This is a genomic window from Hydrogenophaga sp. (assembly GCF_030656115.1).
Classification (GTDB): domain Bacteria; phylum Pseudomonadota; class Gammaproteobacteria; order Burkholderiales; family Burkholderiaceae_C; genus Hydrogenophaga.
Genome location: NZ_JAUSOO010000123.1, coordinates 1 through 93,391, shown reverse-complemented (window position 1 = coordinate 93,391; position 93,391 = coordinate 1). Strand labels below are relative to the sequence as shown.

General features: G+C 65.3%; 77 protein-coding genes. 37 read left to right on the top strand and 40 right to left on the bottom strand.

All coding sequences use genetic code 11. The annotated features are described in order from the left end of the window. The 4 genes from Q7J58_RS15705 to Q7J58_RS15690 all read left to right on the top strand — a co-directional run. Window positions 1-143, top strand: a 143-nt coding sequence (locus Q7J58_RS15705) for a TAXI family TRAP transporter solute-binding subunit (RefSeq protein WP_304821985.1), incomplete at its 5' end; no start/stop codon positions are given. Window positions 144-240: 97 nt separating this feature from the next. Beyond that, complete coding sequence (locus Q7J58_RS15700) at window positions 241-2,292, top strand: TRAP transporter permease (RefSeq protein ID WP_304830068.1); 2,052 nt, start codon at window positions 241-243, stop codon at window positions 2,290-2,292. A gap of 9 nt (window positions 2,293-2,301) precedes the next feature. Then, complete coding sequence (locus Q7J58_RS15695; RefSeq protein WP_304830065.1) at window positions 2,302-2,706, top strand: DUF1850 domain-containing protein; 405 nt, start codon at window positions 2,302-2,304, stop codon at window positions 2,704-2,706. 36 nt (window positions 2,707-2,742) lie between these two features. Continuing rightward, window positions 2,743-3,660 carry an AEC family transporter gene (locus Q7J58_RS15690; RefSeq protein ID WP_304830062.1) on the top strand — a complete coding sequence of 306 codons (918 nt, stop codon included), beginning with the start codon at window positions 2,743-2,745 and terminating at the stop codon, window positions 3,658-3,660. A 35-nt stretch (window positions 3,661-3,695) separates the two neighbouring features. On the opposite strand, the gene Q7J58_RS15685 is transcribed toward Q7J58_RS15690, so the two are convergent. From Q7J58_RS15685 to Q7J58_RS15665, 5 genes are all read right to left on the bottom strand, one after another. Continuing rightward, window positions 3,696-4,103: a type II toxin-antitoxin system VapC family toxin gene (locus Q7J58_RS15685; RefSeq protein ID WP_304830060.1), complete on the bottom strand. Its 408-nt coding sequence runs from the start codon at window positions 4,101-4,103 to the stop codon at window positions 3,696-3,698. A gap of 9 nt (window positions 4,104-4,112) precedes the next feature. After that, window positions 4,113-4,343 carry a CopG family transcriptional regulator gene (locus tag Q7J58_RS15680; protein ID WP_304830057.1) on the bottom strand — a complete coding sequence of 77 codons (231 nt, stop codon included), beginning with the start codon at window positions 4,341-4,343 and terminating at the stop codon, window positions 4,113-4,115. A gap of 181 nt (window positions 4,344-4,524) precedes the next feature. Next, entirely contained in the window at window positions 4,525-5,205 is a 681-nt protein-coding gene (locus tag Q7J58_RS15675; RefSeq protein WP_304830054.1) for a hypothetical protein, read from the bottom strand. Then, entirely contained in the window at window positions 5,202-6,239 is a 1,038-nt protein-coding gene (locus tag Q7J58_RS15670; protein ID WP_304830050.1) for a mammalian cell entry protein, read from the bottom strand. Before Q7J58_RS15670 ends, Q7J58_RS15675 begins: the two co-directional genes overlap by 4 nt. Before the next feature lie 4 nt (window positions 6,240-6,243). Then, window positions 6,244-7,050, bottom strand: a complete 807-nt coding sequence (locus tag Q7J58_RS15665) for an ABC transporter permease (RefSeq protein WP_304830047.1) — start codon at window positions 7,048-7,050, stop codon at window positions 6,244-6,246. 167 nt (window positions 7,051-7,217) lie between these two features. Between Q7J58_RS15665 and Q7J58_RS15660 the strand changes: the two genes are divergently transcribed. The 3 genes from Q7J58_RS15660 (at window position 7,218) to Q7J58_RS15650 (ending at window position 9,388) form a co-directional block, all read left to right on the top strand. Then, window positions 7,218-8,783 carry an acyl-CoA synthetase gene (locus tag Q7J58_RS15660; RefSeq protein ID WP_304830044.1) on the top strand — a complete coding sequence of 522 codons (1,566 nt, stop codon included), beginning with the start codon at window positions 7,218-7,220 and terminating at the stop codon, window positions 8,781-8,783. 70 nt (window positions 8,784-8,853) lie between these two features. Continuing rightward, window positions 8,854-9,108 carry a type II toxin-antitoxin system prevent-host-death family antitoxin gene (locus tag Q7J58_RS15655; protein ID WP_304830041.1) on the top strand — a complete coding sequence of 85 codons (255 nt, stop codon included), beginning with the start codon at window positions 8,854-8,856 and terminating at the stop codon, window positions 9,106-9,108. 13 nt (window positions 9,109-9,121) lie between these two features. Continuing rightward, window positions 9,122-9,388, top strand: coding sequence for a Txe/YoeB family addiction module toxin (locus tag Q7J58_RS15650; RefSeq protein WP_304830039.1), 267 nt, complete (start codon window positions 9,122-9,124; stop codon window positions 9,386-9,388). 117 nt (window positions 9,389-9,505) lie between these two features. On the opposite strand, the gene queG is transcribed toward Q7J58_RS15650, so the two are convergent. After that, on the bottom strand, window positions 9,506-10,603 hold the full coding sequence (gene queG, locus Q7J58_RS15645; protein ID WP_304830036.1) for a tRNA epoxyqueuosine(34) reductase QueG: 1,098 nt from the start codon (window positions 10,601-10,603) through the stop codon (window positions 9,506-9,508). Window positions 10,604-10,612: 9 nt separating this feature from the next. Here queG and tsaE point away from each other — a divergent pair, with 9 nt between their 5' ends. Together tsaE and Q7J58_RS15635 are read left to right on the top strand one after the other, a co-directional pair. Then, window positions 10,613-11,170, top strand: coding sequence for a tRNA (adenosine(37)-N6)-threonylcarbamoyltransferase complex ATPase subunit type 1 TsaE (gene tsaE, locus Q7J58_RS15640; RefSeq protein WP_304830082.1), 558 nt, complete (start codon window positions 10,613-10,615; stop codon window positions 11,168-11,170). Further along, window positions 11,167-12,657 carry an N-acetylmuramoyl-L-alanine amidase gene (locus Q7J58_RS15635; RefSeq protein ID WP_304830034.1) on the top strand — a complete coding sequence of 497 codons (1,491 nt, stop codon included), beginning with the start codon at window positions 11,167-11,169 and terminating at the stop codon, window positions 12,655-12,657. The genes tsaE and Q7J58_RS15635 overlap by 4 nt, the downstream gene beginning before the upstream one ends. Window positions 12,658-12,707: 50 nt before the next feature. On the opposite strand, the gene Q7J58_RS15630 is transcribed toward Q7J58_RS15635, so the two are convergent. From Q7J58_RS15630 to Q7J58_RS15620, 3 genes are all read right to left on the bottom strand, one after another. Next, complete coding sequence (locus Q7J58_RS15630; protein ID WP_304830080.1) at window positions 12,708-13,193, bottom strand: aromatic-ring-hydroxylating dioxygenase subunit beta; 486 nt, start codon at window positions 13,191-13,193, stop codon at window positions 12,708-12,710. 17 nt (window positions 13,194-13,210) lie between these two features. Further along, window positions 13,211-14,554 carry an aromatic ring-hydroxylating dioxygenase subunit alpha gene (locus Q7J58_RS15625; RefSeq protein WP_304830031.1) on the bottom strand — a complete coding sequence of 448 codons (1,344 nt, stop codon included), beginning with the start codon at window positions 14,552-14,554 and terminating at the stop codon, window positions 13,211-13,213. A gap of 110 nt (window positions 14,555-14,664) precedes the next feature. Next, on the bottom strand, window positions 14,665-15,321 hold the full coding sequence (locus Q7J58_RS15620) for a DedA family protein (protein WP_304830030.1): 657 nt from the start codon (window positions 15,319-15,321) through the stop codon (window positions 14,665-14,667). Between the two features lie 79 nt (window positions 15,322-15,400). On the opposite strand from Q7J58_RS15620, the gene mutL reads away from it, so the two are divergent. Then, entirely contained in the window at window positions 15,401-17,428 is a 2,028-nt protein-coding gene (gene mutL / locus Q7J58_RS15615) for a DNA mismatch repair endonuclease MutL (RefSeq protein ID WP_304830027.1), read from the top strand. Between the two features lie 141 nt (window positions 17,429-17,569). Continuing rightward, window positions 17,570-18,913 (top strand): NADP-specific glutamate dehydrogenase, encoded by a 1,344-nt coding sequence (gdhA, locus tag Q7J58_RS15610; RefSeq protein WP_304830024.1) that lies wholly within the window; start codon window positions 17,570-17,572, stop codon window positions 18,911-18,913. A gap of 48 nt (window positions 18,914-18,961) precedes the next feature. Here the strand turns inward: gdhA and Q7J58_RS15605 are convergent, their stop codons facing one another. After that, window positions 18,962-20,917, bottom strand: a complete 1,956-nt coding sequence (locus tag Q7J58_RS15605) for a diguanylate cyclase (RefSeq protein WP_304830022.1) — start codon at window positions 20,915-20,917, stop codon at window positions 18,962-18,964. Window positions 20,918-21,102: 185 nt separating this feature from the next. Next, the gene (locus Q7J58_RS15600; RefSeq protein WP_304830019.1) at window positions 21,103-21,507 is read right to left on the bottom strand and encodes an HIT family protein; all 405 of its coding nucleotides are present in this window, start codon (window positions 21,505-21,507) and stop codon (window positions 21,103-21,105) included. Between the two features lie 76 nt (window positions 21,508-21,583). Between Q7J58_RS15600 and Q7J58_RS15595 the strand changes: the two genes are divergently transcribed. Further along, a complete protein-coding gene (locus tag Q7J58_RS15595) occupies window positions 21,584-22,435 on the top strand; it encodes an alpha/beta fold hydrolase (RefSeq protein WP_304830016.1) in 852 nt (283 codons plus the stop codon). Between the two features lie 1,288 nt (window positions 22,436-23,723). Here Q7J58_RS15595 and Q7J58_RS15590 read toward each other — a convergent pair. The 5 genes from Q7J58_RS15590 to Q7J58_RS15570 all read right to left on the bottom strand — a co-directional run bounded on the left by Q7J58_RS15590 (window position 23,724) and on the right by Q7J58_RS15570 (window position 29,734). Further along, on the bottom strand, window positions 23,724-24,449 hold the full coding sequence (locus Q7J58_RS15590) for an FCD domain-containing protein (protein ID WP_304830013.1): 726 nt from the start codon (window positions 24,447-24,449) through the stop codon (window positions 23,724-23,726). 69 nt (window positions 24,450-24,518) lie between these two features. Beyond that, window positions 24,519-25,502, bottom strand: coding sequence for a Bug family tripartite tricarboxylate transporter substrate binding protein (locus tag Q7J58_RS15585; RefSeq protein ID WP_304830010.1), 984 nt, complete (start codon window positions 25,500-25,502; stop codon window positions 24,519-24,521). A 37-nt stretch (window positions 25,503-25,539) separates the two neighbouring features. Further along, window positions 25,540-27,297, bottom strand: coding sequence for a long-chain-fatty-acid--CoA ligase (locus tag Q7J58_RS15580; protein WP_304830007.1), 1,758 nt, complete (start codon window positions 27,295-27,297; stop codon window positions 25,540-25,542). 19 nt (window positions 27,298-27,316) lie between these two features. Further along, entirely contained in the window at window positions 27,317-28,582 is a 1,266-nt protein-coding gene (locus tag Q7J58_RS15575) for an acyl-CoA dehydrogenase family protein (protein ID WP_304830005.1), read from the bottom strand. A 57-nt stretch (window positions 28,583-28,639) separates the two neighbouring features. After that, entirely contained in the window at window positions 28,640-29,734 is a 1,095-nt protein-coding gene (locus Q7J58_RS15570) for a phosphotransferase family protein (protein WP_304830002.1), read from the bottom strand. 86 nt (window positions 29,735-29,820) lie between these two features. Between Q7J58_RS15570 and Q7J58_RS15565 the strand changes: the two genes are divergently transcribed. From Q7J58_RS15565 to Q7J58_RS15485, 17 genes are all read left to right on the top strand, one after another. After that, window positions 29,821-31,059 (top strand): 3-hydroxyacyl-CoA dehydrogenase, encoded by a 1,239-nt coding sequence (locus Q7J58_RS15565; RefSeq protein WP_304829999.1) that lies wholly within the window; start codon window positions 29,821-29,823, stop codon window positions 31,057-31,059. A 49-nt stretch (window positions 31,060-31,108) separates the two neighbouring features. Further along, window positions 31,109-32,410, top strand: coding sequence for a multidrug effflux MFS transporter (locus Q7J58_RS15560; protein ID WP_304829996.1), 1,302 nt, complete (start codon window positions 31,109-31,111; stop codon window positions 32,408-32,410). Continuing rightward, a complete protein-coding gene (miaA, locus tag Q7J58_RS15555; protein WP_304829994.1) occupies window positions 32,407-33,381 on the top strand; it encodes a tRNA (adenosine(37)-N6)-dimethylallyltransferase MiaA in 975 nt (324 codons plus the stop codon). The genes Q7J58_RS15560 and miaA overlap by 4 nt, the downstream gene beginning before the upstream one ends. Further along, window positions 33,378-34,022, top strand: coding sequence for an ABC transporter ATP-binding protein (locus Q7J58_RS15550; protein WP_304829991.1), 645 nt, complete (start codon window positions 33,378-33,380; stop codon window positions 34,020-34,022). Before miaA ends, Q7J58_RS15550 begins: the two co-directional genes overlap by 4 nt. Before the next feature lie 405 nt (window positions 34,023-34,427). Next, window positions 34,428-35,345: a carbohydrate porin gene (locus Q7J58_RS15545; protein ID WP_304829988.1), complete on the top strand. Its 918-nt coding sequence runs from the start codon at window positions 34,428-34,430 to the stop codon at window positions 35,343-35,345. A gap of 162 nt (window positions 35,346-35,507) precedes the next feature. Then, window positions 35,508-36,575 (top strand): substrate-binding domain-containing protein, encoded by a 1,068-nt coding sequence (locus Q7J58_RS15540; RefSeq protein WP_304829985.1) that lies wholly within the window; start codon window positions 35,508-35,510, stop codon window positions 36,573-36,575. Window positions 36,576-36,784: 209 nt separating this feature from the next. Then, the gene (locus tag Q7J58_RS15535) at window positions 36,785-38,062 is read left to right on the top strand and encodes an ABC transporter substrate-binding protein (protein WP_336623502.1); all 1,278 of its coding nucleotides are present in this window, start codon (window positions 36,785-36,787) and stop codon (window positions 38,060-38,062) included. A gap of 83 nt (window positions 38,063-38,145) precedes the next feature. Next, the gene (locus Q7J58_RS15530; RefSeq protein ID WP_304829982.1) at window positions 38,146-39,054 is read left to right on the top strand and encodes a sugar ABC transporter permease; all 909 of its coding nucleotides are present in this window, start codon (window positions 38,146-38,148) and stop codon (window positions 39,052-39,054) included. Beyond that, a complete protein-coding gene (locus tag Q7J58_RS15525; protein WP_304829979.1) occupies window positions 39,054-39,890 on the top strand; it encodes a carbohydrate ABC transporter permease in 837 nt (278 codons plus the stop codon). Before Q7J58_RS15530 ends, Q7J58_RS15525 begins: the two co-directional genes overlap by 1 nt. 83 nt (window positions 39,891-39,973) lie before the next feature. Next, the gene (locus Q7J58_RS15520; protein ID WP_304829976.1) at window positions 39,974-41,629 is read left to right on the top strand and encodes an alpha-glucosidase; all 1,656 of its coding nucleotides are present in this window, start codon (window positions 39,974-39,976) and stop codon (window positions 41,627-41,629) included. A gap of 27 nt (window positions 41,630-41,656) precedes the next feature. Further along, the gene (gene ugpC / locus Q7J58_RS15515; protein WP_304829973.1) at window positions 41,657-42,796 is read left to right on the top strand and encodes a sn-glycerol-3-phosphate ABC transporter ATP-binding protein UgpC; all 1,140 of its coding nucleotides are present in this window, start codon (window positions 41,657-41,659) and stop codon (window positions 42,794-42,796) included. Between the two features lie 61 nt (window positions 42,797-42,857). Then, entirely contained in the window at window positions 42,858-45,074 is a 2,217-nt protein-coding gene (gene glgB / locus Q7J58_RS15510; RefSeq protein ID WP_304829970.1) for a 1,4-alpha-glucan branching protein GlgB, read from the top strand. Next, window positions 45,071-47,107 (top strand): glycogen debranching protein GlgX, encoded by a 2,037-nt coding sequence (gene glgX, locus Q7J58_RS15505; protein WP_304829967.1) that lies wholly within the window; start codon window positions 45,071-45,073, stop codon window positions 47,105-47,107. Before glgB ends, glgX begins: the two co-directional genes overlap by 4 nt. Before the next feature lie 10 nt (window positions 47,108-47,117). Then, on the top strand, window positions 47,118-48,761 hold the full coding sequence (locus tag Q7J58_RS15500) for an alpha-D-glucose phosphate-specific phosphoglucomutase (protein ID WP_304829965.1): 1,644 nt from the start codon (window positions 47,118-47,120) through the stop codon (window positions 48,759-48,761). A 96-nt stretch (window positions 48,762-48,857) separates the two neighbouring features. Continuing rightward, complete coding sequence (glgC, locus tag Q7J58_RS15495; protein ID WP_304830074.1) at window positions 48,858-50,111, top strand: glucose-1-phosphate adenylyltransferase; 1,254 nt, start codon at window positions 48,858-48,860, stop codon at window positions 50,109-50,111. Window positions 50,112-50,152: 41 nt separating this feature from the next. Further along, window positions 50,153-51,607, top strand: a complete 1,455-nt coding sequence (glgA, locus tag Q7J58_RS15490; RefSeq protein ID WP_304829962.1) for a glycogen synthase GlgA — start codon at window positions 50,153-50,155, stop codon at window positions 51,605-51,607. Window positions 51,608-51,630: 23 nt separating this feature from the next. Beyond that, entirely contained in the window at window positions 51,631-54,114 is a 2,484-nt protein-coding gene (locus tag Q7J58_RS15485) for a glycogen/starch/alpha-glucan phosphorylase (RefSeq protein ID WP_304829960.1), read from the top strand. A gap of 105 nt (window positions 54,115-54,219) precedes the next feature. Here Q7J58_RS15485 and Q7J58_RS15480 read toward each other — a convergent pair whose 3' ends face one another. The 10 genes from Q7J58_RS15480 to Q7J58_RS15435 all read right to left on the bottom strand — a co-directional run bounded on the left by Q7J58_RS15480 (window position 54,220) and on the right by Q7J58_RS15435 (window position 68,931). Continuing rightward, the gene (locus Q7J58_RS15480; protein WP_304829957.1) at window positions 54,220-55,779 is read right to left on the bottom strand and encodes a hypothetical protein; all 1,560 of its coding nucleotides are present in this window, start codon (window positions 55,777-55,779) and stop codon (window positions 54,220-54,222) included. Then, window positions 55,763-57,157, bottom strand: coding sequence for an ATP-binding protein (locus Q7J58_RS15475; RefSeq protein WP_304829954.1), 1,395 nt, complete (start codon window positions 57,155-57,157; stop codon window positions 55,763-55,765). Before Q7J58_RS15475 ends, Q7J58_RS15480 begins: the two co-directional genes overlap by 17 nt. A 96-nt stretch (window positions 57,158-57,253) precedes the next feature. After that, complete coding sequence (locus Q7J58_RS15470; protein ID WP_304829951.1) at window positions 57,254-58,066, bottom strand: hypothetical protein; 813 nt, start codon at window positions 58,064-58,066, stop codon at window positions 57,254-57,256. Beyond that, on the bottom strand, window positions 58,063-62,127 hold the full coding sequence (locus Q7J58_RS15465) for an MBG domain-containing protein (protein WP_304829948.1): 4,065 nt from the start codon (window positions 62,125-62,127) through the stop codon (window positions 58,063-58,065). Before Q7J58_RS15465 ends, Q7J58_RS15470 begins: the two co-directional genes overlap by 4 nt. An 84-nt stretch (window positions 62,128-62,211) precedes the next feature. Further along, window positions 62,212-63,969: a ShlB/FhaC/HecB family hemolysin secretion/activation protein gene (locus Q7J58_RS15460; protein ID WP_304829945.1), complete on the bottom strand. Its 1,758-nt coding sequence runs from the start codon at window positions 63,967-63,969 to the stop codon at window positions 62,212-62,214. Window positions 63,970-64,119: 150 nt separating this feature from the next. After that, entirely contained in the window at window positions 64,120-65,364 is a 1,245-nt protein-coding gene (locus Q7J58_RS15455) for an ROK family transcriptional regulator (RefSeq protein ID WP_304829942.1), read from the bottom strand. 125 nt (window positions 65,365-65,489) lie between these two features. After that, on the bottom strand, window positions 65,490-65,942 hold the full coding sequence (locus tag Q7J58_RS15450) for an RbsD/FucU domain-containing protein (RefSeq protein WP_304829939.1): 453 nt from the start codon (window positions 65,940-65,942) through the stop codon (window positions 65,490-65,492). Continuing rightward, on the bottom strand, window positions 65,935-66,732 hold the full coding sequence (locus Q7J58_RS15445; protein ID WP_304829936.1) for an ATP-binding cassette domain-containing protein: 798 nt from the start codon (window positions 66,730-66,732) through the stop codon (window positions 65,935-65,937). The genes Q7J58_RS15450 and Q7J58_RS15445 overlap by 8 nt, the downstream gene beginning before the upstream one ends. Then, on the bottom strand, window positions 66,732-67,691 hold the full coding sequence (locus tag Q7J58_RS15440) for an ABC transporter permease (RefSeq protein ID WP_304829933.1): 960 nt from the start codon (window positions 67,689-67,691) through the stop codon (window positions 66,732-66,734). Before Q7J58_RS15440 ends, Q7J58_RS15445 begins: the two co-directional genes overlap by 1 nt. A gap of 292 nt (window positions 67,692-67,983) precedes the next feature. After that, entirely contained in the window at window positions 67,984-68,931 is a 948-nt protein-coding gene (locus tag Q7J58_RS15435; RefSeq protein WP_304830071.1) for a sugar ABC transporter substrate-binding protein, read from the bottom strand. A gap of 201 nt (window positions 68,932-69,132) precedes the next feature. On the opposite strand from Q7J58_RS15435, the gene Q7J58_RS15430 reads away from it, so the two are divergent. The 7 genes from Q7J58_RS15430 (at window position 69,133) to Q7J58_RS15400 (ending at window position 77,548) form a co-directional block, all read left to right on the top strand. Then, window positions 69,133-70,146, top strand: a complete 1,014-nt coding sequence (locus tag Q7J58_RS15430) for a PfkB family carbohydrate kinase (protein WP_304829931.1) — start codon at window positions 69,133-69,135, stop codon at window positions 70,144-70,146. A gap of 113 nt (window positions 70,147-70,259) precedes the next feature. After that, window positions 70,260-71,735 (top strand): glucose-6-phosphate dehydrogenase, encoded by a 1,476-nt coding sequence (gene zwf, locus Q7J58_RS15425; protein WP_304829928.1) that lies wholly within the window; start codon window positions 70,260-70,262, stop codon window positions 71,733-71,735. Window positions 71,736-72,022: 287 nt separating this feature from the next. Then, on the top strand, window positions 72,023-72,721 hold the full coding sequence (pgl, locus tag Q7J58_RS15420) for a 6-phosphogluconolactonase (protein ID WP_304829925.1): 699 nt from the start codon (window positions 72,023-72,025) through the stop codon (window positions 72,719-72,721). A gap of 22 nt (window positions 72,722-72,743) precedes the next feature. Further along, complete coding sequence (gene edd / locus Q7J58_RS15415) at window positions 72,744-74,579, top strand: phosphogluconate dehydratase (protein ID WP_304829922.1); 1,836 nt, start codon at window positions 72,744-72,746, stop codon at window positions 74,577-74,579. Between the two features lie 230 nt (window positions 74,580-74,809). Beyond that, a complete protein-coding gene (gene eda / locus Q7J58_RS15410; RefSeq protein WP_304829919.1) occupies window positions 74,810-75,445 on the top strand; it encodes a bifunctional 4-hydroxy-2-oxoglutarate aldolase/2-dehydro-3-deoxy-phosphogluconate aldolase in 636 nt (211 codons plus the stop codon). Between the two features lie 145 nt (window positions 75,446-75,590). Continuing rightward, the gene (gene pgi / locus Q7J58_RS15405; RefSeq protein WP_304829916.1) at window positions 75,591-77,174 is read left to right on the top strand and encodes a glucose-6-phosphate isomerase; all 1,584 of its coding nucleotides are present in this window, start codon (window positions 75,591-75,593) and stop codon (window positions 77,172-77,174) included. Window positions 77,175-77,179: 5 nt separating this feature from the next. Next, window positions 77,180-77,548 (top strand): methylglyoxal synthase, encoded by a 369-nt coding sequence (locus Q7J58_RS15400; RefSeq protein ID WP_304829913.1) that lies wholly within the window; start codon window positions 77,180-77,182, stop codon window positions 77,546-77,548. Between the two features lie 336 nt (window positions 77,549-77,884). On the opposite strand, the gene dnaB is transcribed toward Q7J58_RS15400, so the two are convergent. The 9 genes from dnaB to Q7J58_RS15355 form a co-directional block, all read right to left on the bottom strand. Continuing rightward, complete coding sequence (gene dnaB / locus Q7J58_RS15395; RefSeq protein ID WP_304829910.1) at window positions 77,885-79,312, bottom strand: replicative DNA helicase; 1,428 nt, start codon at window positions 79,310-79,312, stop codon at window positions 77,885-77,887. A gap of 261 nt (window positions 79,313-79,573) precedes the next feature. After that, window positions 79,574-80,026, bottom strand: a complete 453-nt coding sequence (rplI, locus tag Q7J58_RS15390; protein WP_304829907.1) for a 50S ribosomal protein L9 — start codon at window positions 80,024-80,026, stop codon at window positions 79,574-79,576. A 13-nt stretch (window positions 80,027-80,039) separates the two neighbouring features. Next, window positions 80,040-80,321, bottom strand: coding sequence for a 30S ribosomal protein S18 (gene rpsR, locus Q7J58_RS15385; RefSeq protein WP_068166407.1), 282 nt, complete (start codon window positions 80,319-80,321; stop codon window positions 80,040-80,042). Window positions 80,322-80,332: 11 nt separating this feature from the next. Further along, complete coding sequence (priB, locus tag Q7J58_RS15380) at window positions 80,333-80,620, bottom strand: primosomal replication protein N (protein ID WP_304829900.1); 288 nt, start codon at window positions 80,618-80,620, stop codon at window positions 80,333-80,335. 25 nt (window positions 80,621-80,645) lie between these two features. Further along, a complete protein-coding gene (gene rpsF, locus Q7J58_RS15375) occupies window positions 80,646-81,020 on the bottom strand; it encodes a 30S ribosomal protein S6 (RefSeq protein WP_304829898.1) in 375 nt (124 codons plus the stop codon). 214 nt (window positions 81,021-81,234) lie between these two features. Beyond that, window positions 81,235-83,352 carry a sodium:solute symporter family protein gene (locus tag Q7J58_RS15370; RefSeq protein WP_304829896.1) on the bottom strand — a complete coding sequence of 706 codons (2,118 nt, stop codon included), beginning with the start codon at window positions 83,350-83,352 and terminating at the stop codon, window positions 81,235-81,237. A 4-nt stretch (window positions 83,353-83,356) separates the two neighbouring features. Continuing rightward, window positions 83,357-83,617, bottom strand: a complete 261-nt coding sequence (locus Q7J58_RS15365; protein WP_304829893.1) for a DUF4212 domain-containing protein — start codon at window positions 83,615-83,617, stop codon at window positions 83,357-83,359. Between the two features lie 91 nt (window positions 83,618-83,708). Beyond that, entirely contained in the window at window positions 83,709-84,293 is a 585-nt protein-coding gene (locus Q7J58_RS15360) for a tetratricopeptide repeat protein (RefSeq protein ID WP_304829890.1), read from the bottom strand. After that, the gene (locus Q7J58_RS15355) at window positions 84,290-84,586 is read right to left on the bottom strand and encodes a hypothetical protein (protein ID WP_304829888.1); all 297 of its coding nucleotides are present in this window, start codon (window positions 84,584-84,586) and stop codon (window positions 84,290-84,292) included. The genes Q7J58_RS15360 and Q7J58_RS15355 overlap by 4 nt, the downstream gene beginning before the upstream one ends. A gap of 169 nt (window positions 84,587-84,755) precedes the next feature. On the opposite strand from Q7J58_RS15355, the gene Q7J58_RS15350 reads away from it, so the two are divergent. Further along, window positions 84,756-86,612, top strand: coding sequence for a putative nucleotidyltransferase substrate binding domain-containing protein (locus Q7J58_RS15350; protein ID WP_304829886.1), 1,857 nt, complete (start codon window positions 84,756-84,758; stop codon window positions 86,610-86,612). Between the two features lie 45 nt (window positions 86,613-86,657). On the opposite strand, the gene Q7J58_RS15345 is transcribed toward Q7J58_RS15350, so the two are convergent. From Q7J58_RS15345 to Q7J58_RS15325, 5 genes are all read right to left on the bottom strand, one after another. Further along, entirely contained in the window at window positions 86,658-88,859 is a 2,202-nt protein-coding gene (locus tag Q7J58_RS15345; RefSeq protein ID WP_304829885.1) for an exonuclease domain-containing protein, read from the bottom strand. Then, window positions 88,856-89,230 carry a response regulator gene (locus Q7J58_RS15340; protein WP_304829882.1) on the bottom strand — a complete coding sequence of 125 codons (375 nt, stop codon included), beginning with the start codon at window positions 89,228-89,230 and terminating at the stop codon, window positions 88,856-88,858. The genes Q7J58_RS15345 and Q7J58_RS15340 overlap by 4 nt, the downstream gene beginning before the upstream one ends. A 47-nt stretch (window positions 89,231-89,277) precedes the next feature. After that, complete coding sequence (locus tag Q7J58_RS15335) at window positions 89,278-92,043, bottom strand: sensor histidine kinase (protein ID WP_304829879.1); 2,766 nt, start codon at window positions 92,041-92,043, stop codon at window positions 89,278-89,280. A gap of 19 nt (window positions 92,044-92,062) precedes the next feature. Then, a complete protein-coding gene (locus Q7J58_RS15330; RefSeq protein ID WP_304829876.1) occupies window positions 92,063-92,293 on the bottom strand; it encodes a hypothetical protein in 231 nt (76 codons plus the stop codon). 152 nt (window positions 92,294-92,445) lie between these two features. After that, on the bottom strand, window positions 92,446-93,391 hold a 946-nt coding region (locus tag Q7J58_RS15325), incomplete at its 5' end, for a putative PEP-binding protein (protein WP_304829873.1).

The following is a 93,391-nucleotide window of genomic DNA, read 5'->3' as shown; positions in this document are numbered from 1 at the left end:
CCATGTACGACAACATCGACACGCTGTACGCCGCGCACAACGCGGCCAAGAGCATCAAGCGCGAGAACGCCATCAAGGGCATGCCGGTGCCGCTGCACCCCGGTGCCGAGCGCTACTACAAAGAAGTGGGCCTGATCAAGTAAACCGCCTCTGAGAGGCGGCGCTCCAGAGGCGCCGCCTTTTGTTATGCGTTAAGCCCTTTCACCGGGGCCATGCCCCTTCTGTAGACACAGGCACCTCATGAACGACCACTCCAGCCCCCAACCCAACGACACCACCGGCGGCCACGGCAGCAGCCTCACCGGCGCCATTTTCTGGGTCGCCATTGCGTTTTCCGCCTACCAGCTCTGGATGGCCTCGTTTCACCCGCTCTCCAGCCAGGTGATCCGCGCCATCCACGTTGGTTTTGTGCTGCTGATGATTTTTGCGCTGTTCCCGCCCATGGGCGGACGCTCGGGCCTGTGGCGGGCGCTGGGCTGGTTGCTGGGGCTGGCGGGTTTTGCCACCGGCTTGTACCAGTGGTTTTTTGAGGCCGATCTGACCCAGCGCGCCGGCGACCTGACGCAGGCCGACTGGGTGGTGGGCGTGCTGCTGATCGTCCTGGTGTTTGAAGCCGCCCGCCGCGTGATGGGTTGGGGCCTGCCCCTGGTGTGTCTGACGTTCCTGCTCTACGCCCTGTTTGGCCAGCACCTGCCGGGCGCGCTGGCCCACCGCGGCTACGGCATGGACCAGGTGGTGAGCACGCTGGGCTTCGGCACCGAAGGCCTGTACGGCACGCCCACCTATGTGTCGTCCACCTACATTTTTCTGTTCATTCTGTTTGGCGCGTTTCTGGAGCAGGCCGGCATGATCCGCCTGTTCAACGACTTCGCCATGGGCACGGTGGGCCACACGCGCGGCGGCCCGGCCAAGGTGTCGGTCATCTCGTCGGGCCTCATGGGCACCATCAACGGCTCGGGCGTGGCCAACGTGGTCACCACCGGGCAGTTCACCATTCCGCTCATGAAGCGTTTTGGCTACAGCCCGGCGTTTGCCGGCGGGGTGGAAGCCACATCCAGCATGGGCGGGCAGATCATGCCGCCGGTGATGGGGGCCGTGGCCTTCATCATGGCCGAGACCATCAATGTGCCCTACATACAGATCGTCAAGGCCGCGCTGATTCCAGCCATTTTGTATTTCGTCACCGCGTTCTGGATGGTGCACCTGGAAGCCGGGCGCAAGGGCCTCATGGGCCTGCCCAAAGAGGAATGCCCCAACCCCTGGACGGCGGTGCGCGAGCGCTGGTACCTGCTGCTGCCGCTGGTCGGCCTGGTGGCGCTGCTGTTCTCGGGTTACACACCGCTGTTTTCCGGCACCGTGGGCCTGGGGCTCACGGTCATCCTGATCTTTGGTGCGGCGGTCATCAGCGGGGTCAAGGCCATGGCGCTGCGCGGCCTGGCCTGGGTGCTGCTGGGCTTTGCCTGCGCCGGTTTCTTCCAGTTTGGCGTGGGCACCTTCTTTGTGGTGAGCGCGCTGCTGATCGCCCTGACCTTCATTTTGCGCACCGGGGGCGATGCGCGCGCCCTGGCCGTGAAAGCGCTGGTGGACGGCGCGCGCCACGCGCTGCCGGTGGCCATTGCCTGCGCGCTGGTGGGCGTGATCATTGGCGTGATCAACCTCACCGGCGTGGCCGCCGAACTGGGCGGGCACATCATTGCCATTGGTCGCGAGAGCCTGTTCCTGGCGCTGGTGCTGACCATGCTGACCTGCCTGATTCTGGGCATGGGCATTCCCACCATTCCCAACTACATCATCACCAGCTCGCTGGCCGCGCCGGTGCTGCTGGAGCTGGGCGTGCCGCTGATCGTGTCGCACATGTTCGTGTTCTATTTCGGCATCATGGCCGACCTGACACCACCGGTGGCGCTGGCCTGCTTTGCGGCGGCCCCCATCGCGCGCGAGAGCGGGCTGAAGATCAGCATGCAGGCCATCCGCGTGGCCATTGCCGGCTTCATCGTGCCCTTCATGGCGGTGTACAGCCCGGCGCTCATGCTGCAAAGCGGTGACTGGACCGACACCGCCTGGATCGTTTTCAAGGCGCTGGTGGCCATTGCCATGTGGGGCGCGGCCGCCATCGGCTTCCTGTTCGGCCGACTCAACCCGGTGGAACGTGTGGTGGCCTTCGCCTCGGCCAGTTTCCTGGTGGTGGCGCTGCCGCTCACCGACGAAATCGGCCTGGGTGCGGTGGCGGTGTTCCTCGCCTGGCATTTCTGGCGCACGCGCAAGCAGCGCGCCCTGGCGGCGGCACGCTGAAGCTCGGCGGTGGGCCTGATCGGTATCTGTCTGGCGCTGGCGGCGTCAAGCACCGCGCCGGTGTTTGTGCCCGCCGAGCGCTTCACGCTGGCCTGGACGCACTCGATTGAAAAAGTGCGCTGGGAAGAAGACTACGCCGTCACGCCATCGCCGCCCACGCTGCACGCGCTGGCCGCCCGGGTGCGCGGCTCGGCCGCCGGCATGGAACCACCCGACGACGCGCGCCTGGTCAACGGCTGGTACACCTACACACCGCACATGCGCCACCCACCCGAACTGCGCCTGACCCGCTCGGAATTCACAGCCGACTACGAGCTCTGTCTGCACGGCCGGTGCCAGCCGCTGTCGGCCTGGTTGCCGTCCGATGGCGGTGTCACGCGGCTGACCGCTTGCGACGTCCCGGGCGCTCGCTGAGCCGCGCCGGGCGCCACCCCTTGCTATGCTCCCCGCGTGAACTTCGCCCAACTCCTCTTCCCCGACTTTTCGCTCATCCTCATTGGCTACCTGTTGTGCCGCTTCACCGCGCTCAACCGCGGCGTGTGGTCGCAGGTGGAAAGTCTGGTGTATTACTTCCTGTTCCCGGTGCTGCTGTTTCACTCCATCGTGAAAAGCCCGCTGGACCTGTCCGCCGCCTCCAGCCTCATGGGGGCGGGCCTGTCGCTGGGCTTGGCGGCCATTGCGCTGAGCTATTCCCTGCCCCACTGGCCGTGGCTGGGCAAGAAGCTGGACGTGCGGCTGCACGCGGCCAGCGCCCAGATCGGGTTTCGCTTCAACTCGTTCATTGCGCTGGCGCTGGCCGACAAAGTGGCCGGACCGCAGGGGCTGCTGATGATTGCGGTGCTCATTGGCGTGTGTGTGCCGCTGTTCAACGTGGGCGCGGTGTGGCCCATGGCGCGGCACGCGGGCAAGGGCTTTGTGCGAGAACTGGTGCGCAACCCGCTGATCATTGGCACGGCTTCAGGGCTGGTGGCCAACCTGCTCGGTTTTTCTTTGCCGGTGTGGCTGGAGCCCACGGTGAACCGCATCGGCCAGGCCTCGCTGGCGCTGGGCCTCATGGCCGCCGGTGCCGGCATGCAGCTGGGCACGCTGGCCGCAGCCAAAACCCTGGGGGTGATGGTGCTGGCGGTGAAGCATCTGGCCATGCCGCTCATGGCCTTTGGCCTGGCACTGCTGTTCCGGCTGGACGCCACCCAAACCACGGTGCTGCTCATGTTTTCCGCCGTGCCCACCGCGTCCAGCTGCTATGTGCTCGCCGCGCGCATGGGCTACAACGGCCCGTATGTGGCGGGCCTGGTCACGCTGTCCACCCTGCTGGGCATGGCCAGTTTGCCGTTTGCGCTGGGGGTGCTGGGGCCGTTGAGGGGTTGAGGGTTGAAACTTGCGGTCAAGCGAGATGGCGCTGCTCATTCACGCTCATGCCAGTTCAGCCACTGCAAACCCGGCACGCGGGAAAACTCGCGCACATTGCGCGTCACCAGCGTCGCCTGATGGCGCAAGGCGGTGGCTGCAATCAGCGTATCGTGCGGCCCGATGGGGGTACCAGCCGCCTCCAATGCCGCACGGATGCGGGCTGCATGGGTGGCGCACTCGCTGTCAAAAGGCAGCATTTGCATCGGTTGTAGCAATTGCCCCAGTGCCGCCAGGCGTGGTGTGGCGGCTTCCTGCGGCAGGCGCATGAGCCCATAGCGCAGTTCGTATTCAACGATGGCAGGCACACCGAGCTCGATGGGGCGCAGCGCTTGCAAGCGGGGTACCACCAGTGGGTCTCCGCGAAAGTAATAGCTGATGGTGTTGCTATCGAGTATCAGCATACCCAGCCCTCAAAAACCGACACGCGGCGTGTCGGCGGGCTGTGGTTGGGCAACGTCTTCGCGCAACGGAAAGTCGGTAAAACGTCCGGCCAGCGCCAGACAGTCCTGTGGCCATTCGTGCGCGGCGTATTTGCGAATGATGTCGGCCACCCAACGGCTTTTGGACAGCCCATGCGCCTTGGCGGCCTGTTCGACCAGTGCCTGCGTGGCATCGTCCAGATAGAGCGTGATTTGTGACATGGCGGGCTCCTTGGGTTGAACCGAGGTGGTTCAGGCAAGTATATTCACACATATACTTTTTTGTACGCCTACCATCGCTCAGAGACGCTTGAACCCGGTGTTGGCATCCGATGGGATGCCCAAACGGCCCGGTCGTTTGCGCTGGGGGCTGAGCGTGGCACCCGACGGGTACCCTGTCGGCTCACGGGTGGGCAGGTGCCACCAGATCCATGCGCCGCTGAATCCGCGCCGCCTCATCCACCGCCCCGCCCGCCTGCGCCCGTGCCTGCTGAACTTTCAGCCAAGCCAGCAGCGGGCGGCGCCAGCCCTGGGCTGACGCGGTGTCGGCGGCCAGCGCGGCCACCGCCGGGCTGGCCAGGCCGCGCTGCAGCAGAACGCCCGCAGCCACCAGGCGCGACAGCGGGTCTTGAATGCGGGCCAGCGCGGCTTCAATCGCGGCCTGCGACTGAGCCTGTGGCTGTGCTTCTGCCAGGGCCAGCGGGCGCTGGGCTTCGGGCAGCAACGCCACATCAGCCGCCAGCGCCTGCCCGGCCAGGTAGCGGGCGTAGGCCTGTTCGGCGGGGGCGGCGTCTTGCGCCAGGGCCTGAAAACCAGCGCAGGGTTCAAACACCAGCGCGGCCACGCGCGTGGCGCAGCGCAGCAGTTCCACCCGAGCCACCCGCTCGGGCTGGCCGGTGCGCGCCACTTCGCTGCGCGCGCGGGCAAATTCCACCGCTTCGATGCGGCTGTGGCCGCTGAGCCAGGCGTCTGTGGCGCGCTCCAAACTGCTTTTGGCGTTCATCTGCCAGTCGGGCGGGGGTGGGGTGTTGCTGCAAGCGGCCAAACCCAGCGCCAGGCACAGAGTCAAAAAACGGGTGTTCATGGCAGTCGGATCTCGGTTTCACGGGCAAACGGCCACTTGCGGTTGACTTCGTTCACCAGGCTGTCCACCTTGCGCAGGCTGGCTTCCACCTCGGCGCGCAGTGCGCTCAGGTCCACCGTGGCTTCGCGGGTGTTGCTGGCAATGGCCTGGGCTTCGATCAGCACCGCGTCCACCCGTTGCAGGCTGCCACGGGCTTCGCCCAGCAGGCCGTTGAGCTGCTGCACCGTGGCGCGTGCGTCGCTCACCAGGCCACCCTGGCCTGGCGCGGCGCCTTGGCCAAACACCTGGCGGTCGGCGTTTTTGACCAACCCGTCCAGCCGCAGCACCAGCGCATCGGCACGGGCCAGCAGGGCGTTGCTGCGGGTCAGCGCTTCGCCGATTTTTTTCGAGTCGGCCTCGTTGCCCAGCAGCACACCCAGGGCGCCTTGGGGTCCGTTGAGCTTGTCGGTCACGCGCTGCACGTTGCTGAGGCTCTGGGCCAGGGCCGCGTCGGACTTGGTGAGCGCATTCAGGTTGTCCAGCAAGTCCCGGATGGACGCGGTGAGCTTGGGTATTTCAGCCGCCGCGTCGCCGCGCAGCACGGTGCGCTCGGCGCCGTCTTCCAGCGGCGGGTCTTCCAGCACGCCGCTGTAGGCGCGTATGCGGGTGCTGCCCACCAGGCTGCGTTCCATGGTGAAGATGCTGGAGGTGCGCAGCCAGCGCGCGTCTTTGCTGGGCACGTCCACCAGAATGCGGGCGTTGCCGTCGTCGCCCAGCTCCACCCGGGCCACCCGGCCAATGGCAAAGCCGGCGAAGGTCATGTCCATGCCCACCACCACGCCTTCGATGTCGTCCGACACCAGCACCAAGCGCTGCGTGCGTTCAAAGGCACCGCGCGCATACAGCACATACAGCGCCGAGCCCACCACCAGCACCAGCATGAGCAAGAGCAGCAACGCCGCCTTGACCTCCAGGTTTTTCACCGGCGGTGGCTGGTCTGGCTGAAGCAGTGGCTGCGCTTCGGGCTCGGGCAGGGGCGGAGGTGTAGCGTTCATGGCGTCAGTAATAGTTGCCGACCAGCGACAGCACTTCGATCAGCAGCACCACCGAGAACAGGCGGGCAAACTCGGAAATGTCGCTGCGGCGGCTGTAACGGCCGTCCCGGTCGCGCTGGGCGCTGGCAGCCAGCGGCACCACCGCCACGGCAAGGCTGAAAAACAGGGTCTTGAGGCTGAAGATGAGCGTGACCGCCGGTGTGAACACACTGCCCACGCTGCGCGTGTACGACGGAAAGCCCCAGGGCGAAAAACCATACACCGTGAGATAAGTCAGCACCAGCGCCACCACGCAGCTCACCGCCGCCAGCAACAACACCGAAAACACCGTGGCCAGCGCGCGCGGCAGCAGCTCGGTGCGCAGCAGGGTCTGGTCGTTGGTTTCAAAGCCGTTGCGCTGCTGCTCGGCCAGCAATTTGCGTATGCGCTGCGCGCCCGGCATGGCGTAGCGCACCGCCACAAACATGGCGGCATACAGCGGAATCAGCTCCAGCACCAGGGTGCGCACCAGCACCTCCAGCGCGTATTGCGACAGGCCGTAGCTGTAGGCGGTGGCCACCACAATGCGGATCAGCACCACGCTGATGAGCGCCGAGAGCACCAAAAACCAGGTCAGCAGCGGCGCGGTGGCCAGGTACAGACTGCGCAGCACCACCGCACGCTGCGCGCCGCGCTGGTAGCTGGACGGCAACAAGGCCAACACCACCATTTGCGCGCCCAGCAGCAACACCTGCCACCAGCTGGTCCAGGTGGCGCGCACGCGCTGGCCCCAGCGGCTGAGCGTTCTTTGCGTGGTTGAGACGGGGTCCATGGCGGGATGATAGTCCCCGAAATCGGTGCGGTGTTGTGGCGGATCCATACGCCCGCGCACCCCACCCTCGCAGCGCACAGGTGACAGCGGGCTGGTGAAAACGAGCATGGCGGCTGGGGGCAATTGGTTTTCAATCAGGGATGAACCACCCCCACAGGACATTTCACATGCCAAACAGCCTTCACCCCGTGGTGCGCCGCCAGACCATTGCCGACGCCCTGCACCGCACCGCCGTTCGCTTGCCCGCCAAAACCGCCATCGTCTGCGGCTCCACCGCCTGGAGCTATGCCGAGTTCGACGCCCTGGTCTCCCGCCTGGCGGCGGGTCTGCACCACATGGGCGTGGGCCAGGGCGACAAGGTGGCCGTGCTGGCGCGCAACTCCCACGGCTTCGCCGCGCTGCGCTTTGCGCTGGCACGGCGGGGCGCGGTGATGGGGCCCATCAACTTCATGCTCAAGGCCGACGAGGTGGCTTACATCCTGCGCCACGCGGGCGCCCAAACGCTGGCCACCGACAGCGGCCTGGCCACATTGGCGCGCGAGGCGGCAGCGCTGGACACGCAGGTGCAGCAGTTCATCTGGCTGCCCAGCGAAGACCCGAGCGAGCCGGTGCCCGGCATGCGCCCCTTTGACGCGCTGGCCGCCTGCACGCAGCCCCTGCCCGACGTGACCTTGGGCAGTTTCGACCTGGCGCAAATTGTGTACACCAGCGGCACCGAGTCCACCCCCAAAGGCGCCATGCTCACGCACGACGCGGTGCTGTGGCAGTACGTCAGCTGCGTGATCAACGCACAAATTGCCGAGACCGACCGCAGCCTGCACGCCCTGCCGCTGTACCACTGCGCCCAGCTCGACGTGTTCTTTGGCCCGGCCATTTACATCGGTAGCAGCAACGTGATCACCAGCAAACCGGTGCCCGACAACCTGCTGGCGCTGATTGAGCAACACCAGATCACCAGCTTCTTCGCGCCGCCCACGGTGTGGATCGCCTTGCTGCGCTCGCCGCTGTTCGACGCCACCCAACTGGGCAGCCTGGCCAAGGGTTACTACGGCGCATCCATCATGCCGGTCGAGGTATTGAAGGAATTGGCTGCGCGCTTGCCGAACGTGCGACTGTGGAACCTGTACGGCCAGACCGAAATTGCCCCGCTGGCCACCCTGCTCGGCCCCGACGACCAGTTGCGCAAACCCGGCTCGTGCGGCAAGGCGGTGCTGAACGTGGAAACCCGGGTGGTCAACGATGCCATGCAGGACGTGGCCGTGGGCGAGGTCGGCGAAATCGTGCACCGCTCGCCGCACCTGATGCTGGGCTACTTCAACGACCCCGAACGCACCGCCGCCAGTTTTGAAGGCGACTGGTTCCACAGCGGCGACCTGGCCGTGATCGACGACGAAGGCTTCATCACCGTGGTGGACCGCAAAAAAGACATGATCAAAACCGGCGGCGAAAACGTGGCCAGCCGCGAGGTGGAAGAAATGATTTACCGCCTGGGCGCCGTGAGCGAGGTGGCGGTGATTGGCCTGCCCGACCCGAAGTGGGTGGAGGCCGTGACGGCGGTGATTGTGGTGAAAGCCGGGCACGCGCTGAGTGAAGCCGAGGTACTGGCGCACTGCAACCAACACATGGCGCACTTCAAATGCCCGAAACGCGTGGTGTTTGCCGAGACACTGCCCAAGAACCCAAGCGGCAAGCTGCTGAAGCGGGAGCTGCGGCTCAGCCATGCGATGAAATGAGCGTCACGCCGCTCAACCCAGAACCGCCTACAATTGCACAACTATTTGTACAAGTAAGATGGGCTTCATCATGAAAATCGTGACCTATTCCGAAGCACGCAGCGCCCTGAAAACGGTGCTGGACCGTGTGCATGAAGACGCTGATGTGACCGTGATCAGCCGCCGCGATGGGGCCGATGCGGTGGTGATGTCGCTGGACCATTACCAGAGCATCATGGAAACCATGCACCTGCTCGCCACCCCGGCCAATGCCGCGCACTTGGCCAAATCCATCGCGCAGCACAAGGCGGGCCAAGCCACCCGGCGCGAGCTGGCCAAAGACTGAGCCGTCCGCCACCATGGCGCGCTCCATTCGCTTCACCCCAGCAGCCTGGGACGATTACACCCACTGGCAAGGCCAGGACAAAAAGACGCTCAGGCGCATCGACACCTTGATTGAAGCGGCTGCGCGCGACCCGTTTGTCGGCATCGGCAAGCCCGAACCTTTGCTGGGCAACCTGAGCGGGTACTGGTCCAGGCGGATTGATGAAACGCACCGGCTGGTGTATGCGGCAGACGACGCGGACCTGGACGTGATTGCCTGCCGGGGTCATTACGACGATTGAGTTCTGCACGGTCTGTGTGTACCGGCCAACGGTGCCAGCCGATCGCTCAAAAAAGCGATCAGCTTGATTTAAATCCATCGATCCAGCTGCTTGAGTTCCTATCGAACCGCACAGGTGTCATGCGTCAACCCGGTTCGCAGCGGCCTGCGCCAGCGCCCACACCACATGCTCGCGCACCGTGGCGTCGGGGTGTTGCAGGTGCGTGGCCAGTGCAGACCGCACCGCCGGGTCGTCCGCCAACCGCAGCGCATTGCCCATGGCCACTGCCAGGTTGCGCAACCACCGAGCATGCCCAATGCGGCGTATGGCACTGCCTTCGGTGCGGCGCAAAAACTCGGTTTCACTCCAGGCCAACAGTTCGATGAGCGTGGCGCCCGCCAGCCCCTCGCGCGGGTCGAAGTCGGGCAGGCTGGAGCGCTGCGCGAACTTGTTCCAGGGACACACCAGCTGGCAGTCGTCGCAGCCGTAGATGCGGTTGCCGATCAGCGGGCGCAGGTCTTCGGGGATGGGGCCCGCGTGTTCGATGGTGAGGTAGCTGATGCAGCGGCGGGCGTCCAGCCGCTGCGGGCCGAGAATGGCCTGCGTGGGGCAGGCGGTGATGCAGGCGGTGCAGGCGCCGCAGTGGTCGGTGACCGGCTCGGTGGGCGGCAACGCCATGTCCAGGTAAATCTCGCCCAGAAAAAACATCGAGCCGCCTTCGCGGTTGAGCACCAGCGTGTGTTTGCCGCGCCAGCCCTGGCCGCTGCGTTGCGCGAGTTCGGCCTCCAGCACCGGGGCCGAGTCGGTGAACACGCGGTGGCCCAACGGGCCCACTTCTGCCGCGATGCGCTCGGCCAGTTTTTGCAGGCGGCCGCGCAGCACCTTGTGGTAGTCGCGACCCCGGGCGTAGAGGGACACCACCGCTTCGCTTGGCTGCTTCAAACGCGCCAATTCGGTGGCGGGCCAGCCTTCGGGTGTACCCTGCGGCAGGTAGTCCATGCGCGCGGTGAGCACGCTCACGGTGCCGGGCACCAGTTCGGCCGGGCGGGCGCGTTTCATGCCGTGGCTGGCCATGTAGCCCATATCGCCATGAAAACCGGCGTCCAGCCAGGCTTTCAGGCCGGGTTCGGCGGCTGAAAGGTTCACACCGGCCACGCCAATTTGGGAAAATGCGAGTTCCCGGCCCCAGGCCTGTATCTGTGAGACGAGTTGAGCAGCATCAAAACCGGACTTCATGTTCCGCCCATTGTAGAAACGCCCGCCACCCCTGAAGCTGGCGGTGTCTGGCACGGGCGCTGGGCCAGCGAGGCCGACACCGAGGCCTTTGCCCGCCAACTGGCGGCCTGCCCGGCCCTGGCACACGCCACGCTGGCGCTGCACGGCGATCTGGGCGCGGGCAAGACCACCTTGGTGCGCCACCTGCTGCGGGCGCTGGGCGTGCGCGGGCGCATCAAGAGCCCCACCTACGCGGTGGTGGAGCCGCACAGCGCCACCGACTGCCCACTGATGGCGCCGGGCGAGCCGCTGCCGATCTGGCACTTCGACTTTTACCGGTTCAACGACCCCAGAGAGTGGGAAGATGCGGGTTTTCGCGAACTTTTCGCCACACCGGGTCTCAAGCTGGTGGAATGGCCCGAACGCGCTGGCGACTTTTTGCCGGTGATCGACCTCGACATTCACATCCAACCCGGCGACATGACCCATACCACACCCTCCGATGCCGAACCCGACGAAGCCCGCCAAGTGCGGACGAGCGCACGCACGGCCACCGGCCGCCGGTTGATGAGTCACATGACCCCATGACACACGCCCCGAAACTCGACCGCCGCGCCCTGCTGCACGCCGGAACCCTCGTGCTGCTGCTGGGCACGCAACAGATTGCGCGTGGCGCCAGCGTGGTGGCGGTGCGGCTGTGGCCCGCGCAGGACTACACCCGCGTCACCATCGAGTCCGACGGTGCGTTGAAAGTGCGCCAGACCATCACGTCAGACCCCACCCTGCTGACGGTGGACCTGGAGGGCATTGACCTGGTGGCCGGCCTGCGCGAACTGGTGGGGCGTCTGAAACCCGACGACCCCAACCTGGCGGGCATTCGGGTGGCGCCCAGCACAAGCAATACCGTGCGGCTGGTGCTGGAACTGAAACACCCCATTCGCCCGCAGGTGTTCAACCTGGACCCGGTGGCGGCTTACCGGCACCGGCTGGTGCTGGATCTGCACCCCGTGCATGCGCCCGACCCACTGGCACAGTTGATCAGCCAGCGCGTCAAAGAACTGGACGAAGCCAGCGCGCGCGCCGCGCGCCTGCTGGGTCTGGAAACGGATGCCATGGGCAGCACCCCGCCACCACCCCAGCCCGCTCTGGCACCCATCACCACGGTCGACCCGCTGGGTGCCCTGATCGCCCAGCGCGAGCGCCCGGGTGCAGGCACCGACCGCACGCCCACCGTGATCGCCGCCACACCCCCCACCCGGGCTGGCACCGAGCGCACCGGTGCAGGCGCTGCGGTGAGCGCCCCAGCCAGCAGCAAACAAAGCCAACCCGCGCTGCACGCCGGGCGCATCACCGAGCGCCTGATCGTCGTGGCGCTGGACCCCGGCCACGGCGGCGAAGACCCGGGTGCCATCGGACCCGGTGGCACCTATGAAAAAGACGTGGTGCTGCAAATTGCCTTGCGCCTGCGCGATCGCATCAACGCGACCCGGGTGAACGGCAACCCCATGCGCGCCTTTCTCACGCGCGACGCCGACTATTTTGTGCCCCTGCATGTGCGGGTGCAAAAGGCGCAGCGGGTGCAGGCCGACCTGTTCATCAGCCTGCACGCCGACGCTTTCTACACCCCAAGGCCGCAAGGCGCCAGCGTGTACGCGCTGAGCCACCGGGGTGCCAGCAGCGTCGCCGCACGCTGGATGGCCGACAAGGAAAACGCGGCCGATCTGGTGGGCGGGCTCAACGTGAAAGCCCAAGACGCCACGCTGAAGCGCGCCCTGCTCGACATGAGCACCACGGCACAAATCAACGACAGCCTGAAGCTGGGCAACGCCATGCTGGGCGAGGTGGGCCGGGTGGGCAAACTCCACAAGCCTCGGGTGGAACAGGCCGGGTTTGCGGTGTTGAAAGCGCCCGACATTCCGAGCGTGCTGGTGGAAACTGCGTTCATCAGCAACCCGGAAGAAGAGTTGCGGCTGAAAAGCGTGGCCTACCAGACCGAGCTGGCCGATGCGCTGGTGAAAGGCATCGTGCGTTACTTTTCGCAAAACCCGCCGCTGGCGCGCACCCGGCAGGTGTAACCGGGTCGGGTACGGCGGCCAGGCCTGCCGAGCAAACCCCGCCAGCCGATTCAGATCGGGTAAATCAGCGAGTTCAACACCATTTCGCTGTCGTACACACAGCGGCGTTCCTGCAACTTCAGGCCGGCTTCGGTGTGCACAAAGGCGTCGATGTAGCGGCCCACGTTGTAGACCTCGCTCACGCTGCCCGGCTTGGTGCGGAACACCGCGTAGTTCGCCTCGGCGCGGATCGGATCGTCGGCCGTGCCGGCCCCCGGCGCGGTGACGCGGGCCGGGCTCACCACATGGCGCGTGTAGTACGGGCCGTGGTAGATGGTGTGGCTGGTGCCGTAGATGCGGTCGCGCAGCATGCCCTGGCTTTCCAGGGCCAGCAGTGCCAGCGGCAGGCCGCGGTCAAAGTTTTCGCGCGCTTGTACCCAGTACCGGGCGTCTTCGGTGAAACACCCGGGCCAGTCGTCGAAGCGGCGGCTGTCGAGGGCGGCGGCGTAGTCGGCGTTGAAGCGGTCGATGGCGTGGTGCAGCAGCAGGCGCTGCAGGTCGTGCGTCGGTGCGTTCACAGGTCCATCGCTTTCTTCCAGTAGGCGTACATGCCGCGGATCAGGGTTTCGGTCACCATGTGTTCGGTGGGCGGCTCGCCAATGCCGCTGCCGGTGCCGCCCAGCTCCACCAGGGTTTTGCCGTCGTCGCCCCCCTGTTTGAAGCCGTCCTGGCTGAACTCGATCACCTCGCCGTCGTCGGCGCTCACGAAGCCGGCGGGGCCGAACAGGTTGGCCTGGCGCAGGCGGCGCTGGGTCATCTCGGGCGTGTCGTCGGTGAAGCCGATGTGGGTCCACACAAAGTCGAACTCACCGGCACCGCGCGGCACGATGTGGCGCGTGCTCAGCGAGTTCACCTGCTGTTGCACGATCACGCTGGGGAACAGCGTGATCATGGTCACCGTGGGCGTGATGGTCTGGCCCGGGTTCTGCGGGTCGTCCACGGTCCACCAGGGTTCGGGAACCACGTCGAGCAGACGGGCGTCGTGCAGCGTCATGTTGGCCTTGAAGCTGGTCACGCCTTCGGTCACGGCACTCTGGCCGCCATCGTTGCGGCGCGACATCATCACCGCGTGGCGGCCCTGCGCGTCCATCACCATGCGGCTCTTCTGGTCGGCGCGCCACAGGCCGAAGGTGACAAACCAGGTGTGCAGCAAGCCCGGGTGGTACGGGTCTTTGATGTTTTCCATCATCAGCTTCCAGTTGCCCGGGATGCGCTGGCGGTTGTAGCCCAGCAGCTGCAGCTGGCGGCCCTTGAAAATGCGGTCCAGCCAGGGCATCACGGCCGGGCCCAGGTAGTCTTCCAGCGGCTCGGTGTCGGCACCGAAGGTGGCGAACACCAGGCCGTGCAGCACGGCCACGCGCAGTTTGGTCAGGCCGTTTTGCTGAACGTCAAAGCCGGGGGGCATGCCGCCGTGCGTGCACTCGCCGTCCGGCCCCTGGGCCTTCACGCCGTCCTTGAACGGCAGGCCAGCGAGGTCGCCGTTGAGCTTGTAGGTCCACTGGTGGTAGGGGCAGACGAAGCTGCGCGCGTTGCCCACCTGCCCGTCCATGGGCGGCTGGCAGAAGCGCACGCCCCGGTGGGCGCAGCGGTTTTCCACCACGCGGATGCCGGGGTCGGTGGCGCGGTCCTTCGGCGCTACGCGGTCGCGCACCATGATCACCTGACGCTCGCCCACCCAGCTGAGCTTGTAGTCGCCGGTGTTGGGAATTTCCACCGCCAGGCCCACGTAGCACCAGTGCGGGCCGTAAAACAGGCGTTCCAGCTCGCGCTGGTACAGGGCGGGGTCGGTGTAGGCCCAGAAGGGCACGCGGCTGGTGCCGGCGTCGCTCCAGCGGGCGGTTTGATTCGGTGTGTTCATGTCTCCTCACGCTTGGGTGGTGAAGAGAAAATGATACGCCCACTTATCAATTATCAATACACCCCACCCTGACACGAAGCGGCCCCGCACAGCCCCTGTGCAGATCGGGTTCAGGCTGCGGCGTCGCGGGCGGCGTTGCGGCTGGCGCGCCAGGCACCAAAGATCGCGATCAGGCCCGGCACGATGATCAGCGCCCAGATGATCTTGCTCAGGTTGGCCTGCACCCAGGGCAGGTTGCCAAACCAGTACCCGGCGGCGGTCAAGCCGATCACCCAGATGATGGCGCCCACCACGTTGTAGGCGGTGAACTTGCTGCGCGTCATTTCGGCCACACCCGCCACAAAGGGGGCAAAGGTGCGAATGAACGGCATGAAGCGCGCAATGATGATGGTGATGCCGCCGTAACGCTCGTAAAACGCGTGCGCCTGGTTGAACGCGTTTTTGTTGAAAAAGCGCGAGTTTTCCCACTGGAACACCTTGGGGCCGAAGTAGCGGCCAATCGTGTAGTTGGTCTGGTCGCCCAGAATGGCCGCCGCCAGCATCAGACCGGCCGCCAGCGGGTAGTCAATCAGCCCGGCACCGCACAGCGCGCCCACAATGAACAGCAGCGAATCGCCCGGCAAAAAGGGCATGACCACCAGGCCGGTCTCCACAAAGATGATGAGAAACAGCAGCGCATAGACCCAGGCGCCGTACGTCTGCACAAAGGCCATCAGGTGCTGGTCCACGTGCAGGATGAAGTCGATGAAAAAGGCAATGAGTTCCATGGGTAGGGATTATGGCGACGCTGAATGACCATTCGGCGCACAAGCCCGGCCGCTGCATGCGCGACCCTACAATTTAGCGGTGAACGCACCCACCCAGCCCCCCGCCCGCCGCCCGATTCGGGAACTGCCCGACGAACTCATCAGCCAGATTGCCGCCGGCGAGGTGGTGGAACGCCCCGCCTCGGTGGTGCGCGAACTGCTGGACAACGCGCTGGACGCCGGTGCCAGCCAGATCACGGTGCGGCTGCAGGCCGGTGGTGTGCGGCTGATCAGCGTCGAAGACAACGGCTGCGGCATCTTGCGCAGCGAACTGCCCACCGCGCTCAAGCGCCACGCCACCAGCAAAATTGCCAGCCTGGCCGACCTGGAGTCGGTGGGCACCATGGGCTTTCGGGGCGAGGCGCTGGCCGCCATTTGCTCCATTGCCGAGGTCTCGGTCTTGACCCGGGTGGACAGCCTGGAAGAACCGCACGGCTGGCTGCTGGACGGGCGCAGCGGCGAGCTGCAACCCACGGCGCGCGCCACCGGCACCACGGTGGAGGTGCGCGAGCTGTTTTTTGCCACGCCCGCCCGGCGCAAGTTTCTGAAAACCGATGCCACCGAGCTGGCCCATTGCGTGGACGCCGTGCGCCGCCACGCACTGGCCCACCCGGAGGTGGGCTTTGCCATCTGGCACGACGGCAAACTGGTGGCGCAGTGGCGCGCCGTGCCCGGCCAACCCATGGACACCCTGCGCCAGCGCCTGGCCGATGTGTTGGGTGAAGATTTTGTGGAACAGGCTGTGCCGGTGAATTGGCCGCTGGATATGCCTGCTGAATCCGACGGGGGCGAAGAGGCCGACACCCCCCAGCGCCTGCGCGTGTGGGGTTTTGCCGGCGTGCCCGACGCGGCCCGCTCGCGCAGCGACTGGCAGTTTGCCTATGTGAACGGCCGCTACGTGCGCGACAAGGTGATCACCCACGCCGCGCGCAGCGCTTATGAGGACGTGCTGCACGGCCAGCGCCAGCCGGTGTATGCGCTGTTTGTGTCGCTCGACCCGACCCGGGTGGACGTGAACGTGCACCCGACCAAGATCGAGGTGCGCTTTCGGGACAGCCGCGAGGTGCACCAGGGCGTGCGCCGCGCGGTGGAGTCGGCCCTGGCCGCGCCACGTTCGGCGGCGGGTGCGGTGGCGCAGGCCGTGCTGGTGCCGGGCGATGCGGCCCCTGACCAGACAACACCCCGCACCGAAGCGCCCACCTGGACAGCACCCCACCGCCTGCCCTCGACCCTGGGCAGTGCTCAAAACAGCTTGCCCCTGCAGCGCTACACACCGCCCGACGTCATCGGCCAGCGCGTCAGCGATCTGGGCGCCTTGTGGGGCCACGGTGCAGGCAAGGCTTTGCCGGGCTCAGCCCCCACGCAGGCGGGGCCAACGCCTGCCGGTGGCACCGGCACCAACGCACACCCCGGGCAAGCCGAGCCCTTCGACAAGCTGCGCACAGGCCCAGGCGAAGCCGCCGCGCCCGCATGGTCAGCGGGCGAATGGCCGCTGGGCCGCGCCATTGCGCAGCTGCAGGGCGTGTACATCCTGGCCGAAAACACGCAAGGCCTGGTGGTGGTGGACATGCACGCCGCGCACGAACGCATCGTCTACGAGCGCCTGAAGCAGCAGCTGGACGAAGAGCAACTGGCCAGCCAGCCGCTGCTGATACCCGCCACGTTTGCCGCCACGCCACAAGAAGTGGCCACCGCCGAAGACAGCGCCGTGGTGCTGGCCATGCTGGGGCTGGAGGTGGTGCCGTTTTCACCCAAAACACTGGCGGTGCGCGCCGTGCCCACCACGCTGGCGCAAGGCGACCCGGTGGAGCTGGCGCGCAGCGTGCTGGCCGAACTGGCCCAGCACGAAGCCAGCACCGTGGTGCAGCGCGCCCGCAACGAGCTGCTGGCCACCATGGCCTGCCACGGCGCGGTGCGCGCCAACCGTCGCCTCACGCTGGACGAAATGAACGCCCTGCTGCGCCAGATGGAAACCACCGAGCGCTCAGACCAATGCAACCACGGCCGCCCCACCTGGCGCCAGGTGGGCATGAAAGAGCTGGACGCGCTGTTCTTGCGCGGCCGCTGAAGACGCACCAAGTGCAAGCACAACCAAGAATCCCGTTAAAAATCTGCACCATAAGCGCAACAAATGCACCATTAAAAAGCGTTTTACGTTGCAAAATGCCAGTTTTGCATAATGTCATGCACTTATTTGGAGCATGACACTATGAAGTACGCATCGGTTCACGATTTCCTCGCCCACGTTGAGCAGCGCAATCCGGGCCAACCTGAGTTTTTGCAAGCCGTCACGGACGTGATGGAGAGCCTGTGGCCCTTCATTGCAGCCCACCCCAAATACGCCGAACAAGGCCTGCTGGACCGCCTGGTCGAGCCCGAGCGCGTCATCATGTTCCGCATCTCCTGGGTGAACGACCACGGCGACGTGCAGGTGAACCGCGGCTACCGCATCCAGCACAGCATGGCCATTGGCCCCTACAAGGGCGGCCTGCGCTTTCATCCCTCGGTCAACCTGTCGGTGCTCAAGTTTCTGGCGTTTGAACAGACCTTCAAGAACGCGCTGACCACCCTGCCCATGGGCGGCGGCAAGGGCGGCTCGGACTTCGACCCCAAGGGCAAGAGCCCGGCCGAAGTGATGCGCTTTTGCCAGGCGTTTGTGAGCGAACTGTTCCGCCACGTGGGCGCCGACACCGACGTGCCCGCGGGCGACATTGGCGTGGGTGGGCGCGAAGTGGGCTACATGGCCGGCATGTACAAGAAGCTGAGCAACCGCGCCGACTGCGTGTTCACCGGCAAGGGCATGAGCTTTGGCGGCTCGTTGATCCGCCCCGAAGCCACCGGCTATGGCACGGTGTACTTCGCCCAAGAAATGCTCAAAACCCGGGGCCGCTCGTTGGACGGCCTGCGCGTGAGCGTGTCCGGCTCGGGCAACGTCGCACAGTACGCGGTGGAAAAAGCCATGGCGCTGGGTGCCAAGGTGATCACCGTGTCCGACTCCAGCGGCACCACCGTGGACGAAGACGGTTTCACCCCCGACAAGCTCGCGATTCTGATGGACGTGAAAAACCACCTGTATGGCCGCGTGAGCGATTACGCCGCGCGCACCGGTGTGAAGTTTGAGGCCGGCGTGACGCCGTGGCATGTGCCCGTGGACGTGGCCCTGCCCTGCGCCACCCAGAACGAACTGAACGCGGCCGACGCCACGTTGCTGATCCAAAACGGCGTCATCTGCGTGGCCGAAGGTGCCAACATGCCGTCCACCAACGAGGCGGCCAAGGCGTTTGAAGCCGCTGGCGTGCTGTACGCACCGGGCAAGGCCAGCAACGCCGGCGGTGTGGCCACTTCGGGCCTGGAGATGAGCCAGAACGCGCTGCGCCTGTCATGGCCGCGCGAAGAAGTGGACACCCGCTTGCTGCAAATCATGCAAGGCATTCACGCCGCTTGCCTGAAGCACGGCACCCGCCCCGACGGCACGGTGAGCTACATCGACGGCGCCAACATCGCCGGCTTCGTGAAGGTGGCCGACGCCATGCTGGCGCAGGGCGTCATTTAAGCGCCCCGGCGTCCCCGGGTGGGACGTGGCGCGCCAGGTGGGTCCCGATCAACCCGCGCGCACGGTGTTTCGGCCCGCTGCCTTGGCCTCGTACAAGGCGATATCAACCCGCTTGAACAGGCTTTCGATGGGTTCGTTGGGCTGGAGTTCGGCCGCGCCCAGGCTGATGGTCACGCCACCCACGCCTGCGAATGGCCGATCTGCCACCAACGCACGCAGTTTTTCCGCCAGGCGCACGGCTTCGTGGGCGCCACAGCCTGGCGACAGCAACACGAATTCTTCGCCCCCCCAGCGGGCCAGCACATCGGTAGCGCGCACGGCTGGTTGGAGCCGCCGGGACAATTCGATCAGCACCTGGTCACCGATCGGGTGGCCGTGGCGGTCGTTGATCGACTTGAAATGGTCAATGTCCAACAACAACAGCGACAAAGAATGGCCGTAGCGGGTCGCCTGCAGTTTCAAGGTGTTGGCCATCTCCAAAAAATGCCGCCGGTTCCAGATGCCCGTCAGCGCGTCGGTGGTGGCGATCTTCGCCAATTCGGTGTTGGCGTGCTGCAAAGCGGCATTGGCTTGTTCGGCAGCTTCCTTGGCCTGCTCCAGCTCCAGCACCAGGCGCTTGTGCTCTGAAATGTCCCGGGTGACGCCCAGAATTTCAACCAGCTGACCTTGGCTCAGGATGGGATGCGCCATCACCTCGGTCCAGATGGTTGAACCATCTTTGCACAGGTATTCGAGTTCACCCCGAAAGCTTTGCGGTGCACGCCCTGCGGCCAGATCGGCGATCAGGCGGGTGAAGTACCCCAGCGAGACGGCCTGCGAGCTTGGCGGGTGGATCTCTTCGATGGTTTGCTGCATGGCCTCCTCAGCGGTGAACCCTCTGACCTGTTCAATGGACGGACTGATGTAGGTGATGCGGCCATCCGGGGCCATGGTCCAGATCACATCTCGGGCGTTGTCGGCCAGCATGCGGTGCCGCGCCTCACTCACCCGCAGCGCTTCTTCGGCCTGCTTGCGCTCGGTAATGTCTTCCCGCACCGCCAGGTAGTGGATCTCCATGCCATCGCTGTTTTTGATGGCAGAAATGACCATGGATTCCTGGTGGAGCGTCCCGTCTTTTTTCCGGTTGACGAGTTCGCCGCGCCACTCGTTCCCGGCGGCCAGGCTGCGCCACAAATCCTGGTACACCTGCTCGGGCATCTGGCCGCTCTGGAGAAAGCGGGGATTTTTCCCCACCACCTCCTCCAGCGTGTAACCGGTCACGGCCGTGAAACGCGGATTGACGTACTCGATGTTTCCATCGAGATCGGTGATGAGGATGGAAGCCGGACTTTGATCGACCGCGCGCGTGAGCTTGTTCAGTTCAATTTCGGTCTGCTTGCGTTTTTCAATCTCGCCGTTGGCTTGTGCCAGCGCCCTCTCGGTCAGCCGGTTGCCGTGGTAAACCAAGCTGGCGGTCAGCATGAACAACCCGGTGTAGTTGACCCACTGGGTCACACCGACGCTGGTATCGGGGATCGGCAGCAGGCCGGCGTTCTCCGCCAGAATGAGCCCCCCTATCGACACCGAACTGGCTGCTGTGGCAATGAAAATGCCGGACCGGTGAAAAAACATGCCGGTGAGGATGACCCAGGACACATACAAAGCGGTGATGGGCGCACGGATGGTGCCCAAGCTGAGGTTGACCGCCGTGATGACAAGAAAGAGCAGGACGGTCAACACGATGGAGACCCGGTGCACCGCGCCCTTGCGCACCATCCACCACCCCACCGTCAGCAGCCCCAGCCACCCGATCCCGATGACTTTGGGCGTTGTGGGTGTGTTGTTGCCGATGAACGAGCCCACCAGCAGCAACACGGTCAACAGCATGCTGCTGGGAATCACCAGGTTGAGCAGGTCGGCGGTGCGTGTGTTTTCTTGTTCGCCCGGCAACCCCGGCGGCACCACGGGCCGCGACATGGCACCTGGGGTCTCGGTGGCGCCGTTGCGCTGGGACGATGTCGGCATGTCCTGTCTCCGGTGGCTGTCGCGTTGTTGTTCGCGTATTGTGATGGACGCGCAGGGCTTTCAGCCCCTCGGCATGGGGGGCCGCATGCGCCAGAAACGCGCCGCGGTCGTGCTCGCCCGCCCACCACCGGTGCCCCGTGCGCTGGAGGGCACCCGGTGGGGCCTTCGACCCGGCCCGCGCATCATCAAAGCGGGATGCGCGCCGCCAGCGCCTGCAGCTCCGCCAGCGGCGGATCTTTGCGGGGCCATTCCAGACCCACGCCGTCGTTGGCGTGCCGGGGCAACACGTGCACATGCACATGCGGCACGGTTTGCCAGCCGTCGGGCTTGTTGGTTTGCAGCAGCGTGATGCCGGTGGGCTCAAACGCCGCCTGCACCGCTTTGGCCACCCGGGTGGCGATGGCAAACAGGTGCCCGGCCTCGGCCTCGCTCAGCTCCATCACCGTTTCAACCTGGCGTTTGGTGGCCACCAGCACGTGGCCGGGGTTCACCTGCCCGGCGTCCATGAAGGCGATCACCTGATCGTCCTCAAACACGATGGCAGCGGGGATTTCGCGGCGGACGATGCGGGTAAAGACGGTATCGGTCATGCTGGAAAGCCTTATAGAAAGCCAAAAGGCCATTCTGCCTTGAACTTTCCCCCGCCAGAGCGCCTCCACCGCCCCCATGAACCGCCTGTTCCTTGCCCTCATCGCCACCCTCGGTTTGCTCGCGGGTTGCGCCTCGCTGGACGAACGCCAACGCGAATGGATCTTCCAGCCGTCCGACCGCAGCTGGTCGCGCGGGGCCGAAGCCGCCGAGGGCATGGCCGATGTGTGGATCGACTTCCAGTCCCGCGAAACCGGCCAGCCGGTGCGGCTGCACGGCCTGTGGGTGCCGCACGAAAGCTTCGATGCCCGCACCGATGCGCCGGTGCTGCTGTATTTGCACGGCGCCCGCTGGAACGTGACCGGCTCGGCCTTTCGCATGCGGCGCATGCAAGCGCTGGGTTTTTCGGTGCTGGGCGTGGACTACCGGGGCTTTGGCCAAAGCACCAACGAACTGCCGTCAGAAACCCTGGCCGCCGAAGACGCCCGCGCCGCCTGGGACTGGCTGGGCCAGCAATACCCAAGCCGCCCGCGCTACATCTTCGGCCACTCGCTGGGCGGTGCCATCGCCATCGAACTCGCCGCGCAGGTGCCCGACGAAACCGGCACGCTGGTCGAAGGCACGTTCAGTTCCATCCCGGACGTGGTGAGCACCTTCAAATGGGGCTGGCTGCCCGTGTCGCCGCTGATCACCCAGCGCTTTGAAGCGGTGAAGCGGGTGCCCCACATCGGCTCGCCGCTGCTGGTGGTGCACGGCAGCCAAGACCGCCTGATCAGCCCCGAACTGGGCCGCAAACTGTTTGATGCCGCCACCGAACCCAAAGCGTTTGTGCTGGTGGAAGGCGGTTCGCACCACAACACCCACTCGGTCGGCCAAGCGCAGTACCGGGAGGCGCTGGCCGGGTTGTTTGGCTTGCCCGTGGTGCGGTAGCGGGTTTGGCTGGTGATGCAGAAAAGGCTTGGCACAGTACAACGGGGTCAGGTCTTGTATTTCAAGAAATTACCGCTTGGCGCCTGCGTCTTGCAATACGAGACTTGACCCCCTCAGGGCGCGCAAGGGGCGCTTTTATGAACACCTCAAACCCCTGGTTCAACTGCTCAACAAACAGTTGCGCCAGGTGGGTGTGTGGGCGCTTGGCTGGGCTGCCCGATTGCACCGCTCACGCGCTGGGAAAAATGTGGCGGTGGCCGCGCAACAGACCGGAACTGTGGCCCGAAAAAGGCCTTTGCAGGTACCCAGTCAAGCCATAATGACTTCCCATGGCGGGGGGGTGAAATCATCAATCCCCTATTCCGTTGATTCCCACACCACCGTCTCTGCTGCGGTTTGGCTCAACATGGTTCATCTACCGCGAATGACGTCACCGCCGCTGGCTGGCTTGGCTGGTGCGGTAGTTAAACGCTAAGTGTTCGGCATTACAAGTAACCTTTGGAGAAGTTTGATGGCGAGACCAGAAATTCCAGCCATGAGAACGTGGCCGCGCAATCTCAGCACTGCGCAAGGCGGTGGTCTTTCGACAGCACAGTACGGTGGAATGTCAACGTCACAATACGGCGGAGCCTCTACTTCGCAATACGGCGGCTTATCTACTTCCCAGTACGGAGGAATGTCCACTTCACAGTATGGTGGCCTATCCACTTCTCAGTACGGTGGGCTGTCAACGTCCCAATATGGCGGTCTATCAACGACGCAGTATGGCGGGCTTTCCACGGCGCAATACGGTGGCTTGTCTACATCTGCGGGAGGCGGAATGTCTACTTCGTCGGTTGAGGTCTACACCAGCAACATTCCGCCGTGGCCATACTTCCTTCGTGAGTTAGAAGCTCGGGGCTATCAGGCGCAGGCCAATCTCATCCGGCAGCACCTCCCCGCATTTCTGTGGCCCGAAAACTTCTTTTAGTCTCCGGCGCGCAGTGATGCCGAATCGGGTAGGCAACGGCTTCTAACCGTCGCCCCCCACACCACCCGCCGTGCGGGTCCGCAGTGGGCGGAACAACCAAGTTGGCACGCTCGACGAAGCTTTCCCCTTCTTTTCCGTGCAACCCTGTGCCTTGCACCACAGGTCTTTGACACTGAGCAAACCTTGCTCCCGCAACCACGCGTTGGAAATGGCCTGGTTGATCACCGGGGTTCTGGACATCTGCCAATGCATGTCAGGCCACAGCGACCAAGGGTGGCGCTGGCGGCGCTGTTTGGCTTGCGCTGAGGGCTCAGCTTCTCAGACACCCAATGGAATCGGGGCATCCAGGTCCAGCCCGGCGTACTCGCAGCCGCGCCGGTAGTCCACCAGGTGCTTGCGCGTCCACTGCACGGCGGCCTCGGCGTCGTGGCGTTGCAGCGCATCGAGCACGTGGCGGTGCGCCTCCAGCAAGCGTTCACCGGACTGCGGCAACGCCGGCGCAATGGCCGCGTAGCCCGCCCGCATGAGCTGGCTCACCGGCGCCCGCGCCAACTGCAGCGCCTGGTTGTGTGTGGCCTCGGCCACCAGGGCCTGAAATTCGATGGTGCTGGTCACGGCCGTTTGGCCCGCGGCCACGGTGGCGGCGGTGCGCTCCAGGTTGCGGGCCACGGCCGCCAGTTCGTCGGGCGTGATGCGTTCGGCCGCCAGTTGCGCGCACAGCGGTTCGAGCGAAGACGCCACCTCCCACACGTCGCGAAAGGTCACCTGGTGCATGCGCAGCGCACGCTCGGCGGCGTTGGCCAGGTCGCTGTGGCGCGGAATGCTGACCACCAGCTTTTTGCCCTCCCGGCGCAGCAGGCCGTCCTGTTCCAGCTGGCGCAGGCCTTCCCGGATGGTGGAACGGTGCACGCCGTAGCTGGCGGCCAGCTCCCCTTCGGTGGGAATCGCATCGCCCTGCAGCACCTCACCGCGCACGATGCGCTGGCGCAGATCGTCGGAGACGACGCGGTAGGCGGGTTGGAGCTGGAGTTTTTCGATGTCCATCGGGCAAAGCTGCGGGAGAGCGAAGGGACTGGCAGTGTATGCCAGCCCCTGCCCTGTCGATCACCCCCCTCAGTCGGCTGTGAAACCCGATGCCTTGATCACCGGCTCCCAGCGCTTGGCCGACTGGGCACCGCGCGCGGCCAACTCTTCGGGTGACCGGCCCACCGGGTGAAAGCCCATGGTCTGCAGGCGCGCCTTCACATCGGGCATGGCCAACACCTTGGCCAGCGCTTTGTTCCAGGTCAGCACCACGTTGGCGGGTGTGCCCGCCGGGGCGTACAGCGCGTTAAAACCCATGCCGGTGATGCTGGGGTAGCCCTGTTCGGCGAAGGTGGGCACGTCGGGCAACTGGGGGTCGCGCTGCTCGGACGACACCGCCAGCACCTTGAGCTTGCCGGACTTGTGCGACTCGACCAGGCTGGAGAGCACATCGATGCTGGAGCTGATGTGCCCGCCCATGAGCGCGGAGGCCATGGGCGCGCTGCCCTGAAACGGTACGTCGAGCATTTTCACGCCGATGGCGTCGCCCAGCACCATGCCGAAGAAGTGGTGAGGGGCGCCACGGGCGGGGATGCCGTAGTTGGCTTGCGCGGGGTTCTTTTTGGCCCAGGTCACAAATTCGGCCAGGTTGTCCACCCTGGGTTCGGCACCACTGGCCATGGCAAAGGCAAATTCACTGACCGTTCCCACGGGCACCAGGTCTTTGATGGGGTCGTAGTTCAGTTTCTTGAAGGTGAAGGGATACAGGGAACGCAGCGCGTCTGGCCCGAGCATCACCACACTGCCGTCGTTCGGAGCCGCTTTGAGCGTTTCCACCGCAATGCGGCCACCGGCGCCGGATTTGTTCTCCACCAGCACCGGGCGGTTGAACTCGGTCTTGAGCTTCTCGGCCAGCACGCGGGCAATGGTGTCGAACGAGCCGCCTGCGGGGAAGCCGACCAGGATCTTCGCTGGCGCGTCCTGCGCCAGCGCTGCACTGGGCAGCCCCACGGCCACGAGGCTGGCCAGCAGGGCCTGGGTGATGCGGCGTCGCTGAATGGGATGGGTCTTCATGCTTGTCTCCTTCTGTTGAACTACGGGGGGTGAAAAATCAGGTGCTCGGGGTGGTGGCCGCCGGCCCGGGGTCTGGGGTGCTGCGCCGATCTTCTTCGGCCTGCAACACGCGCCACAACACCTTGCCCGAGGCGCTGCGCGGCAGGGTCTGCACCAGTTCCACGCTGCGCGGCACCTTGTAGACCGCCATGTGGCGGCGGGCCCAGGCCATCACGTCTTCGGGCTGCAGGGTGTGGCCGTGTTCGGCGCGGGGCACGATCACCGCCTTGACGCTTTCGCCCCGGTAGGGGTCGCGCACCGCAATCACGCAAGCCTCCTGCACCGCCGGGTGCTGGTGCAGATGCGCTTCCACCTCGGCCGGCCAGACCTTGAAACCGCTGGCGTTGATCATGCGTTTGAGCCGGTCGGCCATGAAGAAGTAGCCGTCGGCATCGACCCGCCCGAGGTCACCGGTGCGGAACCAGCGCTGGCCATCGATCTCGACAAAGGCCTGCTGCGTCGCGGCGTCCTGCCGCCAGTAACCCTGAAACACCTGCGGCCCGCTGACGAGAATTTCGCCGACCTCGCCGGTGGGCAGCGTCTGCAGCGTGTCGGGGTGCACCACCCGCGCCTGCGTACCGATGTAGGGAATGCCCAGACAGTGGCTGCGCGCGGCGTGGCGCGGGTTGCAGTGCGTGGGCGCGGCGGTTTCGGTGAGGCCGTAACCCTCCACATAGGTCAGCCCCAGGCGCTGCTGCAGCTGGGTGGCCACCGCTTCGGGCATGGCCGCACCACCGCCACCGATGTAGCGCAGGCTGCTCAAGTCGATCTGGTCGATGCCGGGCAGCGCCAGCAGGTCGATCACCATGGTCGGAATATTGGACCAGTGCGTCACGCGCTGGGTTTCGATGGCGCGCGCGGCTTGCCGCCGGTCCCAGCGCGGCAGCAGCACCAGGCGGCAGCCGTGGTGCACCGCAGCGAGCAGGCCCATGACCAGACCGGTGATGTGGAACATGGGCGTGACCACCAGCACCACGTCGCCCGCGCGCATGTCCAGCCAGGGGCCGGCCGCCACCACGTTGTGCATCAGCGTGGCGTGGGTGTGCATGCAGCCCTTGGCCGCGCCGGTGGTGCCGCTGGTGTAAGGCAGCAGCGCCAGATCGGTGGGCCGCACGGTCACCGGGCGGGGCTCGGCGGAGCGCGCCAGCAGCGCGCGCCAGGCGTGCAGCGCCACGGTGGTGGTGCGCAGGGCGGGTGGGGGCGCCAGCAGCCAGCCGGTCCACGCCTCGGGCCAGTGCTCGCGGCCCGCCCCTGCGGGCGGCAGCAGATCGGCCCAGTCCACCACCACCAGGTGGTGCAGCACGGGCTGGGCGGCCTGCCGGTCGGCGGCGCTCAGCAACTCGGGCGCGATGTCGGCCGTGGCCATGGCCACCGCTGCGCCGGGGTCGGCGATGGCGTGCCCCAGCTCGTCGGCTTTGTTCATGGGATTGACTGGCACCACCACCGCACCGGCGCGCAGCACCGCGTGAAAACCGATCACATAGGCCGGGCTGTTCTGCATGAACAGCAGCACGCGGTCGCCGGGTTGGACCCCCAGGTTCTGCAGCGCGGCGGCCAGGCGCAACGCGCCGGTGTGCAGCTCGCGCCAGCTGAAGGGGCGGCCCAGGAACTCGAGCGCCTGGGCCTCGGGCTCGGTGTGGGCGCGGCGCTCGAAGGCGGCCCAGAGCGGCTCCTGGGGCAGGCTCAGTTGCGCCGGCACGCCTGGCGGCCAGTGGGCGGCGTGCGGGCCATCGGGCCAGGTGGCGGGGGTGTTCATGGCATCCATGCAGCGCCCCTCAGCAACCGCGCGTCACCGGCACGGCCACCGGCTTGTGGCGCAGGCCCAGGCGGGTGAGTTCCAGCTTGGCCAGCGCCTGGCGGTGCACCTCGTCCGGCCCATCGGCCAGGCGCAGGGTGCGCTGGTCGGCGTAGGCGAAGGCGAGCACGAAGTCGTCGCTCACGCCCGCGCCACCGTGCGCCTGGATCGCCATGTCGATGACCTCACAGGCCATGCTGGGCGCCACCACCTTGATCATCGCGATCTCGGCCTGAGCGGCCTTGTTGCCCACGGTGTCCATCATCCAGGCCGCCTTCAGGGTCAGCAGGCGCGCCTGTTCGATCTTGCAGCGCGCATTCGCAATGCGCTCGTGCCACACGCTCTGCTCGCTCAGCGGCTGGCCAAACGCGGTGCGGCTGGCCAGGCGGTGGCACATGAGTTCCAGCGCGCGTTCGGCCGCGCCAATGGAGCGCATGCAGTGGTGGATGCGCCCGGGGCCGAGGCGTCCCTGCGCAATCTCGAACCCCCGGCCTGCGCCCAGCAGGATGTGGTCCACCGGCACGCGCACGTTTTCCAGCAACACCTCCATGTGGCCGTGCGGCGCGTGGTCGTAGCCGAACACCGGCACGGCGCGCAACACGGTCACACCGGGTGTGTCGGCGGGCACCACCACCATGCTTTGCTGCGCATGGCGCGGCGCCTCGGGGTCGGTCTTGCCCATGACGATGAAGACCTTGCAGTGCCGGCTGCCGGCGCCGGTGGACCACCACTTGCGGCCGTTGATCACCAGGTGGTCGCCGTCGCGCCGAATGTCGCACTGCACGTTGGTCGCATCCGACGAGGCCACCGCCGGTTCGGTCATGAGAAAGGCGGAGCGGATCTCGCCACGCAGCAGCGGCTCCAGCCAGCGGTCTTTCAAGGCTTCGCTGGCGTAGCGCTCCAGCGTTTCCATGTTGCCGGTGTCGGGCGCGCTGCAGTTGAACACCTCGCTGGCCCAGTGCACCCGGCCCATCACTTCGCACAGCGGCGCGTAGTCGAAGTTGGACAAGCCCTCGGGTGCGCGCTCGGAATGCGGCAGGAACAGGTTCCACAGCCCCGCCTCGCGCGCCAGCCCCTTGAGCCGCGCCACCGTGGGGCAGGTGCTCCAGCCGTCGGCCGAGTCCCAGCGCTGCGCGGCGGCCTCGGCCGCCACCCGGGCTTCGTTGGGGTAGATGTGGGTGTCCATAAAAGACACCAGGCGTTCGCGCACCGCGCGCGTCTTGTCCGATTCGATGAAGAAAGGCATGGAAGTGACTCCTGTGAAGTAAAGCAAGGTTCCTGGGGCTTGTTGCAGCTCAGCCTCTCAGGCCTTGTGCGTGAGCACCTGCCCCTGGGCCATGGCCCAACCCAGTTCGGCCACCGGCACCGCCATGCGGGCGATCTCCAGCGCGTCGGGGTTGGCCGCCGTGCCCTCGCGCACCCTGGCGGCAATGCCCAACAAAATGGCGCCCAGGCGGAACAGGTTGCAGGCGAGGTAAAACGGCCAGTCGGCCAGCACGGCGTCCACCGAGCGGCCCGTCTGGGCGCAATAGCTTTCAATGTGTTCGCGCTCGCTCGGAATGCCCAGCGCGGCCCGGTCCTGATCGCCAAAACCGCGCAACACGCCGCACGGCAGGTGCCAGGCCAGGCAGTGGTAAGCCAGGTCGCTCAAAGGGTGGCCCAGCGTGGCCAGCTCCCAGTCCAGCACCGCGACCACGCTCGCGCGCTCGGGGTGGAACATCAGGTTTTCCAGCCGGAAGTCGCCGTGCGTCAGGCAGGTGTTGCCCTCGCCGTCCGCGCCGCTGGGAATGTGCCCGGGCAGCCACTGGGCGAGGCGCTCCATGGCGGCCACGGGCTCGACCACGCTGGCGCGGTATTGCTGGCCCCAGCGGTGAATGAGCCGGCCAAAGAAACCGCTGTGGCGGCCAAAGTCTTGCAGCCCAGCGCCGCGCCAGTCCACACGGTGCAGCACAGCGAGCACGCGCAGGGCTTCCTGGTGGTAGGCGGCGCGCTCGCTCAAGGGCAGGCCAGGCAGGCGCGCGTCGCGCAGGATCCGCCCGTCCACCCAGTCCATCACATAAAAAGCCGCCCCGATCACCGATTCGTCTTCGCACAACACACGGGCTCGCGGCACCGGCACCGGTGAACCCCGCAAGGCTTGCAACACCCGGAATTCGCGTTCGATGGCGTGCGCCGACGGCAGCAGGCCGGCCACCGGGCCGGGCTTGGCGCGCAGCACCCAGGCCCGGTCCCCGCTCGACAGGCGCCAGGTGGGGTTCGACTGGCCGCCGCTGATGCGTTCGGCTTGCAAGCCCGCCAGATCGGCGTCCACGTGCGGCGCCAGGCAACGGGTGAGTGCCCGCAGATCCAGCCCGTGGGCGGCAGCGGGTGCGGTTTCTTTGTGTGTCAGGGTTTTCATAAACAAGGTGTTTGAAATGATTGTCGGACAATCCAATCATCTATCCATCAGGCCAAACCCTTAACCCGTCCCACAGGAGACAAACCATGACCCCCACCGCCACCGGGTACAACACCCCCATCAATGCCGCCCAGCGAGCGCGGGCACAGGCGCACCTGGCACACGCCCGGGACGCCGCGCTGAACGGTGCCGAATGGCCCGCGCCCGACCCTGCCCAGCCACCCGACGCGGTGGTGGCGGTGGTGGGCGCAGGCACCATGGGCAGCGGCATCGCCCAGTGCGCGCTGGCCGCTGGTCTGCGGGTGCACTTGCTGGACACCAGCGAGGCCGCCGCACAGCGCGGCGCCGAACGCATGGCCAACAGCCTGGCCCGCGCCGTGGCCCGCGGCCGGCTCACCCCGCAGGCGCGGGCCGAGCAGCTCGCCCGGCTGCGCACCAGCACAAACGGCGCCGGGCTGGCCGAAGCCGACGTGGTGATCGAAGCCATCGTGGAAGACCCTGCCGCCAAACAGGCCTTGCTCGCCCAGCTGCACGCGGCCTGCCCGCCCCACACCCTGCTGCTGAGCAACACCTCGACGCTGGACATCGACGAACTGGCCCACCGCTGCGGCCGGCCCGACCGCGTGGCGGGCATGCATTTCCTCACCCCGGCGCAGCTGACCCCGCTGGTGGAGGTGGTGCGCGGGCACGCCACCAGCGACACCAGCCTGGCCCGCGCCCGTGCCCTGGCGCTGCGCCTGGGCAAACTGCCGGTGCTGGCGGGCAACGCCTGGGGCTTCATCGGCAACCGCATGTTCGAGGGCTATCTGCGCGAGGTCGATGCCTTGCAGCTGCAAGGGGTGGCCGCGCACCAGATCGACCGCGCTCTGGAAAATTTCGGGTTCGCTCTGGGGCCGTGCCGCACGCTGGACATGGCGGGCACCGACCTGGTCAGCCAGGTGCTGGCGATGCGCGAACGCCGCTTCCAACAACCCCCGGCCTACCGCCGGATCACGCGCCGGCTGGCCGAGCTCGGGCGCTGGGGCCACAAAAGCGGACGCGGCCATTACCTGCACGACAACCGCCAGGTGCGCGTGGACCCCGACCTGGCCCGCCTCTGCGCCGAAGAAGCGGCCCGCCTGGGCATTGCCCCCATCGGCGCGATCGACGACGCAGCCATCGTGCAACGCTGCCTGGAGCCGCTGGTGCAGGAAGGGCACCGCCTGTTGGCCGAAGGCATGGCCTGCCGGGCCAGCGACATCGACCTGGTGTGGGTGCTGGGCTACGGTTTTCCGGCCGATCGCGGAGGGCCCATGGCGCTGTCGGCCGTTGGGGCTGGAGTCTGACCACACCGCCGACATACGCGCACAAATGGCTTCTGCTACCCTCGACCGAATGCCCTCCAAGTCCTCCCCGATGGCCCCTGGCCTGATCGTTCTCACGCTGTCGCTGCTGCTGGGTCTGCAGCCTGTGGCCACCGACCTGTACCTGCCCGCCCTGCCCGCGCTGACCACCGGTTTTGGTGCGCCCATGGCGCAGGCGCAGCTCACACTGACCGCCTTGCTGCTGTCGTTTGGTCTCTCGCAACTGGTGTGGGGGCCGTTGTCGGACCGCTTTGGGCGCCGCCCGATTTTGTTGATCGGCATGGCGGCGTTTGTGGCGGCTTCGGTGGGCAGCACGTTTTCGCCATCGATGGAGCACCTGATTGCCTGGCGCGCCGTGCAAGGCGCGGCCATGGGCGCGGGGGTGATGTGTGCGCGCGCCATCGTGCGCGACCTGTACGCACCCACCGAGGGCGCGCGCATCATGTCCAAAGGGCTTACCGGGCTGGGCGTGATCGCCTGTGCCAGTGCGCCGCTGGGTGGGCTGCTGTCCGACCTGTTTGGCTGGCGCATGGCGCTGCTGGCGCTGGCGGTGTTTGGTGCAATCACGCTGGCGCTGCTGGCATGGCGGTTTGAAGAAACGCTGCAACAGAAAAACCCGCAAGCGCTGCAGCCGCTCACGCTGCTGCGCACCTGGGGTCGGATTGCGCGGCACCCCACGTTCCTCGCGTATGCGCTGCTGGCCACCGCGTCGTACGGCGGGCTGTTCACGTTTCTGGCCACATCGCCGTTCGTGTTCATTCAGGTACTGGGCCTGAGCAAAACCAGCTACGGCCTGGTGATGATGTCGATGTCGCTCAGCTACATCTTGGGCACCTTCGCCTGCCGCCGCCTGCTGCTGCGCTTTGGCGTGCGCCGCACCGTGGCCATTGCGGGCGCGTTCACGCTCACCGGTGGCACCGCCATGGGCGCCATGGCGCTCATGGGCGTACAAAACCTGTGGGCCATCATGGTGCCGTTTTACCTGTTCATGATGGCCCACGGCGTGCACCAACCCTGCGGCCAGAGCGGTGCGATCAGCCCGTTTCCGCAGGCTGCGGGCGCGGCCTCGGCGCTGAGCGGTTTTCTGATGATGGTGGCGGCCTTTTTCATGGGCGGCTGGCTCGGCAAGAGCCTGGCCACCCTGGGCGAGGGCCCGGGCAGCGTGCTGCCGCTCACCAACGGCATTGGGTTCTGGAGCGTGCTGATTGCCGCCACCGCCTGGACGCTGGTGCAGCGCTTTGGTGAGAGCAAGAAACCACCAGAGCCCATGCGCGTTTTTCCCACGGCACCCGACGGTGCGGCGCCGTGCGAAGCCACACCCACCCGACCATGAGCCACCCAAGCACACAGCCCGCCTGCATCGCCCTGGCCGGCCCCACCGCCAGCGGCAAAAGCGCGGCCTCGCTGGCCATGGCGCAGCGCTGGCCGGTGGAAATCATCAGTGTCGATTCCGCGCTGGTGTACCGGGGCATGGACATTGGCACCGCCAAGCCCACGCCCGCCGAGCTGGCGCAGGTGCCGCACCACCTCATCAACATCCGCGACCCGCTGCAGGCCTACAGCGCCGCCGAATTCGTGGCCGACGCGACCCGCCTCATGGGCGAGATCCGGGCGCGCGGGCGCACCCCGCTGCTGGTGGGCGGCACCATGCTGTATTTCAAGGCGCTGATGCACGGCATGGACGACATGCCCCGTGCCGATGCCGCCGTGCGTGAGCGCATCGAGGCCCGCGCCCACGCGCTGGGCTGGCCCGCACTGCACGCCGAACTGGCGCAGGTGGACGCGCCCACCGCCGCCCGGCTCTCGCCCAACGACTCGCAACGCATTCAGCGGGCGCTGGAGGTGTTTGCGGTGTCGGGACAACCCATCTCGGCGTTTCAGACCGGCACCAGCGCCATCCCCAACCCCCTGGCGAGCGGCGCGCTGCTGTCGCTGGAGCCGAACGACCGCGCCTGGCTGCACGCGCGCATTGCACAGCGCTTTGACGCCATGCTGGACGGCGGTTTTCTGGACGAGGTGCGCCGGCTGCGCGCCCGTGGCGACCTGCACCCCGACCTGCCGTCGATGCGCTGCGTGGGCTACCGCCAGGCCTGGGAAACGTTGGCCGCGGCGGGCGACACGCCCAACGCAGCCCAACTGGCCGAACTGCGCGAACGCGGCGTGGCGGCCACCCGCCAACTGGCCAAGCGCCAGATCACCTGGCTGCGCGGCATGCCCGAACGCGTGGTGGTGGCTTGCGACGCGCCCGATGCGCTGGCCCAGGTGCTGCAACGCGCCCAAGACCTGCTGGGGCCACCCGCATGAGCCTGGACATTTGCGACCTGAGCAAACACTACGGCCACACCCCGGTGTTCAGCCACGTCAACCTGCGCGTGGAGCCGGGTGAATTTGTGGCCATTGTGGGCGAATCGGGCGTGGGCAAGTCCAGCCTGCTCAACTGCATGGCCGCGCTGGACGGCTGGAGCAGCGGCACCATCACCCACGACGGCGTGGACCTGGGCACGCTGACCGACACCCAGCGCGCCCACTGGCGGCGCGAAAAGCTGGGCTTTGTGTTCCAGGCCTTCCATGTGCTGCCGCACCTGGACGTGGCGCAAAACGTGGGCCTGCCGTTGCTGCTGCTGAAACGGCCCGACCCGGTCCGCGTGGCAGAAATGCTCGACGCCGTGGGCCTGGGTGCCCTGGGCGAGCGCCTGCCCGCGCAGCTCTCGGGCGGGCAATTGCAGCGCGTGGCCATTGCCCGGGCGCTGGTGCACCGGCCCAGCCTGTTGCTGGCCGACGAGCCCACCGGCAACCTCGACCCCAGCACCGCCGCGCAGGTGATGGACGTGCTGCAGCAACAGGCCGCACACAGCGGCGCCGCGCTGGTGCTGGTCACACACTCCGAAGCCGCCGCCGCGCGGGCCCAGCGCCAGCTGCGGCTCAGCGCCACGGGCTGCCGCTGAACCCGCGCTGACACGCCGCCCACAGCGGCTTCAAAACGGCCGCACGTGCGCCACGCACGCATGGATCGCCAGCCAGCCAACCGGGTCAGACACCACACGCCGTACGGCGCGTTGCAAGGGGCTCCATCGCTCAGAAAAATTGACAAATCAAGTTGATTAATCAATTTGATTGATGAACTTTTATTCCTTTGCAAACGCTTGCACTATAAGGATTTTCCCTAGCTGTTGCATCGGCATTGAAATGGGAGTTACGTACCTAAAACATTCAAATTTTTAAGGGTTTTCACCAAGTGCAAACGTTTGCACCAATGATCGAATAGCGCCACTTTTATGCAACCTATTTTTAATTTTCATGAAATCTAGGTACATCGAAGCGTCCCCCAAACCAATCATCGGAGCTCTCTCATGCAAAACGTTTTCAAACTGGCCGCTGTGGCCGCCCTGTGTGCTTCTGCCGCTGCCGCCCAGGCCCAGATGACCCTGGATGCCAACCTGGAACTCGACACCACCTACACCAACCAGGTGGACGCTCCCGCCACCAACGCCCGCGCCAGCGACCTGTCGCTGGGTGGCCGTGTTGAATTCAACGTGGGCGCCAAGGCCACCAGCGGCGACGCCTTCGTGGCCGCCCGCGCCAGCCTGCTGCTGAAAAAGGACGGCAACACCGGTGTGGACGACATGTGGGTGCAGGCAGGCAACACCACCGCCGACGTGAAGCTGGGCCGCTTTGAAGCCATGGATCTGTTCCCGGTCGGCAAAGACACCGTGCTGGAGTACGCTGGTTACACCCCCTACCAGGCGAATGCCCTGCGCGGCCGCAAAGGCAGCGATGTGTTCCACGGTGCCCTGGGCCTGAACGCCGCCCCAGGCCTGCGCTTGGAACTGGGTCTGGTGTTCAGCAAAGACGCTGGCGAGTCCAAAGGTTTCCGCCCTGGTGTGGTGTACACCAGCGGCCCGCTGACGCTGCGCGCTGGCCTGGAATCGGTCAAGGTGGTGGGCGCTGCAACAGGCTCTGAAAACGGCCTGGGTCTGTCGGCGGGCTACCAGCTCGACAAAGACACCCACATCAACGTCAACTTTGCCAAGAAAGAGGACGACAAGACCTTCGGCGTGAACGCCACCATCGGCGCCGCCGGCATTGGTTTGGTGTCGGGTAAAGGTGCTACCGCAGCCCAGAAAGCCACCACCGTGTACGCCGCCTACACCCTGCCGCTGATGGGCGTCAAAGGCGCCAGCATCACCCCGGCCATCAGCTTCGCCAAGGGTGGCACGGGCTCCAAGGGCCAGACCGCTGCGCGCGTGCGCATCAACTACGCGTTCTGATCGTTTCGATCCTTCGGACACCCCTTCAAACAGGGTGTCCTGGCCGTTTCTTCAAGGTTTTTCATGTTGCCCGGTACCGCAAGGTACCGGGTTTTTTTGTGACCGATCGACCAGCATGGGCGCTGCCCCACCGGGTCTTGGGCGCGGTGGAATAATGGTCCGATGCAGCGCAACAACCCCACCCAAGCCCCAGCCAAACCGCCCCGCGAAGCCGCAGCCGCCCCAGAAGGCCGCCGACGCATGCAGATGACCGACATTGCCCGGCTGGCGGGCGTGTCCACCTCCACCGTTTCGCGCGCGCTCAGCGGCAGCACCCTCATTCCGGAGGCCACCCGCACCCGCATCGTGGAGCTGGCCCGCTCGCTGAACTACCGCGTCAACGTGGGGGCCGCCAACCTGCGCAAGCGCGATGTGCAGACCATCGGTGTGGTGATTCTGGGCGACAGCATGCAGGCCATTTCAGACCCGTTTTTGCTCAGCGTGGTGGGCACCGTGGCCGACGCGCTGGACGAGCGCGGCATGAGCCTGCTGCTCTCGCGCATGAAAGAGGGCGCGCCGCAACAACTGGCCGCCATCGTGGAGAGCGGCCAGGTGGCCGGGCTGGTGGTGATTGGCCAGCTCACCTGGCACGAACGGCTGAACCAGCTGGCCAAGATGGATGTGCCCATGGCGGTGTGGGGCGCGGCGCTGCCCGACGCCATTTACCCCACCGTGGGCAGCGACAACCTGCAGGGCGGCTACCTGGCCACCCGCCACCTGATTCAGCGGGGCTGCCGCCACATTGCTTTTTTTGGCGACGTGAACCACCCCGAGGCCGGGCTTCGTCACCAGGGCTACGTGAAAGCCCTGCAAGAGGCCGGGCTCACGCCCGACCCCCGGCTGCACCAGTCTTTTTTGTTCAGCGACTCGCGCATTCGGGCTGTGATCGACCAGTGGCTGGACCAGCACCTGGAGTTCGACGCCATTTTTGCCAGCAGCGATGTGTGCGCCGTGTCCATCTTGGGCGCCCTGAGCGAGCGCGGCATTGCCGTGCCTTCGCAGGTCAAGCTGGTCGGCTACGACGACATTGCGCTGGCCGAACACATGCACCCCTCGCTGAGCTCGGTGCGCCAGCCCTACGCCCTGGCCGGGCGTGCTTTGGTGGACCTGCTGTTTGAGTCCATCGCCGGCCAACCCCGGCGCAACGTGGTGCTGCCCACCGAGCTGATCGAGCGCGAGAGCAGCCGCTGACAGGCCGCTGTTCGCCTGTTGACCGCTTTCGTCGCCGAAGCAACGGCTACAGACTGTCAGCGGTGGTTTCGTTCGGGTTTCGTTTCCATTGGTAGGTGAAAACCCCATCATGCAATCGTTTGCACCGGTGCTTCAATACCGTCACTGCCGCTACAAGCCGCTGACGCTGGGCAGTCCATGGAACCCACAAACACACCGAAGGCCAACCAATGACACAACACCCCTCCCTGATGGCCAAAGCCGCCGCCCTGGCGCTGACCGCCCCGCTGTGGATCGCCGGCGCCCACGCCGCCACCATCACCATTTCTTGCGGCTCGGTCGGTCAGGACTTCGAGTTCTGCAAACAAACCACGTCCGAGTGGGCCAAGAAAACCGGCCATGAAGTCAAGCTGTTCACCATCCCGAACAGCACCACCGACATCCTGGCGCTGTTTCGCCAGATGTTTGCCGCCAAGTCCACCGACCTGGACGTGATCAACGTGGACGTGGTGTGGCCGGGCGTCATCAAAGACCACCTGCTGGACCTCAAGCCCTACAGCAAAGGCGCTGAAAAAGAGCACTTCCCGGCCATCGTGGCCAACAACACGGTGGGCGGCAAGCTGCTGGCCATGCCGTGGTTCACCGACGCGGGCCTGCTGTTCTACCGCAAAGACCTGGTGGAGAAATACGGCGCCAAAGCACCCACCACCTGGGACGAGCTGGCCACCACCGCCAAGAAAATTCAAGATGGTGAGCGCGCTGCGGGCAACCGCGACTTTCAGGGCTTTGTGTTCCAGGCCAAGGCCTACGAAGGCCTGAGCTGCAACGCGGTGGAATGGGTTCACAGCTTTGGCGGGGGCAACATCGTCAACGACAAGGGCGAGATCACGGTCAACAACCCCAACGCCGTGGCCGCGCTCAAAACCGCTGCGTCCTGGATCGGCACCATCGCGCCCCAAGGCGTGCTGAACTACGCCGAAGAAGAAGCCCGTGGCGTGTTCCAGAACGGCAACGCGGCCTTCATGCGCAACTGGCCTTACGCCTGGTCGCTGGGCAACGGCGCCGACAGCAAGATCAAAGACAAAATTGGTGTGTCGGCCCTGCCCAGGGGAGGTGCCAACGGCCAGAACGCGGCCACGCTCGGTGGCTGGCAACTGGCGGTGAGCAAGTACTCCAAGAACCCCGAAGCCGCCGCTTCGCTGGTGATGCACATGACCAGCCCCGAAGTGCAGAAAATGCGCGCCATCAAGGGTTCGTACAACCCGACCATTGCGGCCCTGTACCAGGACAAGGACGTGCTGGCAGCCAACCCCTTCTTTGGCGACCTCTACAGCGTGTTCACCAGCGCCGTGCCGCGCCCGGCCACCGCCACCGGCGCCAAATACCCCGAGGTCAGCTCGGCGTTCTGGAACGCCACGCACGACGTGCTCTCAGGCAAGGCCACCGCCGAAGACAGCCTGAAGAAGCTCGAAGGCAAGCTCAAGCAGGTCAAGCGCAACCAGTGGTGATCTGACCGGTTGAGCACCGCACGTGTCCGGGGCCTGGTGCCCTGGACACCCCTTCGGCCTGAACCAGAAACAAACCCCTCCTCATGAACAACAAGACCCGCACCGCCTGGACCTTCATGGCCCCGATGCTGCTGGTGCTGACGCTGGTGGCCCTGTGGCCGCTGGGCCGCACCATCTGGTTCAGCTTCACCGACGCCAACATCAACGACCTCTCGGCCACGAAGTTCGTGGGCCTGGAAAATTATTTTGGCGAATACGGGCTGTTCGCCAACCCGAACAACACCGACGGCTTTTTTGCCAGCGACTGGGGCATATCGATTCTGAACACGCTCAAGTTCAGCATCGTCTCGGTCACGCTGGAAACCCTGATGGGCCTGGGCGTGGCGATGCTGTTGAACCAGGACTTCAAAGGCCGCACCTTTGTGCGCACCGCGGTCCTGGTGCCCTGGGCCATTCCCACCATTGTGTCGGCCAAGATGTGGGGCTGGATGCTGCACGACCAGTTCGGCATCATCAACCAGTGGCTGGTGGACGCCAGCATCATCACCGACAAAATTGCCTGGACCGCCCAGCCCGAATACGCCATGTGGACCGTGGTGGCGGTGGATGTGTGGAAGACCACACCGTTCATGGCGCTGCTGATTCTGGCCGCGCTGCAAACCCTGCCCAAAGACTGCTACGAGGCCGCCGAGGTGGACGGCGTGCACCCGCTGCGCGTGTTCTGGAAGGTGACGCTGCCACTGATCAAACCCGCGCTGATGGTGGCGGTGATTTTCCGGTTGCTCGACGCGCTGCGCGTGTTTGACCTGATCTACGTGCTGACCTCGAACAACAACAGCACCATTTCCATGTCGGGCTTTGTGCGGCGCGAAATGATCGACAACGGCTACATGGGCTACGGCTCCGCCGCCTCCACTGCGCTGTTCCTGATCATTGGTTTGTGTACCGTGGCGGCCATCAAATTGAGCCGCATGAAGTTAGGGGAAGACTGATGAAATCCGCTTGGTACTGGCGCGTGGCGCTTTATCTGGCCGCCGCGGTGGTGGTGGTGATCTCGGTGTTCCCGTTCATTTACGCGGTGTCCACCTCGTTCAAAACCGGCTCGGCCTTGTTTGAATCGACGCTGTGGCCCAACACGGTGTCGTTCAGCAACTATGTGTCGCTGTTCACCCTGGCCGAACAACCCTTTGGCCGCCATATTCTGAACTCGGTCATGGTGTCGGTGCTGGTGGTGTCGATCTCGCTGTTCATTGGGGTCACCGCGTCGTATGCGCTGGGCCGCATCAACTTCAAAGGCCGGGGCCTGCTGCTCACGGCGGTGCTGGCCGTGTCGATGTTTCCGCAGGTGGCGGTGCTGGCGGGCATGTTTGAGCTGATCCGGTTTCTGGGCCTGTACAACAAGGCCATTGGCCTGGTGCTGCCCTACATGATCTTCACCCTGCCCTTCACCGTGTGGGTGCTCACCACCTTCATGAAGCAACTGCCCAAAGAGCTGGAAGAGGCCGCCATCATGGACGGCTGCGGCCCCTGGCGCATCATCAAAGATGTGTTCATGCCACTGCTGTGGCCCGCGCTGGTGTCCACCGGCCTGCTGGCTTTCATTGCGGCCTGGAACGAATTCCTGTTCGCCCTCACCTTTGTGCTGGACAACAACGAACGCACCGTGCCGGTGTCCATCTCGCTCATTTCAGGCGCCAGCAAATACGACATTCCGTGGGGCAACATCATGGCCGCCTCGGTGCTGGTGACCCTGCCCCTGCTCGGCCTGGTGCTGGCGTTCCAGAAAAAGATCGTCTCGGGCCTCACGGCCGGCGCGGTGAAGGGCTGAACGCCTTGTGAACCCGCGCGAGGAGCGGGCTGGCCTGAATACTGCGTATCCCTTTTGAATCCAACCCCCAAGACCTCAACACCATGACACCAAAAGCACCCAACAACGGCTGGTGGCGCGGCGGCGTGATCTACCAGATCTACCCGCGCTCCTTTCAAGACAGCAACGGCGACGGCATTGGCGACCTGCCCGGCATCACCCAGCGGCTGGAACACATTGCCGCCCTCGGGGCCGACGGCATCTGGCTCTCGCCCTTCTTCAAAAGCCCGATGAAGGACTTCGGTTACGACGTCAGCGACTACTGCGACGTGGACCCCATGTTTGGCACGCTCGACGACTTCAAGGTGCTGGTGCAACGCGCCCACGAACTCGGACTCAAGGTGATGATTGACCAGGTGCTCTCGCACACCAGCGACCAGCACCCCTGGTTTGCCGAGAGCCGCGCCACCCGCCACAACCCCAAGGCCGACTGGTACGTGTGGGCCAATGCCCAGGACGACGGTTCACCACCCAACAACTGGCTGAGCATTTTTGGCGGCAGCGCCTGGCAGTGGGACACGCGCCGTTGCCAGTACTACCTGCACAACTTCCTGACCAGCCAGCCCGACCTGAACTTCCACAACCCCGCCGTGCAGGACGCGCTGCTGGCCACGGTCAAGTTCTGGCTCGACCTGGGCGTGGACGGCTACCGGCTGGACACCGCCAACTTCTACTTCCACGACGCCGAGCTGCGCAGCAACCCCGGACGCGGCGCCCCCGACCTCGACAAGCCCGACCCAGCGGTGAACCCGTTCAACCCCTACGGCTGGCAGTGGCACGTGTACGACAAAAGCCGCCCGGAAAACCTGGTGTTCATGCAGCGCCTGCGCGCCCTGCTCGACCAGTACCCCGACACCACCATGGTGGGCGAAATTGGCGACGACGACGGCCTGGCCCGCGTGGCCGAATACACCGCCGGCGGCGACAAACTGCACATGGCCTATTGCTTTGACCTGCTCGGCGAGCAACACAGCACCGCGTTTCTGCACGGCACGCTGGAGCGCTTCAACGCCGTGGTGGGCGACGGCTGGCCGTGCTGGGCGCTGTCCAACCACGACTGCGAACGCTCCGCCTCGCGCTGGGGCGGCACACCACCCAACCCGCAGCTGCTGCGCCTGGCCGCCGCCTTCCAGGCCAGCCTGCGCGGCACGGTCTGCCTGTACCAGGGCGAAGAGCTGGGCCTGCCTGAGGCACAACTGGCCTTTGAAGACCTGCAAGACCCCTATGGCATCACCATGTGGCCCGAGTTCAAAGGCCGCGACGGCTGCCGAACCCCCATGCCCTGGGTGGCCGACGCACCGCACGCCGGTTTCACCACCGGCGCCAAGCCCTGGCTGCCGGTGGCCACCACCCACACACCGCTGGCGGTGGACCAGCAAGCCGGGCGCGCTGAGAGCCTGCTGAGCTACTTCACGCAGTTGCTGCACTGGCGCCGCCAGCAGCCCGCGCTGGTGCACGGCCGCATGGCCCTGCTGCCGCTGCACCCGCAGGTGCTGGGCATCGTGCGCGAACACGCCAGCGCCCAAGGCACGCAGCGCCTGCTGTGCGTCTTCAACTTCAGCGACCAGGCCGCCCACCTGGCCCTGCCACCCGAATGGGCTGGCGCCGCCACGTTGCTGGGCAGCGGGCTGAGCGGTGCCCGTCTGGACACCGACACGCTGCACTTTGAACCCTGGGGCGGTCTGTTTCTGCAGGCCTGAACCCCCACACCCCCGACGGAGAAACCCATGTCCCGGATCGATTTCAAAAACGTCTGCAAGCGCTATGCGCCGCAGTCCCCGCTCACCATCAACAACGCCAACCTCACCATTGAAAAAGGTGAGTTTTGTGTGTTCGTGGGCCCCTCGGGCTGCGGCAAGTCCACCTTGCTGCGCATGGTGGCCGGGCTGGAAGACATCAGCTCGGGCGACCTGTCCATTGGCGGCGAGCGCGTCAACGACCTGCCGCCCGCACGCCGGGGCGTGGCCATGGTGTTCCAAAGTTACGCCCTGTACCCACACATGACGGTGCGCGACAACATGGGCTTTGGCCTGAAGGTGTTTGGCTCCAACGCCGCCGAGATTGACAAAAAAGTGCGCGAAGCCGCCGACATCCTGCAGCTCACCCCGCTGCTGGACCGCCTGCCCAAAGAACTCTCGGGCGGCCAGCGCCAGCGCGTGGCCATTGGCCGCGCCATCGTCAAAGAGCCACGCGTGTTTTTGTTTGACGAGCCGCTGTCCAACCTGGATGCCGCCCTGCGCGTGCAAACCCGGTTGGAGATTGCCAAGCTGCACCGCGAGATTGGCACCGCCAGCATGATTTATGTGACCCACGACCAGGTGGAAGCCATGACCCTGGCCGACAAAATCGTGCTGCTGCGCGCCGGCCCCGAGGTGCAGACCCACGGATCCATCGCCCAGATTGGCACCCCCATGGACCTGTACCACCGGCCCAACAGCCTGTTTGTGGCCGAGTTCATTGGCTCGCCCAAGATGAACATCCTGCCCGCCACCTTTTTGTCGGCCAGCCCGGGCATGGCGCACATCAGCGTGGTGGGACAGGTGTTTGAGGTGGCGGTGCAGGCCGAGCACCTGACGGCCCAACAGCCGGTGAGCCTGGGCCTGCGGCCCGAACACATGCGCCTGGCCAGCGATGACAACAGCCCCAACAGCCTGCCCGCGCAGGTGGACCACATTGAAAAGCTGGGCGAGGCCTCGCTGCTGTACCTGCGGCTGGACGAGCGCCTGCCCACCATCACCCTCAAGCTCGAAGGCACCACCGCACTCAAGATCGGCGCCACCATCCGCTTGCAGGTGGATGCGTGCGACCTGCACCTGTTCGACAGCAGCGGCCAGGCGCTGACGCGTACCGTATCCTTGCCGGTTTGAACCCCGGAGCGCACAAGCCTCCGGCCCCATTCACCCCAGTTTTTCGGCGGGAGTTCCGGTCATGCTGACAACCCAAGACGTTCAAGCGATCCAGTCCGGCCAGCACCCAGACCCCTACGCCGTGCTGGGCCTGCACCGCTTCGCCAGCGCCCTCTGGGCGCATGCATTTTTGCCGGGCGCGCAGCAGGTGGACCTGCTGGACCGCCACAGCGACCAGCACCACGGCAGGCTGCAACGCGCAGAGGGCAGCGACGTGTTTTCGCTGGCCCTGCCCGCCGACACGCCGCCGTTTGCACACCGGTTTGAGGTGCAGTGGGCCAGCGGCCACAGCAGCCGGGTGGACGACCCATTTGCCTTCGGCCTGGTGCTGGGCGAGTTGGACGTGTGGCTGCTCTCCGAGGGCACGCACCAGCGGCCCTTTGAGTGCCTGGGCGCGCACCCGCGCACGCTCGACGGCGTGGCCGGTGTCAGCTTTGCCGTGTGGGCCCCCAGCGCGGTGCGCGTGTCGGTGGTGGGTGGCTTCAACCAATGGGACGGGCGGCGCCTGCCCATGCGCCTGCGCCGCGAGTGCGGCATCTGGGAAACCTTTGCGCCCGGCCTGGGCGCGGGCGAGCTGTACAAGTTCGAGATCGTCACCGCCAGCGGTGAGCGCCTGCTCAAAAGCGACCCCTACGCCTTTCGCTGCCAGCTGCGGCCCGAGACCGCCAGCGTGGTGCAGGCCCTGCCCCCGGCACGTCCCATGGCCCCCGCGCGCGCCCGCGCCAACCGCTTTGACCAGCCCATCAGCGTCTACGAGGTGCACCTGGGTTCGTGGCGCAAGCAAGACGGCTGGCGCTGGCTGAACTACCGCGAGCTGGCCGACACCCTGGTGCCCTATGTGCGCGACATGGGCTTTACCCACCTGGAGCTGCTGCCGGTGTCTGAACACCCGTTTGACGGCTCCTGGGGTTACCAGCCGGTGGGTCTGTACGCGCCCACCGCGCGCTTTGGCACGCCCGAAGACTTTCAGTATTTTGTGGACGCGGCGCACGCCGCCGGTGTGGGCGTGTTGCTGGACTGGGTGCCCGCCCACTTTCCCACCGACAGCCACGGCCTGGCCCGCTTTGACGGCACCCACCTCTACGAACACGCCGACCCCAAAGAGGGCTTCCACCAAGACTGGAACACCCTCATTTACAACTACGGTCGGCCCGAGGTGCGCAACTACCTGATTGGCAACGCGCTGTACTGGATAGAGCGCTTTGGGATTGACGGCCTGCGTGTGGACGCGGTGGCCTCCATGCTCTACCGCGACTACAGCCGCGCCGAGGGCCAGTGGGTGCCCAACCAATACGGTGGCCGCGAAAACCTGGAAGCCATCGACTTTTTGCGCCGCCTGAACCACACCGTGGGCGTGGAGCGCGACGGCACGCTGATGGTGGCCGAAGAATCCACCTCGTTCCCCGGCGTGAGCCGCCCACCCAGCGCCGACCTGCAAGGCGGCGGCCTGGGCTTTCACTACAAATGGAACATGGGCTGGATGCACGACAGCCTGCACTACTTTGCCCGCGACCCGATCCACCGGCGCCACCACCACAACGAACTCACCTTCGGCCTGGTCTATGCGTTCAGTGAAAACTTCATGCTGCCGTTCTCGCACGATGAGGTGGTGCACGGCAAAGGCTCGCTGCTGCAGCGCATGCCCGGCGACGACTGGCAGCGCTTTGCCGGCCTGCGCACGCTCTACGGCTACATGTGGGCCTACCCCGGCAAAAAGCTGCTGTTCATGGGCTGCGAATTCGCCCAGCCCACCGAATGGTCGGCCGACACCCAACTGCCCTGGGCGCTGCTGAACGACCCGCGCCACGCCGGCATGCAGCGCCTGGTGCGCGACCTCAACCGCGTCTACCAGCACCACACGCCGCTGCACCAACTCGACACCGCGCCCGGGGGTTTTGCCTGGATCGCGCACGACGACGCGGGCCAGTCGGTGCTGTCGTGGCTGCGCTTTGACACCGAGGGCCGCCCAATGGCGGTGGTGTGCAACCTCACCCCGGTGCCGCGCCCGGGTTACCGCGTGGGCGTGCCGCTGGCGGGCGCGTGGCAAGAAATCATCAACACCGACGCGGCGGTGTACGGCGGCAGTGGCCAGCACAGCGGCGCCGGCCACACCGAAGCCCAGCCCGCGCACGGCCACGCGCAGTCGCTGGTGCTGAACCTGCCACCGCTGGCCTGCGTGATCCTGGCCCCGGTGCCGCCCGCCCCCGTTGAACCGCCCCTGAGCCGCCTGCACGCATGAGAGCTCTCGGCGCCACCGTCACACCGCAAGGCGTGCATTTCGCCCTGGCGGCGCCCCACGCGCAGGGTGTGGAACTGTGCCTGTTTGACGGCGCTGGCCAGGCCTGCACGGCGCGGCAGCCGCTGGCGCGCAATGCGCACGGCATCTGGCACGGTTTTGTACCCGGACTGGGCGCGGGCGCGGTGTACGGCTACCGGGTGCACGGCCCCTGGAACCCGGCCCAGGGCCAGCGCTTCAACCCCGCCAAACTGCTGCTCGACCCCTACGCCCGCGAGGTGCTGGGCCGGTACGACGGCGACGGCATCCACAACGGCCACCGCGCCGACGACCCGAGCCAGCCCGACCCGCGCGACAACGCCGCCACCGCCCTGAAAGCCCGCGTGCTGGCCGACCCGCCGCCGCTGCACGCACCGCGCCCGCACATCGACCCGGCCCAGCGCGTGCTGTACGAGCTGCACCTCAAAGCCTTCTCCGCCCTGCACCCCGGCGTGCCCGAAGCGCTGCGCGGCACCTACGCCGGGCTGGCGCACCCGGCGGCCATCCAACACCTGAAGCGCCTGGGCATCACCACCGTGTGCCTGATGCCACTGGCCCAGCGCGCCGACGAGCCGCGCCTGCTGCAGCTGGGCCTGAGCAACCACTGGGGCTACAACACCATCGGCTGGGCCGCACCCGAAACCCGCTACGCCAGCGCCCCCGAGCGAGCGCGAGACGAATGCCGCGCCCTGGTGGAGGCGCTGCACGCGGCCGGCCTGGAGGTGGTGCTCGACGTGGTGTTCAACCACTCGGCCGAATCCGACGAGACCGGCCCCACGCTGTCGCTGCGCGGCATCGACAACGCGCTGTACTACCACCTGGACCCGCACGACCGCGCCCGCTACGTCAACTGGGCGGGCTGCGGCAACGTGCTCAACCTGAACGAGCCGCTGGTGCTGCGCCTGGTGATGGACAGCCTGCGCCGCTGGGTCACCGACTTCGGCATCGACGGCTTTCGCTTCGATCTGGCCCCCATCCTGGCGCGCGGCGAGCCGCCACACACGGGCTTTCAACCGCGTGCGCCCTTCCTCATGGCGTTGGCCCAAGACCCGCTGCTGTGCAACCGCCTGATGATCGCCGAGCCCTGGGACATCGGGCACGGCGGCTACCAGCTCGGCGCCTTTCCCGCCGGCTGGCTGGAATGGAACGACCGCTACCGCGACACCCAGCGCGGCGCCTGGCTGCGCCAGAGCGGCACGCCCGGCGCGCTGGCCCACACGCTGGCCGGATCCAGCGCGGTGTTTGGCCACCGGCCGGCCCACAGCAGCGTGAACTACCTCACCGCACACGACGGCTTCACGCTGATGGACCTGGTGAGCTATGTGCACCGCCACAACGAAGCCAACGGCGAAGGCAACCGCGACGGCCACGGCCACAACCTGAGCGTGAACCACGGCGTGGAAGGCCCCAGTGACGACCCCACGGTACAAGCCGCCCGGCTGCGCCAGCGCCGCGCCCTGCTGGCGGTGCTGCTGCTCTCGCTGGGCACGCCCATGCTGCTGGCCGGCGACGAGCTGGGCCACAGCCAGCAAGGCAACAACAACGCCTACTGCCAGGACAACCCCAGCACCTGGCTGCACTGGGACACAGCCGGCAAGGCCGACCCGGGCCTCACCGACTTCGTGGCGCAGCTCATTGCGCTGCGCCAGTCGCTCGCCCCGCTGCGGGGCCACTGGTGGCGCAACGGCCCCAGCACCCACCCCGGCACGTCAGAGCCGCTGGCCCGGTGGTTCCAGCCCAACGGCGACCCCTTGGGCCCCTGCGAATGGGAACACAGCCACGCCACGCCGCTGCTGCTGCAACTGGATGTACCGGGGCTGGCCTGCTTGTTGCTACTGAACCCGACGAACCAGCCGCACCGCGTGGTGTTGCCACCGGGCCCCTGGCAGCGTCGGCTGGACACCCACAGCGGAGCCACCGAACCCTTTGCCCTGGCTGCCACGGTGGAACTGCCTGCCGGCAGTGTCTGGCTGGCCGTTCAACCCGGCACCTTTTGACTGCCTTGCCATGACCCATCAGACCCTGCCCACCACCCCGTTCAGCGGCCAGCGCCCCGGCACCTCCGGCTTGCGCAAAAAAGTCACCGTGTTCCAGCAGCCCCACTACCTGGAGAACTTTGTGCAGGCGCTGTTCGACGTGCTGCACGGCAACGACCAACCGGCCACCGGTCTCACCCTGGTGCTGGGCGGCGACGGCCGTTTTCACAACCGCAGCGCCGTGCAAACCATTTTGCGCATGGCCGCCGCGCGGGGCTACGCCCGGGTGCTGGTGGGCCAGGGCGGCATCTTGTCCACGCCCGCGGTCAGCGCTGTCATCCGCCGCCACGGCGCCAGCGGCGGCATCGTGCTCTCGGCCAGCCACAACCCGGGCGGGCCCGACGGCGACTTCGGCATCAAATACAACAGCGCCAACGGTGGGCCTGCCCCCGAAAAACTGACCGAAGCGGTGTACGCGCGCACCCAGACGCTGCAGCACATCGCCACCAGCGACAGCGCCGACATCGCGCTGGACACGCTGGGCCCACAGCGCCTGGAAGACACCGTGGTGGAGGTGATCGACCCCGTGGCCGACCACGCCGCACTGCTGCGCGAGCTGTTCGACTTTGACGCCATCCGCGCGCTCTTTGCGCGGGGTTTCCGGCTGCGCTTTGACGCCATGTGGGCCGTGGGCGGGCCGTATGCCCAGGCCATCCTCGAAGGCGAGCTGGGCGCACCCGCCGGCACCGTGGTGCACGCCGAGCCGCTGGAAGACTTTGGCGGCCTGCACCCCGACCCCAACCCCGCCTACGCCGACGACCTGATCGCCCACCTCATGGGCCCCGACGCACCCGACATGGGCGCCGCCACCGACGGCGACGCCGACCGCAACATGGTGCTGGGCCGGGGTTTCCTGGTCTCGCCGTCCGACAGCCTGGCCGTGCTGGCCGCCCATGCCACGCAGGTGCCGGGCTACCGCGCTGGCCTGGCCGGTGTGGCCCGCTCCATGCCCACGTCCACCGCGGTGGACCGGGTGGCCAAGTCCCTGGGCATGCCCTGCTATGAAACCCCCACCGGCTGGAAGTTTTTCGGCAACCTGCTCGACGCCGGTCAGGTCACGCTGTGCGGTGAAGAAAGCTACGGCACCGGCTCCAGCCATGTGCGCGAAAAAGACGGCCTGTGGGCGGTGCTGTTCTGGCTCAACCTGGTGGCCGTGACCGGCCAGTCGGTGGAGGACCTGGTGCGCGGTCTGTGGCGCGAGCACGGCCGCTGCGTGTATTCCCGCCACGACTACGACGGCATCGCCACCGAACAAGCCCACACGCTCATGGCCGAGCTGCGCGCCCAACTGCCCACGCTGGCGGGCACCACCGTGGCCGACCAGCGCATTGCCTGGGCCGACGATTTCGCCTACACCGACCCGGTGGACGGTTCGCTGAGCCAGCAGCAAGGCGTGCGCGTGGTGCTGGAAGACTCTTCCCGGGTGGTGTTTCGCCTCTCGGGCACCGGCACCGAGGGCGCCACGCTGCGCGTCTACCTGGAGCGCCACGAGCCCGACGCCAGCCGCCACGACCTGCCCGCCCAGGAAGCCCTGGCGCCGCTGATCGATCTGGCCCAGGCGCTGGCCCGCATCACCCACCACACCGGCATGCACACCCCCACCGTGATCACCTGAAAATAGGGGCGCAGACCCCCAGCCCAACCACCCCAGCAGGAGACCCACCGCATGAGCACAACACCCCACCCCGTCCCCCTGAACACCGACCGCCACATGCAGCCCCACATGCTGGTGCGCCGATCCATCGCCCTGGTGCTCGCGGGCGGGCGCGGCTCGCGCCTGAAGCAGCTCACCGACAAACGCGCCAAACCGGCGGTGTACTTCGGCGGCAAGTTCCGCATCGTCGATTTCGCACTGTCCAACTGCGTGAACTCCGGCATCCGCCGCATTGGCGTGATCACGCAATACAAGTCGCACTCGCTGCTGCGCCACCTGCAGCGCGGCTGGAGCTTTCTGCGCGCCGAACTCAACGAAATGGTGGACCTGCTGCCCGCCCAGCAGCGGATGGACGATGAACACTGGTACCGCGGCACGGCCGACGCGATCTACCAGAACATGGACATCATCCAGTCCAGCAAACCCGACTACGTGGTGGTGCTGGCGGGCGACCACGTCTACAAGATGGACTACTCCATCATGCTGCAAGACCACGTGGCCTCGGGCGCGGGCTGCACCGTGGGCTGCATCGAGGTGCCGCGCGAAGAGGCTTCCGCGTTTGGCGTGATGGCGGTGGACACCGAGCGCCGCATCACCGACTTCGTTGAAAAACCCGACAACCCACCCACCCTGCCCGGCAGCGACACCACCTCGCTGGCCAGCATGGGCATCTACATCTTCAACGCGGCCTACCTGTACCGGCTGCTGAAAGAAGACCTGGCCAACCCCGCCTCCAGCCACGACTTTGGCAAAGACGTGATCCCTTGCGTGGTGCGCGAAGGCTGCGCCGTGGCCCACCCCTTCTCCATGTCCTGCGTGTCGTCCACGCCCGACGCCAAGCCGTATTGGCGCGACGTGGGCACCATCGACGCCTTCTGGGAAGCCAACCTCGACCTCGCCTCGGTCACGCCCGAACTCGACATCTACGACACCCAATGGCCCATCTGGACCAGCCAGCGCCAGCTGCCCCCGGCCAAGTTTGTGCAGGACGCCGACGGCAAACACGGCCTCACCATCAACACCATGGTGTCGGGTGGCTGCATCGTCTCGGGCTCGGTTGTGAGCAACTCGGTGCTGTTCTCCAACGTGCGGGTGCACTCGTTCTGCCAGGTGGACCAGGCCGTGCTGCTGCCCGAGGTGACGGTGGGCCGAAACTGCCGCCTGAACCGTGTGGTGGTGGACCGCGGCTGCAAGCTGCCCGACGGGCTGGTGATCGGTGAAGACGCGGCGCTGGATGCCCAGCGCTTCGAGCGCAGCCCCGGCGGCGTGGTGCTCGTCACCCGCAACATGCTCAACCAGCTCACCGTCTGAGAGCCCCAGCGCCCAAGCCTGTGCCCCATACCGCCCGCACCATGAACATTCTGCAAGTCAGCGCCGAGTACCACCCCCTGCTCAAAACCGGGGGCCTGGCCGATGTCACCGGTGCCCTGCCTGCGGCGCTGCGCGCCCACGGCTGCGATGTGCGCGTGCTGCTGCCGGGCTTTCCGGCCGTGCTGGCGGGCCTGCAACAGCCCACCGAGCTGCGGCGCTTTCACGCGCCCTGGGGCGCTGAGCTGCGCCTGTTGCAAGGCACGCTGCCCAGCAAGCCGGCGGTGCACGCCTATGTGCTGGACGCGCCGGGCCTGCTGGACCGCCCCGGCAACCCCTACGAAGACGTGCACAAACAGCCCTACGCCGACAACCACCGCCGCTTTGCCGCGCTGGCCTGGGCCGCGGTGCAACTCGCGCAAGGCTCTGATGCCACCTGGCAGCCCCAGCTGGTGCACGGACACGACTGGCACGCTGGCCTGGTGCCCGCTTGCCTGGTGCACGCGGGCGGCGGCCAGCCGCTGCTGCCCAGCGTGTTCACCGTGCACAACCTGGCCTACCAGGGCCTGTTTGACGTGGCCCGTTTCCCCGAGCTGGGCCTGCCCTGGTCGTTCTACCAGCTGGAAGGCCTGGAATTCTGGGGCCAGGTCTCGTTCATGAAAGCCGGTCTGCACTACGCCAACCGCCTCACCACCGTCAGCCCCAGCTACGCCCGTGAAATCCAGACGCCCGAACACGGCTGCGGGCTCGACGGCCTGCTGCGCCGCCGCCAGGGCGATCTGAGCGGCATCCTCAACGGCGTGGACGACACGGTCTGGAACCCCGCCACCGACCCGCTCCTGCCCCACCGCTTTGGCCTCGGCAAGCTGCTGGGCAAAACCCGCTGCAAAGCCGCCCTGCAAATCGAAACCGGGCTGCACACCCACGCCGACGCGCCGCTCTTTACCGTGGTCAGCCGCCTGACCGAGCAAAAGGGATTGCCCCTGGTGCTCGACGCGGTGGACGCCTTGGTGGCCAGCGGTGCCCAGCTGCTGGTGCTGGGCAACGGCGACGCCCACCTGGAAACCGCCTTTGCGGCCAAAGCGCAGCAACACGCCGGGCGTGTGGCCGTGCGCATTGGGTTTGACGAAGCGTTTTCCCACCGCGTGTTCGGCGGCAGCGACGTGACCCTGGTGCCCTCGCGCTTCGAGCCCTGCGGCCTGACCCAGCTCTACGCCCTGGCCTACGGCAGCGTGCCGCTGGTGCGCCGCGTGGGCGGCCTGGCCGACTCGGTGACCGACACCCAGCCCGACACCCTGGCCAGCGACACGGCCACCGGCATCGTGTTCAACCACATGGATGCGGGCGAATTTGCCCACGCCCTGCAGCGCGCCATGGCCCTGTACCGGCACCCCAGCCACTGGCAGCGCGTGCAGCGCGCCGGCATGCGCCAACGCTTTTCCTGGGACGTGGCCGCGCGGCACTACGCCGCGCTCTACCGCGAACTCATCGCCTCCTGAATACCCCTCTTGCTGAACACCCCATGACACAGACCGCTTGCTTTTCCTACGACAGCCCGCGCAACGACCTTGCTTCGCTCAAGCAGTCGATCGCCAACAAACTCGTGTTCACCGTGGGCAAAAACCCTGCCGCCGCCCGCCCTGAAGACTGGCTGCACGCGGCCGCCTACGCCGTGCGCGACCGCCTGGTGGAGCGCTGGATGCGCACCACCCGCGCCCAGTACGAACAGGACGCCAAACGCGTGTACTACATGTCGATGGAGTTCCTGATGGGCCGCGCCTTTGACAACGCCATGCTGGCGCTGGAACTGCGCGACACCCTCAAGCAGGCGCTGAGCGAACTGGGCGCCGACATCGATGTGGTGGCCACGCTCGAACCCGACGCGGCGCTGGGCAACGGCGGCCTGGGCCGCCTGGCTGCCTGTTTTCTGGACGCCATGGCCACGCTGGGCATTGCCGGTTACGGCTACGGCATCCGCTACGACTACGGCATGTTTCGCCAGACCATCGTGAACGGCCAACAGGTGGAGGCACCCGATTACTGGCTCACCCACGGCAACCCCTGGGAATTTGCGCGGCCCGAGGTGGTGTACCGCGTGCAGTTTGGTGGCCATGTGGTGCAAGAAGGCCCCAAAGACGCGCCGCGCCACCGCTGGGTGGACTCGCACGACGTGCTGGCCATGGCCTACGACACCATCGTGCCCGGCTACGGCACCGACGCCACCAACACGCTGCGCCTGTGGTCGGCCAAGGCCACCGAAGAAATCGACCTTGGCGCCTTCAACCGGGGCAACTACTTCGAGGCGGTCGAGAGCAAGAACCACTCCGAAAACGTCTCGCGCGTGCTCTACCCGGACGACTCCACCCCGTCGGGCCGCGAGCTGCGCCTGCACCAGGAATACTTCTTCGTCAGCGCCAGCGTGCAAGACCTGCTGCGCCGCTACCTCAAAACCCACGACAACTTTGAGCAACTGCCCAACAAGGTCAGCATCCACCTCAACGACACGCACCCGGTGCTGGCCATTCCCGAGCTGATGCGCCTGCTGCTGGACCAGCACCACCTGCCCTGGGCCGACGCCTGGCGGCTGTGCCAAGGCGTGTTCTCGTACACCAACCACACCCTCATGCACGAAGCACTGGAAACCTGGCCGGTGGAGATGATGGGCCGCGTGCTGCCGCGCCACCTGCAAATCATTTACGACATCAACAGCCACTTTCTGGCCGAACTGGCGCACCTTGGCGTGCAGGTCCCCGAGCGGATTCGCCGGCTTTCGCTGATCGACGAGGTGGGCGAACGGCGCGTGCGCATGGCCTACCTCGCGGTGGTCACCAGCCATTCGGTCAACGGCGTCTCGGCCCTGCACTCGGACCTGATGCAGCAGTCCATCTTTGCCGACTTCGCCCACCTGTGGCCGCAGCGCTTCAACAACAAAACCAACGGCATCACGCCCCGGCGCTGGCTGGCGCAAGCCAACCCGGCGCTCGCCAGCCTGATCGACAGCCACCTGGGCAAAGCCTGGCGGCGCGACCTGAACCAGCTGCAAGCCCTGCGCCCGCTGGCCAACGACGCCGCGTTCAAACAGGCCTTTCGCGGTGCCAAACAAGCCAACAAGCGGCGCCTGGCCGACTGGCTGCAGCAGCACATGGGTCTGCAGGTCAACCCGCACGCGCTGTTTGACGTGCAGGTCAAACGCATCCACGAATACAAGCGCCAGCTGCTCAACCTGCTGCACGTGGTGGCGCGCTACCAGCGCATCCTGGCCCAGCCCGACGCCGACCACACGCCGCGCGTGGTGATCTTTGCCGGCAAGGCGGCTTCGGCGTACCACACGGCCAAGCTCATCATCCGGCTCATCAACGACGTGGCCAGCACCATCAACGCCGACCCGCGCGTGGGCGACCGCCTCAAGGTGGTGTTCGTGCCCAACTACAGCGTGAGCCTGGCCGAAATCATCATCCCGGCGGCCGACCTGTCCGAGCAGATCTCCACCGCCGGCACCGAAGCCTCGGGCACCGGCAACATGAAATTCGCCCTCAACGGCGCGCTCACCATCGGCACGCTGGACGGCGCCAACGTGGAAATCCGCGACAACGTGGGCGACGACAACATTTTCATCTTCGGCCACACCACGCCGCAGGTGCAGGCGCTGCGCAGCGCGGGCTACCAGCCGCGCCGTTTTCTGGACGAGCTGCCCGAGTTGCAAAGCGTGCTGGAGGCCATTCGCGACGGTGTGTTCAGCCCCGGCGAGCCGGCCCGCTACCACGCGATCTACGACATGCTGGTGAACTGGGGCGACCACTACCTGCTGCTGGCCGACTACGCCAGCTACGTGGCCACCCAGGACCGGGTGGACCAGGCCTTCCGCGACACCGACGCCTGGACGCGGCAGGCCATCCACAACGTGGCCGGCATGGGACCGTTTTCAGCCGACCGCACCATCGCCGAATACGCCCAGACCATCTGGCACAGCCAGCCGCTGGACAACCTGTCGCCGGGTGGGTGCTGAAGCGCACGCTGCCGAGCCCAGCGACACGACCCGGCCACAGCAGAGGGATGCCTGTTCGGTGATTTGATGTGGATGGAGTGGCTTAGGTTGGGTGAAAACACGGCATCACAGGGTGATGCCGCGCTGTTTCAGCACTTGCCGCAGCCGTTCGGCGTCGGGCAAACCCAAGCGCTCAAACACTGCCAAGGCATTTTTGAACAGCGCTTGCGCGGCTTCGTGCTCACCGGCATCAAACCGCTGAAATGCAATCTTCACCCATGTAACCGCCGCTTCGCGCACATCGCCCAGACGCTCGTAAACGGGCAGCTCGTTTTCTTGGCGGATGCGCAAGGCTTCATCCAGTTGGCCGCGCGCTTGCAAAATATCGGCGATCTTCCCCCAGGTAATGGCTGCTGAGCGCACATCGCCCAGACGCTCGAAAACGGGCAACAGCACTTCTTCGCGAATATGCAAAGCTTCATCCAACTGGCCGCGCGCTTGCAAAATGTCGGCGATCTGGCTACGGGTGATGGCCGCTGAGCGCACATCGCCCAGACGCTCGTAAACAGGCAATTCGTATTCTTGGCGGATACGCAAGGCTTCATCCAGCTGGCCCCACGCTTTCCAAATGTCGGCAATCAGTCCCCGCGTGATGGCGGCTGAATGCACATCGCCCAGACGCTCGTAAACAGGTAATTCTTGTTCTTGGCGGATGCGCAAGGCTTCATCCAGTTGTCCACGAACTTGCAGTATGTCGGCAATCTGACCCCGGGTGATGGCCACTGAGCGCTCATCGCCCAGACGCTTAAATACAGGTAATTGCTCTTCTTGGCGAATGCGCAAGACTTCATCCAGCTGCCCGCGCGCTTGCAAAATGTCGGCGATCTGACCCCGGGTGACGGCCTGCGCCCATGCGTCACCGCGCCGCAGATGCAGCGGCAACGCCACCGTCAGCCAGTGCTGCAAAGCAGCGTCGTAGTCACCCAGCGAAGCCAGCAAGCGCCCCAGTTCATCCACCGGGCCAACTTGCGCTTCATCATCCGGCGGTGGTGATGCGTTAAACCACTGTTGCAACTCGGCCACCCGCTCGCGCCGCTCTTGAAGCGTTCGCACATCGGGCGGAGCTGAATTGGTGGAGGGTGTGTGTGACACGCTGCGCACACCCTGCGGCAACACGGTCAGCGGTTGTTCCGTCCGAAAGCTGTACACCCCAGCGCGCCAGGCCCACAAATCGGGTGCGCCGTTGGCGGCGGCTTCAATGGCTTCGGCATCCAGCCAGAACAACAAACGTGCGGGAGCACTGCTCGCCAGCCGTTCGCGCCGCACATTAAAAGCTTCCCAATGCGCCGAATCAAACCAGCCGCGCTGCGCCAGCACATGCACCACGGTGCAACCTTTGGCATGGCGTTGCAAGGCCGTCTCCAAGGCGGACACATCGGGAATGGTGCGGTCCACCGGCAGGCGCGAGCTGTGCAGCCCGGCTTGGCGCAACACACGGTCCAGCGCCAGCAGCAGCCGCTCCCGCAACACATCGTCGGGCGCTTCGGCCAACAACCACTGGAAGCGCGGACCGTGCAGCAGGCTGCGCGTCAAGCGCAGAAAGTCGGGGCGGCAAGGCTCGGGCAGGCTGTCAGCCAGTTCACGGGCCAAGGCCGTGGCAGCGGCCAGGTCAGGTGCCGGTGGCATGGGCGCTGGGTGGTGTGGAGGAAACAGCAGCAGCGGGCTGCGCAGCTTGCTTCAGCAGGGACTGAGCCTGCAGGTAGCCCGCCAGCCGACGCACCACCGGATGGCTGCGGCGCCAGCCGCCATCGTTGTATTCCAGCAGCGCCAGGCGGTAAAGCAGTTCTTGGGCACGTTTGTCGTTGCCGCCGTGAATGGGGTTGGCATCCAGCTCAGCCAGCAAGGTGTAGTCCTCTGGACGCAAGAAGCGACGGTATTCCGAAGCCAGTTGGTTCAGCGCGTGGTCCACCACGGTGGCGTCGATGCGTTCATCAGCCCACTCGCAACACAGCTTGAGCAGGCGCAGCAACTCACGCGGATGGCCGCCGCAGTGCTCGACCAGGCGCTGGATCTGCACCTCCCCGGTATCCCCTTCCTCAAACAGACTGCGTGCCGCACGGTGCAGCAGCAGTTCGCGCAGCGCTGTCCAGCCCGGCTCCCACCGTTCACCCTCTTGGGTGTAGAGCTTGATCATGGGCAGCACGATGTCGGCATCAAGCTTGCCGCCCAGGCTGCCGTCGTACTTCAGGTGCAGCGGTGCGGTGTAAAGCGCCAGCGTCTGAATGGACAGCAGCTGTTCGGCGTCGTGAACGAAGAAGGCTTGCGTGTCGTCGCCGCGCATCTTGTCGGTGCCGTCGATGAGGAAGAGCACCCGCTCGGCCCGGCCTTTTACTTTCAGCAATTGCTCCACATGGCGAATCAAACCGCTGAAAGCCAGCGCCAGCGTGGTGAAGCGGTTGCGGATTTCCTGGCGCCATTCCGTCTTGCGGCTGGCCCCGGTGCGAAAGCTGGTGGTGAAGCTGGCCAACAGTTTGAGGATGCCGGGAATGCCGCCGCCCGCCTCCAACCCGGTTTTCAGCTCGGCGTTGAGTTCGCTGCTTTCGGTGCGGGTGCTCACGGCAGGGGCAAACCATTCGCGCAGCGGGCGCAACGCGTCCTCGTCCACGCCAAAGCCTTCGCGGGCCAGTTGTTCCAGCAGCGATTCGGCCATCGCCATCAACACCTCGCTGTACTGCAAGTTGTTGCGATCCAACTTGGCCAGCACATCCACCTCCACCACAAAGAAGTGCTTGGAGGCGTTGAACCGGCCCATGTAGCGCCGCAGTTCGGTGGTCTTGCCGCTGCCGATGTGACCAAAAAACAGCACATGTTTGTCGGTGGGCGCAAAGAATTTGTTGTTGCTGGGATTCCAGCCGAATTTGCGCGCCAGCCGGGTCATGGTCTGCTCGCTGCCCCTGGCCTCTTGCGTCGGCACATAGCGGGCGTCGCCATCCGGCAGGGCTTCCTCGTATTCGAGTTTGGCCATGACTTCGAGCGGGTTGTCGGGAGGGGTGTGGTTGTCCATTGCCGTATCGCTGCAAAACTTAAGGTAACGCGATTGTGTCCGACGGACACCGACATGGGCCAGCACCGCCTGCCGCAGTGGCCCTGCTTCACAACATCAACGCACGGCCTGGCGCTGCTCTTCGTCCACCACATCGTAAGACCCGAACACCTCGCGGGCCGAACGGGTTTCGGGCAGCACATACACAATGCCGTCCGTGCCCCGGAACGCCGGGCTCACCACGTTCTTGTAGAACAGCGCCGGCACGTTGATGCAGCCGTAGGAAATGCGGTTGTCCAATGGGCTCGGCGAGTCCAGGCGCTGCGCGCGGCGCTCGGTGGCGTTGCTGGTGATGACCGGGTGCAGCGAAATCGCGGCGTCGTAGTCCACCCAGAGAATTTCCTTGCCCTGGAGGTTGCGGTCTTGCGTGGCCACGAAGCGGCCGGCCGAGGTGGTGCGCTCTTCGGGCCGGATGCTGGACAGCTTGCGCTGGCCGATCCCGGGCACCGCCTCGTCGCCAATGGCCAGGCCCAGCAGCGCTGACGCCGCGCCCTGCAACTGGCCACGGGCGTCGAACACGAACACCCGGGCGTCCACCTTGTCCACCACCACGAAGGGCATACCACCGTTGTCGCCCGAATCCACCACCCAGTCCGCCACATGTCGGGCTTCGCGCGACGGCTCGGTCTGCCCAAAATGGGCCCGGGGGGCGTGGGGCCCAACCACCCGGGGCACGGACTGCCGCGCTGAAGCCAGGAGCGGTTGCGCCGCCATGGGCGCGGGCAGCTGCGCAACCACCGCTTCGGCCCACGCTGGCTGAGCAGCCAGCGTGATGAGCAGCAGACCCAGAGCCCATGGGCCTACCGGCGGATGTGCGCAAGCGCGCACCCAGTCCGACAACCCAGGGCGTTCCATGGTCTTGCCGCTCAATGCCGGTCCTGCTTGGGCGCGCGTTTGGGCGCCAGGTACGGCGTGGGTGGCACCTCGACGGGCTGGACCGCCGGCTGCACCATCGGCTGTACCACCGGAGGTGCGACAGGCTGCACCACCGTCACGACCGGTGGCGACACCGGTGGCACCAGCGCCAGCAGTTGCGGCGGCGTGTTGGCAGGCACCACCACCGGCGCCCAGGGCCGGTTCACCGGCGGCGTCACCACAGGGCCTTCGTAGGGGGTGTTGGGCAGCACATTGACCGGTGGCGCCACGACGACGGGCGTCACCGTCAAGTCACCCGGCTGGTAGACCGTGACGTAGTTCGACGGCACAAACGTGCCGCCCGCCGCGCTGCCGGGCGTGATGTCGATGGCATAAGGGCTGCCCACCACGGGTGCCGAGGCCACCGTGCCCGGGCTGGTTTCAACCACGCTGTCGATGGTGTCGCCATTCACCAGACCCTCCGCCGTGAAGGCCGACGGAGGCAGGGTGAGTGTTTGACCAAAGACTTTGGTCGCATCGTTGGCCGTCAACGTCAGGGCGACCGGCGTCACCGTCATCACACCGTTGACGTAGCTGATGGTGTAGTCGCCCGGGGTGAAGGTACCGCCGGTCGCGTCCGAGGGGACGATCGGGTACGGGCTGCCCGCCACGGGCGCCGTGGCCGGCGTGCCCGCGCTCACCAGCGTCGCGCTGCCGATGGTGTCGGCATTCACCAGTCCGCTGGACGTGAACTCGGTGCCGGTGAACGGGAATGCGGTGCCGTAGGGCTTGGTCTGGTTGTTGGCCGTCACCACCAGCGGTGCGGGAGTGATCACCATGGCACCGTTGACGTAGCTGATGGTGTAGTTGGCGGGGTTGAAACTGCCACCGGTGGCATCCGACGGAACAACCGGGTACGGGCTGCCCGCCACGTGGGCCGCGGCCGGTGCGCCTGCACTCACCAGCGTGGCGCTGCCGATGGTGTCGGCGTTCACCAATCCGGTGGAGGTGAACTCGGTGCCGGCAAACGCGAACGTGGTGCCGTAAGGCTTGGTCTGGTTGTCGGCCGTCACCACCAACGGTGCCGGTGTCACCACCATGGAACCGTTGACGTAGCTGATGGTGTAGTCACCCGGGGTGAAGGTACCGCCGGTCGCATCCGAAGCGACGATGGAGTAGGGGCTGCCCGCCACGGAGGCCGTGGCCGGCGTGCCCGCGCTCACCAGCGTGGCGCTACCGATGGTGTCGGCGTTCAACAACCCGCTGGACGTGAACTCGGTCCCCGTGAACGGGAACAGCGTGCCATAAGACTTGGTCTGGTTGTCGGCCGTCACGACCAATTGCGCCGGTGTGACCACCATGGCGCCGTTGACGTAGTTGATGGTGTAGTTGGCGGGGTTGAAACTGCCACCGGTGGCATCCGACGGGACAACCGGGTACGGGGCGCCACCCGCCACGTGGGCCGAGGCGGCTGCGCCGCTGCTGACCAGTGTCGCGCTGCCGATGGTTTCAGCGTTCACCAACCCGCTGGACGTGAACTCGGTGCCCGCAAACGCAAACACGGTGCCGTAAGGCTTGGTCTGGTTGTCGGCCGTCACCACCAGCGGCGCCGGTGTGATGTCGGCCGTGGTGTTCGCGGTCGAGTTCACGGTGTAGTTGCCCGCGTCGGCACCGGCCAAGCTCAGACCGGTGCCCGTCACCGTTTTGTTGTTGCCGGCGTTGGGGTCGTTGAACTGCGCCGTGCCGCCGGTGTAAATCACCGAGTCCCCCGCAAAGACCGTGGCCAGCGTGCGGCTGGCGATCACGGCGGCGTTGTTCCCGTCGTACAGCTTGTCGTCTGCCGTGATGCTGCCGACCAGCGCGGCTGGCGTGATCGTGCCCGCAGCGGTATTGACCGTGACGGTGTAGTTGTTCCCGCCGTTGCCGTCGTTCACCGAATAAGGGCCATCGGCGACCAGGGTGCTGCCCCCGGGGCCCATCACATCTTTGCTGGCGAAGGCCTGGGTCAGGGTGCCGTTCAGGGTGTCACCGGTTTGCAGGGCGAGCACGGTGGGCGTGCCTGTGGAGCTGGTGGTGCCGTTGTAGACGCGGGTGTCGGTGACTGCGTTGACCGACAGGGGCCGGCGCGTGATGTCGGCGCTGGCCTGGTAGGTGCCGGCCGCCATGCCGACCGGTGCGAACAGGTCAAAAACCGCGTTGGTGAAGGTGGTTTCAAAGGTGATCGGCTTGTCGGTGCCGACGTGTTTGGTGTCGAAATGGGCGTTGCTGACAGCGCCCAACGTGACTGCCGGTGTTATCCCAGCCTCGTCGGGCATCAGGCCACTGACGGTGGCGACCGTGGTGCCGTCGTACATTTTGTCGTCGCCTTGGCCGAACACCCAGGCCTTGGCGTCCAGCGTCCCGCCACCGGTCAGGTTCACACCGTAAGCGGCGATCTCAGCGGCCGTGCTGGCGTAGGTCACCGGGTTGAAACGGATGTTGAGCTCGCCGGTGGTGATCGTCAGGCAGTTGATGCCGCAGGTGATGGCCACGGTGCCCGCCAAAGCGCCCGGGCCGGTGCCGTCGTTGTCGGCGCGGAACACCATGTCGCCGGTGGTGACCGTGGAAGCAGCGCTCACCACGACGTTGTTGCCGGCCACGGCCGTGAGGTTGCCGGTGGTGATGGTGGTCGCCGCCGACAGGGCCACGTCGTTCACGGCGTTGAAGCTGAGGTTGCCCGTGGTGGTGGTGGTGGCCGCCGAGACGTTCACGTTGCGCCCAGCGTTGGCCGTGAGGCTGCCGTTGGTGCCGGTGACGGCCTGGTTGATGTTCACGTCGTTGAAGGCGTTCAGGACCAGCGCCGTGGCGGCGGTCCAGGTCACTGCGGCATCCACATTCACATCGCCGGCGGTGCCGGTGGCGCCCCCGCTGCTCTCCAGGGTCACGTTCGACGAATCCAGGTTCACGCTCAGTTGGGCGCCCGTGATGTCGCCGCCCGCAGCGGACACGTTGAAGTCGAATGGGTCGATCAACCACATGCCGGTGGTCCCGGCGCTCGCCAGCGTGGTGACGCGCGCGCCGTCGGCCACTTTCACATGCGCCGCCGAGGTTTCCACAAAGCCGCCATGACCGCCAGCAGGCGCTGACGCGTCGAGCGTGCCGCCCACCTGCACGGTGCCGCTTTGCATGCCGCCCATCAGCAAGATGGTGCCGCGCACGTTGTTCAGCGTCTGCGCCTGCACCATGCCGGTGTTGTTGACCGCGTTGGCCAGCAGGCTGCCCGCCACCTGGGTGGTCATGAGCACCTGCCCGCCGTCGGCGCGCAGCATGCCGCCGTTGTCCACCAGCGCATTCACCGAGCCCTGGTCCACCGTGACCTGCAGCAACCGGTCACCCGCCAGGTCCAGCGTGACGGCGTTGCCCGCCGCCAGCGCGACCGTGCCGAGCTGGGCCGCCACCACGCCCTGGTTGCTGACGTTCGCGCCCAGCAAAGCCACGTAACCGCCATCGGCGGCCTGGATGTGGCCCTGGTTCACCACCGAGCCCGCGCCCGCACCCGCAAACTGGTGGCGGTTCGCCGTGAAGTCGGCATCGCTGAGGGCCAGTGTGGACGCCACCAGCCCGCCCACGCTGACCGACGCGCCCTGGCCGAACAGGATGCCGTTGGGGTTGACCAGGAACACCTGACCGTTCGAGGTGAGGCTGCCCAGGATGCTGGAAGGGTCGGAGCCCACCACGCGGTTGAGCGCCACCGAGCTGCTGCCCGGTTGCACAAATTGAACCGAGTCGCCCGCCAGGATGCCAAAGCTTTGCCAGTTGATGGCGACTTGGGGCGTGGTCTGGGTGATCGTCATCTGGCCGGGCGTGCCGCCGATGGTGGCACTGCCAGACGACACCACACCGCCGGTGGGCTGGGCCTGCACGCCCGCGCCGCAGGCCAGCATGAGCGACACGGCCAGCACCTTGAGCCGGAAGTGGCCGCCCGTGCCCGCTGACGTGCAGGATGACATTTTCTTGCCCGCGCTGCGGGTGTTTTCAGCAACGGCCACACAGGTGCCGGTCTGTTCGTTCCAGATGGAGCGGTGAATGAGGTTCATGGATGACTTTCGGAAATGCTTCGACAAAGGGGCTTCTGCGCGGCGTCAGCGCCGCTGGGGCGCTGGCCAGGTGCTGAACCAGGTTCAGAAATACTTGACCGCCTGGACCCAGAAGCGGCCCGACTTGTCGGGCGCCGACTGGGCTGTTTCATTGCCCAGCTTGCGGGCGTAGAACGCCCGCACCATGAAGTTGTTGGTCTGCGACCAGTTCAGCCCCACACCCGCGCCGCTGAGGGTTCGGCGGTTGTCGCTCGCGTCCCAGGGGTTTTTGTTCAGGGTCACGGTGCCCGCGTCCACAAAGCCGATCAGCTGCATCTGCCCGGGAAAGGTCTGGGGCGTGGGCAGTTGCATGCGGGCTTCCAGCGTCACCACATAACCCTGGTCCGCATAGGCCTCGCCCGACGGGTAGGCGCGCACGCCGTACATGCCACCGAGCTCCATCTTTTCCGAGACGTCGAGGTTTTTCGAGGCCAGCTGGCCGTTGATGCCGGCGAACAGCGACACGCTGTTGCTCACGTTTTGCAGCCGCATGGCGCTGAAGGCCAGCTTGTTGAAGTGGCCTGCGGTTTGCGCCAGGGCGTAGCGGCTTTGCAATTCGGGCGTTTGCAGGTCGATGTTGCCGGTGGACCAGGCCAACGAATAACCGCTCAGGCCGCCACCGCCGAGCGTGTCCCGGTGGTCGCCGCGCAGGCTGGCCGTCAACACCTGCGCCTTCTTGTCGGCCACCAGCATGCTCAGGTCGCTCGGGTTCTTGTCCTGAAACGTCTTGTGGTCCAGGGACAGGCCGGCGTACAAATTGGTGTTGCGCGAGCGAATCAGTGGGTAGCGGCCATACAGGCTGGCGACTTGGGCGGTGCCGTGAGCGCCTGTGGCAGCGAATTCTTTGCCCAGTTCGTAGTCCAGCCAGCTGTACGCCGCGCCGACCGTGGCCCGGCCCAGCTGCAACTGGTAAGAGGCCCGGGCGTAGTTCAGGCCCTTGCCCGACGTCAGCACACGCAGCGAAGCCACGTCGCCGAGTCCGGCCGCGTTGTTCAGGTTCACCGTTGCGCCCAGGCGGTATTCGCCCGTGTAGCGGTTGCCGGCGTTGTCGGCATCGATGCTGCCCGTGACCCGCTGCCCCGGCGTGACGTCCACGATCAGGTCGGACGCGCCCACCGAGGCGCCCGGCGCCAGGGTCGAGCGGACGTTCACGCCCGGGATGTCCGACAGCAGCAGCAAGCGGCTTTCCAGCGGCGCAATGGCCACCGTGTCACCGCTCTGAATGCCCGCCAGCTGGCTGTGCACCAGGCTGTCCGACAGGTTGCTCTGGTTGCGCACCGTGATCTGGCCGTACTGGCCTTCGATCACCGCGATGGTGACGGCGCCGTTCTGGATCTCCTGCGCGGGCAGGTAGGCCTGGGCCACAAAGTAGCCTGCGCTGCGGTAATGCTGGGTGATGTTCTGTGCCATGCCGCGCAGTTCGCCCAGCGACAGCTCGCTACCGGGCCGAAAGCCGGTCAGGGCCAGCAGCTCGGCTTCGGTGTAGACGCGGGCTCCGGTCACCTGCAGGCGGTTGACGGTGATCTTGGCCGCATCGGACGCTGGTGTGGCCGGGGCGACACGGGGTTCAATGCGGATGGCGGGTGCGGCTTGTTCCGGTGCGGGCGCTGGCGGAATTTGCTGCAACTGGCTGCCCGCGCTGGGCAGCTGTTGGGCCAAGACACCCTGGCTCAGGGCCAGGAGGGCCACAGGCAGCAGGTGGTTTTTGAGCATGGGCTGGCTCAGGAACGGACCGCGGCCCGGCCTGGGCGTGCGCACGGTGGTCTTGGACGGTCGTTGGCGCGCGGTGGCGAAATGGGTCATGGCAGGTTCCTGGTGTGACGAGAAGGGGTGGGTCTTCACACCAGTCTGCGGGCCCCGTGACCTGCTGTCTGTGCACTGGCGCACAGTCACCCCAGCGCAGCCATGCTGCATCCTTCACGCCAGGTCCTGCCAGGACCTCAGCCCAGCCGCTCAGTTCTTCAGGAAGCTGCCGTGATCGGGGGCAAAGCAAGCGTGCAGCGGCAGCAGCGCACCGCCCAGAGCGCCCGCGTCGGAGCCGATGCTGCCCTGCTCCAGCCGGGGCATGGGTTGCAGGCCTTCCCAGTTGTAGGCTTTTAGGGCTTCGCTGGTGCGCGCCAGCAGGTTGCCCAGCAAATCGGGCGCCACCGCGCCGTCCATCACCACCGCGTCAACGTCCAGAAAAGCGGTGCCCGCCACAATGCAATGCGCCAGCGCCAGCGCAGCGCGCTCCAGCCATTCCTGGGTGTAAGGCAGCCAGGGGGCTTGCAAGGCGCGCGCGTCGTAGGCGGCCATGGGGTCGAGTGCGTGTTCGCGAAAGCGCTGCTCCAGGTCCCACAACGAGGCTTGGCTCACCAACTGCGGCGGCACCTCGCGCCCCTGCGACACCTGCAACGGCAGCGACGCGACAGCGCCCGCGTTGCCGTGCGCGCCCCGGTGCAGGTGCGAATGGATCACCAGGCCACCGCCCACAAACGTGTCCATGAACAGATACAGGAAACTGCCAATGTCGCGGCCGCGCCCTTGAAACAGCTCGGCCACGCAAGCGGCGGTGGTGTCTTTGGCAAAGCTCACGGGCAGGTCGGTCAGGGACTGCACTTCGGCGGCCAGGTCGATGTGATTCCAGGCCTGCGACTGTGCCTCGGTCAGACCCAGCATGCGGTGCCAGCCGCCCAGCTGAAAGGGGGCGGCCACCCCCACGCCCACCACGCGGTCGCGCAGCGGGCCCAGGTCTTCCAGCAGGCGGTTCAGGTTGGCCTTGATGGCCGGCAACAACACGGGAATGTCGGGGAACGGGTAGTTCAGTACCAGGCGCTGGCGCACCCGGCCGGTGAAGTCCACCAGCAGCCAGTCGGCCCCGCGCCGGCCGATCTTGATGCCCACGGCGAACGCCCCGTCGGGGTTCAGCCCGATCGGCACCGAAGGCTGTCCCACGCGGCCACGCACCGGGGCTTCGCGGGTGAGCAACTGGTCTTCGTCCAGCCGGGCTGTGATCAGGCCGATGGTTTGCGCCGTCAGGCCGGTGAGGCGGGCCAGCTCGGCCTTGGGGCAGCTGCCGTGGGTGCGCAGCGCCTGCAGCACCACCCGCTCATTGAACTGGCGCATGCCCACTTGGTTGGATCCGCGCGGGCGCAAGGGGGCCGGATCGGGGCTGGGTTCGACGGGTTCGAGAACAGGGGATTCGGCCAAGTCATTCATGGTTTGTTCAACGACGGTCCCTAAGTTGGGCTTGATAGACAGCCTTGACTGTAGCCTGAGCTTCGACGTAGCCGGAGCTTGCAGCTCCGGATTTGACTGGAGCTGGAAGCTCCAGCGACGTCTGGCTACGCCACCAGGGCTTCGCTGATCACGCCTTTGTGCAGGATGAAGTTGCCCCAGGGCTGCAGCTCGCCGGTGACCACAATGGCGTAAGCAATCGACACCTGGTCGTAAAACGCGTAGCGCTCCACGGCTTCCACGCCGGTGCCCGCTGGCAAATGGGTTTGCAAATGCGCCACCACCTCGCGCTGCAAGCCGCTCAGGTACGGCGCCTCGGTGCCGCCCACCTGCATGCAGGCCACGGGGTGGGTCACGTCGGCGGCCAGCGGCAGCAGGCTGGTGACGGCCTGCACCGTGCGCAGCATGCCCACGCCGGGCAGCCGCACGATGGGTTTGCCCACGCCCAGGCTCATGGCGGTGAAGTTGGCATCGGCCAGCACCAGGGTGTCGTCGTGGCCCATTTCGGCCATGATTTTCAGCAGCTCGGGGCTGAGAATGGGGTCAATTCCTTTAAGCAAGGCAGTCCTCCGGCAGTTCGGCGGCGCTCTTGGCACCGGTCATCACGGCCACGGTGTCGCTCATGCTGATTTTTTTCGGGTTGACCACCGCTGCGCGCTTGCCCAGGCGGGCAATGTGGATGCGGTCGGCAATCTCGAACACATGCGGCATGTTGTGGCTGATCAAAATGACGGGCAGCCCCTTGTCGCGCACGCGGCGGATCAGCTCCAGCACCATGTTGCCCTCTTTCACACCCAGCGCGGCGGTGGGCTCGTCCATGATCACCACGTGCTGGGCAAACGCCGCCGCACGCGCCACGGCCACGCACTGGCGCTGGCCGCCCGAGAGCGTTTCCACCGCTTGCGTCATGCTGCGGATGCCGACTTTCAGGTCGTTCATGCGCGAGATGCTCTCTTCCAGCATTTTCTTTTTGTCCATCATGCGCAGCACCTGGCCCATGAAGCCGGTGCGCAGAATTTCGCGGCCCAGAAACAGGTTTTCGGCAATCGTCATGGCCGGGGCCACGGCCAGGTCCTGGTAGACGGTTTCAATGCCCGCGCGGCGCGCGTCGATGGGGCTGCGAAATTTGGCCGACTGGCCGTCCAGAAAAATCTCGCCCTCGTCGGGAATGGTGGCACCGGCCAGGCATTTGATGAGGCTGGATTTGCCCGCACCGTTGTCGCCAATCACGGCCATGATTTCTCCGGCGCGCAGCTCGAAGTCGGCACCGTCCAGGGCGGTGACTTGGCCGTAGCGTTTGACCAAGCCTTTGGCCTGGATCACCAACTGGGATGAAGATTGGGGGCTCATTACCGGACTCCTTTGCGGGACATTTGGTCGGTCATCACCGCCAGAATCACCAAAATACCGGTGACCAGAATTTGGTACACCGACGACACGCCCATGAGCGTGAGGCCGTTGCGGAACACGCCCACAATCAGCGCCCCCACCAGCGTGCCCAAAATGATGCCGCGCCCACCAAACAGGCTGGTACCGCCCAGCACCACGGCGGTGATGGCGTCGAGGTTTTCGGTCTGCCCGGCGTTCGGGTCACCGGCGCCAATGCGCGCCACACTCAGCAGCGAGGCAATGCCGTAAAACACACCGGCCAACACGTACACGCCCAGCAGCACCTTGTCGGTGGAAATGCCGGTGAGGCGGGTGGCTTCGGGACTGTTGCCCACGGCGTAGATGTGGCGCCCGGGCGCGGTTTCGCGCAGGAACAGCCACGTAATCAGGTACAGCGCCAGCATGAGCACCACGCCATAGAGCACGTTGGTCTCGCCAATGCGGAACGAGTTGCCCAGCCAGGTCATGCCTTCCGAGACTTCGGTGATGGTCTGTGAGCCCGAATACAGCTGGGTGATGGCGAACGCAATGTTCAGCGTACCCAGCGTGACGATGAAGGGCGGCAGCTTGGCCTTGGTGACCAGCAGCCCGTTGACCAGACCAAAACCCGCCGTGGCGGCAATGCCCAGGGTGATGGCGACCGGGGCCGATAGCCCAAAGTCGGCGGCCATTTTGGTCATGACGATGCTGCCCAGCGCCATGATCATGCCGCACGACAAATCAATGCCGGCGGTGAGAATGATGAGGGTCTGGCCAATGGCGATGGTGCCCACCACCATGACCTGCTGCAGGATCAGCGAAAAGTTTTGCAGCGTCAGAAAGCGGTCGCTCTGGGTCGCGAAGAAGCCGCAGGCGACGATCAGGGCAATAAACGGCCCCAGGGTGCCCATGGGCGGTAATTTGGCTTTGAGGGTGTTCATGGCGGTGGCCCGTCCAATCAGAGGAAAAAAGGTTGCAGCAGCACCCGGCACGAGCCCGGGTGCTGCCCATGATGGCCCGTCTGACGCAGGCTTATGGGATCCAAAAATACAAACGGTGCAAGCGAGAAATGCCTTCTGCTGAAGCACCCAGGGCGATCGAGGCACGTGATATACCCCAACCCAGGGGCACCAAGGGTCCGGCTTTGCCGGCCCAAGGTGCCGTCCCCCCTCCCGCCGCAGGTGAGAGAGGGGGGAAGCCGCGTCAGCGGCGCAGGGGGGTGATCCCTACTTTTTATTTATTCCCCCAGCACAGGTCCATGCCGGTTTTCACGTCTTTGCTGTCCACACCCGCCACCGCTTTGGCGGCAATCAGGGTCACGCCGGTGTCGGTGTAGCCGCTGACTTTTTTGCCGGTCTTGGCGTATTCCACGCCAGCGGCCACACCCATGGAGGCCATGCGCAGCGGGTATTGCTGGCTGGTGGCGCTGATCACGCCAGCGCCCACGTCCTTGATGCCCGCGCAGCCACCGTCCACCGACACAATGACCACACCTTTTTCCTTGCCAGCGGCCTTCAGTGCCTTGTAAGCACCGGCGGCTGCGGGTTCGTTGATGGTGTACACCAAGTTGATGTTGGGGTTTTTCTGCAGACAGTTTTCCATGCCGGTCTGGCCTTTGGCGGCGTCGCCGAAGCTGTCGGCCATGCAGGCCACGCCAGCGGCTGCGCCACCCAGGTTGTTGCTGGATGCGTCGGGCGCGGCCAGGCCAAAACCCTTCAGGAAACCGTTGTGGCGCTGCGCGCCCACCGGGTGGCCGGGAAACAGGTCGAGCGTGGCAATGACGGCAGGCTTGCCGCCCAGAGCGGCCTTGGCGTACTGGCCGATCAACACACCGGCCTTGTAGTTGTCGGTGGCAAACAGGCCGTCCACAGCGCTCACCGGGTCGGTCGGGCTGTCCAGCGCGATCACTTGCACGCCCTGGGCCTGTGCCTTCTTGATGGCGGGGATGATGGCCTTGGCATCGCTGGGGGTGATCAGGATGGTCTTGGCACCGGCGGCGATCATGTTTTCCATGGCCGTCACCTGCCCGGCGTTGTCGCCGTCGGTCTTGCCCGCAGCGGACAACAGCTTGGCGCCCAGCTTCTTGGCTTCGGCGGTGGCGCCTTCCTTCATCTTCACGAAGAAGGGGTTGGACTCGGTCTTGGTGATCAAGCCGATCACGGGTTCAGCGGCAGAAGCCATGCCCACGGCCAGGGCCAGGGCGGAAAACACGAATGCAGGGGCGATTTTTTTCACAGAAGTCTCCTAAAGGGGTGGATGGTCGTCAACAGGAACCGGGGGACACAAACCTCAGCAGCCCACCTCTTCGGGTTTTTACGCTGTGCGCTGCGGAGTGATTAAACTATATTTCGAAACTGGTTAATAAATCAATTGGATTTAGTTATGGTTTTCCCTACCCTTCCTCACCCCATCCAAGTCGCCACCGCTGGCGAAGCCCTGATCGACCTCATCCAGGAAACCGACGGGCGCATGCGCCCCTGCGACGGCGGCGCGGTCTACAACCTGACCCGTGCGCTCGGCCTGCAAGGCGTGGGCACGCTCTACCTGAACCCCTTCTCGTCCGACCGCTTTGGGCGCGGCCTGGCCCACGGCATTCACCAGGCCGGTGTGGCGCTGGCGCAGCCCGTGCCGGTGCACCAGCCCACCTCACTGGCGGTGGTGGGCATCGACGCTGAAGGCAAAGCCAGCTACAGCTTCTACCGCGACGGCGTGGCCGACCGGCAGGTGAACGCCACCGACATGAACCGGCACTGCGCCGAGCACGCTGCGTTGTCGGTGGTGGCCACCGGTTGCCTGGCCTTGGTGTCCGACGACAGCGACAAATACCTGCCCTGGCTACAGGCGCAGCGAGACGCGGGTCGGCTGGTGGCGGTGGACGCCAATCTGCGCCCGGCCATCGTGCCCGACATGGCGGCTTACCGGGCCAGCGTCATGGCCGCACTGGGCCAGGCCCATGTGGTGAAGGTGAGCGACGACGATCTGGTGACGCTGGGCTTTGACCACGCCGACCCACTGGACGGCGCCCGCGCCCTGCTCGCCCAGACCTGCGCCCACTGGCTGGCGCTCACGCTCGGCCCCAAAGGCGCCGTGCTGCTGGCACGCGACGGCGCCGCCTGGCACGCCACCGAACAACAGCCGGTGACCGTGGCCGACACCGTGGGCGCGGGCGACTGCTTTTTTGCCGGCCTGCTGGCCGCCCTGCTGGAGCGCCCCGCCATGCAGGCCGCGCGCTGCGCCGACGATCTGGCGCTGGACGCCAGCGACGTGCAACACATCCTGGGCCGTGCGGTGGCCAGCGCCAGCCTGTGCGTGCAGCAAACCGGCTGCGTGCCGCCCACCCTGCCCCAGGTGGTGGCGCGCGTGGCGCAAATGCCGCCGCTGTTCCAGGCGCTGTAGCGCGCCGGCCAGAGCGCAGCCACCGCGCATCGTGGGTCGGTTCGCAAAAAAAGAATTGTTTATGTAATTTGATTACATTAGAATTCTCACATTCAAGTAACTAAGTTAGAGACATGAGCACCTCCACATCCCGCCCCACACCGGCTGCGCCGCTCGATTTGGTGATCTTTGGCGGCGTGGGCGACCTCTCGGTCCGCAAGCTGCTGCCCGCGCTGTACATGGCGCACCTGCACAACAACCTGCCCGCCGCCACACGCATCCACGCCCTGGGCCGCCAAGTGTGGGAGCGCAACGAATTCGTGGCCTTTGTTCAGGAAAAGGTGCGCGGCTTCATTGAAGACAAAGCCTTCATCGACGCCGCCTGGGTCAGCTTCCTGGAGCGGCTGAACTACGTCAGCGTGGACGCCACGCAGGCCCCAGACTTTCACACCCTGGCCGCGGCCCTGCAAGGCGGCTCGGACCGCGTGTACTACCTGGCCACCGCGCCCAGCCTGTTCGTGGGTATCTGTGCGAATCTGCACAGCGCCGGCCTGATCGACGAGCGCGCCCGCGTGGTGCTGGAAAAACCGCTGGGCCACGACCTGGCCTCGGCGCGCCAGATCAACGACGACGTGGGTCGCTATTTTCAAGAGCAGCAGATCTTCCGCATCGACCACTACCTGGGCAAGGAAACGGTACAAAACCTGATGGTGCTGCGCTTTGGCAACACCATTTTTGAGCCGCTGTGGCGCAGCCCTTACATCAAGAGTGTGCAGATCACGGTGGCCGAGAGCGTGGGCGTGGGCAGCCGCGCCGGGTTTTACGACGGCACCGGCGCCATGCGCGACATGGTGCAAAACCACCTGCTGCAATTGCTGTGCATCGTAGCCATGGAGCCGCCGGTGTCGCTCGACCCCGACGCGGTGCGCGACGAAAAACTCAAGGTGCTGCGCTCGCTGCGCCCCATGACCATGGCCGACGTGGCGCGCGACACGGTGCGCGGCCAATACAGCGCCGGAGCCTCCAACGGCGACGCTGCCCTGGGCTACCTGCAAGAGGACAACATTCCCGACGGCAGCACCACCGAAACCTTTGTGGCGCTCAAGGCCCACATCAACAACTGGCGCTGGGCCAACGTGCCGATCTTCTTGCGCACCGGCAAGCGCATGGCGGCACGCCAGTCTGAAATCGTCATCGAATTCGCCGATCTGCCGTTCACCATCTTCCAGGACTCGCCGCACCAGTCGGTCAACCGGCTGATGATCCGCCTGCAACCCGAAGAGCACATCCAGCTGCAGATGATGGCCAAAGAACCCGGCAGCGGCATGAAGCTGCGTCCGGTGAACCTGAACCTGGACCTGGAAACCGCGTTTTCCGAGCGCCGCGCCGAAGCCTACGAGCGCCTGCTGATCGACGTGATCAAAGGCCGCCTGACCCACTTCATGCGCCGCGACGAACTCGAAGCCGCCTGGACTTGGGTGGAACCCATCATCAACGGCTGGCAACAACTGAACGACAAACCCAAGGCCTACACGGCGGGCAGCTGGGGGCCGGCGGCGTCGTCGGCGCTGATGGCGCGCGAGGGGTCTTCGTGGGTGGAAGAGTCGTGAATGTGGGGCGCTGCTTGGCCTCTATGGAACTGGCAAGCAAGCGGTATTCAGCTCCTTCCCCCTCTGGGGGAAGGTTGGGATGGGGGCCAGCGTGGGACAGCATGTGCCTGCAACGCAAAACCCCATACAGCAGCCCCCGGAGAGCCCCCACCCCCGCCCTCCCCCAGAGGGGGAGGGAGCAAGACATTCCAGCACGGCGCTGCCTTGCTCTCTCGCCCCTCTGGGGAGAGGGCTGGGGTGAGGGGCACGCCCGCTCATTGGCCCGCAAGAAATGAACACACCCTGACATGAACACCCCCCCAACCGAACACCCCCAAGCCACCCCCGCCGCGCTGGCCGCACACATCGCCAACGCCCTGCGCAACGCCATCGCCGAGCGCGGCCAGGCCAGCCTGGCGGTGTCGGGTGGCAAGTCGCCGATTGCGCTGTTTGAAGCCTTGCGCACCCAGCCGCTGGACTGGCAAAAGGTCACGGTCATTCTGGTGGACGAGCGTGTGGTGCCACACGACCACGCCGCCAGCAACACCGCCCTCGTGCGCCAGCACCTGCTGCAAGACGGCGCAGCCGCCGCCCGCTTCGTACCGTTTTTTGACGAACCGCCACCGGCCCTGAGCGCCGTGGTGCTCGATGCCCTGGCCGAGCAAGCCAAACAGCGACTGGCCGACCTGCCCTGGCCGCTGGACGTGGCCGTGTTGGGCATGGGCGAGGACGCCCACACCGCTTCGCTGTTCCCCGGCGCGCCTGGCTTTGCCCGCGCCATCGCCACCGACCAGCGCCTGGCCTGGGTGGTGCCCGACACCGCGCCGCACGCGCGCCTGAGCCTCACGCTCAGCGCCCTGCTCGCCGCGCGCGAGCTGCTGCTCTCCATCGCCGGTGAATCCAAGCTCGCCGTGTACCACCGCGCCGCTGAACAAGCCCACGAAACGCTCCCCATTTCTCTCGTGCTGAACCAGTCCCAAACGCCCGTCAGCGTCTGGATCGCCTAACCCGAACAGAACGGAACACCCCATGTCCACACCGCTGAACACCACCCTCGCCCTGGTCACCCAACGCATCACCGAGCGCAGCGCCGGCCCGCGCGCCGACTACCTGAACACCATGGCCACCAACGCCAAGGCGGGCACCCAGCGCGCTGGCATGGGCTGCGCCAACATGGCCCACACCACCGCCGCCCTGCCCACCGCCGACAAGCTGAAAATCCACGCCGAACGCACGCCGCATGTCGGCATCGTCAGCGCGTACAACGACATGCTCTCGGCCCACCAACCCTACGAGCACTACCCCGAACTGCTGCGCAGCCACGCCCGCACACTGGGCGCCACCGCCCAGATGGCCGGTGGTGTGCCCGCCATGTGCGACGGCATCACGCAGGGCGCGGCGGGCATGGAACTCTCGCTGTTCTCGCGCGACGTGATTGCCCTGTCCACCGCCGTGGCGCTGTCGCACAACGTGTTTGACGCGGCGCTGATGCTCGGCGTGTGCGACAAAATCGTGCCCGGCCTGTTCATGGGGGCGGTGCAGTTTGGCCACCTGTCCACCGTGTTTGTGCCTGCCGGCCCCATGACCAGCGGCCTCTCGAACGACGCCAAGGCCAAGGTGCGCCAGCAATACGCCCAAGGCTTGGTGGGCCGCGAGGCGCTGCTGGACAGCGAAGCCCAGGCCTACCACTCGCCCGGTACCTGCACCTTTTACGGCACCGCCAACAGCAACCAGATGCTGATGGAGATCATGGGCCTGCACCTGCCCGGCTCGTCGTTCATCAACCCCGGCGTGGCGCTGCGCGAAGCCCTCAGCAAAGCCGCGCTGCAACGCGCCCTGATCAACACCGGGCGCGGTGGCCAACCGCACATTCGGCTGGCCGACATCGTCAATGAGAAAACCGTGGTCAACGGCATCGTCGGTCTGTTGGCCACCGGCGGCAGCACCAACCACACCATCCACCTGATCGCCATGGCCCGCGCCGCCGGTGTGCTGATCGACTGGGACGACTTCGCCGAACTCTCCGCCGTGGTGCCTCTGCTGGCCCGCGTCTACCCCAACGGCAGCGCCGACGTGAACCACTTCCACGCCGCTGGCGGCATGGGCTTTTTGATGCGCGAACTGCTGGCCAACGGTCTGTTGCATGGCGACGTCAACACCGTGATGGGCTTTGGCCTGAGCGCCTACACCCAGGAACCCTGGCTGGACGGCGACACGCTGGCCTGGCGCGACCTGCCCGCGCTCAGCGGCGACACCACGGTGCTGCGCCCGGTGACCGCGCCCTTCAGCGCCGACGGCGGCCTGCGCCTGCTCAAAGGCAATCTGGGCCGCAGCGTGGTCAAGGTGTCGGCGGTGAAACCCGAACACCGCGTGGTGCGCGCCCAAGCTGTGGTGGTGAGCGACCAACAAGACCTGCTGGCCCTGTTCAACGCCGGCCAGCTGGAAAAAGACCTGATCGCCGTGGTGCGCTACCAGGGCCCGCGCGCCAATGGCATGCCCGAACTGCACAAGCTCACGCCACCGTTGGCCGTGTTGCAAGACAAAGGTTTCAAGGTCGCGCTGGTCACCGACGGGCGCATGAGCGGCGCCTCAGGCAAGGTGCCCGCCGCCATCCACCTCAGCCCCGAAGCCCTGGCCGATGGCCCCATTGCCAAGGTGCAAGACGGCGACTGGATCACGCTGGACTGCGAGCGCGGCGTGTTGCAACTGGAGGTGGACGCCGACACCCTGGCCGCACGCAGCGTGACCCACCCCGACCTGCGCCACAACGCCCACGGCACCGGGCGCGAGCTGTTTGGGCTGTTCCGTGCGCATGCCAGCACGGCGGAATCGGGCGCGTCGCCGTTGTTTGGCCAGCCGTTTTGATGCCGACCCCCAAGCCGGGGAGCGCCCCCACCCCAACCCTCCCCCAGCGGGGGAGGGAGCAAGACAGCCGCCCCGCCAAACCCCTCCCCGCTCCCACCCCTTCCCCCTCTGGGGGAAGGCTGGGATGGGGGCCAGCGCTTGAGAACCACCCCTCAACGTTTTCACCCAGCCAGCCAAACCATCCCTGAAAAACGGCAGCACACCACCACCCCAAACCACACCCCACCCCCATGACAACCACCTGCTTCACCCGCCCCGCCTTCGCCGCCCGCGTCGTACCCGTCATCGTGCTCACCGACCCGGCCCATGCCGTGCCACTGGCCCATGCGCTGCTGGAAGGGGGCATTGACGTGATGGAAATCACCCTGCGCTCCGACGCCGCCCTGGCCAGCATCGAAGCCGTGGCCAAGGCTGTGCCGCAGATGCACCTGGGCGCGGGCACCGTCACCCGCGTGGCCGAGGTGCAGCACGTGATTGACGCCGGGGCCACTTTCGCCCTGTCGCCCGGCTGCACCGACGCGCTTTTCGAAGCCGTCAAGACCGCGAACCTGCCGTTCATCCCCGGCGTCATGACCCCCGGCGAGGTGATGCACCGCCGTGAACAAGGCTTCAGCCTCATGAAACTCTTCCCCGCCCAACAAGCCGGTGGCCTGGGCATGCTCAAAGCGCTGGGCGCGCCCATCCCCGACGTGGCGTTCTGCCCCACCGGCGGCGTCAGCCCCGAGAACCTCAAAGATTTCTTGAACCTGCCCAACGTGGCCATGGCCGGGGGCAGTTGGCTCACCCCCGCCCAGGCCCTGGCGGCAGGCGACTGGAAAAAAATCACCCAACTGGCCCGGGAAGCCACGGCCATCGCAAACGGATAATCCTTGGGCACAGCGCCTCGCCGTCTGGGCTTTGTCAGCACACCTTGCACCTGTCCATCCATTCAAGCCCTGATGGCAACCGTCCCACCCACCGCACCAGCCCTGCGACAGGCACCGGGCCAGCGGTCCACCGATGCACCGACCCATGACCACACCCACCCAACTCCCCGCTTGGCAACAGCTTGAAACCCTGGCCGCAGCGCCCCAGCCCCACCTGCGCGACCGCCTGGCCAGCCCCAGCCGCGAACAGCAGATGCAGGCCAGCGCCGCCGGCATCCACATCGACTACAGCCGCCAGGCGCTGGACAGCGCCGTGTGGGACACCCTGATCGAGCTGGCCCAGCAGGCCGGCGTGCAAGCCCAGCGCGACGCCATGTTCCGCGGCGACATCATCAACACCAGCGAACAGCGCGCCGTGCTGCACGTGGCCCTGCGCGGCACGCCCGGCGCCACCGGCAGCGAGGCACCCTGGGGCGACGCGGTGCAGCAGCTCGTGCAGACGGAGCTGAGCCGCGTTTGCGCCTTCGCCGAGCGCGTGCGCGCCGGCGAGGTCAAAGGCAGCACCGGCCTGGCCATCACCGACGTGGTGAACATCGGCATCGGCGGCTCCGACCTGGGTCCACGCATGGCCGCCGACGCGCTGGCCCCGCTGTGCAGCGATGGCGCAACCGGCGTGCGCGTGCACTTCGTCAGCAACCCCGACGCCTGGGCCTTGCACAGCACCCTGCGCGGCCTGAACCCGGCCACCACGCTCATCATCGTGGCCAGCAAAACCTTCACCACCCAAGAAACCATGACCAACGCCGCCTCCGCCCGGCGCTGGCTGCAAGACGCCGGCATCGAAGGCGCGGCGCAGAGCCCGCACCTGGTCGCCATCACCGCCGCACCCAACAAATCCGGCGCAGCGGGCTACCCGGCAGAACACACCTTCACCTTCTGGGACTGGGTGGGCGGGCGCTACTCCCTCTGGTCGGCGCTCGGCCTGCCGCTGGCCATCGCCATCGGCGCGCCTGCCTTCCGCGAATTTCTGGCCGGCGGCCAGGCCATGGACACGCACTTTCGCAGCGCCCCGCTGGCGCAAAACCTGCCCGTCATCCTGGCCCTGAGCGGCATCTGGAACCGCAACTTTCTGCACTGCCCCACGCAGCTGCTGTCCACCTACCCCAGCCGCCTGGTGCGCTTTGCGCCCTTCGTGCAGCAAATGGACATGGAAAGCAACGGCAAACGCATGCGCAAAGACGGCCAGCCGGTCGATGCCGACACCGGCCCCATCGTCTGGGGCGGCCTGGGCATCGACGGCCAACACGCCTACTTCCAGCTGCTGCACCAAGGCACCCACCGCGTGCCGGTCGAATTTATTGGCGTTGAAACCGAAGACACACCCCTGCCCCTGGCCGCCGAGCACCACCGCGTCGTCAACCTCAACCTGCGCGCCCAAGCCCAGGCCCTGGCCCTGGGCCGCAACGAAGCCGACACCTTACAGGCCCTCATGGCCGAGGGCATGAGCGCCGAGCAGGCCGAAGTATTCGTCAGCCAGCGCAGCTTTGCGGGCGATGTGCCCAGCAGCACCCTGTGGATTGACGCCCTCACCCCGCACCGCCTGGGCACGCTGATCGCGCTGTACGAACACAAGGTGTTTGTGCAAGCCGCCATCTGGGGCATCAACGCCTACGACCAGTGGGGCGTGGAACTGGGCAAAACCATGGCCAAGGCGATGGAAAAGCAGTGACCGCCATGCGCATCGCCCTCATCGCCCACGACCGCAAAAAAGACGACATGGTGGCCCTGGCCACCGAATTCGCGCCGCTGCTGCGCCAACACAGCCTCATGGGCACCGGCACCACCGGCGGGCGCCTGCAAACCGAAGTCGGGTTGAGCGTGGAACGCCTGCTCAGCGGCCCGCTGGGCGGCGATTTGCAGATCGGCGCACGCCTGTCCGCGGGCGAGGTGGACTGCGTGATTTTTCTACGAGACCCCATGACCGCCCAACCCCATGAGCCCGACATCAACGCACTGGTGCGCGCTTGTGATGTGCACGACGTGCCGTGCGCGACGAATGTGGCGACAGCACGCATGGTGCTGGGAGAACTGGCACGGCTCTGAGAGGCTGCAACGGCTTCCCTGCGGTCGGCGTTGAGTGGATGCCTGTGGCCGGCAGGAAGCGGGCAGGAGAAGTCTCCATTGATCGCGCAATGGCGGCGAAGGCACCGAAGCCTGCATGGCACAGCGCAACCAGGCGCCCAAGCCGTTCAAATGAACATTCGCCGGCTTTGAGTCAAGCACCGGCGAACCCAAAGGTTCAAACACCATGCCAACGTTCGAAGCACAAAGAAAGGTCGCTGATCTGCAGCGCCAAATCGCCACGATCCCGACCTGGTCACCGCCCTACCCGGTCCGTACGTCGACCCCATTTCGCAAAGCCATTGATGGGGTGGCGTCCTAATAGTCCCCACCACCGGCCAAACTTTCAAAACGCGTAAGCATGTTCAAGAACGCCAGTTTCACGGTACCCGTGGGGCCATTTCGCTGCTTGCCAATGATGATCTCGGCGACACCCGGCTCCTTGCAAGCGTCCTTGGTGTAATACTCATCGCGGTAAATAAACATGATGATGTCTGCATCTTGCTCAATGGCGCCCGACTCGCGCAAGTCGCTCATCATTGGGCGCTTGTCGGTGCGGGTCTCCACACTGCGGTTCAGCTGCGACAGTGCAATGACCGGACACTGCAGTTCTTTGGCCAACATCTTCAAGCCCCGCGAAATTTCACCCAACTCGGACGCACGGTTGTCGCCATCGGAACCACTGCCGCTCATGAGCTGCAGATAGTCCACCACGATCAGGCCCAATTTGCCACATTGGCGCGACAAGCGCCGCGCATTGGCGCGCAACACACTGGGGTTCAAGCCAGGCGTTTCGTCGATATGCAGCGACACATTGCGCAGCTTCTCAATGGCTTCGGTCAGACGCGGCCACTCATCGTCGGTGAGTTTGCCGCTGCGCAGGTGGCTCTGGTTGATGCGCCCAATGGAGCCCACGATACGCACAGCCAACTGGGATGCGCCCATCTCCATGGAGAACACCGCCACAGGCAAGCCTTCATTCAGCGCCACATGCTCGGCAATGTTGATGGCAAATGCCGTTTTGCCCATGGAGGGCCGCGCCGCCAACACAATCAGGTCACCCGCCTGAAGGCCCGAGGTCATTCGGTCGAGATCGACAAAGCCTGTCGGCACGCCCGTGACGTCGTTGGGGTTGTCGGCCATTTCCTGCACACGGTCAAGCAGCTCGACCACGAGCGTGTCCATGCCCTGAAACCCCTCTTTCATGCGCGAGCCCTCTTCCCCGATGTGGAAGATTTTTTGCTCAGCCTCGTCCAGAATTTTGTCTACGGGTCGGCCTTGCGTATTGAAGGCAGAGGTGGCAATTTCATCGCTGGCCGTGATCAGTTTGCGCAAAATGGCACGCTCGCGAACAATCTCGGCGTAGCGGCGGATATTGGCGGCACTCGGTACGTACTGAGCCAGCGAGTTCAGGTAGGCCAGCCCTCCTGCCTCATCGGCCTTTCCCAGATTTTGCAGATGCTCATAGACCGTGACCACGTCGGCAGGCTTGCTGGCGTTAACCAACGTGGCGATGGCCGCGTACGTCAAGCGGTGTTCGTAGCGGTAGAAATCGGATTCGTTGAGCAGGTCAGCGACCCGATCCCAGGCACCGTTGTCCAACAAAAGGCCACCGAGCACACTGGACTCTGACTCAATCGAGTGCGGTGGTACACGCAGTTGAGCCACTTGACGGTCGATACCCGTATTGGCCGCATCCAGGCCAGCATCGAAAGGGGCAAAGGGATCGGAAAAAACAGCAGACATGGGCTTTCTTTGAATGGCGGGCCATGGTACGCCCTGAGCAACCAAAAGTCATGAGGGCACGTGTATCAACGTGCTGAAGATATTCCGTGGGCAGCCTGTTGAGCTGCACGGAACAACGCCTGTGCCTCGGGGCTAAGACATACCGGAATGTGTCAGTGACTCTGCGAACCATTGTGAACGCAAAACGCTCAATAAAAAAAACCGCCGACCCGAAGGCGCGGCGGCTTCTGGATGCAGCGCTTGCGCGCCAGCACCGGGTGATCAGGCGGTTTCGCCGAGCACCGAGACGTTGACGTCAACCGTCACATCGGTGTGCAGATGCACGCTCACCGTGTAGTCGCCCACCAGCTTCAGCGGGCCATTGGGCATGCGCACTTGCGACTTGTTCACGGCGAAGCCTTGCTTGTTCAGCTCTTCGGCCACGTCGTGGTTGGTGACGGAGCCAAACAGGCGACCGTCCACACCCGCTTTTTGCGAGAGCTTGAGCGTCACGGCCGACAGCTTTTCGCCCCGGGCGGCGGCTTCAGCGTGCTTGGCGGCAGCCACTTTTTCGAGTTCGGCACGGCGTGCTTCGAATTCGGCGATGGCATTGGAGGTAGCACGGCGGGCGCGGCCGGTGGGGATCAGGAAGTTACGTGCGTAACCGTCTTTGACCTTGACCACATCGCCCAGGGCGCCGAGATTGTTAACTTTGTCGAGCAGAATGATTTGCATGTCAGGCTCTCTTTCAGACGCGGTGCTGGTCGCTGTAAGGCAACATGGCCAGGAAGCGAGCACGCTTGATGGCGGTGTTGACCTGACGCTGGTAGAAGGCGCGCGTGCCGGTCAGGCGCGCAGGAATGATCTTGCCGTTTTCGGCAATGAAATCGCGCAGGACATCGACGTCCTTGTAGTCAACTTCTTCGACGTTGGCCACCGTGAACCGGCAGAACCGCTTGCGCTTGAACAGCAGCGATTGGGTGTTGCGCTTGGGGCGCTTGTCTTTGTTGAAACGTTTGGGTGCAGCCATGATGGGCCTTCCTATGTCTTGCTGAAATCTTGGATATGGAACACAACGCCTTTGCCGTTGCGGGCGTTCGTCAGGAAGCCGTGAAATTCGCAAGCCGAGTCGAGCCCTTGACGGGACAAAACTTCTGCCTGCGCACCGAAGGCCACAGCCTTCAATTGCAACTTCACCAACCGCGGGGTATCCATTTCAACGATCTCGGAACCGTGTTCGAGCACGATATTGAGAGCCGGTATGCCGGCCGGTGTGTACCGCAGGCTCTGCACCTGCACCACCACGGCGGACAATTGAAACTGGTTCACCCGCTGACGGCGTCACGCAGCGCTGTTACGCTGCGGCCTGTTCCTGCGGTTGTTGCTGGGACTTGCGGGCTTCTTCGCGCTCGACCGACTTCATCATGGAAGATGGGCCGGTATCGGCTTTCTTCTTGAGCACGGTGAGGTGACGCAGCACAGCGTCGTTGAACTTGAAGGCATGCTCCAGCTCAGCCATCACAGCCTGATCGGCTTCGATGTTGACGCACAGGTAGTGGGCCTTGGACAGCTTGTTGATCTGGTAAGCCATTTGACGGCGGCCCCAGTCTTCAACACGGTGGATCTTGCCGTTACCGGCCGTGATCATGCCCTTGTAGCGCTCCAGCATGGCCGGAACTTGTTCGCTTTGATCCGGGTGGATCAGCAAAACGATTTCGTAATGACGCATAGACTCTCCTTGTGGATGACACCGCACCAGCATGCTGGCTGCGGTTTCTGATGAACAGCTGCCCCCAGCGTCTGATTGGGGTGCAGCAAGGCAAGCCCGCGATTCTAACAAGAAAACGCAGGCGCTGGCAAAAGTTGCCAGACATGGGCGTTGAATGGACCCCGGCTCAAGGACGCAAGCGACCAAGCACGCGCAGCGCACTCAACGTCCACGCTCAAAGCTCACGCAGGCTGGGGTAGCGCACATGCTCCACCAGTTGCTGCACCTTGCGGCTGGGCGCCGGGGTCACCCAGCTGATGAGGATGATCACGGCAAAGCCCAGCGGCACCCCAAAAACCCCAGCCGAAATGGGCAGGATGCCCCACCACAGTTCGATGGGCGTGGTGACGCCAAAGACATCCCGCAGCCAGGGCTGGGTGGTCACCATGTAGTAGAACGTGACGCCCAGGCCGGCGATCATGCCCAATGAGGCGGCTATGCCGGTGGCCCGCTTCCAGAAAATACCCAGCACCAGTGCCGGGAAAAACGCAGCGGCCGCAAACGAGAACGCGGCCGAGACCAGGAACAGAATATCGGCCGGCTTTTGCGCCGCCACATAGGCCGCAACCAGCGCCACCATCAGCAGCAGCACCTTGGAAATGGTGACCCTGCGGGCGGTGGAGGCGTTGGGGTCGATCATTTTGTAGTACAGATCGTGCGACAAGGCGTTGGCGATCGTCAGCAACAAGCCGTCGGCGGTGGACAAGGCCGCGGCCAGACCACCGGCCGCCACCAGGCCCGAGATAACGTAAGGCAACCCGCCAATTTCGGCGGTCGCCAGCACGATGATGTCGCCGCCGATGCTCATCTCGTTGAGCTGCAAAATGCCGTCCTTGTTGACGTCGGTGATCGACATCAGGCTCGGATCGACCTTGTTCCAGGACGCCACCCAGGCGGGCAGCTGGTCGATCGGGGTGCCGATGAGCACATGAAACACCTCGAACTTCACCAGCACGGCCAGGGCAGGTGCTGTGAAGTAGAGCAAAAAAATGAAGAACAACGACCAGGTGACGGACTGCCGGGCCTCCTTCACACTGGGCACGGTGTAGTAGCGCATCAAGATGTGCGGCAGAGCGGCCGTGCCGATCATGAGGCAAAAGATCAAGGCCAGAAAGTTGCGCCGCGAGTTGTCGTAGGCGGCTTTCTCCTGGGCATTGCCTTGCGGGTCACCCGCAAACTGGGCGGCGTGGGGTGGCATACCGTTCAGAGGCTTGGACTTGGTTTCTGCCAGGGCCTTGCCTCGGGTCCAGGCGGCTTTGGCTGCCGCTTCGTCTTTGGGCAGAGAAGATACCGCGCGCTCGGCATTTGAAATGGCCACCGAGGGCGCGTTGGCCGCGCGCAGCTCCGTCAGGCGGGCTTCGGCCGCCGCTTTGTCGGCCTTCAAGGCGGCCCCGGGATCTTTCAACTTTTCCGTCAGATCGGCGGCACGCTGCTTGAAGATGTCGCGTACCTCCATCTCTTTGGGGTCGTTGGTCAGCAGCTTTTCTTTGGCCGTGACCTTTTCCAGCTGGTAGCCGTAGATGGCCTGCGGCACCGGGAAGTTGGCCTGTTTGACCGACAGCCACACCACCGGGATCAGGTAGGCCACGATCAGCACGATGTACTGGGCCACCTGCGTCCAGGTGACCGCGCGCATGCCCCCCAGAAAAGAACACACCAGAATGCCGCCCAGCCCCAGGAACACGCCGAGCTCAAAGGCCACGCCGGTGAGCCGCGATGTGATCAGGCCCACGCCGTAAATTTGTGCCACCACGTAGGTGAACGAACACAAAATGGCCGCGAAAATGCCGATGAAACGCGGCATGTTGCCGCCGTAGCGTTCACCCAAAAAATCGGGAATGGTGAACTGACCAAACTTGCGCAGATAAGGCGCCAGCAACAACGCCACCAGGCAGTAGCCCCCCGTCCAGCCCATGATGAAGGCCAGGCCGCTGTATCCGGTGAGGTACAGCGTGCCAGCCATGCCGATGAACGAGGCGGCGGACATCCAGTCGGCACCGGTGGCCATGCCGTTGTAGACCGCCGGCACACGCCGCCCGGCCACGTAGTATTCGGCCGCATCGGTGGTGCGGCTCATGATGCCGATACCCGCATACAAACCGATGGTGGCCAGCAAAAAGATGAAGCCGATCCATTCGCGCGACAACCCCAGTTGCTCCAGGACGGCCAGTGCGATCACAAAGACGAAGAAACCGCCCGTGTACCACTTGTAGACCTTGTTGAGCTGCTGGCGAAAGGCCCGGTTGGCCGCGCCTTTGCCGCTGGTGGACCCGGAATCCAAATTACCTGCCACGCCCTCAATCCTCAATTTCTTCAACGCCGTGCTCAATATCGAGGCGGTTCATGTACCACGCGTAATACCCAATGATCAGGCAATACACCACCAATGACCCCTGGGCCCCCATCCAGAAACTGAAGGGCCAGCCAAAAAAACTGAAACTCAGTTCGCGGGCAAAGTAGCTCACGACGAACGTGACCACAAACCAGATAGCCAGCAACAAGCCTGTGATGCGGAGGTTTTTGCGCCAATAGCGGCGGCGGTTGTCGGTCAGTTCCACGGTATTCACCTCGGTCAACTTCGCCCCTGAGGGCTCATCATGGGCCAGGCTTGCGCCGGGCACTCCTGCTCAATGCAAACGCTTTTGGCGTTCACGCGGACTTCAGACGGCGCCCGCCCAGGCCCGTTTCCCTTTCGAGTTGGGCGGCCACCTTGGGCTCAAAGCGGCGCAGATGGCAAATGATTTTCGTGGCCTCTTCAGGCTCTTGCCGTTGCACATGCACACGCGCCAATTGGTACCAGCCGTAAGGGCTCATGGGCTGCAACTCGGTATTCTTTTTCAGCGCCGGGATGGCTTCGTCAAAACGGCGCTGGCGGATCAGGCTGAGCGCCAGACCATACCAGGCCCGGTCCAGCTGCGGATCGATGGCGATGGCACGCTGAAAAGCGGTTTCGGCCTGCTCCAGCAAGCCCATTTCTTCACTCAGGAAACCGTAGTTGAACCATCCGGCTGCCTGCCCAGGCTCCAGCGCCACCAGCTCGGCCAGAGCCTTGAGGGCGTCCGGTTTTTCACCGAGCTCGGCCAACACATGGGCCCGGGTGGCCAGCGCCCGCGTGTCACCGGGGTTGGCTTGCAAAGCCTCGGTGATGCGCCCCAGCGCCTGGCGTGGACGCCCGAGCAACAGCAGGCCACGCACCTGCCAGTGAACGGGTCGGATCTTGGTGAAAAAGCTCACTGGCACAACGCAACCCCTACCTTCAGGCAGTGGGAAATTTTGGCCACTGTAGCGGCCAGCCAGACAAAACCCAAAATCAAAAAAGCGACCAGCGGGAGGTGGCGGTCCAGAACGATGCGCGGGGTGAACCAGCGCGTCAGTTGCACAAAGGGCCGCCCGATGATCTCGAGCACCTGGTAGAACACATTGTGTTGTTTGCGCTGGCCAGCCAGCAAGCCCAAAATCCACTGACCCAAAAGCGCCAACAAAGCAATTTCGGTGATCAGTTTGAGCGCAGAAATCATTAAGAGCATGTAAGCCTGCGGTAAAGGTGTCGCCATTCTGAATCTGGACCTTACCGCGTTCTTACATACGCACCCGCCAACCCTCTGACGCAGGTCAAACCCTGTGAGGGTTTACCCACCAGCGACCGCCGCAGTGCGGTGTAGCATGTTTTGCTGAATCCACCAGGCACACCGACCCATGACAAAAAACGCCTCCGACACACGGTCTTTGGCCGAGCTCCTGCGCGCGCACCGCATCTTTGGCCTGCTGTCCGACGACACCCAGAAGAAGCTGGCAGACACGCTTCGGGTGAAACCGGTGGCAGCGGGCACACCAGCGTGTGCACCCAGCGCGCTGCAGCAACAGCTGCACTGGCTGGTATCGGGCAGCGTCAGTCTGCTGGACGGGCAGCAGCAACCGGTGATCACGATGTACCCGGGGGAACTGTTCGGTTTGCAGGCCGATGGGCTGGCCGGTGTTGAAGCGAGCCAGGCCCAGACCGACAGCGCGCTGGTCAGCATGGAACGCGCCCTGGTGGAGACCCTGCAAGCCGAATTGCCTGCGCTGAGCCTGTTGCTGCCCGGTGGCAGCGGTTCAGCACCGAGCCGCTCGCGCGGTGCGCCCGTCAGCACAGATCCGGCCCTCAACCTCATGACCACGCCGGTGCGCTCCCTGATCAAGCGCGCCCCGATCACCTTGCCGCCGCACACCAGCATCCGCGACGCAGCAAAGCTCATGAGCGAACAGCGGGTGTCTTCGGTCCTGATCGTGGAGCAGGACCATCTGTTTGGCGTGGTCACCGACCGCGACCTGCGCAACCGCGTGATCGCCGCCGGTATGGACAGCGCACGCCCGATCATGGACATTGCCACGCTGGCGCCCATGAGCATCGACGTGCAGAACCCGGCATTTGACGCGCTGCTGCTGATGGCGCGCCACAACATCCACCATGTGCCGGTGCTCGACGGCCAGCGCATCGTGGGCATGATCACCGCCACCGACCTGACCGAGCAGCACAGCACCTCGGCCGTGTACCTGGCTGGAGACATTTACAAGCAAAGCACGGTGGAGGGCCTGCAGCGCGCCAGCGCCAAGATCAAGCGCCTGCAGCAGAGCCTGGCGGCGGCCGAAGCGTCGGCCTACAGCACCGGCCACATCATCACGGCCATCACCGATGCCATCACGACGCGGCTGCTGCAACTGGGCGAGGCGCAATTGGGCCCGGCGCCGGTCGATTACGTCTGGGTGGCGGCCGGCTCTCAGGCGCGCAACGAACAGACCGCCAAGTCCGACCAGGACAACTGCATGGTGCTGGACGACAGCTTTGACGAGGCGCAGCATGGCGCCTACTTCAAAGCCTTGGCTCTGTACGGCTGCGTTGGGCTCGACGCCTGCGGCTACATCTACTGCCCGGGCGAGATGATGGCCATGACGGACACCTGGCGCCAGCCGCGCCAGCGCTGGGCCGACTACTTTGCGCGCTGGACCGGCCAGCCCGACCCCAAGTCGCTCATGTTGACCTGCGTATTCTTTGACATGCGCGCGATTCACGGCAATACCTCGCTGCTGGACGGCTTGCGCAGCGACGTGCTCAAGCGCACCCAGGGCAACAGCATTTTTCTGGCGTACATGGTGGGCAACGCCCTCACCCACACACCGCCGCTGGGCATGTTCAAAGGCATTTCCACCATTCGCAGCGGCGAGCACAAGGGCAAGATCGACCTGAAACACACCGGCGTGGTGCCCATCGTTGACTTGGCCCGCGTGTACGCACTGGCTGGCGGTGACGCATCGGTGAACACCCACGACCGGCTCATGAGCGCAGCCGCCGGTGGCGCCATCAGCGAGCAGAGCGCTCGTGACCTGCGCGACGCACTGGAATTTCTGGCCTTCACCCGCATTCAGCACCAGGCCCGGCAAATCGCCAAGGGCGAGGCGCCCGACAACTACCTCAACCCGGACGACATCTCCAACTTCGAGCGCACCCAGCTCAAAGACGCTTTTACTGTGGTGCAGGCTCTGCAAAGCGTCTTGGGCCAACGCTTCAGGATGTGACGCCCCCTGTGGGGTAATGCGCCGATAGGCGCGAGGCGTGGGGAGTCAATACTTCAAACGGGCGTAGTACGTCTTCTGCGCCGCCTCACGCGCTTGGCCCAGCGTGTGAATGCCTTTCTCAGCCAGCAAGGGAATGAGCTTGAGGAACACCTCGGCCGTGACCATGGCATCGCCCATGGCAGTATGGCGGCCGATGATGGTGACGTTGAAACGCTCGGCAATGGCCTCCAGGCGGTGGGAATCCTGGTTGGGGTGAACCAGCGCTGACAGCAGCAGGGTGTCAAGCACCGGGTGATCAAACGCCACGCCGCTCAGCTTTTCTTTCAGCTGCAAAAACCGCATGTCGAACGCGGCGTTGTGGGCCACCAGCACGGTGTCTTGTGCGAACGCATGGAACGCGGGCAACACCTGGTCGATGGTGGGCTGGCCCACCACCATCTCGGGCTGAATGCCGTGAATGGGAATGGAGGCGGCCGGAATCGGGCGCTGCGGGTCCACCAATTGTTCAAAGCACTCCTGGCGCAGCAGCTTGTTGTTCACCACGCGCGCTGCCCCAATCTGGATGATCTCGTCGCCCTGCGATGGGTTCAAGCCGGTGGTTTCGGTATCGAACACCGTGTAGACCAAGTCGCTGAGCCGGCGGTCGTCCAGGGTACGCGTCTGCTCGGTGGTTTTGAACAGATCGAAGTCGTAATACTCGGGTCGGCTTTCGCTCTTGACGAATGCAGCGGCAGCAAGCTGCTCTTGTGGGTTGGCCAACGGCAGCAGGAAACGGAAAAACGCCTGGTGGCGAGAACGCTCACGCTCAAACCAAAAGGCGCCACCGTGGCGCTCCACCACGTCGCGCACGGTCAGGCGCATGGTGTCAAGGCCCACCTTCATGGCGTCCATCTCCCAGCTCATCACCGTTTCCGTGCTCATGGCCTGACCCGACCAGATCAGGTCCAACTGGGCTTTGCCGGGGCTGCCCGTGGCAGGCCCCAAACGCAGTTGCACAAAGCGCACATCAAACTCGTCGGCCAGGCGACCCGAGAGGTAGACCAGCGCCTGCAGCAGCGAAAAGCTCTCCACCTTGAGCCAGAGCGCGCCGTCCACATCCATGGAAGAAGCGGGTAAACGGGTCACGGTTTCGATGCGGCGCAACGCAGCGCTCACCAAGTCGGCACCCAGCATGTCTTCCAACGGCCAGCGGGTTTTCAGGCTGTCGGCAGACCCGGCCTCCAGAGCGCCAATGCGCTGGCTCAGGGAACGCGTTTCCTCGCGGATCACACCCAGGAAACGCTCGCGCATGGCGGGCTCCAGGTCGGGGTAGTCCAGCATGTCAATGGCCGCCTGCATGTTGGCCAGGGCTGCACGGCTGCCCTCGGTCAGGCTGTGCAGCACCTGGTCTTTGGCCGACTCGGCTTCATAGTCGCTGGTGATGTTGTCAAGCATCAGCACAAAGCCGGTCAGCTCCATGCGGTCGGCTGCGGTCTCTGCCCCTTGGGCCTGTGGCGAACGCACCGGCGCCATTTGTACCCGCAACAACTGCCCGGCTGCGGTGGTGGTGACAAACTGCGCCGACGGCTGCCCGGCCCCACGCAGCATGCGCTGTTGGATGTTTTCCAGCGCATGGGCCACCAGCTTGCGGTCGAACACGCTGTAAATGGACCGACCCAGGCCGATCAGCTCAGCACCACCGGCCACGCCCGGCGCTTGCGACAAGGCACGAAACTGCATGCGGGCGCGGTTGTTGTACAGCAGCACACGGCCGTCCAGGTTGCACACCACCACGCTCTGCGTCAGTTCAGACATGAGCGCGGCCAGGCGGCTTTTTTCCTGCTCAATGCCCTGCGCCGCCGCTTGTACCTTGCTGTCCATCTCGCGGCGCAGCGCTTCGCGCTGGCCCACCAGCTGGTTGAACAGGTCCGCCAACACCCGGGTTTCCACATTGCCTTTGGGTCGCAGTTCGCGCACCACATCGGTACGAAGCAACACCTGCGCCTCTTCGGCCAATTGCACCGAAGGCGTCACCCAATGGTCAAACCAGCGCTTGAGGCCCCAGGCAATGGCCGCCATGCCTGCGCCCCAGGTGAGAGAAATCAGCGCCAAACGGTCGCCGAGCAGGCTCCACACGGTGGTGCGCGCGGCCGGCTCCAGCGTGGAACCCACCAAGCCCAAAGTGACCAGCAACCAGACCACCGACAACAAGGCCGCCACACCGAGCAGCCACCACAGGCGCCGGTCGGTTTTCTGTTGGGCGCTCATACAGGCGCACCCAGCAATTCGCGCACCTTCTGCACCAGCTCTTTGGTAGAAAATGGCTTGGTCATGTAGGCATTGGCACCCAGGGCCAAGCCCTTGGCCACATCGGTGTCGCGCCCCTTGGCGGTGAGCATGATGATGAGCGTATCGCGCACCGCCTCGTGGGCTCGCACCTCGTGGCACACATCGAAACCGGTCTTGACCGGCATCATCACATCCAGCAGCACCAGCGCGGGTCGTTCTTTCAAAATGGCGTCCAGCGCCTCTTGCCCGTCGCGCGCCACAACCACCTCATAGCCTTCGCGCTTCATCAGAAACTCCAGCGAAATCAAGATGTTGGGTTCGTCGTCGGCAATCAATATTTTTTGGCTCATACCTGTGCTCCTCTGTTTATGGTGTTGTGTGATCAAGCCCATCGGACTCAAATCAGCGGTTGATCGGTGCTGGCGGTGCGTTCGACATCGGCACCGTGACGTGGCAGAAAAAATCCAAATACCGCGCCCTGCCCTGGACTGGAATGCAGCCACAGACGGCCACCGAAATGCTCCACGATCTGGCGGCTGATGGGCAAGCCCAGGCCCGTACCGCCCGGGCGGTAGTGGTCGTTGCCCGACACTTGGCGGAATTTCTCGAACACCATCGCCTGCTGCTCCTGCGCAATGCCGGGACCGTTGTCCTGAACCTCCACCACAATACCGTCCGTGCTGTCCTTCAAACGCATTTGCACCAGCCCCGTGCCGCGCGGCGCGTACTTGGCAGCATTCGAGAGCAGGTTCAGCACCACCTGGGTGATCCGGTCGGCGTCAGCCCACAAGGGCTGAACCACCTCTGGCCGCTGCAATTGCAGCGCCACACCACGCTCCCGGCAGGTTTCCCCCATGGTGGCTGCGGCCTGCTCCAGCAGCTCGCACATGTCCACCTCGGCGTTGTGCCACTCGGCGTGCCCGGCTTCAAATTTGGCCATGTCCAGCACTTGGTTGACCAGCCGACTCAGCCGCTCGGCTTCCACCACAATAATTCCCAAGAACTGCTGGCGCTGCGCCAGATCCATGTGGTCATCGTCGCGCATCAACTCCGACAGCGCTCTGATCGAAGTCAAGGGCGTGCGCAATTCGTGGGTCACCGACGACATGAAATCGTCCTTCAGTCGGTCCAGGCTTTTCAGTTTTTCGTTGGCCTCTCGCAGCTCGGTCGTGGCCCGCTCCAGCGACTGCGACTTCTCTTCCAGCGCATGGGAGTACGCGCGCAACTGCGAAGCCTCGTCCAGAATGCGCATCACATCGTCCAGGTCCAACGGCTCTTCTTCCACCACCGAAGCAACCATGACCCGGGCCGATGCGCTCCCAATGGCGCCGGTCAACTGGGTTTCCACAAACTGCACCAGACGGGCATCGGCGGGAATGTGCTCAATACCGGCCACGCCCAGGCGACGCGCATAGTCGGAGAACAGACGCTGCGCCTGCTCTGCACCCAAAAAACGCCCAGCCAGCGGCAGCAAAGCCGACACCTTCGCCCGCCCCTGCCAAAACACCGGCCGAACGCCCGCCTTGCGGTTGAACACGTCCACAAACAACAGGGCTTGGCTGGTTTCACGGGCCGACGGCGCACGCCACAGCGATACCCCCACATAGCCGCCCACATTGGCCAGCAGACTCCAAAATAGCGAATGGGTCAGGTTGTCCAGCCCAGCCAGACCCAGAAAAGCTTCGGGCTTGAGCCAAATGAAGCCCCAGGGGCCGTGCTGCAAAAAGTCGGCAGCCAGCCAGCCCGACTTGGCCAGCGAAGGCAGCATCAGGGTGTAGACCCAAAAGGCGAAGCCCAGCAGCAGGCCGGTGAGCGCGCCGTGCCGCGTGCCGCCCTTCCAGTACATGCCGCCCAACACGGCAGGGGCAAACTGGGCCACGGCAGCAAAGCTGATCAAGCCGATGCTCACCAGTGCATACGCTTCGCCCGCCAGGTGAAAGTAGAGGTAGCCCAGCAGCAAAATACCCAAAATGGCCAAGCGGCGAATGGCCAGCAGCAAGCCCGTCAGGTCGCCACTGGCGCGGGCGCCAAAGCGCCGCATGCGCAGCAAAATGGGCATCACCAAATCGTTGCACACCATGGTGGACACCGCGATGGCTTCCACAATCACCATGCCGGTGGCCGCAGACAACCCACCCACGAAGGCAAACAAGGCCAAAGCGTTTTGCCCCTGCGACAGCGGCAGCGACAAAATGAAGGTTTCCGGGTCCATGGCACCGGGGCCGAAATGCAGCAGCCCACCGATGGCGATCGGCAGCACAAACAGGTTGATGAGCAACAGGTACAGCGGAAACGCCCACACCGCCCGCCGCAGGTGTTGCTCGTCCACGTTTTCCACCACCATCACCTGAAACTGCCGCGGCAGAAAAATCACCGACAGCATGGCCAGCAGCGTCAGACCCAGCCACTGGGCATAGGCAAACGGCTGCCCCTGCCCAAACTGCAGCAGCTTGCGCAAAGCCTCGACCGCGTGCGCCTGCTCAAACAAGGCCGCCGGGCTGGCAAACAGACCAAAGCTCACAAACAGGCCCACCGCCAGAAATGCCACCAGCTTCACCACCGACTCAAACGCAATGGCCGCCACCATGCCCTCGTGGCGCTCGGTGCTGTCGAGATGGCGAGCTCCAAACACCATGGTGAAACCCGCCAGCGCCAACGCCACATACAGCGTGCTGTCGCTCCACCAGTCGGCACTTTGCACAGCCGGCTGCCCCAGCGGCGAGGTAAGGACCGCGTACCCGCTGGCAATGGCTTTGAGCTGCAGCGCAATGTAGGGCACGATACCCACCACGGTGATCAGGGTCACCAGGCCGGCCAGCGTGGGGCTCTTGCCGTAGCGGCTGGCAATGAAGTCGGCAATGGAGGTGATGCGGTAGGTCTTGGCAATGCGGATCATCTTGCGCACCACCATCCAGGCCAGGATCATGGCCAGCATGGGTCCCAGGTAAATGGGCAGAAACCACACCCCGGAATTGGCCGCGCGGCCCACGCTGCCAAAGTAGGTCCAGGCCGTGCAATACACCGCCATGGACAACGCATACACCCACGGGCTGGCAATGATCGACCGCCCTTGCGCAGCCCGCCAGTCGCCAAAATACGCCACCGCAAACAGCAGCAGCAGGTAGGCAAATGAAACGCCAATGACGAGCGGAGCAGAGAGCATGTCGGTCAGCCCTGCGGGGTCACTCGGCGTGCTCTTGAGGCGAAGACGACGGGGCAGACGCCGGCCCCTCGACCACCCAAGCCAGCGCCGCGATCAGCAAAGCCCAAATGCCAAACAAGGCCAGTGGAAACAAGGGCAGGCCCCCAATCTGGGCATCATGGTCCCACAAGGCCAGCAAGGGAAAGTTCAACAGCGCCCAGCCTGCAAAAAACAGGGCCACCAGGCGCTGGGCGTCCAGTCCTTGAAACATGCGCGTCTCCTCTTGTAACGGCGCGGTCCGCAGACGCGCCTTTGCAGACGATTGTGCGCCAAGCACTGACCCCCGGCTTACGTTGCAGCGCAACAAAAAAGCGGCAAGGGTCGCCCCTTGCCGCTGTGCACCGTTGCCGGACGAGCGGCGCTTTACTTGGCGGTCGAAGCCAGCAGCTGCCAGGTGTCCACCACCGAATCGGGGTTCAGCGAGATCGAGCTGATGCCCTCATCGCGCAGCCACTGGGCGAAGTCCGGGTGGTCACTGGGGCCCTGGCCGCAGATGCCCACGTACTTGCCCTGGGCCTTGCAGGCGCCAATGGCGAGCTTGAGCAACGCCTTGACAGCAGGGTCGCGCTCATCGAAGTCCTTGGCCAGAAGCTCCAGGCCCGAATCACGGTCCAGGCCCAGGGTGAGCTGGGTCAGGTCGTTCGAGCCAATGGAGAAGCCGTCAAAAAACTGCAGGAACTCATGCGCCAGCACCGCGTTGCTCGGGATCTCGCACATCATGATGACCTTGAGGTCGTTTTCACCGCGTTTGAGGCCCTTTTCGGCCAGCAATTCGGTCACGCGCTGCGCCTGGCCCAGGGTACGCACAAACGGCACCATCACCTGCACGTTGGTCAGGCCCATGTCTTCGCGCACCCGCTTCAAAGCTTCGCACTCCATGGCAAAAGCTTCGCGGAAGTCTTCGCTGATGTAACGCGCCGCGCCCCGGAAACCCAGCATCGGGTTTTCTTCATCGGGCTCATAGCGGCTGCCGCCCACCAGCTTGCGGTATTCGTTGGACTTGAAGTCCGACAGGCGCACGATGACCGGCTTGGGCCAGAAGGCTGCTGCGATGGTGGCCACGCCTTCGGCCACCTTGTCCACGTAAAAAGCGCGCGGCGAAGCATGGCCCCGCGCCACCGACTCCACGGCCTTCTTCAAGTCAGCATCGATGTTCGGGTAGTCCAGAATGGCCTTGGGGTGCACGCCGATGTTGTTGTTGATGATGAATTCCAGGCGCGCCAGACCCACGCCGCCATTGGGAATCTGGCAAAAGTCGAACGCCAACTGGGGGTTGCCCACGTTCATCATGATCTTCACGTCCACCTCG

Coding starts and splice junctions, on each gene's coding strand:
- Q7J58_RS15700 (WP_304830068.1), top strand. CDS start 241: ATGAACGACCACTCCAGCCCCCAACCCAACGACACCACCGGCGGCCAC.
- Q7J58_RS15685 (WP_304830060.1), bottom strand. CDS start 4,103: ATGCTGATACTCGATAGCAACACCATCAGCTATTACTTTCGCGGAGAC.
- Q7J58_RS15680 (WP_304830057.1), bottom strand. CDS start 4,343: ATGTCACAAATCACGCTCTATCTGGACGATGCCACGCAGGCACTGGTC.
- Q7J58_RS15675 (WP_304830054.1), bottom strand. CDS start 5,205: ATGAACACCCGTTTTTTGACTCTGTGCCTGGCGCTGGGTTTGGCCGCT.
- Q7J58_RS15670 (WP_304830050.1), bottom strand. CDS start 6,239: ATGAACGCTACACCTCCGCCCCTGCCCGAGCCCGAAGCGCAGCCACTG.
- Q7J58_RS15665 (WP_304830047.1), bottom strand. CDS start 7,050: ATGGACCCCGTCTCAACCACGCAAAGAACGCTCAGCCGCTGGGGCCAG.
- Q7J58_RS15660 (WP_304830044.1), top strand. CDS start 7,218: ATGCCAAACAGCCTTCACCCCGTGGTGCGCCGCCAGACCATTGCCGAC.
- Q7J58_RS15655 (WP_304830041.1), top strand. CDS start 8,854: ATGAAAATCGTGACCTATTCCGAAGCACGCAGCGCCCTGAAAACGGTG.
- Q7J58_RS15650 (WP_304830039.1), top strand. CDS start 9,122: ATGGCGCGCTCCATTCGCTTCACCCCAGCAGCCTGGGACGATTACACC.
- queG (WP_304830036.1), bottom strand. CDS start 10,603: ATGAAGTCCGGTTTTGATGCTGCTCAACTCGTCTCACAGATACAGGCC.
- Q7J58_RS15635 (WP_304830034.1), top strand. CDS start 11,167: ATGACACACGCCCCGAAACTCGACCGCCGCGCCCTGCTGCACGCCGGA.
- Q7J58_RS15625 (WP_304830031.1), bottom strand. CDS start 14,554: ATGAACACACCGAATCAAACCGCCCGCTGGAGCGACGCCGGCACCAGC.
- Q7J58_RS15620 (WP_304830030.1), bottom strand. CDS start 15,321: ATGGAACTCATTGCCTTTTTCATCGACTTCATCCTGCACGTGGACCAG.
- gdhA (WP_304830024.1), top strand. CDS start 17,570: ATGAAGTACGCATCGGTTCACGATTTCCTCGCCCACGTTGAGCAGCGC.
- Q7J58_RS15605 (WP_304830022.1), bottom strand. CDS start 20,917: ATGCCGACATCGTCCCAGCGCAACGGCGCCACCGAGACCCCAGGTGCC.
- Q7J58_RS15600 (WP_304830019.1), bottom strand. CDS start 21,507: ATGACCGATACCGTCTTTACCCGCATCGTCCGCCGCGAAATCCCCGCT.
- Q7J58_RS15595 (WP_304830016.1), top strand. CDS start 21,584: ATGAACCGCCTGTTCCTTGCCCTCATCGCCACCCTCGGTTTGCTCGCG.
- Q7J58_RS15590 (WP_304830013.1), bottom strand. CDS start 24,449: ATGGACATCGAAAAACTCCAGCTCCAACCCGCCTACCGCGTCGTCTCC.
- Q7J58_RS15585 (WP_304830010.1), bottom strand. CDS start 25,502: ATGAAGACCCATCCCATTCAGCGACGCCGCATCACCCAGGCCCTGCTG.
- Q7J58_RS15580 (WP_304830007.1), bottom strand. CDS start 27,297: ATGAACACCCCCGCCACCTGGCCCGATGGCCCGCACGCCGCCCACTGG.
- Q7J58_RS15575 (WP_304830005.1), bottom strand. CDS start 28,582: ATGCCTTTCTTCATCGAATCGGACAAGACGCGCGCGGTGCGCGAACGC.
- Q7J58_RS15570 (WP_304830002.1), bottom strand. CDS start 29,734: ATGAAAACCCTGACACACAAAGAAACCGCACCCGCTGCCGCCCACGGG.
- Q7J58_RS15565 (WP_304829999.1), top strand. CDS start 29,821: ATGACCCCCACCGCCACCGGGTACAACACCCCCATCAATGCCGCCCAG.
- Q7J58_RS15560 (WP_304829996.1), top strand. CDS start 31,109: ATGCCCTCCAAGTCCTCCCCGATGGCCCCTGGCCTGATCGTTCTCACG.
- miaA (WP_304829994.1), top strand. CDS start 32,407: ATGAGCCACCCAAGCACACAGCCCGCCTGCATCGCCCTGGCCGGCCCC.
- Q7J58_RS15550 (WP_304829991.1), top strand. CDS start 33,378: ATGAGCCTGGACATTTGCGACCTGAGCAAACACTACGGCCACACCCCG.
- Q7J58_RS15545 (WP_304829988.1), top strand. CDS start 34,428: ATGCAAAACGTTTTCAAACTGGCCGCTGTGGCCGCCCTGTGTGCTTCT.
- Q7J58_RS15540 (WP_304829985.1), top strand. CDS start 35,508: ATGCAGCGCAACAACCCCACCCAAGCCCCAGCCAAACCGCCCCGCGAA.
- Q7J58_RS15535 (WP_336623502.1), top strand. CDS start 36,785: ATGACACAACACCCCTCCCTGATGGCCAAAGCCGCCGCCCTGGCGCTG.
- Q7J58_RS15530 (WP_304829982.1), top strand. CDS start 38,146: ATGAACAACAAGACCCGCACCGCCTGGACCTTCATGGCCCCGATGCTG.
- Q7J58_RS15525 (WP_304829979.1), top strand. CDS start 39,054: ATGAAATCCGCTTGGTACTGGCGCGTGGCGCTTTATCTGGCCGCCGCG.
- Q7J58_RS15520 (WP_304829976.1), top strand. CDS start 39,974: ATGACACCAAAAGCACCCAACAACGGCTGGTGGCGCGGCGGCGTGATC.
- ugpC (WP_304829973.1), top strand. CDS start 41,657: ATGTCCCGGATCGATTTCAAAAACGTCTGCAAGCGCTATGCGCCGCAG.
- glgB (WP_304829970.1), top strand. CDS start 42,858: ATGCTGACAACCCAAGACGTTCAAGCGATCCAGTCCGGCCAGCACCCA.
- glgX (WP_304829967.1), top strand. CDS start 45,071: ATGAGAGCTCTCGGCGCCACCGTCACACCGCAAGGCGTGCATTTCGCC.
- Q7J58_RS15500 (WP_304829965.1), top strand. CDS start 47,118: ATGACCCATCAGACCCTGCCCACCACCCCGTTCAGCGGCCAGCGCCCC.
- glgC (WP_304830074.1), top strand. CDS start 48,858: ATGCAGCCCCACATGCTGGTGCGCCGATCCATCGCCCTGGTGCTCGCG.
- glgA (WP_304829962.1), top strand. CDS start 50,153: ATGAACATTCTGCAAGTCAGCGCCGAGTACCACCCCCTGCTCAAAACC.
- Q7J58_RS15485 (WP_304829960.1), top strand. CDS start 51,631: ATGACACAGACCGCTTGCTTTTCCTACGACAGCCCGCGCAACGACCTT.
- Q7J58_RS15480 (WP_304829957.1), bottom strand. CDS start 55,779: ATGCCACCGGCACCTGACCTGGCCGCTGCCACGGCCTTGGCCCGTGAA.
- Q7J58_RS15475 (WP_304829954.1), bottom strand. CDS start 57,157: ATGGACAACCACACCCCTCCCGACAACCCGCTCGAAGTCATGGCCAAA.
- Q7J58_RS15465 (WP_304829948.1), bottom strand. CDS start 62,127: ATGAACCTCATTCACCGCTCCATCTGGAACGAACAGACCGGCACCTGT.
- Q7J58_RS15460 (WP_304829945.1), bottom strand. CDS start 63,969: ATGACCCATTTCGCCACCGCGCGCCAACGACCGTCCAAGACCACCGTG.
- Q7J58_RS15455 (WP_304829942.1), bottom strand. CDS start 65,364: ATGAATGACTTGGCCGAATCCCCTGTTCTCGAACCCGTCGAACCCAGC.
- Q7J58_RS15445 (WP_304829936.1), bottom strand. CDS start 66,732: ATGAGCCCCCAATCTTCATCCCAGTTGGTGATCCAGGCCAAAGGCTTG.
- Q7J58_RS15440 (WP_304829933.1), bottom strand. CDS start 67,691: ATGAACACCCTCAAAGCCAAATTACCGCCCATGGGCACCCTGGGGCCG.
- Q7J58_RS15435 (WP_304830071.1), bottom strand. CDS start 68,931: ATGGCTTCTGCCGCTGAACCCGTGATCGGCTTGATCACCAAGACCGAG.
- Q7J58_RS15430 (WP_304829931.1), top strand. CDS start 69,133: ATGGTTTTCCCTACCCTTCCTCACCCCATCCAAGTCGCCACCGCTGGC.
- zwf (WP_304829928.1), top strand. CDS start 70,260: ATGAGCACCTCCACATCCCGCCCCACACCGGCTGCGCCGCTCGATTTG.
- pgl (WP_304829925.1), top strand. CDS start 72,023: ATGAACACCCCCCCAACCGAACACCCCCAAGCCACCCCCGCCGCGCTG.
- edd (WP_304829922.1), top strand. CDS start 72,744: ATGTCCACACCGCTGAACACCACCCTCGCCCTGGTCACCCAACGCATC.
- eda (WP_304829919.1), top strand. CDS start 74,810: ATGACAACCACCTGCTTCACCCGCCCCGCCTTCGCCGCCCGCGTCGTA.
- pgi (WP_304829916.1), top strand. CDS start 75,591: ATGACCACACCCACCCAACTCCCCGCTTGGCAACAGCTTGAAACCCTG.
- Q7J58_RS15400 (WP_304829913.1), top strand. CDS start 77,180: ATGCGCATCGCCCTCATCGCCCACGACCGCAAAAAAGACGACATGGTG.
- dnaB (WP_304829910.1), bottom strand. CDS start 79,312: ATGTCTGCTGTTTTTTCCGATCCCTTTGCCCCTTTCGATGCTGGCCTG.
- rplI (WP_304829907.1), bottom strand. CDS start 80,026: ATGCAAATCATTCTGCTCGACAAAGTTAACAATCTCGGCGCCCTGGGC.
- rpsR (WP_068166407.1), bottom strand. CDS start 80,321: ATGGCTGCACCCAAACGTTTCAACAAAGACAAGCGCCCCAAGCGCAAC.
- rpsF (WP_304829898.1), bottom strand. CDS start 81,020: ATGCGTCATTACGAAATCGTTTTGCTGATCCACCCGGATCAAAGCGAA.
- Q7J58_RS15355 (WP_304829888.1), bottom strand. CDS start 84,586: ATGCTCTTAATGATTTCTGCGCTCAAACTGATCACCGAAATTGCTTTG.
- Q7J58_RS15350 (WP_304829886.1), top strand. CDS start 84,756: ATGACAAAAAACGCCTCCGACACACGGTCTTTGGCCGAGCTCCTGCGC.
- Q7J58_RS15345 (WP_304829885.1), bottom strand. CDS start 88,859: ATGAGCGCCCAACAGAAAACCGACCGGCGCCTGTGGTGGCTGCTCGGT.
- Q7J58_RS15340 (WP_304829882.1), bottom strand. CDS start 89,230: ATGAGCCAAAAAATATTGATTGCCGACGACGAACCCAACATCTTGATT.
- Q7J58_RS15335 (WP_304829879.1), bottom strand. CDS start 92,043: ATGCTCTCTGCTCCGCTCGTCATTGGCGTTTCATTTGCCTACCTGCTG.
- Q7J58_RS15330 (WP_304829876.1), bottom strand. CDS start 92,293: ATGTTTCAAGGACTGGACGCCCAGCGCCTGGTGGCCCTGTTTTTTGCA.